The following is a 115,343-nucleotide window of genomic DNA, read 5'->3' as shown; positions in this document are numbered from 1 at the left end:
CCATTGATTATCAACATGAATAGTGGAGAATATCAGTAGTAGATTTTTATGATAATGTCTTCAATCATCAAGGGATCATAAGATGGTCAGAAGAAAAGACCATAGATAAAAACAAAAAGCCACCCACGCAGATTTTACGCAGATGGCTATACTTACAAAGTATAATAATGGTTATTTTGTTTGAGATAAATCCAATTTAATGGTTTCTGTAGCTTTCTCTTTCTTTTCATCAACAACCTTTGCATACACCTGTGTTGTTCGCACATTTGTATGTCCCAACATTTTGCTGACCGTATAAATATCAGTTCCTCCAGCCAGTTGCAGGGTTGCGTAGCTGTGCCTAAAACAATGGAAACAGAAAAGCGATATGAGCAATGGAAGCGAGAAGAAAACGTGACGTAATCTGTTGCTAATTAAGCATTTCTCTATATTCTTCCACATGAGTAAAAAGCAAGAAAGTGGGGATTATTGAAGATGTTCAGTTACCAAACCGTTAGCCGGACAGTTACCGAAAGGAATCAAGGTAACGCGAAGCAGGCCAGATAATTTGAAACGACGATATATTACACTGGTTGTCACAGTTTTGCATACCAAAGGACGCTTGTAAAACAGGTAAATTTGCCACTAAAATTATAAGCGTATGAAAGTTGAAAAATTCAAGGTTCTGCTCTACCTCAAAAAGAGCGGACTGGACAAGTCGGGCAAAGCCCCGATAATGGGACGTATCACCGTGAACCGCACGATGGCGCAGTTCAGCTGCAAGCTCTCCTGCACTCCCGGATTGTGGAATCCCCGCGAAAGCCGGTTGAACGGCAAAAGCAGGGAGGCCGTTGAAACCAATGCAAAAATCGACAAGCTGCTGCTTGATGTCAATGCCGCCTTCGATTCCCTTCTGGAGCGCAAGGCCGATTTTGACGCAATGACACTCAAGGATACCTTTCAGGGCAGCATGAACACCCAAATGACCCTGATGAAGATGTTGGAAGCCGTCAGGGATGAAGTAAAGAGTCGTATCGGGATAGACCGGGCCAAAGGGACGTATCCGGCATACGACTATACCTGCCGTACCATGCGGGAGTTCATTGAAGCCAGGTTCAAGACAAAGGATCTGGCCTTCGGACAACTTACCGAACAGTTTATTCACGATTATGAGAATTTCATCCTTGATGAGAAAGGACACGCCGTGGATACCGCACGGCATTACCTGGCAATTGTCAAGAAGTCTTGCAGGAAAGCCTATAAGGAAGGGCATTCCGAGCGGTTCATGTTCCAGCATTATGTCCTTCCGAAACAGACCGTCAAGACACCCAAGGCATTGAGCCGGGAAAGTTTCGAGAAGATACGGGATGTCGAGATAGCCCCGCATCGCACGACCCACCGCCTCGCAAGGGACCTGTTCCTCTTCGCCTGCTATACCGGGGTAGCGTATAGTGATGCTGTAACAATCACTAAAGAAAATCTGCATACGGACGAGGACGGGAGATTGTGGCTGAAATACCGTCGGAAAAAGAACGAACTCCGAGCAAGCGTGAAACTGTTACCGGAAGCCGTTAACCTGATAGAGAAATACCATGATGAGGAAAGAGATACCTTGTTCCCGATGATTCACTATCCAAGCCTGAGAAACCACATGAAGGCACTGGCCGTATTGGCAGGGATAAAGGAGAACCTGTGCTACCATGTCGGCCGTCATTCGTTTGCCTCGCTCGTCACCCTTGAAGCGGGTGTACCGATTGAGACCATCAGCAAAATGCTGGGACATAACAATATACAGACAACGCAGGTGTATGCCCGTGTGACACCTAAAAAACTCTTCGAGGACATGGACAGACTTATCGAGGCTACCAAAGATTTCAAACTTGTTCTATAACCCATAAATAACAGACATCATGAGAAGTACATTTTCCATATTATTCTACATCAACCGCAGCAAGGTAAAGGCCGACGGGACAACGGCTGTCATGTGCCGTATTACCATTGACGGCAGGAACACCGCCATCACCACCGGGATATACTGCAAGCCGGAAGACTGGAACGCCAAAACCGGAACAATACGCACGGTAAGGGAAAGCGCCAGACTGCAAGAGTACCGGAAGTATATCGAACGGACATACGAGGATATTTTACGGACACAAGGCGTTGTAAGCGCAGAGATAATCAAGGCACAAGTGACAAGGCAGTTCGTGGTTCCAACCCATTTATTACAAATGGGCGAGATAGAGCGTGAACGTCTCAGAATACGGAGCAAAGAGATAAATTCCATTTCCACTTACCGCCATTCCCAATACTTCCAAAAATATTTGACTGACTACCTTATCTCCATGGGCAAGAAGGACATTGCCTTTGAGGATATAACGGAAGACTTCGGCAAAGGTTACAAGGCATTTCTTGTACGGAACAAGAATTTCAGCTCCACGCAGACCAACCGTTGCCTCTGTTGGTTGAACAGGCTGCTTTATCTTGCCGTGGATAACGAGATACTGCGTACCAATCCGGTGGAGGATGTCGAATATGAAAAGAAGCCCGCCCCCAAGCACAAGTACGTCACCCGTGAGGAAATGAAAAGGATCATGGCCATGCCCTTGAATGACGGGCGTGCGGAACTGGGCAGACGGTCGTTCATCTTTTCGTGCCTGACGGGACTTGCCTATGCCGACATCAAGCAGCTTCATCCGCGCCATATCGAGACGACAGCGGATGGCAGGCGGTTCATCCGCATCAACCGCAAGAAAACCGGTGTGGAGGCGGTTATCCCCTTACACCCGATAGCCGAACAGATATTGGCATTGTACAACACCACCGACATGCACAATCTCGTGTTCCCACTGCCAAGCCGGGATTCCATCTGGCACGAGATACGGGAAATCGGTGTGATTCTGGGCAGGAACGATGACTTGTCCTACCATCAGGCCCGGCACGGGTTCGGGGTTCTCCTTATTTCGGAGAGCATATCAATCGAGAGCATAGCCAAGATGATGGGGCACTCGAATATCACCACCACCCAGGGATATGCCAGAATAACGGAGGAGAAAATCTCAAAGGAAATGGACAAACTGATGGAAAAGAGAAGTCAAAACCGCACACATTCCGGTAATGGCAACCAATGACAGTTTCGTAGCCGCCTGTTTCCTCGCTCGTCCATAGAAGTTAGTACAGACTTTCCTGAAAGTGAAAAGGTCAGGCGGCGATGCCGTTTCGGACAGAATCTTCCTTTGCGGGCAAAGGGTATTCAGCCCGAAAACCTTTCCCCTTTCACGTCTGTACAATGAACGCTGACGGCAGCGGAAACAAGCGACTGACGGAAAGGTCGATGTAACAAAATAAAGAAACAGCATACTGACAGTAGGATACTACCGGTCTGTATGCTGTTCTGATATTCCATACTGATATTTTATAGGGGGGTATTTTTTGAAACACAAAGAAAAAGGCAGGCGGCAAACTGCGCTCCCTCCAGAAAAATCAATCCTTTTTTTCGACCACTTGCCAATATCCGCCTTTGTCCGGCCCGATTCGTCGGAGCGCTCCGTCCGCTTTCAGCCTGAAAATATGTTTTTCCACGGCTTTGGGGGTTATTCCTATCCGCTGGGCAAGTGCCGTTGTGCTCAGTGTGTTATCCAGTGAAAGCAAAGCAATGATTTTCTCCCTACTTTTACTTTCTTCTCCCCACTTTTTGCACTTTTCTTCCCACTTCTCATTTTGACATCATGTTATGATAAAAGTTGCTTTTATCCGCATATTCCATGCTTAAAGGATAGCTTTGCAGATTAAAAGTAACTTTACAAGTTCGATGTTTATGTATTTTTCAACCTATACGCTTCCTTGTACCCGTCCATCAAGACACCCTCTATGTCAGAAGCCCTATACAGGATTTTTCTGCCTACCTGAGTATATGGCAGTATGCCGTTGTTGCGGTAGTCCTGGAGGCTCCTGCGGCTGACTTTCAGTTTAACCGCCAGTTCCTTGTCTGTATAATAGCGTTCTGCGTCCAATGACGGTTTATTATTGTCGCGTATTTTCTCCACCCTGCTTGAAAGGTCTTCCAGCAACGAGAAAAAGGCCCTCACGCGCATGTCGTTTTCCAGTGTCAGCAACCGGATATTGCCATTGTCATTCATAAGCCCGGTATTTATAGTTTGTTGATATTGTATTCTCTTCCTTTATTGGCGCCAATACGCCGTTTCATTCCCGCCACGGGAAAGACAGCCTTCACATCCTCCGGCCTATAATACACCTTGTGGCTTATCTTAGTGTAAGCCAGCGTACCGTTTTCCCTCATCGTCTGTAAGGTTCTCGGACTGATACCGAGCAGCCTGCACACGTCATCGCTGTCAAGCCATTCCCTCTCTCCCAAGTCCTCATGTTCCCGGCAGAGACGTTCCACCTTTTTCGCGAAATTCTCAAATCCCGAGAGCATCCTCTCGAAAGTCGCCTTGTCTATAACCACTACTTCCATATTCCTGTAATTTTAAGTTTGACATTGATTTTTATTGTAAAACGGAATGGCGGACAGATGATATCGGAAAGGGATTCATGTGCCCGTAAACCGTTTCGGAAGCGAAGAAAATAAAAAAACGGGAACCGTCTGCAAACCGGAGGGCACGTGTCACCGGCAGACATTCTTTTTCACCGTCAGATGACAAATCCGGAGGTAGAAAACCTCAAAAGACACCCTCATTTCTTTGAAGCAAAGGTAGCCGTTCCCCACCGGGGCGCAAGGCCGAGGCCCTGCGGGTCGGCGGGGAAAAAATCATCCTCACGCTCCGCGCTCCGGTATTTTTTCCTGCCGAGCCTTGACACCTTTCCGGTGGGAGAACGGCTGTAAGGCATACAAAGAAACAAGAGTGCCTGCACCGCAGGCCGGATGTCTAACAGATAAAATCAAAGGATATGGCAACAAAAGACGTGAAAGAATTCAACGGATGGTTCAACCGTTCATACGCGAGACTGAAAGAAAGTGTGTCCCTTTACGGGAAGATTGACGAGGACGCATTCCATGACGCGTATCTGGCAGTCAGGAAGCAGGTGATGTTTTCAAAGGACGGGATAAAGGACATGGATTCTTATTTTTTCGGGTGTTACCGGAGAATCCTACAGTCGGGGGCAAGGGACGAAAGCCGTTACGACAGCCCCGGAGACGAATATTTCTCAAGACTGGGTGAGACGGACAGCCCGGAAGAGACGGAGGAGCGGGAAGAGATGCTTACCGGGTGCGACAGGCTGGTAAGGGACATACAGAAATTCCTCAGGCATCACTTTTCCTACGAGGATTACAGGATATTCATGCTCCGGTTTTACGAGACCGGCAGCTCGTTCCGTACCATCGCCAGGCACATGGGCGAGAAGACCTCGGTGGTGACACGCAGGGCACAGACGATGATGGAATCCGTCCGGGCGAACCGGAAATTCATTGCCAGAAGAAGAATGATTATGGCCGGCGAGGCAGCATGACAAGTATAATGACAGACAATGTATAACTATAAAATGCAAATGATTATGAAACTGACAGTTTATGACAAGAGCAATTCACATCCGGCACTGACCTACAAGGGCAAACGGATCATCACGGTATGCCGTGACGGCAGCATGTACCTGAGCAAGATATTAAGCAGGGAGTTGAACCTGCACACCGGCAACCGGCTGGGAATCGCCAGGGATGACGACAGACCGAAAGACTGGTACATGTTCGTATCGGATGACGAGAACGGCTTCACGATATGGAATGACCCGCGTTGCGCCCGTTTCTCCAACAGCTTCATAGCCGGCATGATACTCGATGCCGCGAAGGTGGAGAAATGTGCCGGGTTTATGGTGGCGAGGGAACCGGTGAATGTGGACGGCAAACTCTGTTACAAGATAATACTCGACAACCCGATACCGAAAGGAAAGAGAGCCACTGGCACGAGATAGGGCACAAGGTCGTGAAAGGAAAAACAGGGGGCATCCGGCAGCAGGAAGAGATTCTGACTGTCGGATGTCCCTTTTCACATGTGAACGGAACATCATAACGGCTTCAGGTTGATACGGCTGCTGTAGATGGCATTCAGCTCGTCACGGTACTGTTCCAGGTGGGCCGAGAGGATATTGTCTATATAGCACGAAATACTGACGGTCGGCGCTACCACGGAAAGCAGGGTGCGCACCCGTTCGTAGTTATCACTACTGACATAGGTCTGTCGGCGTTCCCTCACAACGTTGTTATCAAACAGATGTTCGGGATACTCCTGCAAGCCGTTCCTTGTCCGGCGTGTTTTCTCCCGGAGGGCCGGGGACGGTACTTCTTCACCAGTAGATGTACCGGAATCTTCCACCTTGTCGGGTACGGCAGGAATCCCGGATTGTTTTTCCGTATCTAATCCCTCGTCTCCTTCTCTTTTGAAGCCGGCAGCGTTGTCACCATAATTTTTTTTCATGAAGCCGGCAGGAATGTCCCCCGTCATCATCCTGCGTATCTGCTCCTCATCGATTTTAACCTCTTTTCTCTTTACCATAATTCCATATTTTAGATAGTTGGACAATTCTTTTCCGGCAGTATTGCGTTTCTCTCACGTCGTGAATGCGAAAATACGGCCATTCCTGTATGCGTATATCGCCGAACGGATATGTACATCCACTAAGTAAGTCGGTCACGTATCCAATCCCCCACGTGTTCCGTCCGGCATTAAGCCGGTCACGCATTCACACATGGCCGGACGGTTACATTATTATGTTCTTATATGTTTCCGTTCACCCGTTACCCGATGGTCGGATGCAATAATACACCCCGTATCTGACGAACACATGGATAATTGTGCGACCGGACGCGTTCGGACATGCGGCAAAATAACGATAAAATTTCCGGATTGCCACTATCATGGCGGCCTGCTGACGGTCTGTGGCACTGTATGTCATCCTGTTACACCGCCCAAGTGTCCCGGTGGCTCCGGTTTTTGGCATTCAAGGAGTGATAAAGATGTCGGCGGAAGGAGTTTATCAGCGGGGAGTAGATAAGATGCCATATTTTGATTTTTCGACAGAAAAATTCATGTTCAAGCGAACATGGCAAGTTGTGTTTTGGGGCGCCCGAAATTATTTCCGGCACCCCAAAACAACTTGCCGCTCGCCTGGAGGCTCGGGACGGGCTTCACTCCGAAGTCGTTGCGCCTGAAGACGAAAAAGCAAGGACAAAAAACAAAAATAAGCTGCCTTTATATACAGACCGGTTTGCTAAAAAGGGCAACTGCTGAAAAGAGAAAATGGGCTTTATGCGTGTTTTTGTTCTACCGTAACCCGTATTTCTTCATTTTCCGATATAATGTCGCGGGATTGACATTCAATAGTTCCGCGGCTTTTTTCCGATGTCCCCCGCATTTCTTCAAGGCGTCAATGATGGATTGTCTCTCCACGTCATCGCTGTTTCTTAGCGGTCGGATGACGGAAGGAACAGCCGGGGTTCCGGATTGTATCTCTATATTCAGGTCCTTGATGCCAATCAACGGTTGCTCTGCCAGCAGCACTGCCCGGCGTATCCTGTTCTGTAACTCACGGACATTACCGGGCCATGAATATGTCAGTAGCAGTTTGCGTGCGTCAGGCGTGAAGCCTGTTGTAGCCTGCCTGAGTTCTCCGGAATATTTCTCACGGAAAAATTCGGCCAGGGGAATGATGTCTTCCGGACATTCGGATAGTAATGGCTGCCGGATTTCAAACCCTGCCAGACGATGGAACAGGTCCTCACGAAAAGTCCCGTTACGAACGGCCCGCTCCATATCCTCATTGGTTGCAGCCACAATCCTCACATCCGCTTGTAGTTCCCTGTTGCTTCCTACCGGAACATAAATGTTCTCCTGCAGGACACGAAGCAGCATCGTCTGGATTTCGGCAGGCACGGTGCCTATCTCGTCCAGAAACAGCGTGCCACCTTTAGCCATCGTAAAATACCCCTCCCGGTCAGAGTCAGCCCCGGTAAAGGCCCCTTTCCTGTGTCCGAAAAACAAGGATGATGCCAGCTCTTTCGGCACTGCACCGCAATTCACCGCGACAAAAGGCTTGTCACGCCGGTAACTGCCCTCATGGATAATCCGGGCGATTGATTCCTTCCCGGTTCCGTTGGCTCCACATATCATGACAGGTATATCGAATGGGGCCACCTTTCCGGCCAGTCTTTCCGCCTCCACCGCTTTGGGGCTGATACGCTCATGCAGCATTTTCTTTTCCAACCGCACGGAGGATGAAGGTTGCAGAATTTCCTGCAGCAAGTCGAGAAGTTCTTCCATTTGAACGGGCTTCGCCAGATAGTCCTTGGCGCCGAGCTTGATGGCCTTCACCGCCCCGGGTACGGAAGCATATCCGGTCATGACTATGAACGGGACATCCATTTTCTCTTTCTGTATCCATTCCAATAGGGATATGCCGTCTCCTTCGGGCAGGCGCACGTCGGAAAGTATCAGGTCTATGTCTCCTTTCCTTACCTGCTTACGGGCGGAAGGTTCCCCGCTTACTATTTCTGTATCATATCCTTCCCTTGACAGCCACTTCTGTATCATGTACGCCAGTGCCGTATTGTCTTCAACGATTAATATCTTCTTCATTTTCTATTGCTTTTTTCTCTGATTCGGCCATTTCTATCAACTTTTCCATATGCTGTATGATTCGTATGGTATGGTCGGTGATGCATCCGTCCGTTACCTCTTCCTTATGCAGGAGCCCCCGGTATGCCAGCAATGCCCTTTCCGCCTGTATCATTTCCCACATCGGCATCATACGGTGCACCGTCTCGCGGAGCGCCTCACGGTCTTTACGGGCGGAAGCCGATTGCAGGGCGGCTATATTTTTACGGGATTCTGAAATGAACATGTCCAGCATACGTGATTTATCCCCGACGTCGGAAATCAACGCAGAGAAGTCCGCTATGCGGTCTGCTTCTCCTGCGACAGCCAAAGTATTCAGCAGTTCGTTTTTGGAAAATGGTTTATATAGACAAGCTGTAAAACCGGCTTTATGGAAAAAGTCTCTTGGTTTTTCACCCCGCGCGGTCATGGCCACGACGGGGATAGTCCGGGAATTGCCTATATCAGACTGGCGGAGCAGTCCAAGCAGTTTAATGCCGTCTGTACCTGCCATCTGTATATCGGTCAGGAGCAGACCGTAATCGGTTTTTCGCATTTCATTCACAATCTCCTGCACGTTACGGCAAGCCTTGCAGAAGATACCGCTGCGCTCCAGCATTTCCCGGACCACTTCAAGCTGCATCGGATCATCGTCGATCACCAATACGCGTTGCGGAAGCCCCATTAGTGCATCGGATCTATGTTCCTCCTCTTCAATACTTTCTGTCGTGAAAGGCAACGGCAAGCTAATAAGAAAGGTTGTCCCTTTTCCTATTTCGCTTTTTACCGTTATATTGCCGTCCAACAGCGTAATCAGTCCTTTGGTTATGGCGAGCCCCAAACCGAATCCGGACGGGTTTGTCCTGGATGTGGATCTTTCAAAAGGCTGGAAGATACGTTTTAGCATATCCTCACTCATTCCGATGCCTGTATCACTGATTTTCAAGAACAATGTTTCATCCTTGTAATCAGCTGCGAATACGATGGTTCCGGCTTCCGTGAATTTAATGGCATTGGTCAATAGATTATCAATGATTTGCTCTATGCGGTCAGAATCGCCTTTAACGGTTATATCGGTTCCCGTGAAACCATGAGAGAACACAATCCCTTTATTGTTTACCGTTAGCGTAAATCCGGTGGCAATACGTTCCAGCAATGTATCCAATTTGAACGGGACGTCATTACGCTTTTCTTTCGATTCGTTCAAACGGTACATGTCCAACAGGTTGTTAAGAAGATGCAGGATGTGTTTGCAGAGGATACGGATATTCGTGAGGTAACGGTCCCTTTCCCGTTTGTTGCGGGTATCCATTGTCAGTTCCGCGCTTCCGTTAATGGTATTCAGCGGACCGCGGATGTCATGGGTAATGGTAAGTATGATTTTCTTACGCATTTCCAGCAGTGCCGTATTTTGCTCTATCGTATCCTTTAATTGCCGTTGAGTACTTGCCTTCTCTCTGATATCCCGTTGGATAATCAGATAAGAAACGACAAGGAGTACAATGGCACTTAGAATCAGTCCGGTAATAATCAGAGTCGAACGCTCATAGGATTGTTGGAGATATAATTCCTTGCCTTGAAATGTAGCTTGTGTTTGCTCGTCCATATCTTGAATCAACACATACAGCTTGCGGTTCAACTCCCGGTTTTGAATACGCAGGCTGTCCGTGTAAGCGTCGATTGTCTGCTGCCGTTCTTCCTCCATCGAAATCAATCGCTCGTTCAGGGAGTGAAGCGTGTTTGGAGTGGTCGGAACTTGTACTGTCTCCTTGCCTCCGAAAAGCCCGGCAAGACCTCTCTTTTTTCGGGTTACGGTGCGGAAATTTCTTGTTTGCCGGGCAAGGACGGGCAGGTGTTCCGATAAGAGACTGTCGTGTTGCTGAAACACCAGCATGGCTTGGTGCAGGTGCTTTTCCTTATTGGCCAGCAGAAGACGGAGCGTATCTATTTGTCTGGTCGGGACGAACTCTTCATAGTCTCGTTGCAGAATCTGCAAAAGGCTGTCTATTCGCAACCGCCGTACCTGATACTTCCGATAATCCTTCTTGTCCCATGTAATCGCAGATTCTCCCAACGTGGCAAGGACGGTAATATGCTGATGGGCGGCGTTTATGGTACGGTTAGCCTCCTGAATCTCTGTAATTTCCGATTCGATATTTTGCACCCGGTTCCGTTCATGGAACATGATAGCAGCCATACTACCGATGACTGCTATCAATATGATGTAACCTAAAAGTATTCGGTGTTGTAATAATAATTTCATTATTCTTCTCAAAAGAAATCTTATTTCCCAAAACGATATGCCACTCCCAAACTGATTCGGCTTGGCAACATGCTTACTTTATCTTTTGAGGCATCAAGCTGATCCAAAATCCCTATCTTATAGGAAGCATTAATTTGTAGTCCGCAGCCCAATTCATATCCTAACATAACGCCTGCTCCTACACTGAACGGCTGGAATACTTTATCCCCATTACCATTCTTTTCATAAAGGTCTGTTTCATGATCATCCATTTTGTATTTTGCATTTAAACCATACCCTACAAACGGTCCCGCACCTACGATCAAACGATTATTACCATATACATTCCAATGCCCTACTGCATAGAAGGCAAGTTCCGCGCCTAAATAACTAAGGTCGCCTTTCTTTCCATCTTGTTCCAACTGGGAAACCTGATAATGCATCAGAATGTCTTCCTGTATAGAAAAATTCTCTGTAACACGAAAACCGAAGAAACCACCGGCCGAGCCTCCTACATTCATTTTGCTTTTTACCCCCGGTATGTCCGAAAGGAAAAAGCCGGATAGATTTGCTTCTACTTTGGGGCCTCCATACATACGTCCCATAAGATTCTTTACTAAGCCTTGAGCTTCAGCTTGTACAGTTCCCAATACTATGGCCAAAACTGCCATCATTACTAATTTTTTCATTTCTACTAATTTTTTTGTTATTAATATTTGTGCTAATCCTACCTTATTTCTCATGTCATTGAATAGGTATTATAGCACGTTAAGTTCATTTCTTCGCATTCAATTTTTATTCGGTCAGTCGTCATGTCATAAATTATTTTATGATCATGTATGAGCCAGCCTATGATTAAGTAAATCTCTTTATCAGATAATCCGCATTCTACTTTCAAGTCCTGTATCGACATGCCGGTTTCCCTCTTCAATGCCGTATATAACTTGTCAATCCATTGTTGTATGATATTCTCGTCCATTTTTTGGAGTATAAAAAGTTTTAAAATAAATAGGCCAATGAGACCTGCCAGGAATTATTCTTTACTTTTACGTTGTAGTTTTCACCCATCTCAACAGGTATTTGCAGCGTTGCTGTACGGGTGAGCGCAAAGTTGTAATTTACGCCGAACTGGACATGGTCCAACAAGACAATTCCTCCACCCGTATTAAAACTGGCGTGTCTTTTCCTGATGAGATAATGGGAGTCATTCCTTTCTCCTATGTTGAATCCGAACTGCGGTCCTAACGCTGCATAGATGCCAAACAAACGTAATATGCTTGCCGACCATTTTACATTGACCGGGACTTCAATGGATTTGACTGTTGTCTCAGTAAACTTGTTGTCCAAATAGCTATGTGCATATAATGCCGATACATCCATTCCCAATCCGAAGAAAGGAATTTTTGCATCAACCATCGGACCGACAAAGAATCCGCTCCGATTCTTGGAGGCAAGATTGGATTTATCCCCCGAGAGGCTGACCCTTGATAAAGTGGCACCACCCTTTATTCCCAATCGAAGTTGTGCGCTGGCAGAGGAGGTCGATAACCCCAAACAAAGGCTTACGACAAATAAACTTAACACGACTCTCATAATCTTCATCTGAATATACTGTAAGAAAAACCCACATTAAAAAAAGGCGCAACAGAATGTGATATTTCAACAAAAGGTTTGTTGCCTGTTCCTTTACGGTCGGTATCATATAGTCCTCCTGTTATTGTACCGGCTCCACCGCCACGTGCTATGAAGTAAAAGCGCTTGTTCAATATACATTCATAAACCAATTCAGCCTTGAACATACTTCTATTATAATAGTATGTCGATGTACCTTCCTGTCGTGAGGCATTCATATACTTTGTGGGTGCCTGCATATAGAACTGTTCTGTTTCCATCTGTGTACCGGCAGATAAACGGTGTTTCCCTCTTTGGTATCGTACATACATACGGCTTGGCAGAGTGAAATCAAGTATCCAGTTCGGATTTAACCGGTGCGTCCAAATAACGATTGGCACAACCGGTGTTATCTGATAAGGGTACATGGCATATAATCCTATCGAGACACTGTTTTTGTGTGTCTGTTTCAACAGCAGATTGGCCATGAAGCCACCTTGAAACTGCTCTACTCCTTTCTCCCAACCGTCAATACCGGCTGATACACTCAATAGTAAAGGCTTCCCGAACAGTGTGGCATAGTAATTGAGTGCCAGCCCTCCCTTCATATACAAGCGGTCATTCTCTTTTTCCGTAAACAGCTCCGATGGTTTATCATCATTTGGGTTGACCTCGAAATGATAGTAGTCAATATTCCCATTGGCATAAAGCGAAAATTTGCCGGAGCGGAAAACCGGAATAGTCGTCTGGAATTTTACATTACGCGATGTTTCCATTTTGCCTTTTTCAAAATCCCTGTCACTATGTTTCAGAGTATAGTTGTAGGAAGGCATAACTTCCCAATGGAGGTTAACGGTTCGTAATTCGGAAAAATTACGGTCAGTGTACCGGCTGATACCGCGTTTCAGACTGTCAGTCCGGATTTGAGCACAGACTGAAGAAATTTGTAAAGTGCATAGCGTTGCCATAAAGATGACAGCAAGCGATTGTTTGTTCTCTTTTTTCATATTACATGATGAATAATTGTGTTAAAGAATACCACCTCCCAAAGCATGATACAGACTGATCATTCCTTGAATCTGTTCGAAGCAACTCTGCACTTGAGACAATTCAGCAGTAAGCAATGAACGGTGGGCTGTCAGCACTTCCAGATAATTCACGGAAGAGTGTTTCATCAGCAGTTCCGTTTTATGTGCAACCTTACGCAAGGCATCTATTTGATTTGTATAATAAACGGTGCGCTTGTCTGCCATTTGATATTGCGTCAATGCGTCGTTAACTTCTTGTCCGGCGTTAAGCAGCGCCTGTTGGAAGTTCTTTCGCGCTATCTCTTGGTCCGCTTTTGCCACTCTCAAATTGGCTATGTTCTCTCCTTTATTGAATAAAGGCTGTGTAAGTGAACCTACCGCCGAAAGCAGTACCTGGGCCGGATTTATAATGGCCCCTCCCGCATTATTGGTCCATCCGGCTGTACCGTTTAGGGTAAGGCCGGGATAAAAAGCTGCACGTGCGCTGTTCGTGGCGTAGAAGGCCTTTGCAAGCTCGGCCTCCGCCTGACGTATGTCTGGGCGGTTTTCAAGCAATTGCAATGGCACCCCTGCGTGTAGGGTTGGCGGCAATTGTACATCTGCTATCGTACCACGGTGAATGTGCTGTGGAGCAATTCCCAACAATACGGACAGGCTGTTCTCCGTTTCATGTATGTTTTGTTCCGTCTGCGAGAGTGAGGCACGTAAAGCAAGGCAGTTTGCCTGTGCCTGAAGCACATCCGTATCGTTTTGCTGTCCCGCATGTTTCAGTACTTCCATAGCATGGACGGTCTTTTCCCAAGATTCCAGTGTGGCCCGGTTAATTTCCAGCTGCCGGTCAAGGGTCAGTAACATATAGTAGCTGTCGGCAATGGTAGCTATCAGTTGGGTCTGTACGGCAAGTTCATAAGCCCTTGTTTTCTCCAACTCGGCACGGGCTTCCCGTTTTGCGTTGGTGACTTTTCCAAAAATATCTATCTCCCAGCTTGCTTTCCCGGCAATGGTATAGCTCTTTCCGGGTTTTGCCCCGTCAATGCTGCTCAGACTGCCTTCTGCATCCGCGGACAATGAAGGCAGATAAGCCAGTTTGGATGACAGTAATACCGCTTCTGCCTGTTCTACCCGTAGCCGGGCGATACTTAACTCCGTATTGTGTTCCAGTCCCTTGTCTATCAGGTTCTGCAAGCAGGTATCTGTAAAAAGTGTCCGCCATGACAGAACAGCCAGATTATCCGAGGAGCGCTCCGATAGAGGTATGTCACGATAACTCAATGGAACGGGAATATCATTGGGGCGCTCATACTTATTGTAGATACCGCAGCCGCTCATCAGGAGCGGCAACAGCAGGAATATTAATCTTTCTTTCATTCTCTTTCTTTGTTTGATTGTTCCGATAATTTCAAAACCCGACGTTGGGGCATGACCCGTTCCTCGATATGCTGGAATATGATGAAGAAGAACGGGACAAAAAACAGTAAAGCCAGTGTTCCTATCAGCATGCCGCCGATTGTTCCCAATGCCAATGCCTTGCTGCCGTTGGCACCCACCCCGCTTGACATAGCCATGGGAATCATTCCGAATACCATGGTGAGAACGGTCATTAGAATAGGACGCAGGCGCACACGGGCCGCTTCAAGGGAAGCCCGTACGATACTGTACCCCTCGGTCCGTCTTTGGGAAGCGTATTCGGTGAGCAGGATGGCCGTCTTTGACAATAATCCTATCAGCATCAGCAGTCCCGTCTGCATATAAATATTGTTTTCGACACCGAACAGGTTGGCAAAGAGGAAGCTGCCGAAAAGTCCGAACGGGACGGCAAGCATGACCGCCATCGGAATGAAAAGGCTCTCGTATAAGGCGCACAACAGCAGATAAATGAAAAGGAAGCAAATAATGAAAATGACAATCGTTCCGGTTCCGGTATCGGCCTCCTCACGGCTGCGTCCCCCAAATTCATACCCGTATCCCGAAGGAAGCGAACGGACCGAAACATCGGCAATGGCTTTGATAGCCTGGCCTGTACTGTAACCGTCCGCAGGCATTACCGTCACGGATATGGATGAAAAAAGGTTGAAACGGGAAAGGGACTCCGGTCCGTAAACCTTTTCTATTCTGACATACTGCTCTATCGGACTCATATCCCCTTCAGTGGTGCGTACAAAGATGTTGTTCAAGGCTTCTTCATCCAGACGGAATTCGGGAGCGGCCTGTATCATCACGCGGTACATTTTGGTATACAGGTTCATGTTGGAGGCATAGGTTCCGCCTATATAGCCCGACAGAACATTTAATACGTCGGAGGGTGACACGTTGTTCTTTTTGCACAATGCCGCGTCCACTTCCACCTTGTATTGGGGATATCTGGTCGCAAACGTTGAATAAGCAATCGCAATTTCCGGACGTTCTTCCAATGCCCGGCAGAACGCCTGCGTCTGCGTCTGCAATTCTTCTATGGTTCCACCCTTGCGGTCTTGCACATACATTTCAATGCCGTTGCTGTTTCCATAACCGGAAAGCATGGGTTGTGCAAAAACCATCATATTGGCAGACTTGACACTTGCCGTGCGCTTGTTGATGTCCGCAATGACGGAGTTGATATGGTTTTCCTTACCTTCACGTTCATCCCAATGCTTGAGTCTTACAAAGAAAATTCCGTTGGTGGCTCCCTGCCCGCTAAGCATACCATAACCGGCGATTTTTGCAAAAATCTCGATTTGAGGGATGTCCCGAATACATTTGTCTATCTGGTCCATCACCTGTTTGGTCTCATTCAGCGTGCTGCCCGGAGCGGTGGCCACATTGATATAAATAGCTCCCGTATCTTCGGTCGGTATCAAACCGGTTTTGGTGCTTTTCATAAGCAGGAACAATCCTGCAAAAATCACTGTCATTAAAGGATAGAGCAGCCATTTACGATTAATGAACCATACGATGCCGGTCTTATACCTGTTCAGCATGGCATTGAAAGCCGATTCATAGGCCACATGAAGCCGGGAAGACAGGCTTGCTTTTTCCCCTTTTCCTACTTCCATGTGCGGGGTCATAATCAATGCACAAAGGGCCGGGCTTAAAGTCAGGGCATTGACTAACGATATGATGACCGCCACGGCCATTGTCAATCCGAATTGTGTATAGAAAGTACCGGTAGTACCTTCCATGAAACATACGGGGATAAACACCGCCATAAAGACCAGCGAGGTGGTTATCAATGCCGAACTGATACCGCCCATCGCATCAATCGTTGCCTGATAAGCGGATTTGTACCCTTCATCAAATTTAGCTTGAACAGCTTCCACGACAACTATCGCGTCGTCCACAACCGTTCCGATGACCAATACCAGCGCGAACAGGGTCAGCATGTTCAAGCTGAATCCGGCAATATACAGGAAGGCAAATGTCCCGACAAGCGATACGATAATGGAAACAGCCGGAATGAATGTGGACCGCATGCTTTGCAGGAAAACATATACAACAAGAATTACCAGCAGAATGGCTTCTACCAAGGTCTTGATGACATCCTTAATGGAGGCGTCCAACTGATCTTTCGTGCTGACCACATCGGCAAACTCCATTCCCTTAGGCAGGTTTTGGGAAAGTTCTTCCAGGGTTCTGTCTATCTCCTTGATGATTTCATTCGCATTCGAACCTGCCGTTTGAGAAATGGTACAGGTTGTTCCCGGATAACCGTTTACCTCTCCTTTGTAGCCATAGTTGAGTGCCCCCAATTCAATTTCCGCCACATCTTTGAGATACAATGCCTGTCCGTCCGGCAAGGAACGTACTACAAGGTTTTCAAATTCTTCAGCCGTTTCATACCGGCCCCGGTATTTCAGGATGTACTGGTAAGTGTTGTCCGACTCCTCACCCAGCGTACCGGTAGCCGCTTCCACATTCTGTTCGTTCAACACGGCACTGATGTCCGAAGGCATCAATCCATATTGGGCCATTCTTTGAGGGTTCAGCCAGATGCGCATGGAATACTCCGATCCCATCATGTGGATATCGCCCACGCCGGAGATACGCGACAGGCGCGGGATGACATTTATCTTCATGTAATTATTGAGGAAAAGGTCATCGTAACTGCCGTCTTTGTTGTATAGGGAAACCACTTTCAATGTCCCTGTCTGGCGTTTCAATGTGGTTACCCCGACTTTCGTCACCTCGGCAGGAAGCATTCCCGTAACTTGCGATACACGGTTCTGTACGTTCACCTGCGCCATATCCGCATCTGTTCCTTGCTTGAAATATACGGTAATGGTGGCATTTCCCGTATTCGTGGCGGAGGATGTCATGTAAATCATATTCTCCACCCCATTGATGGCTTCCTCCAAAGGGACTATCACACTTTTTTGTACGGTTTCGGCATTGGCTCCCGTGTAAGTGGCATTTACATGGATGGTAGGCGGTGCAATGCTGGGGAATTGTTCAATGGGTAACATGGTCAGCCCGACAATTCCTACCATCAGGATTAGCACGGAAATGACACATGCCAATATAGGTCTGTCTATAAAAGTTCTTATATTCATATTTACCTCCTTTTATTTATGATGTGCAGATGCAGTTCCTCCGGAAATTGGAGTTCCCTCACGCAATAATCCGGCACCTTCGGCAACAATGACATCACCTTCCGTCAGACCGGACATGACGGCATATTCAGAGCCGTTGTTCAACTTGAACGGTTTTATTTCGGCAGATGTGGCTATCCCGTCCACGACCTTATAGACAAATACTTTGTTCTGTATCTCGTAGGTGGCCGCTTTGGGAATGACGATGCAGCCGTTTATTTTATAGGGTACCACAACTGTTGCCGTGCTTCCGCTGCGGAGCAGTCCTTGGGGATTTGGAAAGGACGCACGTATCCCGACAGCTCCTGTCTGTGCATCCGTGATACCGCTGACCGCCGTGACCTTTCCCTTCTCCGCATAAAGTTTCCCATTCCCAAGTTTTAATTCCACCATCGGAAGGTTCTCAATAAAACCGGTATCCTCGTCAGGTTCTCCGACCAATTCCTGTAATTGGTTTTCTGAAACCGAAAAATAAGCAAACATTTCATTTACACTTGATACGGTTACCAGTGGCTCGCTGATGGAGGGATTTACCAAAGCTCCCACTTTATAGGGTATCATGCCTGCCACTCCATCTACCGGACTTTTAATTATAGTATATGACAGGTTGTTGCGGGCATTCATTTCATCCGCTTCCGCCTGTGCCAACAGAGCTTCCGCTTCCCCTAAGGAGTTTAAGGCCGTTTGAAGTTCAAAATCTGAAATCACATTTTCCTTGTACAGTTCTTGTTTGCCGGTAGCGGTCAACCGGGCGGTGGAGACTTTTACCTGCGCACTTTTTACAGCGGCTGACGCAGTTTTCAGGGCAGCCTCATACGGGACCTGGTCTATAATGAACAGAGGTGTCCCTTTGCTTATACGGGCTCCTTCGTCAATACAGATTCTTGTAATAAGCCCGCTTATTTGCGGACGTATTTCCACATACTGATTTCCTTCAATGGAAGCGGAGTAGCTACGGTATAACTCTGTTTCCGACATTGATACCGTCATGGTCTTGTAGCTGACCGGTTCTCGGTTCTGCTTCTGTTCCTTGCAGGATGAGAATATACAGCCGGCACACAGGACCAGCAATATACAAATCTTGTTTTTCTTCATACTTATTCTTTTTTTGATATTAATAAACTTAGAAGGCTTCGGCCAAATTGAGTACAAAACCTTTAGTGTCTTTCCCAAAACCATAATCCAGCCTGACATTGACATTGTGTTTGAACTCAAACCGGATTCCCAGCCCGTAATTGGGCAGCACGTTTCTCATTCTCATTTTTTTCAGGGAGGGAAACACAGTCCCGGCACCAATCCAGCCGACACAACCCAGACGTTTGTACAACCGCTGTCTCAACTCTACCTGGGCAGAGACCTGACTGTTATCCGTATATCTTCCACTGTAATATCCCCTCATACGGAAAGAGCCTCCCAATTCTTCCCGAAGTGCCCAGGGGCTACTATTGTCATTGATTCTTCCATAGAAATCTGCTGCAATAACAGCCCCTTTCCATAGTTTTTGGTAGGCGTCGGCAATAAATATGGTACTTAGCAATGTCTTGTGGTAATTCCCAAAGACTTGGGGATAAACCATTTCCTTAAGCATCAGGTATATTCCACGGGTGGGTGTCAGGATGAAGTCGCGGGTATCATATTGAATGGAAAGCCCTGTCCCCACAAAAAAATAACTCTGTTTTTGACCGTTCAGATAGGAGATATTCTCAAGTTTATGTGCTTTTGAATGGTTGACGGAAAGAGAAGCACCGATATGGATGTCATCGGTAAGCTTATACACATAATCTACATCGAGGCCGACTCTCTGTCTGGTATATTTCACAGCGGGATTCTGTAGGCAGTCATCATAACTGATTCCCCACAGATAGAGAGGCTGGTTGCAGAAACTCACCTGATAGGACAGGCGGGACTTATTCCCTTTGAAGTTGTTGTTTCCCCTGATATTGATGACATACATGCCTTCAACGGACATGTTTCCATTGATTGAAATGTCGGAAGGCTGCATGATGGAGTCCGTACGGTCCAGCCTGTACAATCCCGAAGCGGCTCCGCCAATCCCAAAACTCGCTTCACGGGTATAGGATGGAGCGGCAACAAAACTGAAATCCATTTTCTTCTCATACGTCCGGTCTATATGCCCGTACAATAAGCGGTTGAGCCACGTGTCCTTTTTTCTTTTATCCACCGTGACGGGTATTTCTTTTGAGGAAACAGAAGATAAGGTATCCTTTATTTCGTCATTCCTGTTTTGCGCCACCGTTCCCGAACAGAAGCCGCAGATAAGCAAAAGATAAATCAGTATTTTCTTCATTGATTCATATATAACTAACAATCATGTTTTTATCGTCGGCAAAGGTATAGGCATTCCAAAAGGCAGGAAAGTGCCAAAAGGTATGAGACTTGGACTGTTTTGCCTATAAAGTTGCATTTTACAATAAAACAATGCTATATTTGTGGTCTAAACGAAATATTTTAATGCCATGACAGGACAAAACATGTATCTTGAATTGGAAAATAAGGATAATGTGGAATGCATTAAGGGAGAAGTCTATTTGTCGGATGATATTTCCGATGCATTTCCAAACAAGTACCCTCATAAAAGTGAGGCTACCGTGACGTGTATCTGTATAAAAGGTGAAATCACGGCAGAAATAAACCAGTTTCCTGTCCGTGCCAAAGCCCCCGGATTATTGGTATTGCTTCCGGGGCAAATCAGGGAATTGACAAATGTCAGCGATGACTTTCAAGGTGAATTTATTATTATGACCAGGCAATTCACAGAAAGTATCAGCCTCCCGGAAGGTTTTTCCACATTCATGTCCGTCCGCAGCACACCTTTTCTACCTCTTGGGGAAAGAGCATTGGAGGCCATTCTTAATCATCATAAAATGTTAGTGGGGGTTTTAAGGAACAAGGACGAAGGGCTGAACCGGAAGGCTATCGTCAAGCATCTTACTATCGCGCTCTTTTATGGATTGGGATACTATCTGCATAAAGTCAATAATAAAAAGAAAACAAGAAATGAAATAATCATGGAGGACTTCCTGAAACTGGTATTGAAATATTGCAAGCAGGAACGCTCCCTCAGCTTCTATGCGGACAGATTATATATTACCACTAAGTATCTATCGGTAGCCGTAAAGAATGTAAGCGGCAAAACGGCAGGGCAATGGCTGGATGATTACATCATTTTAGAGGCCAAGTCTTTAATTAAAACAACCGATATGACTATTCAGCAGATAAGTGATGAACTTAATTTCCCCTCACAATCTTTCTTTGGCAAGTTTTTCAAAAGAGAAGTGGGGATGTCTCCCAAACAATATAGAGATACCGAATAATAAAGGGGAAAACTCAAATATGAAATAGTACTGATAAAAGCCACATCATTGTTTCCTCGCAAGAGAGTTTGATATGGCTTTTTACATCTATCAGCTACTATTTATTACTTTTGAAGATGGTTAATTCAGATTTCTATGAAGATATCAAAACTTTTCTCTTATTGAAATCACCTTTACTATGATTATTAGTAGTAAAGGTGATTTCTGTTTATGAGGATTTTGACACTTTCATTTAGGGATTTAAAGCCAAAAGTTGTTTTCAATATTGTATTGTGTTGGCATTCTTCAAAAATATTTTTTAGCGAAATATTTGAAAAGTAGAGGAAATGATTTAGCAACCGTGCGAATTTCAACGTTTTACGTTGCTATGCTGTCAAATAACTCTTCAAGCAACAGAGGTAATAATATTCTTGGAAAAAGATGAGAAAATTCCCCAATATATTCCACAAGAATTGATATTTTCAATATAGCTAATGTAAGTACAAAATATCAATATCCCAAAATATTATCACCGAATATTTTGTCTGTCATACAAAAATATATACTTTTGCAAATCATCTGATGATATGATGAATAAGAAAAGGATAGTAGATATATGATTATACAAAAGAAATCTTTGGCAGATATAGTAGCCGAACAGTTGAGACAACAGATTGCGGAAGGAGTTTATACGATTGGGGATAAACTTCCGACCGAACCGGAGTTGATGAAAACTTTCAAAGTCGGAAGGTCGAGTATCCGTGAAGCGGTAAAATTATTGGTAAATATGGGTGTTGTCCAAGTCCGGCAAGGGGCGGGAACATTTGTCGCCGAAGTATCCGATGCGAACGGAGGCAGTATAAATATGAGTATCGCCGACCGGACGGAACTCGATGAGGTGAGGAAAATATTGGATATTGCAATCGTGGAGAAAGCCGTGGCAAGAAGAACGGAAAAAGATATAGAACGAATGCAGTCCTTCCTTGAAGCAAGAAAGGCAAATGCGAAAGACGGTTTGTTGAAAGAATGTATCAAAGCCGACATGAATTTCCACATTGCAATTGCCGATGCGACCCACAATCGAATATTGGCAGACATTTACCGTTCCGCTTCCCTGCATTTGCTTTCGGAGTTCAACCGTATTTACGATGGTACGGATTGCTTCATAAATTCACAATCTTCTCACGAGAAGTTATTGAGATACATCATTGCAGGCGATTTGAAGAACGCCCGGAAGATGGCAACACGGATTGTAGAAGAGCCATAGGACGAGAAACAACTAGAAATATGACAATCAAATGATAAAGAATACAGAAAACAGCAACGGAAAAGTGGTCGTTCTTTTTGAAGTAACGCCAACGGCAGAGGGTAAAGTGCGCTATCTCGAACTTGCCGCCCAATTAAAACTATTGCTTTCGGATGCAAAAGGTTTTATTCGTTCCGAACGGTTCAGTAGTCTGAATGAAGAAGGTAAACTGTTGCCTCTGAATGTATGGGAGAACGAAGAAGCCGTTGAAAAGTGGCGTAATGAACTTCACCACCGTACGAGCCAATCGGAAGGACGTGAAAGGCTTTTTGAAAATTACCGAATCACCGTCGCTTCCGTCATAAGGGAATATGACGATTCCAATCGGAATAAGGCTCCAGCGGACTCCAACGAATATTTCCACAACAAGCAAGCTGATGACCGACCGTAATATTTTTATCTATGGCGAGACAGAGGTGTCCTATTTGAAAAAGCGAGATAAAAAACTTGCCGAGGTAATGGAAAAGGTAGGACCGATAGAGCGGGGAGTTATTCCCGACCTATTTGCGGCTTTGGTCAATTCGATTATAGGGCAACAGATTTCGACAAAGGCTCACAAGACAATTTGGCAAAAGATGGTAACCACTCTCGGCGAGATAACACCGCAGGTTATCGACGATTTAAGCGACGAAGAGTTACAGCAATTCGGCATTACATTCAAAAAAGCGGCTTACATCAAATCGGCTGCACAAAAAGTCTTATCGGGTGAACTCGACATCGAATCCCTTAGGACAATGTCGGACGAAGAGGTCTGCGCCAAACTCGTAGAACTCGACGGTATAGGAATCTGGACAGCTGAAATGCTTATGCTGTTTTCCATGCAACGCCGTAATATATTGAGTTTCGGCGACCTCGCTCTTGTGCGAGGTATGCGTATGGTCTATCACCATAAAGTAATAAACAGGCAACTGTTCGACCTATATAAGAAACGGTTCGCTCCTTATGCTTCCGTCGCAAGTCTTTACTTTTGGGCTGTGGCAGGAGGTGCAATAGAAGGAATGAAAGATTATGCACCGACCAACAACAAGTATGATGAAAACAGAAGAAAAGATAAAAGCGGTAAGAAATAGAGACGCAAGCTATCGTGGTAAATTTTTCGTTGCCGTCAGAACAACGAAAATTGTTTGTACACCGGACTGTCCGGCGAAGCCTCTGGAAAAGAACATCGTGTTTTATGATACGCTTGAGGAAGCATTACAAGCCGGATACAGACCATGTAAAATATGTATGAAAGAATTTCCCAACAATAAAAGGAACAATATGGAAACTATAAAGATTACACGGTATCAATCGCCCGTGGGCGATATGCTTGTCGGTTCTTACGGCGACAAGCTGTGTATTTGCGATTGGGCGGTGGAGAAACGCCGCAGTACGATAGACCGCCGCATACAGCGACATCTGAACGCGAAGTATGAAGAAGGAACTTCCGACGTCATCGAACGGGCCATTGGGGAACTCGAAGAATATTTTGCCGGACACCGTAAGATATTCGATATCCCCGTTGTCTTTACCGGCTCGGAATTTCAATGTACCGTATGGGAAGAACTGATGAAAATACCCTATGGAACGACCATATCTTATGGCGAACTTGCCCGCTGCATCCATAACCCGAAGGCTGTGCGTGCAGTTGCATCGGCCAATGCCACCAATCCTATCTCTATCTTCGTACCCTGCCACCGGGTAATCGGCAGCAATCATAAACTCACGGGGTATGGAGGTGGTCTCGATGCAAAAAAAGGATTATTGGAATTGGAATGTCCTAAGATAAAAGGAATAGGGTTATGGTAGATTTTAAATACAAAGTACGAAAAGTGTTGTATTATTCTTAGTGGTTGCAAAATCACAGTATTGTCGATTGCCTGACTTTAACCCAACTACAGAGTATTTTACCGAAATTACAGATTGTTATCACGCATGAGTTTAAAGTGTTACGATAACAATCGGTGTCTTACACGGATAACGGATTTTCTTACCGAAATTACGGCTTCAGACTTTCTTATGACATCGGGAAACGAGGCAATTCTTATATTTGTTGTCAGAGAAATAACAAAGTATAATCATGAATAAGGAACTCTTGAATATTACAATCGTTACAGAATATTAATCATATACTGAGCGTGGAGACCCTGCATCCGTTGGTGAGTGTAATCGACTTGTCGAAAGCGAAGCTGATGAAGCATATGAGACATACCTTCAGCTTTTATGTCGTATTCCTGAAAGACGAGAAGAATTGCGAATTGGTTTATGGGCGGAATCATTACGATTACCAGAAAGGTTCTGTCGTGTGTCTTGCTCCCGGACAGGTAATCGGGGTGGAAGACACGGGAGAGACTTTCCAGCCGCAAGGATGGGTGCTCTGTTTTGAACCGGAACTGATACGGGGAACATCGCTCGGTCGTAACATCCGGGAGGCGATGTGCTGTATCCGGCAACGTCTGAAAGATAAAGAGCATCTGTTTCGGGAGGAGTTGATGGGAAGCCTGCTTACAGCACACATCCTTGACCTTTACGATATTCACGCACGCAGTCAGAATAACGTGCAGGTGTCGGAACGTATAACAGTCTTACTGCGAAAGTTTATAGAGCTGTTATATAACGGTGAATATATCCAAAACCGAGATCTTAATTTTTATGCTTCCCAGCTTTGTATTACCCCTCATTACCTATCGGAGATATGCAAAAAGGTAAGTGGAAAACCTGCTACTTATTGGATCGACCGCTTTACCCTTCAGGAGATTACCCGCTTGCTGCGACAAAAAGAACTGTCTTTAACTACGATTGCTGAGCGAATGAATTTTTCTTCAGTTTCTTATTTCAGTCGGTATGTACAGAAGAGAATGAAAATAACACCGTCGGAGTACAAGAAAGATGTATCTGTCCGATTAATAAAAAAGTTTTAGCTGTCATGCAAAAATACAAGGAATAAAACACTATAAATAAATAAAAATTGTACCTTTGTACACAGAAGCGTTCTTTTGATTTAAGGCAAGAGGTGACAAAAATGGGAATTTTGCTCGTTTCTAAATCGTTACCTGTCAAAAAGAAAACCTTTGCAAATTACTCATTTCCAAAGGAAAAGAAAATTTATTATGCCTTGCCTGATGGAAGGTAATGTGTTTGGTGATTCCGGCAGCTTCAATCCACTTTTTGACAGGACGGTTTATCCAAGAAGGGTCAGGAAGTCCGGCAAAAACCAAAAGTTCACCCTCTTTTGGCTCTCCACAGAGATTATATGCTTGCTCTGATATAGGCATATATTCAACTCCTTTTGTCTTTTGCTGAGTAAAATTCAACCGATAGCCTCCATTGAACATTTCCACTTCCGACCACTTCAACTTCTGAATGTCGCAATGACGGATTCCTGTTAAAGCAGAGAACAAGGCAGCACGTTTCAGTAATGGGTCACAAGGTGTTTGAGCCAGTCGGTTCAATTCCTCTACCGTGAGATATTCTCTCCGGCTTTCCCTTTCTTGAATGCCTTTGACTTTTGCAGAAATATCAATAGTCAGATATCCGTCTATAAAAGCCTGTTTCAATCCGGCTTTGAAGATAGAGAAATAGGTTGCTGCTGTATTTTGAGAAATCGTACCTCGTTTAGTGCCTCCTTGTGGGGCATTCATTATGAATTGCCGGAACGATTCAACCATCTTTAAGTCTATTTGCGAAAAGAGAATGGTGTCACCTTTTGCGAAAATCTTCAATAATTCATGCACTCTCCTCCAGTTGACAATGATAGAATCAGAGCTATGGGCATGCCTTGTTCGCTGCACATGGTCGAAGTACTCAATGAAATTACTTCGGGAGCGTTCCAACTGCTCCGCCTGTTCTGCATCGGTATCGGCATATAAAGCTGCATTGTCGTACTCCTTTTGTCGTAGGCTTCTGACCTTGTCGGCATAGATACATGATTCCTGGTCTAATTGCGACTTACATTGAATGACACCGTTCAAATCTCGCTTCGGCTTATAAGTGGTTTTGCCTTCGGCATTAGTCCTTGCATTGCGTGACTTATCCCAAATAGGTGTTGTAATGGTACGATTGAGATATTCACGCACTCTTTGTGGCGTATCTTTTCCGGATTGAAATACAGGATAAGATTCCACATAAAGATACCATTCATCACGATATTCAGATTTGCGGAGCTTTACCGACACTCGTGTATTGACTAATGCTTTCTTCATCGCTTCACACCTTTATATAAGTTATCAATTTCTTTCTTGGGTACATACACAAAGTTCCCAATCTGCCGAGTAGGGATAGAGTATTTGCGTATATGGAGATAAACTGTACTTTCATTCACAAGAAACTTCTCTGTGATTTCTCCAATGGTATAACAATCTTTCGGCTCCAGACTATATAGTTTGGCAACAGGTTTCGGCTTTGTGAGAGCTTTCTTGCGTGGAGGATAGAGTTTCATCAGTTCTGCTTTTGATAGTAATGTCTGTCTTTCTCCTGCATTTACACTGGGGATTGTACCCTTACGAATCAAACGATAAAGAGTTTCCTTGCTTATGCCAAACAATGCGTATGCTTCAGGAACCGTGATGTACTCTTTGGACTTGGGTATCTTCTTAACCACTTCGTCCAACCTTTGCAATCTTTGTTCTTCATCCTTGCGTCGCTTCCATGCAATTTTGGAACATTTGGGAGAGCAATACCAAGATTCTATTGTTTTGGCTAAAAACTCTTCTCCACAAATCTGGCACTTCCGTTTTATTTCAAATTTTGCTGCTGGCATAATCTTTTTACTTATATTCCTCATTCTCAATACCGGCATTCTTGTAAGTGCCACATTATCTACTTTTAAGTGTCGGTACAATTATGGTACAAATATACGATAAAAATCCGAGAAATAAGCAAAGCCAAAGAAAAGTCTACAAAAAGATATAGGGCGTAACTTGTTGAGTTACACCCTATATTCCTATTTATTGTTATCGTTATTTATCGATACTTACTTCACTTCCTCAAAATCCACATCAGTAACGTTGCCGTCTTTGTTGCTGTTATTATTGTTTCCAGCGTTACCACCAGTTTGTTGTCCGAAGTCTGGACCTGGTTGTTGAGCTCCTCCACCTTGAGCATTATACATTTCTTGGCTAGCTGCTTGGAATACAGTGTTCAACTCTGCCATTGCAGCATCTATACCTGCAATATCCTGAGCTTTGTGAGCTTCTTTTAATTTATTTAAAGCTGCTTCGATCGGAGCTTTCTTGTCAGCAGGTAATTTGTCACCCAGATCATTTAATTGTTTTTCGGTCTGGAAGATCATACTGTCGGCCTGATTTAGCTTATCAATACGTTCTTTTTCTTTTTTATCTGCTTCGGCATTAGCTGCAGCTTCGTCTTTCATGCGTTTTACTTCATCATCGCTCAAACCACTGGAAGCTTCGATACGGATACTTTGAGTCTTTCCTGTACCTTTGTCTTTAGCTGATACATTTAATATACCGTTTGCATCAATATCGAATGTTACTTCAATCTGGGGTACGCCACGTTGTGCAGCAGGTATTCCGTCCAAATGGAAACGTCCGATTGATTTGTTATCTTTTGCCAAAGAACGTTCACCTTGCAATATATGGATTTCTACAGAAGGTTGGTTGTCAACGGCTGTTGTAAACGTCTCAGACTTTTTAGTCGGAATTGTTGTGTTAGATTCGATCAGCTTAGTCATTACACCACCCATTGTCTCGATACCGAGAGATAGTGGAGTAACATCCAACAACAATACGTCTTTTACTTCTCCAGTCAATACACCACCCTGAATTGCAGCACCTACGGCTACAACTTCATCGGGATTAACGCCTTTAGAAGGAGCTTTTCCGAAGAACTTTTCAACAATAGCCTGTACAGCAGGAATACGAGTAGAACCACCTACCAAAATAACCTCATCTATATCAGAAGTGCTCAAACCTGCGTCTGACAAAGCTTGACGACAAGGAGCAATACAAGCCTGGATTAAACCGTCTGCCAACTGTTCAAACTTAGCACGGGTTAAAGTCTTAACTAAGTGCTTTGGAATACCGTTTACTGGCATGATATACGGTAAATTTATTTCTGTACTTGTTGTGCTTGATAATTCAATTTTAGCTTTTTCTGCTGCTTCTTTCAGACGTTGCAAAGCCATAGGGTCTTTACGCAGATCAACACCTTCTTCACGTTCGAATTCTTCTGCCAACCAGTCGATAATTACGTGGTCAAAGTCATCACCACCCAGATGTGTGTCACCGTTTGTTGATTTTACTTCGAATACGCCATCACCCAGTTCAAGGATAGAGATATCAAATGTACCGCCACCTAAGTCGAATACGGCGATCTTCATATCTTTGCTTGTCTTGTCAAGGCCATAAGCTAGAGATGCAGCTGTTGGTTCGTTTACAATACGACGTACATTCAAACCTGCAATTTCACCTGCCTCTTTTGTAGCCTGACGTTGTGCGTCACTAAAGTATGCTGGAACGGTAATTACGGCATCTGTTACTTCCTGCCCCAGATAATCTTCTGCAGTCTTTTTCATTTTTTGAAGGATCATCGCAGATATTTCCTGCGGAGTATAGAGACGGCCTTCAATATCAACACGCGGGGTGTTATTGTCGCCACGTACCACTTTGTAAGGTACGCGATTAATTTCTTTTTGTACCTGGTCATACGTTTCACCCATGAAACGCTTGATTGAAAATATAGTCTTTTCCGGATTTGTGATAGCCTGACGTTTAGCCGGGTCACCTACCTTGCGTTCGCCTCCTTCTACAAATGCAACAATTGAAGGTGTTGTTCTTTTACCTTCGCTGTTTGCAATAACAACCGGTTCGTTACCTTCCAATACGGCAACACAAGAGTTGGTTGTTCCTAAGTCAATACCAATAATTTTTCCCATGACGTAAATATTTTAATTGTTATTATTCTAAATTTTCCATCGCCTTCCGAAGCGATTCATAGATTATTCTACAAACGCCGTGCCAAAGTTGTTTGATGAAAGCATGGCTTTTTTCTTTGTCTGTCGTATGACAGATTGACAGAATGATGTAAAAGTGTTTTCAAAATGTTTTTGTAGGCTACTCGGATGGATTTTCAGTTTCTCTCGGATGAAATTTGTATTTCTACCGGAAGAAATTTTGGATGTATATAGAAGGAATAAAAAAGTTCCGGGAGATGAATTTCTCCCGGAACTTTTGTCAGTAAGATTTTCTTATTTAATCTCTTTTTCTTCTTTCATGTCTAGCTCATTCTTGTCTTCATCATAAAATTTGTATTCAAGAAAAGCTAAACTCTGGTTGGGGATAACCTTCAAGCCTCTGGTATATCTCCATTTCCACTTAGAACTTAAAGGAATTAATCCTTTATTCACATACGCTGCAACGTAAGGATGTACGTGCAGGGTGAATTTCTTCACATGATGCTTATTTACTAAACAGTCAATTTTGCCTTCCAAACTATCTGTGAATAGGATAGAAGGTTTTACAGTTCCTGTCCCGAAACAGGCAGGACAGGCTTCCGACGTATCTACGTCCATTGCGGGACGTACTCTTTGGCGTGTAATTTGCATCAGACCAAACTTGCTTAAAGGCAGGATGTTGTGTTTAGCCCGGTCGGTTGCCATTGCTTTAGACATGTGTTCAAATAGCTTTTGCCGATTGGCAGCTTCTGCCATATCGATAAAGTCTACTACAATAATACCGCCCATATCACGCAAACGAAGTTGACGGGCAATTTCGTCGGCTGCGGCAATATTTACGTCGATAGCTGTTTTTTCTTGGGCATCACTGCCTTTTGAGCGGTTACCGCTATTTACATCTATCACGTGCATTGCCTCGGTATGTTCGATAATCAGGTAGGCTCCACTTTTATAGGTCACTGTACGTCCGAACAATGATTTGATCTGTTTTGTTACAGCAAAATTGTCGAAGATAGGAAGTTCTCCGGTATACAGTTGTACAATGTCTTCTCTTCCCGGTGCTATCAGGCTAACATAATCACGTATGTTATGATATACTTCCGAGTTGTTTACATGAATGTTTTGGAAGGAAGGATTGAATATATCTCTTAATAATGCTACCGCGCGTGCCGTCTCTTCATAGATGATAGAGGGAACTTTTGCTTTAGGCACTTTAATGATATTATCTTCCCACCGTTTTACTAATGTCTTTAGCTCATGATCGAGTTCTGCTACACGTTTACCTTCCGAAGAAGTTCTGACAATAACACTAAAGTTTTTTGGTTTAATACTTTGGATTAATTGTCGTAGACGCGCTCTTTCTTCGCTTGATTTGATTTTAGTGGAGACTGAAACCTTATCTGCAAATGGAATCAGGACTATATATCTTCCGGCAAAGGATAGCTCGGAAGTTAGTCTGGGTCCTTTTGTTGAAATCGGTTCTTTAGCAATTTGAACCAACACCTCTTGTCCCACTTTCAGTACGTCACTTATACTCCCTTCCTTTTCTATTTCAGGTAGTATCTGCATTTTAGAAATAGGAGGAGTTTTTTTAGGATCGCTTAACGCCTGTTTGAGGAATTTCTGTTGAGTGTTGAAATTTGGACCTAAGTCCAGATAGTGAAGAAATGCATCCTTTTTATAACCTACATCAATGAACGCAGCGTTGAGCCCGGGCATTAGTTTTTTTACTTTACCAAGATAAATATCGCCTACAGCGAAAGACACGTTGCGGGCTTCTTTCTGAAGTTCCACAAGATTCTTGTCTTCCAGTACGGCAATAGATACCTCTTTGGGCTGTACATCAACTACTAATTCACTAATCACTATAAAGAGGGATTTTAATATCAGACCTTAAAATACGCAAAGAACAAACTTAAAAGGTCTCTTATTAAGTTTGTTCTTTAGAGTTTGCTAGATAGACTTATTTTTTCTTATGTCTATTCTTTTTCAGTCTCTTTTTGCGCTTGTGCGTAGACATTTTATGTCTTTTTCTTTTTTTTCCGCTAGGCATTGTTCTTTAATTTTAAATTTAACGTATAATTACTTGATTACTTTACTTCATTTAAGAAAGTCTTAGCCGGCTTAAATGACGGGATGTTGTGTTCCGGAATGATGATCGTTGTATTTTTAGAAATATTACGAGCTGTTTTCTGAGCTCTTTTCTTAATAACGAAACTTCCGAAACCTCTCAGGTAAACGTTCTCACCTTGAGCTAAAGAATCCTTTACAATGTCCATGAAAGATTCAACGCTTGCCAATACCGTAGATTTGTCAATGCCGGTACTTTTTGAAATTTCGCTAACAATATCTGCTTTAGTCATGTCTATAAATTAATTAATTGATTTGGACCTATTAATTTTTTGGAATGCAAATATATAGCTTTTTATTTAAGTGTAAAAAGAATTAATGCCCAATTTTTAATAAAAAACATTCCTTACAATCCGTTATATCTATGTATGTTTGCATTAATCAAATAGTTAGGTTTGAACGTTGATGTGAAAACAAGTCGTTATGAGACAGGTAGAAAACGATTTAAAAGTAAGTCGTGCTTTGATAGCATGGTATAACGAGTATAAAAGAGATTTGCCTTGGAGGAATACAAATGATCCGTATATTATCTGGATATCGGAGATTATATTGCAACAAACGCGTGTTGTTCAGGGATTGGAATATTTCAGACGGTTTGTTAATCGTTTTCCTGATGTTGAATCTCTGGCAGTTGCAGATGAAGACGAAGTGCTGAAATATTGGCAGGGTTTAGGATATTATAGCAGGGCTCGTAATCTGAGAATGGCAGCTTGTGACATAATGGATCGCTTCAATGGTATATTCCCCGATAAATATGAAGATGTTATATCGTTGAAAGGTATAGGCGAATATACTGCGGCTGCAATTGTTTCATTCGCATGGAATCAGCCTTATCCGGTAGTCGATGGAAATGTCTTTCGTGTTTTGTCGCGTTTATACGCTTTGGAAATTCCGATCGATACAACAAAAGGAAAGAAAACCTTTACAGATTTAGCCGGATTATTGATGGACAATTCTAAAGCAGGTCTTCACAATCAGGCTATAATGGAACTTGGAGCGTTACAATGTATTCCTCAAAATCCAGATTGTAATAAATGTCCTCTTGTAGATAAATGTATGGCATTTGCCGAAAATAAAGTAGATTCATATCCGGTTAAACAAAGTAAAACAAAAATCCGGGACCGTTTCTTTCATTATTTCTACATTATATATAAAGGCAAAACCTGGCTTCATCGTCGGGAAGGAAAAGATATATGGACCGGATTATACGAATTTCCTCTGATCGAAACAGCCCATATAATGGATTTTGGAGAGTTGCAGCAAACAGATGCTTTCCGGTATCTGTTTAAAGATGCAGGCAAATTGGATATTTCCGTGAAGTTGGAAAATGTAAAACATGTATTATCCCATCAAATAATTTATGCTACTTTCTATAAAGTGGAGATAGAGTTTGAAACCGAGGCTTTGCAACGCTATCTCTATATTTCTTGTGAGGATATAGATAAATATGCCGTGCCACGTCTTGTACATATTTATTTGGAGAAATTCGGCCGAAACTTGTTTGAATGATTGAATTTATGTTTCTTTGTATAATAATTTAGAAATTAGAACTATGTCGTTGAATAAAGTTATACTTATCGGCAACGTGGGAAAAGATCCCGACGTGCGTTATTTTGATAGTGGAGCCGCTGTTGCAAATTTTTCTTTGGCAACATCTGAAAGAGGTTATACATTGGCTAACGGAACAGTGGTACCGGAGCGCACCGAGTGGCATAATATTGTTGTTCGTCGTGATTTGGTCCCTTTTGTGGAAAAATGGGTAAAGAAAGGTTCCGGTGTTTATGTAGAAGGCAAAATCCGTACTAGAAGCTATGATGATCAGACAGGTGTGAAACGTTATGTAACAGAAATACATGCTGACCGTGTAGAGTTTTATAATACAGGAACACGTCCGGCGGACGGAACACAACAGAATACGAATGCAGGAGTTCAGCCAATAGCAGGTCAGTCTGCTCAGCCGGCTAATACACCTGTGAATTACCAGCAGCCAACCTCTTCACAGTCGGGTGCTTTTTCTGAAACCAGCGACGCGGATGATCTCCCGTTCTGATATTGTTTAACTAACACTGTTCCCCTTGGACTCAGATTATTATTCGGACTTATTTAGTCATATAACGATACAGGCGCTTACAGCGGGGCCTGTGATAGCTCTCAGCCTGGCTATTTTGTTGCTGTTTATCTCCGGTTTTGTGTCGGCTTCCGAAGTGGCATTCTTTTCTCTTTCGCCGGGTGACATAAGTGACATCCGCGAAGAGAAAACAACTTCCGATCTTGTTATCCAACGCCTTCTTGAGCGATCGGAACATCTTCTGGCGGCTATACTGATAGCAAATAATTTTGTAAATGTAGCTGTTGTCATGCTTTGTACCTATGGTATTAATGCATGGATAAATTTTTCTGCATCTCCTGCTTTGGGGTTTGTATTGGAAACTGTAATACTGACCTTCTTACTTTTACTTTTTGGTGAGATTATGCCAAAGATTTATGCACAAAAGAACGCTTTGAAATTTGTTCGTTTTGCTGCTCCCGTATTAAGCGGTCTTGAACGTTTCTGTAAACCATTATCCTCTCTATTAGTAACATCTACTACTGTTATTAACAAAGCGTTAGTGAAGAAAAAATATGATTTATCGGTAGACGAACTAACGAAAGCACTCGAGTTAACTTCTACGGAAATACCGGAAGAAAAGGAAATGCTTGCCGAAATTATTAAGTTTTATAATAAAACGGCAGACGAGATAATGACACCTCGCCTGGATATGGAAGATATTGATATTAAGAGTAGTTTTCATGATGTTACAGAGTTTATTGTAAAATCCGGTTATTCCCGTATTCCTGTTTATGCAGGGACGGAAGATAATATCAAAGGTATTTTATATATCAAAGACCTGTTGCCTTATTTGGAGAAACCGGATACATTCCGTTGGCAAAGTTTGATTCGCCCGGCTTATTTTGTACCGGAGACGAAAAAGATCGATGATTTGCTGGAAGAGTTTCGTACTAATAAAATACATATGGCGATTGTTGTAGACGAGTTTGGTGGAACGTCCGGTATTGTAACGATGGAAGATATTCTGGAGGAAATTGTGGGCGAAATTTCAGACGAATACGATGAAGATGAACAGCAAGTTATCCGTTTGGCTGATGGTAGCATTATATTTGAGGCCAAGATATTACTGACAGATTTCTTTCGTGCTATTGATGTCGATCCGGGTGAGTTTGGCAAGCTGACAGAAGAGGTTGAAACTCTGGCCGGGCTTCTTCTCGAGATAAAAGGAGATTTTCCGCATCGTCGGGAAATTATAGAATACAACAAATATCGTTTTCAGATACTGGAAGTAGATAATCGCCGTATATTGAAGGTGAAGTTCAATTGCATCCAGAATCACGAAACAGAGGATGGAGATTAGTTCTTATGAAGTGGTTGGCTATTTGGTGTGTGTGCTCGCTAGCATGTTATTCTTGTACAGAATATACACCGAAGCCGCGTGGCTATTTTCGTATAGAGCCAGGCGTTGCTCATTATCAGAAGTTACCGCTGGACAATCTTCCTTATACGTTTGATGTATCGCAATTATCTATCGTGGAGTTACCGCCAGTCGAAAATGCGTCCGGCCAATGGATCAATATTTCATACCCGTCATTGGGTGCTAAGATATATTGCAGTTATTTACCTATAACTCCAGCCACATTGCATCGGGCGGAGAGTGAATCCCGGGAATTAGTATCTCGCCAGGTGAAAGATATAGCTTCCGTTGTTGAGAAGACATATAGTAACCCGGATGAACATGTTTATGGCTCTCTTTTCCTGCTGGAAGGCGAATTGGCTTCACCTATACAGTTTATGCTGACCGATAGTGCAGCAAACTTTTTCCGCGGAGCCTTGTACTATGATTGCAAACCTAATGCAGATTCTCTGGCTCCTGTAACCGAATATCTCCGAAAGGATATTATAGAACTTATCCAATCTTTTAGCTGGAAGAAATAATGCCTTTATTACAGAAACAAAATAATCCTTTGCTTGGAGTTTGGCAGATAAGCGAAAGCTCAGACAAGTTATTGTCTATGCTGCCTAATTCGTCCGGTTCTCTTTCTTTCTTGCAGTCTATACGTGCCGAACATCGTAAACAGGAACGGCTAGCTAGCCGTGTACTGTTGAAGGAGTTGTTGGAGAAAGAGGCTGTAATTGATTATTTTCCGAACGGAGCACCGTTTTTGCCGGATATACCTTTACATATCAGTATATCACATACGAAGGGATATGCTGCGGTCTTATTGCAGGAATCTCCTGCTGCAGGTGTCGATATTGAGTATCGCTCGGACCGGGTATGTAAAATACGGAATCGATTTATGAATCAGGAAGAAGAAGAAGCTATTGATTTGAATCATGAGATTGAACATCTTTTGATTTATTGGTGTGCAAAAGAGACATTGTTTAAGATGATAGGGCAGGAAGACGTGGATTTTTGCCGTCATTTACATGTAAAACCTTTCCTGTATGCAGAATCCGGTACTTTTGTTGTTCAGGAAACACGCACACAGGAAAATGCTTTTTTTAAATTAGGTTATTCCGTTACTCCCGGATTTGTTCTGACCTGGAGTTTAGATTGATTCTTTTTGATGCTTGTCTTGCCGGATTTTGATGCTTCCCTTTTTCCATACAAGTTATTTCTGCCAGATTTCCCAAGCGGCAAAAGCTTGTAGCAGGAGCATTTCAAGTCCGTTTTTAACTACTGCCCCTTTTTCTTTCCCTTTCTTCATGAAAAGAGTTTCGTCCGGATTATAAAGTAAATCGTATAATAAATGATCCGGTGTAAGCATGTCATAAGGAATGTCCGGGCATGTATTGATATTTGGAAACATTCCGAGTGGAGTTGTGTTTACGATTACGGTGTATTGCTCCATTGTTTTTGGAGTAATTTCATCGTAGGTGATACAAAACTTTTTCGGAGTGCGTGAGACTAAAGTTGCACCTACACCTAGCTGTTTTAATCCTTGGAATACGGCTTTGGAGGCTCCTCCGGTACCAAGTATTAGTGCTTTATGGTGTGTCTCTTTTAATAATGGTTCGATAGATTGTTTGAACCCGATAATATCGGAATTGTAACCCTTTAATTTAGTCTTTCCAAAAAGACCTTTTGAGAATTTAATAACGTTTACCGCACCGATCAAGCGTGCGTCTTCATCCAAATCATCCAGATAAGGGATAATTTGTTCTTTGTACGGAATAGTGACATTCAGTCCGTTCAATTCCGGATTTTCCTTTAAGACGTTTTTTATATCTTTGATGTTCGGGATTTCGAAGTTGATATATGTTGCATCTATCTTTTCTGCTTCAAACTTTTGATTGAAGTATGTCTTCGAAAATGAATGTCCCAGAGGATAGCCTAATAATCCATATTTCTGCATAGTCTTTTCAAATATTCGTTACTATTTAGTGCCTGTGTATAATGAACAAATTCCGAAGGTGAAGGTTTGTACATGTGCATCGGTAAAACCTTGACGGCTTAGTAAACCGGTCATCACCTTTCCCTGCGGAACAACTTTTATAGATTCCGGCAGGTAACTGTATGCTGATTTTTCTTTAGAAAAAAATCTACCTACGTTAGGGATAACTAATTTTGAATATAAGCAATAAAGCTGTTTTATCGGGAAATGTTCCGGTGTGGACAATTCCAGAATCATAAGATGACCACCGGGCTTTAGCACACGATACATTTCTGCAATCCCTTGTTCGATATTCTCGAAGTTGCGGACTCCAAAAGCGGCGGTTACAGCATCGAACGAGTTATCCGGATAAGTCAATTTTGTGCAGTCTTGCTGCTCAAATGATATATATTCCGAATAACCGGCTTTTGCTACTTTTTTGCGGCCTACTTCCATCATTCCTTCGGATATGTCTGCTCCTGTAATATGCTGAGCTTTCAATGTCTGATACATGGAGATAGCCAGATCGCCGGTTCCTGTGGCAATATCTAATATGGTTTGCGGAGAAAAAGGGCGCAGAAAAGCAATGCCTTTTTTGCGCCATCCTTTATCTATGCCGAGTGATAATGTATGATTCAGTAGGTCGTATTTTCCGGCGATGTTATCAAACATACGCTTTACCTGCGCTCCTTTGTTTTCTTCGTTATTATATGGAAGAATTTGTTCTGAACCGTACTTCGCCATACCTTATTTATTTTTCAAATATTCGGTTACGTTCTTTTCGATACGACTGGTTAGATTGTCAGTGTCGACTTTTACGAACTTTTCACCCGTGATGTGTTCGAATAATTCTATATAGCGGTCGCTGATACCTTCTACAATGGCCGGTGTCATCTCGGGAACCTTTTGTCCTGCTTTGCCCTGGAATCCGTTTTCCATTAACCATTCGCGCACGAATTCTTTGGAAAGCTGTTTTTGCGGTTCACCTTTTTCAAAACGTTCTTTGTAGCCTTCCGAATAGAAGTAACGGGAAGAATCCGGTGTATGAATTTCATCCATCAGATAGATAGTGCCGTTGCTGGTTCCGAATTCGTATTTGGTATCTACGAGGATAAGTCCGCGTTCTGCTGCAATTTCGGTTCCTCGTTTGAATAAAGCCATCGTGTACTTCTCTAGCAAAGCATATTCTTCAGGCGTAGCCAATCCCTGAGCCAAGATTTCTTCTTTAGAGATGTCGGCATCGTGTTCTCCTATTTCAGCTTTTGTTGTCGGTGTGATGATCGGTTCAGGGAAACGTTCGTTTTCACGCATACCTTCCGGCAATTTTACACCACATATTTCGCGTACGCCGCTTTTATAAGTGCGCCAAGCACTACCACAAAGGTAGCCGCGTACGATCATTTCAACAGGAAATCCTTTGCATTGTACACCAACGGTTACCATTGGGTCCGGAGTTGCAAGTTTCCAGTTCGGGCAAATATCGGTTGTAGCGTCAAGAAACTTGGCTGCAATCTGATTCAACATTTGTCCTTTATAAGGAATACCTTCCGGCAGAACAACATCAAATGCCGAGATGCGGTCGGTTGCAACCATTACCAGAACTTCATTATTAATGTTATATACATCGCGTACTTTACCGTGATATACGCTTTTTTGTCCGGGGAAATTAAAGTCGGTTCTAACTAACGCCTTCTTCATAACCTTTTTAATTTAATTAGTTATTATTGTAGATTCCTTTTTCTTCTCTTTTGATTCTTTACTTTCTTTCTTGCGCTTGTCGTCAAATTTATCATAAGCTTCAACAATACGTTGTACCAACTTGTGGCGGACAATATCCTTTTTGTTGAATTCTATTTTTCCTATTCCGTTTACACCTTTAAGTATGTTCATGGCCTGGATAAGCCCGGAAGTTGCTGTAGGAGGTAAATCTATTTGAGTAATATCTCCGGTTACAATCATTTTAGCATTCATACCTAAACGGGTCAGAAACATTTTTATCTGATGCGTAGTTGTATTTTGTGCTTCATCCAGAATAATAACGGCATCATTCAGTGTGCGTCCGCGCATAAAAGCAAGAGGCGCAATTTGTATGATGTTGTTTTCCATATATTCTTTCAGTTTGGCTCCGGGTATCATATCTTGCAAAGCATCGTACAAGGGTTGTAAATAAGGATCTAGTTTGTCTTTCATTTCGCCTGGTAGAAATCCGAGCTTTTCTCCGGCTTCAACAGCTGGGCGACTTAATATGATTTTGCGGACTTCCTTGTTTTTTAACGCTTTTACAGCTAGCGCTATAGCTACGAATGTTTTGCCCGAACCGGCCGGCCCTGTGGCAAATACAAGATCGTTTTCTTCGAATGCTTTTACCAGCTTTTGTTGGTTATCTGTCCGGGCAACGATAGCTTTACCGTTCATTCCGTGTATAATGAGGTTTTCCTGCTTGGTTATGACAGGAGCTTTCCCCTTCACAATATCAAGAATTACATCTTCCGTAAGAGAATTGAATTCTTCGCAATACTTTTCGACTTCGCGGATTTTCTTGAGGAAAAGTTCAGACTCATCTTCGTCGCCTATTACTTTCATTACATTTCCACGGGCAACAATGCGCAATTTCGGGAACAGAGTTTTAATTAACTGCATATTTGCATTGTTAACTCCATAGAAAATAACCGGGTCTACGCTTTCCAGGATATAAATTCGTTCAATCATTCAGAAACCATCTTTTATGGAACACAAAAGTAGTAATATTATGAATCCGATGGTACTGTGTTACGTTTTTTCTTTATTTTTGTCATTCAAAAATGAAACATGATGAAATATACGATAAATGCTCTACTGTTGCTAATAGCTTTTTCTGTAGTAACAGCCTTTCCTTCCTGTAAAGAAAAACGTGGCGAACTGAAAAAAATATGGTATAACGGAAGCTACAACCGCGATTTTAAAGACTTGAACGATGTTCATTTGGCAGAGGCCCAACGTTTAGGTATTGAACCGGTTTCCTCCAGAGAAGAGGCAGAAAAGGCATCAAAGAAGATGGAAGAAATAGAAACTAATGATTACTATGAAATAGAAGAGTTAAAACACTCTATTCCTTACCTCATTCCTCAGGCTGCTGATCTGTTGGAGGATATCGGTAAAAACTTTCAGGATTCGTTGTATAATTTGAATGCTCCTAAGTATAAAATATTAGTTACAAGCGTAACCCGTACGGTAGATGATGTGAAGAAATTAAAAAGAAGAAATTTTAATTCTTCGGTTAACTCAGCCCATCAATACGGAACTACTTTCGATGTTTCATGGGCCAGATATACTAAAATTGACGAGAAAGATACTTTGAATATAGATAAAGACCGGTTGAAGATGGTTCTGGCTTCAGTTCTTCGTGATTTACACAGGCAAAACCGTTGTTTTATAAAGCATGAACGTAAACAGGGATGTTTCCATATTACTGTGCGTGATGCAAATTAAATTTTCGTAAAGAGAACATTTCTTTCCGGTAAGAAGTTTTAATAATAAAAAAGGAATTAAAATGGATTATCGGATAGAGAAAGATACGATGGGAGAAGTGAAAGTTCCTGCTCAAGCTTATTATGGAGCACAGACCCAACGTAGTGTGGAGAACTTTAAGATTGCCCGTGGAACAGACCGCATGCCTGTAGAAATAATCGAAGCATTTGCTTTTCTGAAAAAAGCTGCTGCTTTAACGAATAAGGAAGCCGGTGTTTTATCTACTGAGAAATGCGACCTGATTGTTCAGGTTTGTAATGAAATTCTGGAAGGTAAACTGGATGGTAGTTTTCCTTTGGTCGTTTGGCAGACAGGCAGTGGGACGCAAACGAACATGAATGTAAATGAAGTCATAGCCAATCGTGCACAGGTATTGACCGGTGGAAAACTTACGGATAAAGAAAAAATACTGCTTCCGAATGACGACGTCAATAAGTCTCAATCTTCAAATGATACTTTTCCTACTGCAATGCATATTGCTGCATATAAAATGTTGGCCGAAACGACTTTGCCCGGATTAGAAAAACTTTATCATACGCTGTTACTTAAAAGCCGGGAGTTCATGCCGGTTGTAAAGATCGGGCGTACACATTTTATGGATGCTACCCCATTGACATTGGGGCAGGAGTTTAGCGGTTATGCAGCCCAGCTTGAATATGGAATCTCAGCTGTGCGAAATTCATTATCACATATATCGGAATTAGCTTTGGGCGGAACTGCTGTCGGTACGGGCATTAATACTCCGAAAGACTATGCCGAAAACGTAGCCAAGAAGATTTCTGAATTAACCGGATTGCCATTTGTTACCGCTCCGAATAAATTTGAAGCATTAGCTACGCACGACGCACTAGTCGAGGCTCATGGAGCATTAAAAAGCGTTGCTGTCAGCCTGATGAAAATAGCTAATGATATCCGTATGTTGGGTTCAGGCCCGCGTGCCGGAATAGGAGAAATACATCTTCCTGAAAATGAGCCGGGGTCATCTATTATGCCGGGAAAAGTCAATCCGACCCAGTGCGAATCTTTGACGATGATTGCCGCCCAGGTGATGGGGAATGATGTGGCAATTTCCATTGGCGGATCTAACGGACATTTTGAACTGAATGTGTATAAGCCGATGATTGCATATAATTTTTTGCATAGTGCCCGGTTGATAGGAGAAGGCTGTACCAGTTTTAATGATTACTGTGCAGTAGGAATAATACCGGTAACGGCAACGATCCGGAAACATTTGGACGATTCTCTGATGCTTGTTACGGCTTTGAATCCGAAGATCGGCTATTATAAAGCAGCGGAAATTGCACAGAAAGCATATAAAGAAGATAAAACCTTAAAACAGGCTGCCATAGAATCAGGTTATCTTACAGCAGAAGAATTTGATAAATGGGTTGACCCTGCAAAGATGGTAGGCCGCGAATAATTTTATATGGCGACAATTTTATAACCGGCAATAGCCAGCGCTTGTCTGATTTCGTTAATCTGGCGCTGGTCGCGTGTTTCCATTTCCAAACGAAGATAACAACCATTGATGTCGGTTGTGTGACTTACCCGTTCGTGATATACGGAGACTACATTTGCTCCCAGCTCCGCTATGATCTGGGAAACTTGTTGCAATTGTCCCGGTTTGTCCACCAATTCGATTGTCATGCTACATGAGCGCCCCGATTTTTGCAAACCACGCCCTATTACCCTGGATAGGATATTCACGTCTATATTACCTCCTGATACCAGACATACAACGTTTTTCCCTTTGATAGAGACTTTGTTGAACATAGCAGCAGCTACTGCAACGGCGCCGGCACCTTCCGCAATTAGTTTCTGCTGTTCGATAAGGGCGAGTATTGCTGTAGATATTTCGTCATCGGTAACGGATACAATTTCGTCGACGTACTTCTGGCATAAATCAAAAGTATGCAATCCCGGTTCTTTCACAGCTATTCCGTCTGCTATAGTACGGACTGTTTCTAATCGTTGTATCCTACCTCGTCCGATAGATTCGGCCATGCTTGGTGCACCGTTTGCCTGTACGCCATACACTTTTACATGTGGCGCCAGTTTTTTGATAGCATATGCAACACCTGAAATAAGTCCGCCTCCGCCGATAGGCACAATTACAGCATCTAGTTCCGGTAATTGTTCCAATAACTCAAGTCCTATTGTTCCTTGGCCGGCTATTACATCTTCGTCATCAAAAGGATGAATAAACGTATAGCCTTCTTCGTCTCTTAATTCCAAAGCCTTTTTATAAGCATCATCATATACGCCTTCAACCAAACAAACCTCGGCACCGTATCGTTTGGTTGCCTCTATTTTAGAAATGGGCGCATTATCAGGCAAACAGATTATTGAACGGATATCTTGCGAACTGGCAGCCAAAGCAACACCTTGGGCATGATTTCCGGCAGAGCAGGCCACAACACCCTTTGCTTTCTCTTCTTCTGTTAGTTGGGATATTTTGAAGCAAGCTCCGCGAACTTTAAAAGAACCGGTTGTTTGCAGGTTTTCCGGTTTCAGGTATATGTTGCATTCCGGATTGATATTTGGTGCTTTTATAAGGTCTGTGCGCCTTATTACTGTTCTTAATGCAAATGAAGCCTGATATATTTTGTCGAGTGTGAGCATGTTGCTGTTGTTAAAACGATGTGCAAAAGTATAAAACTTATGTGTATTATATCAGTCTTACCATAACATATTTCTTATTACCTTTGTTATATATACAATAAAAGAAAAGAATCATGGAAGTAACAAACTTGACAAAAGATGATTTCATAGCCAGAGTCGGGAACTTTGAAGCGGACCCGAAAGATTGGGAATATATTGGTGATAAACCGTGTTTGGTAGATTTTCATGCCCCATGGTGCGGCTATTGTAAACGTCTGAATCCATTGTTGGACGAGATGGCACAGGAGTTTGACGGTAAGATTTATATTTATAAAGTAGATGTAGATCAGGAAGCAGAGTTGGAAGCTGCTTTTAATATCAGAACCATACCTACTCTTTTGCTCTGTCCTGTAGGTAAACCTAAGGAGCAGCTTTTGGGTGTTATGGGTAAACAGGAATTAAAGAAACTGATAGAGGATAAATTATTATAACATCGGGATCATTTTTACAAATCATCCTGATGTTTTAAGAAAATGATCCCGATGAAGTAAAGTGGAGATTATTGTGATTTAATTGTTTTAATGATCGGAGGCGGTTTTCTTGTATAAGAAAGCCGCCATCTTTTGTTTAAGCATTTCTTTAAAATAGTTGTATCAGCAATAACCCTAATGCTACCGATACGCCGGTGGCGATTAACCCCGGCATCATGAATGAATGGTTCAGGATATACTTGCCTATATGCGTTGTGCCGGTACGGTCAAAGTTGATGGCGGCAACAACAGTCGGGTAGTTCGGGATAAAGAAGTAACCATTGACTGCCGGAAAAAGAGCTATCAGCATATAAGGAGAAATGCCGAGGGCAATACCTAACGGCAGCAAAGCCCGAACGGTGGCAGCCTGGCTGAATAATAAGATTGACATCAGGAATAGTGCCAGTCCGAATAACCATGGCATAGCTGTTACCGTACTTTCGATGGATGCTTTCAACTCGGTCATATTTCCTGCAATGAAAGTATCACCCATCCAGGCAATACCGAAGATTGCTACTACTGCCTGCATACCGGCGGAGAAGACAGAACCTTGTACTGCTTTTATTCCGTCCGTTCGGGTAATTAATAAAATCAAAGCTGCAGCCGATAGCATTAGTATCTCTATAATATAAGCCATGGAAAGCGGCCTGGCGATTCCATCGGTTGTGAATACTGGGCGGAGGCTTTCTATAGAACCAAACAGAATGATTCCTATTGTTGCCAGGATGAATAAAACAACGGATATAATAGCGGAACGCTGATTTTTTACGTCTGTCAATTCGTAATGTTTAGTATTGAATTCGCCATCGGCTAAACGTTTCTGATACTCCGGATCGTTTACTAACTCTTTGCCTACTCGAAGCGAATAAAAAGCTCCGGCAAAAACACCGGCCAGCGTACAAGGAACCGAAATCATCAGTATATTAAATAAGGAAATATTAAAACCTTGTGCTGTGAGCATGCTAAGTAATGCTACGGTAGCCGCCGAGATAGGACTGGCAGTAATGGCTTGCTGGGAAGCAATTACCGCTATGCCTAACGGGCGCTCCGGCCGGATTTTTGTTTCTGTTGCAACCTCTGCAATCACGGGTAGTACCGAATAAGCCACGTGCCCCGTTCCTGCAATGAAAGTAAATACATACGTAACGATAGGGCTGAGGATTGTGATCTGTTGCGGATTTTTACGAAGTAGCTTCTCCGCCCACTTAACCATCAGATCAAGTCCTCCGGCTGCTTGCATACAACTGGCGGCAGCAATAACGGCAACAATCATCAGCATTACATCAATTGGCGGTGAAGTTGGTTCCAGTCCGAAACCAAAGGTCAGAATAGCAAGGCCTACGCCTCCTAATACACCTAATCCTATACCACCGAGACGGGCACCTATTATAATTGCAATTAAGACGAAGGCAAGTTGTATCAGCATGTTCTTTAAAATGAAGATTTAGTTTGTATTGCGTGCAAATTTAATTATTTTTGTTGCGCTATGAACTACATAAACACAAAAATGAGAATGAAAAAGATCTGTTTAGTCTTATTGGGGCTATGCGGTATGTTGACAACTCTGCCGGCACAAGTGCGCAATGAATTTCTTTTGGAAAAGAACTGGAAATTTACGCGAGAAGACAATCCCGAATTTGTTAATCCATCCTTCAACGATTCTAAGTGGCAGTCTGTCACTGTCCCTCACGATTGGGCTATTTACGGCCCTTTTAGTGCGCAGAACGATAAGCAGGATGTTGCTATTGCCCAAGACGGACAAAAGGAGGCTATGGAACATGCCGGACGTACTGGTGGTTTGCCCTTTGTTGGCGTAGGGTGGTATCGTACGCAGTTTGACGTACCACAGTTTGCTCCCGGAAAGCGGGCTTTTATCCTTTTCGACGGAGCGATGAGCCAGGCTAATGTATATATTAATGGTGAAAAGGTCGGTTACTGGCCATATGGTTATAATTCTTTCCATTTTGATATAACCAAGTATCTGAAACCGGGTGAAAAGAATACCTTGGCTGTCCGTTTGGAAAATTTACCGGAATCTTCCCGTTGGTATCCGGGTGCCGGATTGTACAGAAATGTGCATGTGATTGTAACAGAAGATGCTCATATCCCGGTGTGGGGTACGTATGTAACTACTCCTGAGGTGAATAAACAGTTTGCCAAGATCAATGTGCAAACAAAGGTAGAATTACCGGAAGGCGCTGATCTTTCAAAGTACAGCTTGGTAACAAGTATATGGAATCCAAATAAACAGAAGTTGACCGAGACAACCACTTCACTGTCGCAACTGCCATATAATAATGGTTCCGTTAATCAGGAATTCATAGTCAGGACGCCTACTCTTTGGTCTCCCGATATGCCTGCTTTATATGTGGCCGAAGCCCGTCTGTATGAAAGTACTGCATTAAAAGATATTTATTCAACGCCTTTCGGAATCCGTTCCATTGAGATTATTCCTGAAAAAGGTTTCTTCCTGAATGGAGAGAAAACAGTATTCAAAGGTGTTTGTAATCATCATGACCTCGGGCCTTTGGGTGCAGCTGTGAACGATGCGGCTATCCGCCGTCAGATACGTATCCTGAAAGATATGGGTTGCAATGCCATCCGTACTTCACATAATATGCCTGCACCGGAATTGGTAAAGGCTTGTGATGAAATGGGCATGATGTTGATGGCCGAGAGCTTTGACGAATGGAATGTAGCCAAATGTAAGAACGGTTATAACCTTCTTTTTGACGAATGGGTGGAGAAAGATTTGGTGAATCTGATCCATAACTTCCGTAATAATCCGAGTGTCGTTATGTGGTGTATCGGTAATGAAGTGCCTAATCAGTGGAATGAAGGAGATTGCAAGATAGCCAAACGTTTGCAGGATATTTGTCATCGTGAAGATCCGACTCGTCCTGTAACTCAGGGAATGGATGCTCCGGATGCGGTAGTAAACAATAATTTTGCCGCTGTTATGGATGTGGCTGGATTTAACTATCGTCCACAGCTTTATAAAGTGAATTATAAGAAACTTCCGCAAGGCATTATACTTGGCAGTGAAACGGCTTCCACAGTAAGTTCACGTGGCGTTTATAAGTTTCCGGTAGAGCGTAAGGCGATGGCTGTGTATGATGACAACCAAAGTTCTTCGTATGATGTAGAGCATTGCAGTTGGTCTAATTTGCCGGAAGACGACTTTATCCAGCATGAAGATTTACCTTATTGCATAGGCGAGTTTGTATGGACTGGTTTCGATTACCTGGGAGAACCGACCCCTTATTATACCAACTGGCCAAGCCATAGTTCGTTGTTTGGTATCATTGATCTGGCCGGTATTCCGAAGGATCGTTATTATCTGTATCGCAGCCATTGGAATAAAGCAGAGCGTACATTGCATATTTTGCCTCATTGGACCTGGTCGGGACGCGAAGGAGAAACTACTCCGGTGTTTGTTTATACCAACTATCCGTCTGCAGAACTCTTTATCAACGGAAAAAGCCAGGGCAAGCGTACGAAAGATTTGTCAATAGGTATCGACAGCAGTTATACTGATGCTGCAAAGGCGGCTTTTGAACGTCAGAAGCGTTACCGCCTGATGTGGATGGATACCAAATATGAACCGGGAACGCTAAAGGTGGTTGCTTACGATAAAGATGGTAATGCTGTTGCCGAAGAGGAAGTGCATACTGCAGGTAAACCTCACCATATTGAACTTACGGCCGACCGCAAACAACTTACGGCCGATGGTAAAGACCTTTCATTCATAAATGTGAGGGTAGTGGATAAAGACGGCAATTTGTGCCCGAATGATACACGCCAGATTAAATTTGAAGTGCGCGGCGCCGGTTCTTACCATGCGGCAGCTAATGGTAATAGTGCCAGCCTGGAATCGTTTCAGGCTCCCCATATGAAATTGTTTAGCGGGCAATTAACTGCTATTGTCCAGACCTCGGAACAACCGGGTATTATCTTCTTTGAAGCTTCGGCACCCGGCGTAAAAGGGGCCAAGATCGAATTGATTAGTAAATAGTTTGCAATTACATAAAGCAGGATGCCTACCGGAAGTAATTCCGGTAGGCATCTGTTGTAATTTACATAAGCATGTAATTAAGTTTATATAGGCACCTGAATTAAAAAAGTTGCGCAGCTTTAAACAGGAAGCCTTGTAGGTTTGGGTCGGCAACTGCGCAGCTTTTTTCAGGCGGTTGTATTACCAGATAGTTTAAGACTTGACAATATTGCCAAATACATCAAAAGTAACGAAGGTATTCTGCCCTCCATGTACGACTTCGAAGAGTTGGAATGAACCGTCAACATTGATTAATGTAAAGATTGCTTTCACTTCATCGTTAGCATACACCGATTTCTCAAATGCTTCTGCAATAATGGACGGAACTTCGGATGGAGCAATTTGCCACATTGTATTCTGCCATCTGTAATCTTTATTCACCTGGGCAATTTTGTAGACTTTGTTATCCAGCATATTCAGCTCATAGCCCTCAGAATTCGGTTGGATATCCAGAAGTTCGGCTCCGGCGAATGTAAGATTCATCAACTCTGTTACGGCATCCGGTATTACGATAGGAGCATCGCTGTTATTTGAAGCATCGTCAACGGTTTTAATCAGGTTACCGTATTGGGAATAATACAAGTCGGTTTCTATGCTTCCTTTTTCCACTTCAATTTTGTAAACAGTTCCCATACCGGTTCGATTGATAAGATCGGTCTCGTCTACTTTCCAATCAGAGTATGCACCAGCCTTTAGAGCTGCAGTTACAGGGGCCGGAAGCTGATTGTACAAAATATCAATTTTCTCCATCATCCATTTACCTTGATCGGTAAACCAGGCAGAGGTAGAAACCGTACCGTTCATAAAATCGGCTACATAATAATTTCCTTCTATTTCAAATGTAATATCTTTAGCATTCGGGTATTTTAGACTGAATGCTTTGGCTACGTCTTCTACCGGAATAATACCTTCATGATTGTCGTCGTTATCTTTACTGCAACTGGCGAAGAATAGGGTTAACCCTGCAAAGACGGATAAAAGAGCAAATTTTGTGTTCATATATCTGATAGTTTTAGCGATTAATGAAAAGCGGAGTGTAAACGTTCCGTTTAGTTTCTTTCCTAAACAAGTGTACGATGCGAAAAGTTTTGCACAAAAGCGAACACACTGTTCGATATTGAACACTTAGCAGTTCTACTGGTATCACACTATCAGTTGGTTACGCTTTTGGCACAAAGTTTGCCTTTGTGACGGCAGAGAATAAAAACAATACTAAATATGGACAGGGAGATTTCAAAAGAAGTACAAAAGAAGGAACAACGTAAGCAGTTTATCAAGGTTGGCGGGATTGTGCTGATTGTTTGCGTGGCTGTTGGGAGTGTCATTGCTTATATGCAGACTAGCCTGAACCGGAAAGATATAAATTTATCCAAAGTGGATAAAGGTATGATTGAAGTCTCGGTAAGTGCTTCCGGCAAGGTGGTTCCCGCTTTTGAGGAAATAATAAACTCGCCGATTAATTCCCGTATTGTAGAGATATATAAAAAGGGGGGAGATTCTGTAGATGTAGGTACGCCTATCCTTAAGTTGGATTTACAGAGTGCAGAGACCGACTATAATAAATTACTGGATGAAGAGCAGATGAAACGTCTTCAACTGGAACAACTCAAAGTTACCAATCGCAATAAACTCTCCGAAATGGATATGAAGCTTAAAGTGTCGCGTATGACGTTAAACCGCAAAGAAGTGGAGCTTCGTAACGAGCGTTATCTTGACAGCCTGGGAGCCGGTACGACCGATAAAGTTCGCCAGGCAGAACTCGACTATAACGTCAGCCAGCTTCAGTTGAAAGAAGACGAACAGAAATACGAGAACGAGAAAGCACTTGCCGAAGCCGACCTGAAAGTAAAAGAACTGGAACTTAATATATTCCGTAAAGGCCTGGCCGAAACGAAACGGACTTTGGAAGATGCCCGAATCCGTTCGCCCCGCAAAGCGATCCTGACTTATGTAAACAACGAAGTTGGCGCACAAGTGGGGCAAGGTACAAAAGTGGCGATTGTTTCCGATCTGTCTCATTTCAAGATAGAGGGCGAGATAGCCGATACCTATGGCGACCGCATTGCGGCCGGAAGCAAAGCCGTTGTCAAGATTGGGAATGAAAAGCTGGAAGGCACCGTAAGCGATGTTACTCCTTTGTCGAAGAATGGCGTTATCTCCTTCACCGTGCAGTTGCTGCAAGATAATCATAAACGCCTGCGTTCAGGTTTAAAGACCGACGTATATGTGATGAATGCCGTAAAGGAAGATGTGATGCGCATTGCCAATGCTTCGTATTATGTTGGTAAGGGCGAATATGAGCTTTTCGTTGTACATGGAGACCGGTTGTTGAAGCGTAAAGTACAACTAGGCGACAGCAACTTTGAATATGTGGAAGTGGTAAGTGGTTTGCAGGAAGGAGATGAGGTGGTTGTCTCCGATATGGCATCTTATAAAGACAAAAACAAACTGAAACTAAAGTAATATGATTAAACAATACTTGAAACAGGCTTTTCAGATGTTACAGGAGAACCGGCTCGTTACCGTGATCTCCATAGCCGGGACAGCTATTTCGATAGCGATGATTATGATTGTTGTGTTGGTGTTTCAGATACAGTTCGCTAGCTTTTACCCGGAGAACGACCGCGACCGTATGCTTTACGTACATGAAGGAACAGAGGTGCGGAGCAGCAATGGATGGAGTCGTGGAGGTATGTCGGTAGAGGCTGTCAGGGAATGTTTTTATTCGCTGCAACTTCCCGAAGCCGTCTCGGCTTATGCTCTGGGGGCAAAGCCTTTGTCTGTTCCCGGCAAGAGAATGTATAAAGCGTATGCCATTACCTACACTGATCCGGGCTTCTGGAAGATATTTTCATTCCGTTTCCTGGCCGGTAAACCCTTTACGCAGGCCGATATGGATTCGGCTATACCGGCGTTGGTACTCTCTGCTTCGACGGCCCGGAAAATATATGGTACGACCGATGTGGTGGGCAAGCAGGTGATGGTAGATATGGAAGAATATACCATCTGCGGCGTAGTGGATGATGTGAGCCGTGCCGCTAATACAGCCTATGGCGATGTCTGGATACCTTATACAACAGATATCAACCTGATGAATAATAGTTCTATGGAGAATATGTCCGGATGGTTCTCTGTATGTATGCTGGCTAAAAAACGCGCCGACTTCAACCCCATCAAAGCAGAACTGAAGAAGCATATCGCTCTTTACAATGCAACCAAGCAGGAGGCAGAGATCAACTTTTTGAACAACCCGATCAGCCAGTTCGATGTAGCCATCGGCTCGATCGGACAACGGACAGTGGAGCTGAAAGACTATTTGGCCGAAACAGGTGGTTTGTTGCTGTTCCTGCTTCTCGTCCCGGCGTTGAACCTGCTTGGCGTTACGCATTCGGCCGTACAGAAGCGCCGTATGGAGATGGGAGTACGTAAAGCGTTTGGTGCAACAAAAGGGAATCTGCTACGGCAGGTGTTGTACGAGAACTGCCTCATTACACTTCTCGGTGGATTTACCGGACTGGCATGCTCATTCATATTCTTACCACTGTGTAAAGAGTTTCTGCTGAAGGATAGCGATACTGCATTGCACGGCGATATGCTTTTTCAACCGGCCGTGTTTGTAGTGGCTTTATTGTTCAGCCTGTTGCTCAACTTGCTTTCGGCAGGCATACCGGCAGCGCGCATTGCCCGCCAGCCAATCGTTTCATCCTTAAAAGACAATGACGTATTATGATTATACATACCCTTAAGATAATATGGAACCAGCGCCGTAGTAACGGCTGGATATTTGCCGAGCTGCTTGTTGTGGCGGCCATACTTTGGAGTGTAATGGATTCCTTGCTGGTGGACGTCTGTACTTATTACTCTCCCTTGGGGCGCGATATAAGCAATGTATACCGGGTGAACCTGGGGAAGATGAATCCCTCGACATCGGGGTATGTGCCTGATTCGTTGAAGGAGACTTCCGATGGAGAAGACCTGGTACGGCTGGTCGATAATCTCCGTCAGGCTCCACAGGTGGATGAGGCTTGTATCTCGTATGCAGCCTGCCCGTATACCTGGTCTACCGCTTGGATGTCAGTCACACAAGCCGGAACTACCGATACGACGGAAGTGACAGACCAGTTCCAGTGCTTTAGGGTGACGCCTTCCTACTTCGATGTCTTCCGGATTAAATCAGAAGACGGGAAAACGTTACGTGCAGTCGTCGAGCAGAATGGGGGAGAACTTGTTATCTCGAAAGATATGGAGACGAAACTCTATAACGGGCAATCGGGCATGGGACGTAAACTGAAATGGAGTGCAACGTCCACCGGAACGATGACCATCGCTGCCGTGTGCAACCCGATAAGGCGGACAGAGTATGAAAGAAGCGAACCCTGTTTCTACCTGCTGATGCGGACAGACCAGGACGTTGTGGAAGAAGCCAATAACATACCGGTACAGAATATGGAATGTCTGATCCGGATGAAAGACGGATTCCGCGCGGAAGATATGGAGAACTTCCTGCAAGGCATGGATGATCGCCTGACAGTAAACAACCTTTATGCGTCGAGTGTCACCCCATTGGGCAACTTCCGGGATACGATGTTGAAAGACAGACGGGATGCGATGATGAAGAAGATCATCCTGATTTGCTTCATGCTGCTGAATGTATTCTTCGGTATCATCGGCACCTTCTGGCTCCGCACGCAGTATCGCCGGGGCGAGATGGGATTGCGTGTAGCTGTCGGTTCCAGCCGTAGCCGCCTGGAAGGTTTCCTGTATGCAGAAGGTATTTCACTATTGGCTTTTACTGCACCATTGGTGTTGATCTTTATTATAAATATGCTCTATTTCGATATGCCTGATACGGTGCGCCTGCCTTATACCTGGTGGCGGTTTACCGTTACTTTCGGAGGAACTTTCCTGTTGCTCGGACTGATGATCGTTGTCGGTATCTGGTTTCCTGCCCGCAGGATTGCAAAGATAGAACCGGCGGAAGCGTTACATTATGAATAAACAAAGAAGTAAACTATTAATACATAATAACAATGATTAAGCTAACAAACCTCGAGAAGATCTACCGTACAAAAGAGATAGAAACGGTAGCGTTGGAAAATGTGAACCTTGAAGTACGCAACGGCGAATTTCTATCTATCATGGGCCCTTCGGGGTGCGGTAAATCCACGTTACTGAACATTATGGGGTTATTGGATGCGCCTACTTCGGGAACAGTAGAGATCAACGGAGTGAACACGGTTAACATGAACGACAAGGAACTGGCCGCTTTCCGCAACAAGCAACTGGGCTTTGTCTTCCAGTCGTTCCACCTTATCAACTCGCTCAATGTGCTCGATAATGTGGAGCTTCCCCTTCTCTACCGCAAAGTGTCCGCTTCGGAACGCAGGAAAGCGGCTGAGGCAGTACTCGAAAAGGTAGGCCTTTCGCACCGCATACGCCATTTTCCCACACAGCTCTCCGGCGGTCAGTGCCAGCGTGTGGCCATTGCCCGTGCAATTGTAGGTAATCCCGACATCATCCTTGCCGATGAACCGACCGGCAACCTGGACTCGAAGATGGGTATCGAAGTGATGGAATTGCTTCACCAACTCAATAAGGAAGACGGCCGCACCATTGTGATGGTAACCCACAACGAACAACAAGCGCAACAGACGTCCAGAACCATACGTTTCTTTGACGGACGCCAGGTACAGTAAATAATATTAAACACCGGCATAGCCGATAATACGAAAAATACCATGTACAAACTATACTTCAGGCAAGCCTGGCAATTGATGGAACGGAACCGTTTCTTCAGCACTGTTTACATTATAGGAACAGGACTGGCTATATCCATGGTTATGGTCATGGCTGTTGTTTACCATATCCGTACAGCCAACATTGCGCCAGAGGTACACCGTGACAGGATGTGTTATTTGAATGGCCTGTCATACGTGCAAAGTAATATGAGCCGGAGCTCCTATAGCTACGGCTTACGAACAATAAAGGAATGCATATATCCGATGACAACGCCGGAAGCTGTTGCGATAAAGGTTGATCCGCTGCCTTTGCGGTATATCATAGGTGATAGCTATGCCCGGTTGCAGGGAGGGGATATTTCGCCTAAAGTAAACCTGATGGCAACCGACGATGGTTTCTGGCAGATATTCCGCTATCGTTTCCTGGCAGGCAAACCGTTTGATAAAGCGGCTGTTTCTTCTTCCCTCTCACGTGTTGTTGTGAACGAGAAGACTGCGCGTATGCTATTTGGGAAGACTGATGTAGTAAACGAAACGATTCTACTCAATGATGTTGAATATTCGGTATGCGGGGTGGTGGCAGATGTCTCAGCCGTTACGCCGGATGCTTATGCCGATGTTTGGGTTCCATACAGTAGCCTGCCTGCCTTATCGGAACTCTCCTCTATAGAGCAAAGAGCATCAATAGGGCCGTTTAGCGTATGTATATTGTTGCGCAACCCGGGTGATATGAAAGCATTTCGCGATGAATGGCAACGGCAGATAAAGCAATACAACACAATGTTGGTCGACGGACAATTGGAAGGAACGGAGCCTCTTCTCTATTTTCAGAACATGCTTTATTCGTTGTTTATGCAGGACTGGAAAAAGACCTTCTTCATGCTACTCATCATCCTTCTGCTGTTCCTGTTGGTCCCTGCGTTGAATCTGTCCGGGCTGAACACGTTCCATATACACGACCGCATTCCCGAATTAGGCGTCCGCAGGGCATTTGGCGCCCGCAAAGGTACACTCTTGATGCAGCTTCTCACCGAGAACCTCTTGTTGATGTTGCCGGGCGGCTTTGCCGGACTGTTATTCTCTTATTTGTTAGTTTGGTTATTACGCGGATTATTGCTGGGGTCGTTCGTTACGATGATGCTGTCCGGGGGAACAATGGATATGAGCCTTTCCCTGCCGATGCTTATTAATATGCAGGTGTTTGGCTATGCTTTTATGATTTGTCTGGTGTTGAACCTGCTGTCGTCGATAGTCCCTGCTTTCCGTGCCTTGCAGGTAAGCATAACGGACGCACTGACTAATACAGCTAATTAATAACGGGGGAGGAACTGTTTATGATACTACATATACTGAAACTGATTAAGGCAAACCTGTACAATAATTGCTGGGTGTTGGCCGAATTGCTGGTCGTGTTTATTGTGTTATGGTTTACTACCGACTATTTCCTTATGCGTGGCATACTGGCTAGCCGTCCGGTGGGATTCAATGTGGAAAATGTATACCGGGCAACAATATCCGTGCGTCCGCAGAACGCCCGGTCTTTTATCAAATATGAAGCGGGAAGCGATGAACCCCGGCAGAATGTCTATCGCATCATAGAGAGGATAAAGGCTCATCCCGACGTAGAGGCCGTTTGTATGTCTTACGTAGCATTACCCTATACTTATGGTTGTTGGACCAGCCAGATTCATCACGATTCCACAAATGTTAATGTACGGTATTTGAATGTAAGCCCCGACTATTTTAAGGTGTTCGGCATCCACCTTCTTTCGGGAGGAAGCATGGAAGAACTGGCCCGGCGTCTACCGGAAGGAAAGGTAATATCTGCCACTACTGCAAAAGAGTTGTTCGGGCGGACGGATGTAGTAGGCAAGCGTTATTATGTGACAGATTCGATAAGCTACCCCATCGTAGCCGTGTCCGAACCCTTGCGTAACGACGAGTATGCAACAAGTGGCAACGTTCAGGTTTTTGAAATGCTGGACGACCGGTTCATGGAAACGTTGAACCTGAAGGAACACGATATGAATTCATTGGAGATCTGCTTTCGTACCCGTGCCGGAATAAGCCCGTCCGGTTTTGCCGAGCGCTTTATGAAAGAAACGAAACGTTCGCTGACGGCAGGCAACTATTGGGTGTCCGACGTGGAGCCATATACCGAAATACGTTCCTCTTTCCTGGAATACTCGTTAGGATCGAGCGGGCAGAAGGTTTTATCTGTCATCTCCGGCTTCTTCCTTGTTAACGTATTTCTTGCAGTAATCGGAACCTTCTGGTTCCGTGTGAACCGGCGGCGTGCAGAGTTGGGGTTGCGTATGGCTGTAGGCTCTACCCACCGCGGTATTTGCCATTTAATGATAAACGAAGGATTGCTGCTTTTGTTTCTGGCATCCTTGCCGGCTCTTCTTATCTGCGGTAATATAGCTTATATGGAAGTCCTGTCGGTAGATGTGCTGCCTGTCTCGGTCTGGCGTTTCGCTGTGGTAAGTATACTTACTTTGCTTGTCTTGGCGCTCATCATCATCGGCGCCTGCTGGTATCCCTCGCGCTGTGCTTCGCGGATGGAGCCGGCGGATGCGCTTCACTATGAGTAACGGCCTCCACGGTGCATGACATTACTACCCCACGGTACGTGACATTACCACCCCGAATACCTTGGGCTTAGGCCAGCAGACAATGCTCCCTAGCTAGGGGGAAGTTATCTCCCTACTTAGGGAGAACATTTCTCCTTACCTAGGGAGAATTTATCTCCCTACCTAGGGAGCATCGTTTGATACGGTAAAGGTAATCGATCCCATACGAGGCTTCTTGTACAACCGATAGCGGTAGTTGTATTGCGTGCATACGTTCAGTGTCCACTCTCCGGCCGTTAGCGGTAGGGGTGAGGCAAAGCATAACTCGCTGTCTGTGTTGATATAGAGTTTGTTGGAAGGGATGAGGCAAGTTTCGCCCGTTCCTTCACAGGTTAGATAAACGCCTACTTCGGGCAGGTCGCCCATTATCTTGAGGCGTTGGCCGTACACCCATAGCGGATCGTTGTAGCCGGCGGGGATGGGGGCGGGGGCGTGTTGGCCGGCTTGCTCCATCTGTATGATACTCAGGGTGGATACGTGGACTGGCCAGGGAGAATTGACGGCTCCCAGTTCGGACACCTCTCCGCGGATGTCTCCGGCCAACTGGCGGAGGCGGGGCGAGGGGCGGAAGACAGGGATGCAATGATGGCGCTTCGGGTCGAAGCGGTCGAAGTGGCCATTGAAACTGCCGTTTGCCGATATTTCCACCCTGCCCAGGTCGAAGTCTACATTGTAGCCTCTTTCCAGGGCGTTGTATATCTCGTTCGTCATCAGGCGGTAGTTGCTGATAAGGGTTTCGGGCCGGCACCCGCAGCCATTCTTGTGCAGCCGCTCGGCCAGTTCTTCAACATTGATAGACGGGCGTTGGGTTACGTGCCCTTTGAACGTCTCTTCCTGTCCGGGCAGATTGCTTTGGCTCAGGCGGATATATACCTTTTGAGGTTTTGGACGGTGTTCCGAAGGTGGTAATGCTTTATCCATGCTGTTTAGTGTTTTTGGTGATGGGGTAAAGGTAAGAAAAATGTAGCAATGGACAAAGCAGTTGACAGTTGGCAGTTGTGTGAGCGGTATTTTACCTGTCCATTGTCCTCTTACTAGAAAGTCATCGATGCATACACTCCGTAATGCCCGTCTCCGGCGACGGGGCTTATGGAGAGGTTGTGCTTCCTGGCAAAAGGTCGGGTAAAGATGTAAGCACTGCCCGCACCAATGGCGGCTCCGGCGGCTACGTCCCACCAGTCGTGCTTTTTGCCATATACGCGGCTCCATCCGACGTAGGTAGATACCAGGTAGGCCGGCACGCCCCATTTCCAGCCGTAGCGGCGTTGTATAAAGGCTGCTCCTGCAAACGATACGGAGGTGTGCATCGAGGGGAAGGAGTGCATGTCGCTGTGGTCCGGCCGTTCTTTCTTAACGATGTATTTCAGCGCGTAGGTAAGCCCTATGGTGGTTACTCCTGACAATGCTCCTTGTTTCAAGCCCTGCCAGTCCTGTATGGCCAATGTAGCGGCCAGACTGGCCACAGGGGTAAGAAACACCAGTACGTCGCCTGATGTACGTACGGCTTTCCGGCTACCGCCGACTTCTATCTTTTGAGCGTTCACTCCACTGATAAGAAAGAGGAGGGTAAATAGGGTTATGATTGTTTGTTTCATAAGTTGTAGATGATATAGACTTCGTTATGTAACGGGGAATAGGGGATAATATTGCTTTACTATTACTTCCTCCTGCAAAAGGGTTAAGGCATCCCGATCATCTTGGGAACAAAGATGATTGCCCCTGCCACTGCTGCAGCTATTGCCGTAATCAATACAGCTCCTGCTGCCAGGTCTTTCGTGCGTTTGACCGCTTCATTGTACCCGGGAGAAACCAGATCGGCCAGGGCCTCGATGGACGAATTGACCGCTTCGGCAGCTAATACTGCCCCGATAACGATGCAGACCGCAATCCATTCCATGCGCGAAAGGTCGAAAAGGAATCCTGCGATGATTACGCATATTGCAGCAAAGCAATGAATCCAGGCATTGTGTTCTTTGGTTATCAGCAGGCGTATGCCGTTGAATGCGTACTTGAAACTCTGCAGCCTCTTATTGAATGTAAAACCGTCGTTCTTCATTTATTTGTTCTTTTAGGGTTATTCTTTGCTCCAGATGCGTGTGTTTAAATCCAGTGCCTCGATGATGGAAACAAGGGATACTATTGTGTTGTACTCCTCTTGCAGCGTTTTCGTCTGGTTGACCGGACGCAGGATACTGGATTCGAAATGATCGCGGCTGCACTTCACCATGATAACCACTTTGGACTGGTAGAAACTGAACAGGAGGTCGTTATCGAACTGTTCATCCAGCTTGATCATCCGCTCCATCATGGCTGGCGACAGGATATAGCGGGCTTCTACCTGATCGGTCGAAAAGACGTCGAAATGCTTTTCAAATACCGGGTCTTCCAGTTTAACCCTGTTGCCCATCATAAAGTTCAGGAAAGAGTTACGGTGTACAAGGGTGCGTGCGGCGAAGTCTTTGTTAAAATCGGCAATAAACATGAAGCCTTTGAACAGGGTAACCCATGTGGTAGTGGTCTGTCCTTTCGAGTTTGTGGTAGTATGCTTTTCTTCGGCATGCACTTCGGCAAAGCAGAAGGGGGTCTTTCCTATCTTTCCGCTAATCAGGTCTTCGCTTTTGTAACGGTCGGGGGTGTTGAAAAGGCCGGTGCTGTTGAATTCGCTTTCAGACAGACCGGAATCGGGTTCGTATCTTCCGTTTTCAACTATTCCTTCTATCAGTTTCCCTATCAATTCTTTCTTATACTTCGGAGACAGGCGTTTGGAATGGCTGTTGAAGATGATCATTGTAGCCAGGATGGTAAGTAAAAGCCCGAAAAACACCCCGGGGCCGGGCGCAGATGTTGCAATCAGTGAGATAATTACTGCTATCAGGATAATACAGCATCCCCAGACTGCACTTTTCTTCTTGGCATCGGTAAGCTGGGCGATACGGGTTTCTTCCAGTTCGCGGATAACCGGAGCCAACCTGTTCATGATTTCTTCAAAAGATAGGATATTATTCATGATTGTATGTATAAACGTTTTTGCGCGAGAACTTAAACAGGCCTGCTATCAGGTTGGAAGGAAAGCTTTCTACTTTATTGTTGTAGTCGGTTACGGCAGCATTGTAGGCACGGCGTGCGGCAGAGAGCTGTTCTTCCGTTTCGTTGATGGCACGTTGCAACTGCATAAAGTTATCGGAAGCTTTCAGTTCGGGGTAGCTTTCGGCTATGATCATGAGCTTTTCGCTGGCCTGACCGAACGATTTGTCCAGTTCCATTTTATCACTGTCCGACATATCCGCATAATTTTTGCTTCTTGTTTCGGCAATCTGTGCAAATAGTTCTTTCTCGTGGGCGGCGTATTGCTTGACTACGGTGACGAGGCTGGGTATCAGGTCGTAGCGTTTTTTTAGCATTACATCGATAGTAGCGAATGCGTTTTCAGCTTGATTTCTTTTGCCGATCAAGGAGTTATATATGAAGGTACAAATGAGTACGACTACAATAGTACATAATATGGAGAGTGTTGTTGCCGACATGGTGAATTGTTTTATTTGAATGCCGGGCAAAGATATATAATTCCTGATGATTTCAAAAACGAACACAGTGTCCGTTTCCGAACAGTGCATTGATTAGTACAATTCAGATTATCAATAGGGTACGTTTTTGGCATAGCTTTTGCCTTGTATGTGGCAAAAACGGATACGAGCATGAAAAAGGTTTATATTGCTATTGCCTGCTTACTGGTTGACATAGCTTGTTTGCGGGCAGAAGATAATACACATATAGTGAGGCTTACGTTGAAAGATGCTATTACTATTGCCCAGATTCAGTCTGTTGATGCTGCTGTTGCATTAAATGAGTTGCGTACGGCTTACTGGGAATATCGTACGCACCGTGCAGACCAGCTTCCTGAAGTAATGTTTACCGGTACGCTGCCTTCTTATAATAAGAAATATAGTAAATATCAGCAATCGGACGGTGCTTATACATACGTACAGGATAATTCGTTGGGATTGACCGGAGAACTTGCCATCGAACAGAATATAGCCTTGACAGGCGGTAAGATATCATTGAATACATCACTGGACTTTACACGCCAGCTAGGCACCGGAGCTTATAACGAATATATGAGTGTGCCGGTTGGTTTGACCTTGACCCAGCCTATTTTCGGAGTGAATGATCAAAAATGGAAACGTCGTATCGAGCCTGTGCGCTATCAGGAGGCAAAAGCATCTTATATTGAGAGCGTAGAGAAAGTTACGCTTACCACGATTAACAACTTCTTTAGTCTTTTGCTTGCCCAGGAGAATATGCATATAGCACAGCAAAATCTTGAAAATGCCAATAAGTTGTATGATATTGCTGTGGCGAAACGTAAGATAGGACATATCTCGGAAAGCGAATTAATGCGTTTGAAGCAATCGGCTTTGCAGGCAAAAGGACTGCTTACCGAAGCACAATCCGGTTTTAATGCAAATATGTTCCAGCTTCGTTCTTTTCTGGCTTTGAGCGAACAAGATATAGTGGTTCCGGTAGTACCCGAAACTGTGCCGGGCGTGCGGATGGATTATCATGAAGTATTGGAAAAGGCTCAGGAAAATAACTCTCTGGCAAAGAATATTCTTCGTCGCCAGCTAGAGGCTGACTATGATGTAGCTACAGCTAAAGGAAATCGCCGTAGCATTAACCTGTTTGCTTCCATCGGATATACAGGAAAAGACCATACGATGGGGGCTGCCTATAACCATTTAAAAGATAACCAGATTGTGGAAGTTGGAGTAACTATTCCTCTTCTCGACTGGGGAAAACGGAAGGGAAAGGTAAAAGTAGCCGAGTCTAACCGCGAGGTCGTTTTATCTAAGACGCGACAGGAGCAGATGAATTTTAATCAGAATGTCTTCTTATTGGTTGAGAACTTTAATAACCAGGCTGCCCAGCTTGAAATAGCAGCAGAGGTAGATACACTGGCCGGCAAACGGTATAAAACTTCGATAGAGACTTTTATGATCGGCAAGATAGACATTCTCGATTTGAATGATGCGCAGAGTTCAAAAGATAATGCGCGCCAGAAGCATATCCAGGAGCTGTATAACTACTGGTATTACTTTTACAACATCCGTAGTATGACGTTGTACGACTTTATTAACAGGCATAATCTGGATGCAGACTTTGAGGAAATCGTAAAGAGGAGTTAAGCAGTCGGGAATATTAGAAGTTAAAGTAGTCAAGTAGTTAAGAATAGAGAAAGAAGTATTCTACTTAATTACTAAGCTAAGCGATATTAAATAATTAAAATTACCTTTGTAATCAAATACAGAAGAGTTTATGATATTGATTATAGATGATGACGCCGTGGTACGTTCCTCGCTGACTTTTTTGTTGAAACGTGCAGGTTACGAGACGGAAGCTGTGCCGGGTCCAAAAGAGGCTTTGGCGATTGTGCGTGCAACAGCTCCCCGGCTTATACTGATGGATATGAATTTTACCATGACTACGACAGGCGAGGAGGGCATACAACTCTTGAAGCAAGTAAAAATTTTCCGCCCCGATGTACCTGTAATATTGATGACGGCTTGGGGATCAATTTCACTGGCCGTACAGGGAATGCAGGCTGGGGCATTCGATTTTATTACGAAGCCGTGGAACAACCTGGTGCTTCTGAAATCTATTAATACGGCTTTGGAACTTTGCGAACAGAAAACGGAGAAGAAGGAGCCTCTTAACCGTACGGATGCTGATAATAAATTTCATTTTGATAAGATTATAGGACAAAGCACTGCCTTGATGGATGTGCTGGGAACAGTTTCACGTATAGCTCCTACCAATGCATCGGTATTGATTACCGGGGAAAGCGGTACAGGTAAAGAGCTGATAGCGGAAGCGATTCATGCCAATAGTCCGCGTGCTAAGGAAGCATTTGTGAAAGTGAACTTGGGAGGTCTTTCGCAAAGCCTTTTTGAAAGTGAAATGTTCGGGCATAAGAAAGGGGCTTTTACAGATGCCTATATTGACCGCACCGGACGTTTTGAGATGGCTAACAAAGGTACGATATTTCTTGATGAAATAGGTGATCTGGAGTTGTCTTGCCAGGTAAAGTTGCTTCGTGTGTTGCAAGACCAGACATTTGAAGTATTGGGCGATAGCCGTCCCCGGAAAGTCGATATCCGCGTAGTAAGCGCCACTAATTGCAGTCTTCCCGAAATGGTGGCGGCACGTACATTCAGAGAAGATCTGTTTTACCGTATAAATTTGATTACTGTTCATCTGCCTGCCTTACGTGAGCGCAGAGAAGATATACCTTTGCTAGCCCGTTATTTCGCAGACAGACAATCGGAGATGAATGGTCTGGCTAATGTGCGGTTTTCTTCGGAAGCTTTGACTTATTTACAACGTTTGCCCTATCCGGGTAATATCCGGGAACTGAAAAATCTGGTTGAACGTACTATGCTGGTGTCGGGTAAATCTGTTATAGATGTGTCCGATTTTGAAGGACAATGTCATAATGTTATGGAAACAAAGCGCTCTATCCCTACTTCTTTTGAAGGTCTTACCCTGGATGAATTGGAAAAGCAAACTATACTTCAGGCACTGGAAACGCATAATGGCAATCTTTCTCATGTGGCAACTGCTTTGGGTATTAGCAGGGCGGCTTTGTATCGCCGGTTGGAAAAATATGATATTCCTGTCGATAAATAGTTGAGATTATAGGATGAGAGTAAAAGGACTATTTTGGGTATTTACTGTTTTATTGCTGATTATATTGGCAATACTGACCTATTTTGTCTTTTTCTCATATTCCAAACCGATGTTTTTCTTCGTAGAAGGCTTGGTTGTCCTTACTGTTGTATACATGCTCGTTTTCTATCGTCGTATTATCAGGCCGTTGCACACGATAGGAAACGGTATGGAATTATTGAAGGAGCAGGACTTTAGTTCACGGTTGAGCCGTGTAGGGCAGACAGAAGCCGATCGTGTAGTAGATGTTTTCAACAAGATGATGGAACAATTAAAGAATGAACGGCTGCATCTTCGCGAACAAAACCATTTTCTGGATTTATTGATCAATGCCTCGCCTATGGGCGTTGTCATATTAAACTTGGATCGCGAAGTTTTGTCCGTTAATCCGGCTGCATGTAAGATATTTGGAGCATACACATCATTGGAGCTGGTTGGAAAAAAGTTGTCGGAAATAGATACCCCATTGGCTTCGGAGCTATTGCAAATTCCGTTGTATGATTCCCAAACTGTTCGGCTGAATGATGCTAATATTTATAAATGTACTCATTCTTCGTTTGTAGACAGAGGCTTTCATCATCCGTTCTATCTGGTGGAAACACTTACACAGGAAGTGTTTAAGGCCGAAAAGAAAGCGTATGAGAAGGTGATTCGTATGATAGCTCATGAAGTGAATAATACCACTGCAGGTATTACCTCTACATTGGATACGTTGCAGTCTGCCATTGACGGAATGGATAATATGTCTGAAGTCGGCGATGTGTTGCAGGTTTCCATGGATCGTTGTTATAGTATGAGCCGGTTTATAACCAATTTTGCGGACGTTGTGCGTATACCGGAGCCGCAGTTACAGCCGGTACAGTTAAATGAAGTAGTTAGTTATTGCAAGCGTTTTATGGAAATGATCTGCCAGAATCGTAATATACGGATCAGGATGGAGTTATCGGAAGTATCTCCGGTTGCCGATTTAGACCCTTCCCTTTTTGAACAGGTATTAGTAAATATCATAAAAAATGCTGCCGAATCTATAGAACAAGATGGTGAAATCTATATCACTACATCCGGCTCTCCGGTTTGCCTGGAAATAGCCGACACCGGTAAAGGTATCGACAAAGAGACGGAAACGAAACTGTTCAGTCCATTCTTTTCTACTAAACCTAACGGGCAGGGTATCGGCCTTATTTTTATTCGTGAGGTACTTTTAAAGCATAATTGTACATTCTCTTTGCGGACATATTCCGATGGACTCACAAGGTTTAAGATTTTGTTCGGATAACACAGGTTATCGATTTATAGCTCTTCTTCTTCGGGTAATATACCAATTTCGGGCAAAATAGCACGGGCTTCCCGATCGTTTAGTGTGTCAACATCTTTTAATTTACGCTGGATAGCACGGGTACGCTTACCCAATACTTCTTCTATTTGTCCACTGGCTGTCTGGAGGTTCTTTTGTGCTTTTTCAAGCATGCCGCCTACTTTTTCAAATTCTTTTTTTACCGCCCCTAAAATAGTCCAAACTTCTCCGGAATGCTTTTGTATGGCTAATGTACGGAATCCTATTTGGAGGCTGTTTAATATGGCGGCAAGTGTGGTGGGACCAGTAACTACGACTTTGTAGTCCCTTTGCAATTCTTCTAATAACGCCGAACGGCGAACCACTTCTGCATATATGCCTTCAAATGGAAGGAACATTATGCCGAAATCTGTAGTAGCCGGAGGGGCAAGGTATTTATCTGAAATATCTTTAGCCATTTTCTTTATGGTTGTTTCCAATAATTTGCCTGCCGTATCGATTGCCTGCGTATCGGAACTGTCGTATGCATTGAGAAGTTGCTCGTAAATATCTTTTGGAAATTTGGCATCTATCGGTAGGTAAACAAATTCGCGCACATCATCTCTGCCCGGTAATTTAACTGCGAATTCAACAACAGCGTCAGACCCCTTGCGCGTTCGTACATTCGCTTCGTATTGCTCAGGTGCCAGAATTTGTTCCAGTAACATACTTAATTGTATTTCTCCTATATTCCCCCGGGTCTTTACGTTACTTAATACGCGTTTTAGTCCGCCTACATCTTGTGCCAGTGTCTGCATTTCTCCCAATCCTTTCTGAACATTTTCCAACTGTTCGGTTACAAGACGAAATGATTGGCCGATGCGGTCGTTTAGTGTTTTTTGTAGTTTTTCATCTACGGTGATACGGATTTCTTCCAATCTTTTTTCCGTATTATCTACTAGTTGACGCTGCCGTTCGTCGAGAGCTGAGAATTTTTCTCGTTGAAGGTTGTTGAACGAGGCAATACCTCGTTCAAAGGTTTCCCTGAATTCGTTCACGGAACGGGCAAGTTCTTCCCGGTTGTCTCGCGAAACCAGCCGGCTTTCTTCCCTGTTTAGCCTGAAGTCTTCCCTGAAGTTCTTTTCTATACGTTCAAATGAGCGTTGCATTTCGTTAAGCAGCTTTTCCAATTCTTCGTTTTTTTCTTTTAACTGCTTCGGTCGCAGAAGTATTTGAATGACTATAATTACTAATATTCCACAGATGATTAACCAATCCATTTTTATTTAATTTAGAGCTCAAAGATAAAAAAAACTATAATAAGAAAGGTTGATTAAAATAAGTTAAACGGTGAAACAAAAGCTAATTTCTATTGTTTCGTATAAACAAAGCTGCTTATCTTTGTAAGCAGTTTTAGGAGTGATCATAAAACTACATAAAAATGGCAAAAGTAACGTTAAAAGGTAATGAGGTCCATACAAATGGAACATTACCGGTTGTCGGAGCAGAGGCTCCGGACTTTAAAGGTGTGAAGAGTGATTTAACGGAATTATCGTTAAGCGACCTTAAAGGAAAGAAGATTGTAATAAACATATTTCCGAGTTTAGATACTGCGGTATGTGCTACTTCTGTAAGGAAGTTCAATAAAGAAGCCGCATCTCTTCCCAACACTATGGTTTTGGCAGTTTCGAAAGATTTACCATTTGCGCAAGGACGTTTCTGTACTACGGAAGGCATTGATAAGGTTATACCGTTATCTATGTTCCGTTGTTCTTGTTTTGAAGATAAGTACGGGATGCTTCTTATTGATGGCCCGCTAAAAGGTTTATTAGCCCGTGGCGTGGTTGTTGTAGACGAAGCTGGTAAGGTTGTATATACGGAATTGGTTTCTGAAATTACAACTGAGCCGAATTATGAAGCGGCAATAGCTGCTTTGAAATAAAAATTGATTATTGTTTTTCATTGGTTAAAGTTAAGGGTTAGTGTAGGAGACCGTCGGATGTGAATCCTGCGGTCTTCGTTTTTTTATGTAAGAATAGCCTCAATCAAATTTTCTTTAATACGGATGCTGAGGGAAAAAAGGATGGCGACTAAATTAATTGGGGTAGGTATGTAAATGTAAAAAGGTAGGCATGTTGTAAAAGAAAAGTCTTTGCCAGTAGTCAATTATGACTCCGGCAAAGACTTTTTATAAGATGATATCTGGTGGCTATTACTGTTTGTAATATCCCAGATCTTCGCGGTCGAATTTGCTGATGTAAGAAACGATTTTGTCTACTTCTGCTTGTCCGTAGTTGATATAGACTTCGGCAGAGCGACGGAAGCTTTCGTTCTGGTTTGCATCCTGAAGCAACAGGTATCCGAATATACAATGGGCTGCAGCTTCTACCATCCGGCGAGCCTGGAAGTCGATATACTCGTTGTCTTTGGTATTGATAACCATTGCAACGATCTTTTCGTACTTTTCGGTCATGGCCTGCAGTTTATTCTTCAGGTCTCCTAATTCCGGCTTGTAGTTGATTGCTTCGTATTCGCGGATCTGGGCCAGATAAGTTCCGGTTGTCACGTGGCGGATAGCGGCAACTACCTGCAACTGGGTTGTTCCTTCGTAAATATTCGTAATACGTGCATCACGATATAAACGTTCGCAGGCATAATCTTTCATGAAGCCCGAACCACCGTGTATCTGGATTGCATCATATGCGTTCTGATTGGCATATTCGGTAGTCATACCTTTTCCCATCGGTGTGAAAGCATCTGCCAGCTTTGAATACTTTTTCTGTTCCTGACGTTCTTCGGGGGTAAGCTTGCGTTCTTTCGAGATGTCATCCAATGCTTTGTAAACATCTACAAAACGGGCTGTTTCGTAAAGCATGGCACGTGAAGCATCTGCCTTGGCACGCATCAATGCAACCATTTCGTATACGGCTGGAAATTCGATAATAGCTTTGCCGAACTGTTTGCGTTCTGTTGCGTATGCATAGCCTTCGCGGTAAGCCGCTTCACTTAGTCCTACAGCCTGAGCCATAATACCTAAACGGGCACCGTTCATAAGGGCCATTACATATTTGATAAGGCCTAACTTGCGATCTCCACAAAGTTCTGCTTTAGCGTTCTTGAATACCAACTCACAGGTAGGCGAACCTTTAATACCCATTTTGTTCTCGATACGGCGAACGTTTACACCGCCATTGCGCTTGTCATAAATAAACATTGACAAACCGCGGCCGTCTTTTGTCCCTTCTTCCGAGCGGGCAAGAACCAGGTGAATATCTGCATCACCGTTTGTGATGAAACGTTTTACACCGTTCAGATACCAGTAACCATCCTTTTCATTGTAAGTAGCCTTCAACATTACGGATTGAAGGTCTGAACCTGCATCCGGTTCGGTTAAGTCCATAGACATTGTCTCGCCGGCACATACGCGTGGGATGAAACGCTGGCGCTGGTCTTCGTTACCGAACTCATATAATGTTTCGGCACAGTCCTGCAATCCCCACAGGTTTTCAAAGCCTGCATCGGCACGTGAGACCAGATCGGCTGCCATAATGTAAGGAACGATCGGGAAGTTCAACCCGTTATAACGACGTGGCATTGCAATACCCATCAGTCCTGCTTTGCGGACAGCGTTCAGGTTTTCTTGCGTGCCTTTTGCATATGTAACCCGTCCGTCTGCAACACTGGGGCCTTCATGGTCTACTGCTTCAGCATTGGGTGCAATGATCTCACCGCATATTTCGCCTACGATTTCCAGTACTTTTTCGTAGCTGTCCATTGCATCTTCAAAATCCTGTGGAGCATAATCGAATTGATCTTTGTCGGCATAACCGCGTTCCTTCAGTTCAACGATGCGCTTCATCAACGGATGATGAAGATGATGCTTCATGCTTGGATTATCTAAATAAAAATTAGCCATAATTTACTTCGTGTTTTGCTTGTAATACTTAATCATCTTCGGAAGCACTTCTTCTACAGTACCGTTGATAACGTAATCTGCGATTGTGTTGATAGGAGCGTTTTCGTCGTTGTTGATAGAGATGATGATACCTGCATCCTGCATACCTGCAATGTGCTGGATCTGTCCGGAAATACCGCATGCTATATATAGCTTGGGACGAACCGTAAGACCGGTTTGCCCGATCTGGCGGTCATGGTCGCAAAAGCCTGCATCTACAGCAGCACGGCTTGCGCCTACTTCTGCATGAAGTTCTTTTGCCAGGTCAAACAGCAGGTCGAAGTTTTCTTTTGAACCAACGCCATAACCTCCGGCTACAACAATGGGAGCGCCTTTCAGGTTATGCTTGGCTTTTTCTACATGACGGTCTATTACTTTTACTACGTAGTCAGTTTCCTGTACATATTTGGCAACGTCATGCTTTTCTACTTTACCTTTATAATGTGTATCTAGAATTTCTTTCTTCATTACACCTTCGCGGACAGTAGCCATTTGTGGGCGATGTTCCGGGTTGATAATCGTAGCAACTATATTGCCACCGAAAGCCGGACGTATCTGGTATAACAGGTTCTCGTATGTAATACCTGCCTTTTTATCTTCGTGGTTACCTATTTCCAGTGAAGTACAGTCGGCTGTCAGACCGCTTGTTAAGGCTGAAGAAACGCGGGGTCCCAGGTCGCGGCCGATAACGGTTGCCCCCATCAGGCAAATCTGCGGTTTTTCTTCTTTGAAGAGGTTTATCAGTATGGAAGAGTGGGGAAGTGATGTGTAGGGGAACAATCCCGGTGCATCAAATATGTGCAGTTTATCTACACCGTAAGGCAATACTTGTTTTTCCACACCGTCCAGTCCTTTTCCAGCAACGATAGCTTCGAGCTGGCAGTTTAATTGGTTTGCTAACTTCCTGCCTTTGGTCAGAAGTTCGAGGCTTACGTCGGCAACTGTAGTGCCTTCAAGCTCGCAATATACAAATACATTGTTCATAATCTTATCCAATCGTGTGGTTAGCCAACAGTTCAACAATCATATCTTCAATATCTCTGTCCGAGCTGCTCAGCGTTTTGCTTTCCTTTGCCTGGAATACGATGTTTTCAATCGTTTTCACTTTCGTAGGGGAGCCTGACAGGCCGCATTGTGCAACATCGCCTTCCACATCGGCAACACTCCATTCTGTGATGTTCAGATATGGATATTTTTCGTAGAGGTCGGCATACGGGATGTATTCTGTTGCCAGGTTGATGGCTGCTTTTTCCTGTGCGCCTAATGCACGTTTATATTTTTGTACCAGTTTTGCATTGCGCGGACGGCAAGGTGCTGCCGATCCGTTAACTGTGATTACGATAGGCAGTGGACCTTCTGCAGTTTCCACGCCTCCGTCTATATGACGTTTTACAGTGATACGGCGTGCTTTTTGGTCTACATTCAGAATTTCTTCAGCATATGTAATTTGTGTCACTCCTAACTTTTCGGCCACTTGCGGACCTACTTGTGCCGTATCGCCGTCGATAGCCTGGCGGCCGCCGATGATGATATCATAATCTTTGATTTTCTTTATAGCCGTAGCCAATGCATACGAAGTAGCCAATGTGTCTGCCCCGGCAAAGGCACGGTCGGTTAACAAATAGCCGCCGTCTGCTCCGCGGTACAAACCTTCGCGGATTACTTCTGCAGCTCGTCCCGGGCCCATGGTTAACAGCGTCACTGTAGTCCCGGGGTGAGCATCTTTCAGGCGCAATGCCTGTTCCAATGCATTCAGGTCTTCCGGGTTAAAGATAGCCGGAAGGGCAGCGCGGTTTACTGTTCCGTCAGCCTTCATAGCATCCTTCCCCACGTTGCGTGTGTCCGGAACCTGTTTCGCCAATACAATAATTTTTAAACTCATATTTGTTGAAATATTAGATTTTCCAAGAGGAAATATATTATTCTTTCTTTTATAAGTCGCTGAATAGCGGCTTGCAAAATTAATCAAACATTCTTTAACTCAAAGTATTTTCCCCTGAAAAGTGCACACTTAAGGGCGTTTTGAGCATGATGTTTGCCTGTTTTGGAATGTTCGTATTATTTTATTGAAATGATTTAAATTGTTTGATTCGGTGTTTAGCACAAATCTTTATACGAATAACTAAAAAAATCATCCCGATGTTTTTTTGAAATTATCGGGATGATTTTTTCAAATGTTCCCGATGACTTTAGGAACAGATATCTTTTAAAAATTCTTCCAGTACCGCTATCGGTTTTGAGGCCTGGATGTTTGAGGGAAATAATATTAAGATTTTCTTTTTGTTGTTTCTGTCTATACAGGTTTTGTTTAAGGGCTTTAACCGAATTAAAATGGGATTTGAACAAAACTGTTATAAAGAAAATCCTAAATTTTTATATAGTTGCTTTTTTCGCATCTAACCGCTTCACCACTTGTCCGTACACGATCAATGCAATGGCCGATACCAGAGCAATGGCTCCGAAGTAGTACCAGATGTAATGCGCATGTGCACTGGCGGCTTGCCATTCGGCATGTGTGCTGAAAAGGGCTGGTTCAGGGCAATATTTGCTCAACAGGAAGCCTGACAGGCCGAATCCGAAAATAGACGACAGGAACGAATGCAGGTGGCTGAATCCGAGATAAAGCCCTTCTTCCCCTTTAGGAGCCTGCAGGGAGAAATATTCCAGAAAGCGGGGTGAGATAAACGTTTCGGCCAATCCCTGAAATACAATTCCTATTACCATCATAAAGGCTACCGGGTGCATGCCCAGGATGGTGGTGTTTCCTTCCAGCATATTTCCGTATGCCATGCACAAGGCAGATACAGGCATGATGAACATGCCGACGGTCATGGAAGTGAGTGCCGTTTTCTTTCGCATCATTTGCGTCACGAGGTTTACGGTGAGGACTACCACTAGTGGATTCACATTGGCGTACCAGGATGGCGATGCTCCTTCGCCTGCCAGACGGAGGACGTACTTCGGCATTGTGGCATATAGCTGGTGTTGTACCATCCAGAAACCTGTAATGATGAGGATCAGTATCAGGAGCCGGCCGTTGCTGCATACTTTTATCAGGGCATTCCATATTTGACGGAACGTTTTTCCTTCGCCGGAGTGCTGGCTGCTTTTGTAGAAGAACCAGATGGCGAGCAAGGCAAGAAATGTCATGCTTGCCGAAAAGTAGTTTAGTGTGATAAGCCCTTCGTTACCTAGTGCTTCACGTAAGGGCTTTACGATGGTTTTGCCTGAAAAGGCGCCAATATTCACCATTGCATAGAAGATGGAGAAACCTTTGGCGCGGGTTTCGGTGGTGGTCTCCTTCGCTACAGTTCCGGAGATAACGCTTTTGATGAAAGCGCCTCCGCATACGATCAGTGCCATGATGGGGATGATTCCGTAGCTGAAGTTGCTTTCCGGCAATCCAGTAAAGGTAGTGGTGGTTCCGTATTCTACCAGACCGGCGGATTGAAGCCAGGTAGGATAGAGAGCTAGTCCCAGATAGCCGCAAGTGAGGAGGGTGAAGGCCAGCAGCATGGAGTTGCGGAAGCCTATTTTGTCGGCAAGTGCCCCGGCAAAGGTGGGGAGCAGGTAAAGGCAGGCTGAGAATATGCCGGCGATACTGGCTGCCTGAATGTCGTTGAACCCGAGGATACGGCTCAGGTAAAGGGTTATTACAATAAAAACGCCGTAGTAGGCGGCGCGTTCAAACAGTTCTACGGTATTGGCTACCCAGAATGCTTTGCTGAATTTGATTTTCTCTTTCTTTGTTGTTGTATTCATGTGATAATTGTTATTTTTTCCATCTATTTCTTTGTGTAGTTCTGATGGATGGCCTTGTCGAGCGCTTTCCAGTGTTCGTCCGTCATGCTGTTGGGCGTAAAGAGGGTGATTCCTGCAGCACCGTTTTCCATCGAGCCGCGTACGGCTTCTTCTATTTCGGAGGGCAGCAGGCCGTGTCCTTCGGGGTCTTTGATGTTGGCTTTGTTTTGCCAGTCATGGCAGATAAACAGGCCACTGTATACCGGGAATTTACCGCCAACCGTTTCTACCTCTTCCTTTACGATGGGAGCGAGCCAGGAAGCGGGTTCCAGATAAAAATCATTATAGTTCATCGGGAATACGGCATCCAGATTCCATTTGTCCCATTCCTGGCGAACCATCCATTTGGCATGTGAGTCCGGGCCGGGGAATACGGCCGCACTCAGTTTCTTGCCTTTGGCATGAACGGCGTCGGATATTTTGTTTACCAGGTTGGTGATTACATCGCAACGGAACTGTGCCCATTCCGGACATTTCGACGGATCTTCTACAGTCAGGATATCGATGCCGGTGGCTGCTTTGAAATCGGCTACGCATTTAGGGCAGTAGCAGTAGTCGGCCGTAGGATACTCTTCGTTCATTACCAGTCCGTATTTATCCCACAAGCCTTTGGCTAGGATCACGTCTACATAGCGGATATAGTCGAGGTGTATATAATCTACTTCCGGAATGTCGGCCACGTTGCTGTATTCCTGAACAATGTAATTAATCACACTGTCATTGTTCGGACACATGAATTTGTAATAAGGAACATAGGCCTGTACGTTGTAAGCCGATTCCCCTTTGCGGTTTATGGCATACCATGACGAATCGGCGTTGCCATTCAGCATAGTGGGGATCCATGCGTGATACTCCATGCCGTTAGCTTTTGCTATTTTGGCGGCGCGTTGTATCTTCTCAAGGTTATAGCCTACGTTGTAGCACATGCCGTCTACTCCGTGCGCATGCCACTTGCTAAAGTCTTCCTGAATGGTTTGTTCGGTTGCGTCTTGTCCTTCGCCTTGCCAGGCGTAGACTTTTACCGTTTTCTCCGGTGCTTTGCTGCAGCAGGCTGTCATAGCCAGGGCTGCCAGAGCGAAAAGAAGTGTTTTCATTTTAGATATGATTTGTTGTTTATAAAAAAGGCTATCTAAAATATAAATATCCAGATAGCCTTTGGTACTACATGTTACTTTTTAATTCTCTTTCATCCATTTTTTACCTTCTGGAGTAATAGCGAAAATATATGCGCCTATTGCTATTGCGCATAAAAAAGACATCATGATAATTGCTCCTATTTTATCCTCCTTTCTTATCTGTCTTTAATATAATATAGGCCGACTGAGAAACATAAAGCTACAGTGACTAGACCAACTACGTACATGATCCATTTGTCATCAAACTCTCCTAAAAAAGAAGAGATCAATACGGCGGTAGCTACATACTTCGTTACGTCCATCAGCCATTTGCCTATTTCCTTTCTCATTTGTTGCAAATATAATGTTATAAATTAGATTTCGCAAGAGCAGATCGTCGGAATCAGGTTGCGGTCGCCGTAAGCATTATCCACGCGGGCAACGTTGATCCAGAATTTGCCATCATGCAGCCATTCCAGAGGGAATGCAGCTTTGCTACGTGGGTATTCGTGCTTCCATTCGTCGGCAGCTACTTCATATTCGGGATGCGGTGCATTCTTTAGTACGTTGTCTTCTTTTGAGGCTTTCCCTTCTTCTACTTCCTTGATCTCTTCCCAAATACATTCCATAACTTCGGCAAAACGATCCAGTTCGGCTTTGCTTTCGCTTTCGGTCGGTTCTATCATCAATGTGCCGTGTACGGGGAATGAGAGAGTGGGTGCGTGGTAGCCAAAGTCCATCAAACGTTTGGCTATGTCGCCTTCGTCGATACCTGAACGCTCTTTCACTGTGCGGCATTCCAGAATCAGCTCGTGGCCTACGCGTCCGGTTGCTCCTGTGTAAACAATGCCGTAGGTGTCTTTGAATTTTGAAGCCAGATAATTGGCATTCAGGATGGCCGTTTTCGTAATTGTTGTCAAACCTTCTGTTCCCAACATGCGGATGTAACCGTATGTGATCGGCAGGATTCCTGCACTACCATATGGAGCGGCAGAAACAGTGTTCAGATCGCTTCCCCAAAGGACAGGGTGCTGAGGTAAGAACGGTATCAGATGTTCTGCAACGCATATCGGACCGACGCCCGGACCACCCCCGCCATGAGGAGATGAGAATGTTTTATGAAGGTTCAGGTGGCAAACGTCTGCGCCGATAGTTCCCGGATTTGTCAAACCTACCTGCGCGTTCATATTTGCACCATCCATATATAGCTGTCCGCCACAAGCATGTACAATGTCGCACATCTCTTTGATATCTGTTTCAAAAATACCGTGGGTAGACGGATAAGTGATCATACTGGCAGCCAGATTATCTTTATTTTCTTCTGCTTTGGCACGAAAATCTTCCAGATCGATGTTTCCGTTCTCATCGCATTTTACTGTTACGGTTGAGAATCCGCATTGAACAGCGCTGGCCGGATTGGTTCCGTGTGCCGATGCCGGCAAAAGTACGATGTTACGATGTCCTTGCCCTATACTTTCCTGATAAGCACGGATTACGCGCAAACCGGTATATTCTCCGGCTGCTCCTGAGTTGGGTTGCAAAGTAACTCCTTTAAGTCCTGTTATTTCTGCCAGATAAGAGCTCAGGTTTTCTATCAGTTCTTTGTAACCTTCAACCTGTTCTTCCGGAGCATAAGGGTGAATATTCATAAATTCGGCACGGCTTAGCGGCAGCATGGTTGATGCCGGATTCAGCTTCATCGTACACGAACCTAGTGAAATCATTGAATGTGCCAATGATACATCCTTACGTCCCAGACGGGTGATATAACGCATTAGTTCCGTTTCTGTATGGTACTTCTTGAATACATCCTGTTGCAGGAATTCGGAAGTACGTGCGAACTTATCGTCAAAGTAGCGTTTTGCAGGAACAGATTCATTCAACATATAGTCTTTGCCTGCTGCGCCAGAGAAGATATACAACAGAACGCCTATATCGGTAGGCTGGGTTGTTTCGTCAACACTGATACCAACTTGTCCGCCTTCGAAGTAACGCAGGTTTACTTTGCATTCCAATGCAATTTCGCGAAGAACATTGATTGAAACGTTGGCAGGAAGTTCGATCATCAATGTATCGAAATAATTTTTGTTTAATTGCTTATATCCTAATTTTTCTAACTCTCCGGCAAGGAATCCTGCGGAAGAGTGGATGCGGTTGGCTATGTTTTTCAGGCCTTCGGCTCCATGGTAAACGGCATAGAATCCGGCCATTGTTGCAAGTAAAGCCTGAGCGGTGCAAATATTGGAGGTTGCTTTTTCGCGTTTGATATGTTGTTCGCGGGTCTGCAAAGCCAAGCGGTAGGCAGGGTGTCCGTATGCATCTTTAGAGATACCGATGATACGTCCGGGGATAGTACGTTTGTACTCCTCTTTCGTAGCAAAATAAGCTGCCGACGGACCTCCGTAAAACATAGGGATACCGAAGCGCTGGGTGGTACCGAATACTGCATCAGCACCCCATTCTCCCGGAGGAGTGAGTAATACAAGACTCATCAGGTCGGCAGCAACGCCCACTTTGGTATCGTTAGCATTGGCACGGGCAACAAATTCTTTGTAGTCTTCTATAGAGCCATTTGCATTCGGGTATTGTACGATGGCACCGAACACGTCGGGAGTTAGTTCGAATTTCTTATAATCACCTACGACAACTTTGATGCCTTGTGGTATCATGCGTGTATGGATCACTGCCAGAGTGGACGCAAATACACACTCGTCAACAAACACTGTGTTGGCTTCCGCTTTTACTTGTGCGCGGCTGCGGGCGCCATGGAACATGGTTACGGCTTCGGCTGCTGCCGTAGCTTCGTCAAGCAATGAACAGTTGGTCAGAGGTAAACCTGTTAATTCGCTGACAACTGTCTGGAAATTTATTAGAGCTTCCAGTCGTCCCTGAGAGACTTCTGCTTGATAAGGAGTATAAGATGTATACCAAACCGGATTCTCGAATACATTACGTTGGATAGGAGCGGGACAAATAGTATCGTACCATCCCATTCCGATATAAGATGTGAATACTTCGTTCTTGGATGCCAATTCGGCAATATGCTCGGCATATTCCCGTTCGGTCATTGGTTCGGGAAGGTTCAGGGGGGCTTTAAGACGGATGTTGGCCGGAATTGTCTGGTCGATCAATTCGTCAAGCGAGTTTACACCAATAGCCTGCAGCATAGATGGAACGTCTTCCGTAGAAATGCCTACATGGCGGTTTACAAATTTGTTCGTGTCCATAATATTTGATCTTATAAATAAGGATTATTTAATTTCTCGTTGATAATGGTTGTCTCCGTACCGTGACCCGGATAAACAACTGTTTCATCCGGCAATGTTAACAGCTTGTTTTTTATGGCTGCAATCAGTACATCCTGATTGCCACCCCAGAGATCTGTCCGTCCTATACTTCCCGAAAACAAGGCATCGCCTACAATAACAAAACCGTTTTTGGAGTTATAGAAACATACACTTCCCGGAGAGTGCCCGGGTACTGTAATTACCTGTAATTCGGATTTGCCGAATTTAATAATTTCTCCTCCTACCAGGTATTTTTCTACAGGAACATCTTGTATGCCGGCAGGTAATCCGAACTGTTTTGCTTGTTCTTCGGAAGAGGGCAGGCCTTCTACGTCTGCTTTATGGGCTTCTGGCTTGAGGCCGTATGTTTTATATACAAATATATTGCCGAATATATGGTCTAAGTGTAAATGTGTGCACAGGTAACGTTTAATTGTCAGTCCGTTTTGAGCAACAAAATCACTTATTTCTTTTTCTTCGTTTCGGCGTATGCATCCGCAATCAATGAGGACTGCTTCTTTTGTCTCATCATACAAAAGGTATGTGTTTTCTGAGAAGTAATTTACTTCAAATGCTTTTATTGAAATCATAGAGGGATATATACTACTTTTTTAGTTTCAAAAAATTCTTCTTTAAAATGAGCTTTCAAATCAATTGTAACTGCCTGATTGCGGAAAGGTAAAACCTCATGTTGCAGTTCGCCGCCTTTAAGGCAAATAAGTCCGTTAGGCAATGCGTTCATTTGTTCTTTCCGTATGTTTTTACGTACAATCTTAGCAAGGTCAGCCAGCGGCATTACGGCACGGCTTACTACGAAATCGAAAAGCTGCTTTTCTTCCTCTCCCCGGCAATGACGAAAGGTTACGTTTGTAAGCCCGATGCTTTCGGCAACAGCTTGTCCTACTTTTATTTTTTTACCGATACTGTCCACCAGGTGGAATTGTACTTCCGGGAAAAAAATCGCTAACGGAATCCCGGGAAAACCTCCGCCGGTGCCTAGGTCCATCACCGACGAACCATTCTTGAAATGGAGCATCTTGGTAATTCCCAGCGAATGCAGTACGTGGTGGAGATATAAATTGTCAATATCTTTCCTTGATATGACATTTATTTTAGAATTCCAGTCTGCGTATAAATCAAAAAGAGCTACAATTTGTTCTTTTTGATTTATGGTTAGTGACGGGAAATAAGTACTGATAGCTGATAATTGATAACTGATAATTGATAATTTGTCATCCGGTTGATTTTGCTCCATCTCCATTTTGTTTGTAAGTTTTCGACTATTAATTTTCAATTAATCCGGCAATAGGACTTTCCTTCTTGAGTAGATGTTTTATTTCGTCAAAAGGAAGGTGTACATTGATTGTTCCTACAACATAAGCGGCGATTTCATATTCATTGAATGTGTAAGTGATGCCGGTCGAGTCGATCAGGAAATTACCGTTGGGGAAGATTTCTTCGATACTGAAAAATCCTGCATTTTCTAATTCCTTGGGGTTTTCGGCATTGTTCTGTTTGGTAATTTTGTCTACAATAATTTGGCTTAAATTGTCCTGGAAATTTTCAACAAATATATCTTCTTCTGTGACGGGCTCGCCTGTCTTCAGGTTTAACACATGATTCATGTGCGAATGTGATCCATGAGCGCCGCCCGTATAGCTTTCCATGTTAACGGTGTAGCTTATTATGTCGTTTTCGTTATAAACAATATCATTGGATGCCATTTCGTAATAAGAGAACCAGGAAGCGACAGGTTGGTTTTTGTCTTTTTCCAATTCCTGTTTAAAATCAGTTTCCAGATCTTTGTATGCACTTAAGTAATCTTGCGTATAACGTTCGATTGCTTCTTGCGGGGTTGCATTTTCATACGTGTCACCGAAACACGAAAGAACAAATTGCTTTTGTATTTTTTGAAGTATTTCTTTGTTTGAATATTTTACGGGGAAAGTAAAACTGATTTGCAGGTTGCAATTCGGGTTATCAGGATTTTCCAGTAAATGATAGGTTCTGTCTACACTGATGGAATCGAACTGGATATTGTTTTCTGCAGTTTTTCTAGTTCCGGGCTTACAGCCGGTTATCATAAAACTCAGGAAAAGAAGTACACACAGGCTATTAATATATGATTGCGCTTTCATAGGATAACAGATTTAATATTGCGATGCAAATGTACGTCATTTATTTTATAGTTTGCCGAAACAAATGTATTTTTACCCCGTTTTTAATAATCAATTTAATTCTCAAAGAGACCATGAAGAAGACATTAGTGTTTATGTCCGTTGCTTTGTCTGCCTGCTCCATTCCTGACAGTACTACTGTGGAAGTTATGGACAGATTGGCGACAACTACTCAGAACGAGTTCTATGTGAGTAATAAGGCTCCTTTACAACCTCAACAGTTTATTAAATTACCGGTAGGTAGTATTGAACCGGAAGGATGGCTCCTGAAACAGCTCGAATTACAAAAAGATGGCTTGAACGGACATTTGGGGGAAATCAGTGCCTGGCTGCAAAAAGGCGATAATGCCTGGTTGACAAACGGAGGGCAGTGGGGATGGGAGGAAGTTCCCTACTGGTTGCGTGGTTACAGCAATCTTTCTTATATTATGAAGGATGAAGCAATGCTGAAAGAAACAAAGTTCTGGATTGAAGGTATACTGAAAAGCCAGCGGGCAGACGGTAATTTTGGTCCGGTTCATCAGAATGATGGCAAACAGGATTTTTGGCCGAATATGATCGTTCTGTGGATTGTGCAATCATATTATGAATATTCCGGTGATCAACGGATTATTGATTTTATGTCCAACTATTGTAATTATTTGCTGACTGTTCCGGACGAAGATTTTCTGTATAGTTACTGGGAGAACAGCCGTGGCGGGGATAATCTGTGGAGTGTAGTATGGCTTTATAACCGTACCGGAGACAAAAAACTGTTGGCTCTGGCAGAAAAGTTACATAAAAATACAGCCGACTGGACTAAATCCACCGAGTTGCCCAACTGGCATAATGTGAATATTGCCCAGTGTTTCCGCGAACCTGCAACTTACTTCTTGTTTAATAAAGATTCGGCTATGTTGGAGGCTAGTTATAATGTGCAGAGTTTGATACGCCGGGCTTTCGGCCAGGTGCCGGGGGGTATGTTCGGAGCAGACGAGAATGCGCGGACAGGTTTCTTTGACCCTAGACAAGGAACGGAGACTTGCGGTTTTGTAGAACAGATGGCTTCAGATGAAATTATGCTTCTGATTACCGGCGATCCGTATTGGGCTGAAAACTGTGAAGATGTTGCATTCAACAGTTATCCTGCTTCTATGATGCCCGATTATAAATCATTGCGTTATATAACCTGCCCTAATCATGTGATAAGCGATTCCAAAAACCATCATCCGGGTATTGATAACCGTGGCCCGTTCCTGGCTATGAATCCGTTCAGTAGCCGTTGTTGCCAACATAATCACGGTTTTGGCTGGCCTTATTATACAGAGCATTTGGTTCTGGCTACTCCTGATAATGGTATTGCTGCCGTACTTTATAATGCATGCCATGCCAAAATAAAAGTGGGTGACGGAACGGAAATTACCCTGCATGAACAAACTAATTATCCGTTTGAGGAAACCGTCCGTTTCTCAATAGAAACACCGGAGGCGGTAACATTTCCTCTTTATTTGCGTATTCCGTCCTGGTGTAAAAATGCTTCCGTTTTGGTGAATGGTAAACCTGTAAATGCCGGCTTGAGTGCAGGAAAGTATATCCGGATCAATCGTGAATGGAATGCAAACGATGAAGTAATACTGAATATCCCGATGGATTATTCCGTTCGTAACTGGCAGGTTAATAAAAATAGTGTCAGTGTGAATTACGGCCCGCTTACATTGTCATTGAAGATAGACGAAGATTATAAAAAACTGGATAGCCGTGCTACGGCAATAGGCGACTCCAGATGGCAGGAAGGGGCAGATGCAGAGGCTTGGCCTACTTATGAGATTTATCCGGGAAGTAACTGGAATTATGCGCTCTTAACGAACTCGCCGATCACGTTGCTACGTAAAGATTGGCCGGAAGACGGTAATCCGTTTACTTTTGATAAAGTACCTATGGAATTTAAAGCTAAAGGACGTCTTGTACCCGGATGGAAGGTAGACGAATATGGCCTTTGTGGTGTTTTGCCTTATGAAAATGCGAAAAAGTCTGATACGGTTGACGATATAACCCTTATCCCTATGGGAGCGGCACGCCTTAGAATAACTTCATTTCCTACGTCGGAAAAGTAATCTTGGTATCTGCTACGATAACTTTGAATTTAACGAGTTAATATTAGGTTGAAAATTGAGAAATCCGGTCTGTAAAGCCTCTGTAGGCCTACGGAGGTATCACCGGAGCTCCGGCAATGGTTTTGTAGGGGTACGAAATGGCTGCCGGCGCGTCTGTAATGGTTTTGTAGGCCTACAAAATGGCCGCAGCTACTCCGGTAATGGTTTTGTAGGGGTACGGAGCTTTCGCCGGAGCTCCGGTGATACTTTTGTAGGTGTACGCATCCTTTCCTGTCTGAATTCCTACTATAAACTTATAAGTACCCGTGTTTGAATATGCGTCAATATAAGCCGGGAAATTGGCCAATGTGGAAATACTACTAGCCAAATCGCCCGGTTTCAGATTTTATTACCTGGATTTTATAAATTCCGACGGCGATTTGCCGTATTGTTTCTGGAAACAGGTTGAGAAGTAAGCAGGTGAGGAAAAGCCTACCTGAAAGGCTATTTCGTTCATCCGGGTTTCTCCGTTTTGCATCAGTAGGACTGCTTTTTTCAGACGTGAAATCTTTATAAAGTCTACCGGCGACATTCCGGAAAGCCCTTTTACCTTTCGGTATAAACTGGAGGTACTCATACCCATTTCGGCAGCCAGCATTTCCACATTCAAGGCTTCATCAGTGATGTGTTCATCCAGGTAAGCGTTGAATTTGCTTAAGAAAATATCGTCTACGGGTGATACGGCCAATGATGAGGCCGGCGCCAGAGGCTTTTCCAGGTACGTTTTATTTAGTATTTCCCGGCTTTTTAATAGGTTTTGTATCTGTGCAATCAGTAATTCGATGGAGAATGGTTTCTCCATATAAGCGTCTGCACCTTTGTTTAAACCTTCCAGACGGGATTGGAGGTTATGTTGTGCTGTTAAAAGTATAAACGGGATATGGCTGTAGTCTACGTCGTTCTTTACCGTATTACATAGTTCAAAGCCATCCATTACCGGCATCATGACATCGCTTATGATCAGGTTTACATTATTTTCTTTCAGTTGGCCGAGTGCGGATTTCCCATTATCAGCTTCCAGTACCTGATAGTTGGTAGAAAGTTCTTGTGCAATAAACTTACGCATATCGGCTTGGTCTTCCACGATCAGGACAACAGGTGTACCGGCTTGCGGAATGGAAATCGTTTCAGTTGGATAGGTTTCAGGGGTTTCGTCGGCCACCATTGTGTAGCCGTCTGCTTGTTCCGTGGGCAGTGTGAGGCAGAACAAGTTCAGGCCATCAGTTGTGTGCCTGTAGGTCAAATTGCCGCTGTGAAATTCGGCCAGCGAGCGTGCCAAAGACAAACCTATACCGCTTCCTTGTTTGTTTTCTGTTTCTTTCAGACGATAGAAAGGTGTAAAGATATTTTCTTTTTCTTCTTCAGGAATAAGGAAGCCATCGTTGGTGACAGAGACGGTAAAAGTTTTCTTTTCGTTATCAGTTGTCAGGGCCAGGCAAACCGTTTTATCGGAGTATTTGATGGCATTCGCAATCAGGTTACTGATGATTTTAGAGAAAGCTTCGCGGTCGATATAAGCAGCGATATATTCCTCGGGAATATGGAGGGTGAACTTTTTTTCCTCCTTCTCAAGTATGGGCATGAAAGGTTGCAAAATATTTTCAATCCAAAGTTTTACATCCGTTTTCACGTAATTGAGACGGAAACCTTTACTTTCGGTTTTCCGGAAATCAAGCAATTGGTTGCTGAGGTTAAGTAGGCGCTGGGTATTCTTTTCGATGATTTCGAGGTTTGCTTTGGTAGAGGCGTTTCCGTCGTTGGATTTTAATATCTTTTCCAGCGGTGCCTTTATAAGAGTCAGCGGGGTACGTATTTCATGTGTGATAAAGGTGAAAAATTGTATTTTGGCATTGTAAAGTTCTTTTTCTTTTTTGCTTTCGAATATTTCTTGGTTGATGCGGTGTTTTTCTATCAACTTCGCTTTTTTATAATAATAAAAGATAGCTATACAGGCAATTATTAAAATAAAATATAACAGCATAGCCCAGCCGGTTGCCCAGAAAGGAGGGGTTATGATTATTTGCAGTGTCTGTTCATTTTCTTGCCACACACTGCCGCTGTTGGTCGATTTTACTTTGAACAGATAGCTGCCGGGAGAAAGATTTGCAAAAGTAACCTCTTTGTTTTGATTCATATATATCCAGTCTTTGTCTACACCTTCCAGTTTATAGGCATATTCGATTGCTTCCGGAGAAGTAAAGCTTAAAGCTATATATGAAACCGTAAATGTAGATATGTTGTATGGCAGTTTTAATTGGTAAGTGCTTTCAATCGGAGACATTTTAGCCTTGTATTTCCGCTTTTGATCACCTGGAATGTTGATATTCGTAATGTAAATGGGAGGGGTATAAGTATCTGCCCTGAAATGCTTCGGGTTGAAGGCCAGCATACCGTCAATTGTTCCCATATAGATTGTTCCGTCCGGAGCTTTGAAAGAGGAGCTGAAATTAAACTGCATTTCCTGTAAACCGTCCGTATAGGTATAAGTACGCATTACAAATGTTTCGGGGTCAAATTTTACTAACCCGTTGGCCGTTGAAATCCAGAAGAAATGTTCATCGTCTTCAACTATGCGATAGATAATGTTGCTGGGCAGACCGTTTTCGGAAGTGATCCGGTTGAACGAATCGGTTTGGTCGTCATAGCGTGAGAAACCGTTGCTTGTGGTTATCCATATCCTGCCTCTGCTGTCTTCATAAACAGAGTTTCCGTTATTGCTGCCTAATCCCTGGGATTTGGATAAATCGGATGTATAACGAACAACCTTGTCTTCTTTGGGAAGATATCGGTATACGCCATCGTTTGTAATGATCCAGATCGTCCTTTTTTTATCTTCATATATCTGGCGGACTAATGATCTGATATTTTTCCACGGCTGGAAACTGTCTGTCGATTTATTGTAGAAAACCGTACCGGAAGAAGTTCCTATGAGCATGTTCCCGTTGTCCAGTTTATGGAAACAAAGGACAAAATCGCTTATTAACCCTTTTTGTGTATTTGAACGGGTGTAACGTTTTATTATTTTGCCCGACGGAATGTCCAGTACGTCTATTCCGTTATTGAATGTACCAACCCATAGCTTATTCTCATCTGCCAGCAGGCCGTGAATGTTTGTTGCCGATAAAGGGTGATTGGGGTTGTTTAAGGAAAAATTAACCATCTCGTTGGTTTGCAGATCATAGCGATTGATACCGTTATCTTCTGTGCCTACCCATAAATGCCCGTATTTGTCAGGGCATATTTCGCGAACAGCATTTCCCAGCATACCAGGATGTGTTTTCCCTCCGATAAAATACCGGAATCCAGTGTATTCTTTAGGAAGGTAATTTATTCCTCCGAAGAATGTGCCTACCCACATGCCTCCTTCTTTGTCTTTTGTTAATGCATAAACAGCGTTATCGGCAATTGTGTATTCGTTAGTAAGCGATTTCTGCAGATGTTGTATTTTTTTATCTATTATGTTATAAATGTATATCCCCGATTCGGATGCAATCCAGAAGGTGTTTTTATTGAATGCGGTAATGGCTCTGACTTGTATTTGGGGAATAATTGTTTCGATCTTTTGCGTTTGGTAATGAAATAGCATTAGTCCGGCTTTGTCTGTTCCTATTAAAATGCCGGTTTCAGGAATCTGGCAGATGACAGAAAGATGAATCTGCTGGTTCTTTTCTTCTTCTTCCAGAATCGGGGTCATATCAAAACTGTTGGTTTCGTTCCTGTATGAATATATGTTGCTGTCGTCACAAAAGATAGGATAGCCGTCTTCCGACAGAATCATATTGTTAGGGTGAAAATATTTTTCAGCGGGATAAACTTGTATGGATTTTTCGGTTGGAGAATATTTTACAATATAATTGTATTCCATGCACCACAAATTGTTTCGCTTGTCTTCCAGCACGGATTGAAAGTATTCGGTGTGGTTGTTCCTACCGGGGAAGGTCAGGGGATGAAATGAGTTTGTATGATAATCGTAATAACAGGTACCCTGGTTTGTGCAGACCCATATTTTCCCGTCTGTTCCTTCGGATAAAGAAATAATATGATCGCCCGGAATGCTGGATTCTTCCCACGAATTATATCTGTAAATTTTAAATGTATATCCGTCAAAGCGGTTTAAGCCGTCGTCTGTTCCGAACCACATGAATCCTTTTTGGTCTTGCAAAGAGCAAAAAACAGAGTTATGAGACAATCCGTGTTTGTTGTTATAATGCTTGAAATAGAGTTCGCGGGCCGTACTGCCTTGGCAATACAGAATACAAATCATATTTATAACAACAAGGATGAAAGATTTCATAAGTATTGGAAAATAAGTGCTTTTCAGGGGCAAATCTACTACAAATGAATGATGTTTGAAAGCTTTTGAATGATTTCTGAAAGCATTCATCCTGTTAAAACCGTTCTTTTGCTATCGGAAAAACAGAGATGAATTTAAGTTGTGTACTATATATATCATGAAAAAGCATTTTTATTTGTTTTTATTTCTGGTTGGACTGTTGTTTAGCAGTTGTTCGGATCCGGGAGTTTCTTTTCAACCTGAAAAGAAAAACGATCTGCGGGCTCCGGCATATCCATTGATTACAATAGACCCTTATACCAGTGCCTGGTCTTTTTCGGATCATTTGTATGATGATTGCATACGTCACTGGACAGGGAAGAAGCATCCTTTAATAGGGGCAGTTCGTGTGGATGGCAAGGCTTATCGTTTTATGGGCAAAGAGGATATGGCTTTAAAGGCTATATTGCCTACAGCAGCCAGAGAAAAATGGGATGCTGCTTATACTGAAAGAGAACCTGCTTCCGGCTGGTTGTCGATGGATTTTAATGATGCATCATGGACAAAAGGAAAAGCAGCCTTCGGAACATCTGAAATGCCTAACCTCTCTACTTCCTGGATAAGCCCTGATATTTGGATTAGAAGAACCTTTGATTTACCGGAAGATGATTATAACGGACAGACAATCTTCCTGGAATATTCTCATGATGATATTTTTGAACTTTATGTGAATGGGATAGAAGTTGTGAATACCGGAAATACATGGAAAAACAACGTGATAATAGAACTTCCGGCCGAAGTGAAAGCAATGCTGAAACCGGGAAAAAATATAATAACAGCACATTGCCATAATACAGTTGGCGGTGCTTATGTGGATTTCGGTTTATATAGGAAAGAAGATAGAGGCAGTAGTTTTGACTTAGTTGCCAGGCAAACGTCTGCCAACGTATTGCCTACTCAAACGTATTATACATTTGAATGTGGTCCTGTCCAACTGGATATGATCTTTACTTCTCCGTTATTATTGAACGATTTGGATCTGATGACTACTCCGGTTAATTATATCTCTTATCAGGTACAATCTTTAGACGGAAAGGAACATGACGTACAGTTATATGTTGAAGCAACGCCTCATTGGGCAGTAGACAATGAAGGACAGCCCGTTTCGTATGAAAGGGAGGAACGGGACGGTATCACTTATTTGAAAACCGGTACGATAGAACAACCCGTATTGGCAAAGAAAGGGGATGATGTACGTATAGACTGGGGATATTTCTATATGGCTGCAAATGATGCTGAAAATACATCCCTTGCCATAGGCGATTATCATAAAATGAAGAGTGATTTTATTAAAGTTGGTGAATTATCGGCCAACACGTTCAATCCTGATATGGCTCCGGAATCTGAAAATATGAATGTTTTAGCTTTTAACCGGAATCTGGGACATGTTGTTTCTCCGGTTGGCGGATATATTATGCTAGGATATGATGACGGGTATGCTATCCAGTATTTTAAGGATAATCGCATGGCATATTGGAAACATGACGGCCAGGTGAATATTTATAATGCTTTTGAAAAAGCAGGCAAAGACTATGCTTCTGTCATGAAACGTTGTGCCGGGTTTGATACCCGTATGATGAATGATGCAGAAAATGCCGGAGGGAAAAAATATGCCGATTTGTGTGCATTGGCTTACCGTCAGGCTATAGCAGCCCATAAACTGATACAGGATAAGGAAGGCAACCTGTTGTTTTTCTCTAAAGAAAACTTCAGCAATGGTTCTATAGGCACTGTGGATATTACTTATCCTTCTGCTCCTTTGTTTTTACTTTATAATCCTGAATTATTGAAAGGTATGATGAATCCGATTTTCTATTACAGCGAAAGCGGAAAATGGAACAAGCCTTTTGCAGCCCATGATGTTGGAACTTATCCGTTGGCTAACGGGCAAACTTACGGAGGGGATATGCCTGTTGAGGAAAGTGGCAATATGTTGATATTAACTACAGCTATTGCTGTACGTGAAGGAAATGCCGGCTATGCGAAAAAACATTGGGATGTGCTGACGGTTTGGGCTAACTATTTGATGAAAGAAGGCTTGGATCCCGAAAACCAATTATGCACTGACGACTTTGCAGGACACTTTGCCCATAATACTAACCTGTCTATCAAAGCTATCATAGGTATAGCCGGTTATGGTAAACTGGCTGAAATGCTGGGCGAAAAAGAGGTGGCCGATAAGTACACCAATGCAGCCAGGGAGATGGCGGAAAAATGGGTAAACATGGCGGACGATGGAGACCATTACCGTCTCACGTTTGATCAGCCCGGAACCTGGAGCCAAAAGTATAATTTGGTGTGGGATAAATTGCTGGGCTTGCATGTCTTTCCTGAAGAAATTGCAACAGAGGAAATGGCTTATTATCTGACAAAACAGAATAAATATGGCCTGCCTCTGGATATCCGTAAGACATATACCAAGTCCGACTGGATTCTTTGGACAGCTTGTCTTACCAATAACATGGATGATTTTAACAGCCTGGTTGATCCGGTATATAAATATGCGAATGAGACAACAACCCGTATGCCTTTGAGTGACTGGCATGAGACAACGGACGGTAATTCGGTTGGTTTCCGTGCCCGTTCGGTAGTGGGTGGTTATTTTATGAAGATGTTGGAGCAAGCAATGGCTAAAGATATTTCTTCAATGTAAAAATACCCAAGTGGAAAACGCCAAAATTGGGTACATACGATTAATTTGATTTACATTATTGATGGATTCTTCCGTTCCCCGCCTGAGAAGGTCGGGAACTGGAAGTTTATTTAAAATGAAATTTTTAATTACTAACTTATAAATCTGAATTAGCATGAGAAAGAATGTATTAATTGGCTGTGCCTTGGTTTTGGCAATGTGCGTACAAGCACAATGGAAACCGGTAGGTGATAAAATCAAGACACAATGGGCGGAGCAAATCAATCCGAAAAATGTGCTGCCCGAGTATCCGCGTCCTCAAATGGAACGGGCCGATTGGGTGAACCTGAATGGCGAATGGGATTATGCTATAAAGCCAAAAGGTGAAGTGGAGCCTGCTTCATTTGATGGAAAAATATTAGTACCGTTTGCAGTGGAGTCTTCCTTGTCCGGTGTGCAGAAAGAGGTCGGTGAAAATAATGAATTATGGTATAAACGTTCGTTTACAGTTCCTTCTTCCTGGAAGAATAAAGACGTGATGATAAACTTCGGGGCAGTGGATTGGAAAGCCGATGTTTATGTAAATGATATTTTGATAGGTTCACATAAAGGAGGATTTACTCCGTTTTCTTTCAATATTACTCCTTACCTGAATGGCACAAGCAATCAGAAACTGGTGGTTCGCGTTTGGGATCCGAGCGATAAAGGTTACCAGCCTCGCGGCAAACAAGTGTCAAACCCCGAAAGTATCTGGTATACTCCGGTAACCGGTATCTGGCAAACCGTATGGTTGGAACCGGTTGCAACAAATCATATCCAGTCGATCAAGGCTATTCCGAATATCGATACGAAGACTATGTCTGTAACGGTTGCTACTTCTGTAGAGTGTCCGGCCGGTATTGTGGAAGTTAAATTGATGGATAAAGGAAATGTAGTTGCTACAGCTAAAGGTGTGCAAGGAAAAGAATTGCGTTTAACAGTGCAGAATCCTACTTTGTGGAGTCCTGCGAATCCATATTTGTATGATATGAAAGTTTCTTTGTCTAAGAACGGTAAAGTGATAGACGAAGTAAAATCTTATACCGCCTTCCGTAAAATCTCTGCAAAGAGAGATGCAAACGGCATCATGCGTATGCAGCTGAATAATGAAGATTTGTTCCAGTTTGGTCCGTTGGATCAGGGCTGGTGGCCTGATGGTTTATATACGGCTCCTACGGATGAAGCTCTTCTTTATGATATTATCAAAACAAAAGACTGGGGCTTTAATATGATCCGGAAGCACGTAAAGGTAGAACCTGCACGTTGGTATTACCATTGTGATAAGGAAGGTATCTTGGTTTGGCAGGATATGCCTAGCGGTGATCATGGCTCTTATATGTGGGAACATCATGTGTATAATGGTGGGAAAGACCATGAACGTACCACCGAATCGAAAGACAATTATTATCAGGAGTGGAAAGAAATCATGGATCTCTGTATGTCTAATCCATCTGTAGTTGTATGGGTGCCTTTCAATGAGGCATGGGGACAGTTCGATACTGAAAAAGTGGTTGACTGGACTAAATCTTACGATCCTTCCCGTTTGGTGAATCCGGCAAGTGGCGGCAACCATCGTCCTTGTGGTGATATCCTGGATTTGCATAACTATCCTGCACCCGATATGTTCCTGTTCGATCCGCAGCGTGTGACTGTGTTAGGCGAATATGGTGGAATCGGTCTTCCGATAGAAAATCATTTATGGTGGAATAAACGTAACTGGGGTTATGTACAGTTTAAGAACAGTGACGAAGTAACTGCCGAATATGTAAAATATGCAGATCAATTGAAAAATTTGGTTCCGAGAGGATTCTCTGCTGCTGTATATACACAAACAACAGATGTGGAAGGCGAAGTGAACGGTTTGATGACTTATGACCGTAAGGTTATTAAGATTAATGAAGCTGCCGTGAAGAAAGCCAATGAAGCTGTTATTAATTCTCTGTCCAAGTAAATAATGCAATGACTCATATATCATCACCTGTGATACCTGTCAAACGGATCACTTCAATTGATGCACTGCGTGGTTTTGCCCTTATGGGAATTATGCTGCTTCATTGTATGGAGCGTTTTGATCTGACGTTGGTTCCGGTTGTAGAAAATCCATTCTGGCAGCAGGCGGATACGTTTGTGTTTGATGCTCTTAATTTCCTTTTTTCGGGAAAGTCGTATGCCATGTTTTCCCTTTTGTTCGGACTGAGTTTCTTTATGCAGATGGACTCTCAGGCATCGAAAGGTGTTGATTTCAGAGGACGCTTTTTGTGGCGCCTGGCATTATTGCTTGTTTTCGGATATATTAACGGCCTTATTTATCTCGGGGAATTTTTTGCAGTTTATGCCATATTGGGCGTTTTGCTTATTCCGCTTTATAAGGTTCCGACACGTTGGCTGATTGTATTGGCGGTATTGTTGTTTTTGCAGATTCCGGCTATTGTTAGTTTTGTTTCCCTACTTGAAAACAATGTGCCGAATGAACCAACTCATGCTGTTGCGTATATGAATCATTTGTATGAGGTTTGTGCCGGTATTTTCATTGACGGGTCATTATGTGATGTGATAGACTTCAATCTTTGGAAAGGTCAATATGCCAAAATCCTGTGGGTCTTTAATAACTTCCGTTATTTACAGTTGCTCGGACTATTTATTGTAGGTATGCTCATTGGCCGTGCAGGAATCCATAAGAGTGAAGAAAAGATGATTAAATATAGTCGTTTATTGCTTCCTTATGCTGTTGTATGGTTTGCCATGTTTTACACGATTGCTTATTCTTTACAGAAAATGGGAGTAGACGGCTTTGCTTTGCAGGTTGGAAAAACGATGTTTAAAACATATGGAAACCTGGGGCAGATGATGATTTATTTTTGCGGGCTTACTTTAATGTATTACCAATATGGAGGTCGTAAAGTGTTGGATTATATAGCTCCTGTTGGCCGTATGAGTGTGACAAACTATATGGCGCAAAGTATGGTTGGAGTCGTTATATTTTATGGTTTCGGCTTGAATGGTGCTGTGGAATTGAACTATTTGCAAAGTGCTCTTGTTGGGATTGTTTTTTGTATGGTACAGGTACTTTATAGTAACTGGTGGATTAAGCATTTTTATTATGGTCCGATAGAATGGATTTGGAGAGTGCTTACCTGGCTCCGCCCTGTACCGTTGCGTCGGAAATAGCATAAACTGTTTTTACCGGATCATCCCGGGCATTTATAAAAAAGATCCCGATGGTTTTGAAAAACCATCGGGATCTTTTTTTATTCTCATTTTACGATTTTAATTAATGAATGGATTACCTTCCAGATTCCAACAATCTGTTTTTATTTCTTCGGACAGGTTTACATCTACCGTTTTCGATTCTCCCGGATTTAACCAGAAGAAGTTTTCCGAGACAATCAAACGGTATTCATTTTCCGGACATTGGATATTTACGCCTACAGCCGGAAGTTTACCAGTGTTGGTTATTTTTATCCGGTTACCTGAACGTTCGGTAGCAAGAGTTGTGCGGGGAAGATTGAAAAGGCTGCCTTTCTGTACTTCAAAATTCATAAAGTAAAAGGTACGAAACAGCAGTTTATCTTCTGACCTGACTTCGGAAACGAATAACAGAGCAGGTGAACGGGTTTGATCCGTATCCAGGTTGAGTGATCCTAATTGATTGACTTCTTTTTGATTATCCTGTCCCTGGAATGACTTTTGTTTAACCAATGCCAGTGTATGATTATAACAGGAAATGTTTATTTCCCAGCTTTTTCCTTTTAAATCGAGATTGTCGTCTAACAGAAATACAGGGAGGGATACAGCCTGGCTGGACATATTTGTTTGATTAAACAGAATAACAGAAGCCAAAGGTGCAAAAGAATTCTGCACAAAATAATGAACCGGTTTAATCGCTCCGAACCAGTCTACAGCAGCCCATGAGGCGGCTGGGTAATTATCGTTTAGTTTATAATATAAAGCGCCTGACGATTCAGGCCAACGTGTACGGGCTCGTTCTAATGTATGACGGACAGCAACTACTTGGGCGAGCTGCGAGCCGGTAATGAAATGATCTATTGTGTTATCGGGCATCAGATAGCCGGAATACTGGGCTAGTCTCTGTAAATCGCTTGCTATACCGAAAATAGGGGTATGGTGGACAAAATCGCTCTTTTGTCCGAGAGGCCATACGTTCTTTTCAGAATCGGAAAGATATTTCATTACACTTTCTTTTTGAGGTAGAGAGGCAATACCAAATTCACCCCAGAAGGGCGATGTCATGTTCAAGGCATGGTTCAGGTGTGCCCTTTCCCACCAACAATAATAATTGTGTGTACTTCCTCCCCAGGGTTCTCCCCGGTGGAAAGGCCGTGTGCCGTCAAGTTCTATACTTGTTCTTCCAATCATGTCTATTGCTTCTCCGAATGGTGCCGGTGATTCGTTCCCTCCGCCGTACATAACAAGACAAGGATTGTTGCGAATGCGTAAAGTGTTTAGTTCGACAGTTTCTTTCAGTACATTGTATGGTTGGGTGAGGTGACTGTCCCAAGCTGTTGGCCATTCCTGGATTATCATGATTCCGTATCTGTTGCACAGGTCATAAAAATCGTCTGTTTCGGGAATACCGCCGCCCCAGGCTCGAAGCATCTGTATATTTTGCTGTTTGGCAATAGAAAGCAGGTGATCGTATTTTTCTCTGGGGAAGTCCATAAGTTGGTCCATGGTACACCATCCGGTACCTTTTACAAACATAGGTTTATCGTTGATGACGAAAGTCCAGTTGTATCTGTCCGGTGATACGCCCTCGGGGGATGGAGCCATTTTGATTGTCCGGATACCGAAAGAAGTCTCAGCATAATCTGCAGTCCCCTGATTGTCGGGTACGAAAGATATTTTTAATTTATAAAGATTAGGATCTCCTTTTCCGTTGGGCCACCATAGGCGGGGATTCTTGATCTTAAAATCAAAACAAACTGTTTCTTCTTTTCGGGACGAAGCTATTTTGTAATCAAAGGATGTTTCTTCTCCTTCAAAATTGTCAGGAAGAACGGAAACTTTTAAAGTACCTTTGGGCTTATCTGATGCACTTCTGAGAGTTAGCTGAAGTGACATGTCTCCATCCAGGCTACGGGTGGCAATAAAGGGATGCTCTATTTCTACACTGGCATGGTTCTTTATATAGACAGGGCGCCATATCCCTAAAGACGGAATTCGCGAGTAATGCCATCCGTATACACAGTTAAATACGACGGTGTTTCTCCAGCTTGTGTTAGATAGCGTACTGTCGTTCTCTTCAAATATGCGGGGGATAGGCTCCAGTTTGACGATAAGCGTGTTTTTTTCTTTTAATAACTTATTGACATCAAAGAATGGACCACCAAACATACCTTCGTGATTGCCTAATTTTACTCCATTCAGCCAGACCGTACATTTATTTGCAATGCCGTCGAATATCAGACGGGGAGCATTTAGTTTATCCGTGATGGAAAATTCTTTTTTATACCACCAGGCCGCTTCATAGCTTTGTCGTGTGGCAATAGAATCATTTTGCCTGAGGTAAGGATCCGGTATTATCCCCGCTTTCCATAGGCTTCCATGCACACTGCCCGGTACTGAGGCTGTGATGGCATCGGGCCAGTTTCCTCCCAGCCTTTCTTTTTCATTACCGCCTTTTGCTAATTGCCAGTTGCCGTTAAGCATCAGGTCTTTTGTGGGTTGGCTGTGTACAATTGCCTGAGGCTTGAGGGTGACAGATATACCTGCTTTTTGAAAAGGTTTATACTGTGCATTGAAGCTTTCCCTGTCTATCTCATCCATTGACTTCTGGGCTTGTACAGATAGTACTGTTGCACAGAGCAACATGAGTATTACACTCGGTTTTTTCATTATGTGCGTGGTCTATAATGTTCGGTAAATGAAACGAACGGCGAAGGTATATTTTCTAATTTAAAAAACAAATAGTTAAAGAGTTATTAAGAAGTTTTTTATTAGCGCTCTTCCTTATAAGTCAATTATAATGTGTAAATTTGCGAACTAAACAATATTGAAGGAATGAAATACAATACAGAAGAAAAGAGATTGGCGTTGCCGGAATATGGACGTAATATCCAAAATATGGTGGACTACTGTGTCTCTATTCAGGATAGGGAAGAACGTAAACGTTGCGCTAATACGATTATAAATATTATGGGAAATATGTTCCCGCACTTACGTGATGTAAATGACTTTAAGCATATTCTTTGGGATCATTTGGCAATTATGGCCGATTTTAAGCTGGATATTGATTATCCGTATGAAATCGTGAAGAAGGAAAATCTTTATTCACGTCCTCCACGTATTCCGTATGGCAATTCACGTATTCGCTACCGTCATTACGGAAAGACATTGGAACTGATGATTCGCAAAGCGACTGAATTTGAGAATGGAGTAGAGCGTGACCAGCTTATAAAATTGCTGGCAAACCAAATGAAGAAATCTTTCCTTACCTGGAATAAAGAATCAGTTGATGATCGTAAGATTTTTAAAGATCTCGATGAGTTGTCCAGTGGTGAGATTGTTTTGGATGAAGAGGTGCATAAACTAACAGAGAGTCGTGATATTCTGGCTCGTAATTCTAATAATAATAGTAAGAAAAACTATACGCGCAAAAGTCGATGAGCTCATTTGTTATAGAAGGAGGTTATAAACTATCCGGAGAAATTACTCCCCAAGGTGCTAAAAATGAGGCTTTGGAGGTGATTTGTGCAATCTTGCTTACCTCGGAAAAGGTGACTATTCATAACATTCCTGATATATTGGATGTAAATAACCTGATACAACTTTTACGGGATATGAATGTGAAAGTGGAGCATCCAAGTGCAGATACTTACACTTTCCAGGCAGATGATATTGATCTGGATTATTTGAAGACGGATGACTTTTTGCGTAAAAGCGCCTCTCTTCGTGGTTCGGTTATGATTGTTGGTCCGCTGGTTGCCCGTTTTGGCAAGGCTATGATTCCGAAGCCGGGCGGCGATAAAATAGGCCGTCGTCGTTTGGATACGCATTTTGTAGGTATTCAGAAATTGGGGGCTTGCTTTAGTTATGATGCCGAACATCAATTGTACGAAATAGAGGCACGCCGTTTGAAGGGTGCTTATATGCTTCTGGACGAAGCTTCTGTAACCGGAACTGCAAATATCCTTATGGCAGCAGTGCTGGCAGAAGGAGTGACCACTATTTATAACGCAGCCTGCGAGCCTTATCTTCAGCAGCTTTCGGCTATGCTTAACCGCATGGGAGCCCGTATATCGGGGGTTGGATCCAATCTGTTGACTATTGAAGGCGTAGAGTCTTTAGGTGGAACTGAACACCGCATATTGCCCGATATGATTGAAGTAGGCAGTTTTATTGGTATGGCTGCCATGACAGGGTCTGACATTACAATAAAAAATACAGGATATGATAAATTAGGAATTATCCCCGAATCTTTTCGCCGTTTAGGTATTCAGGTTGAACAGCAGGGTGATGATATTTATGTTCCTACACATGATTCGTATGAAATTGATACATTTATAGATGGTTCTATCATGACAATTGCAGATGCTCCCTGGCCTGGCCTTACGCCGGACTTGCTGAGTGTTTTTCTTGTTGTGGCAACGCAGGCGGTAGGCAGTGTGCTTATCCACCAGAAGATGTTTGAGAGCCGTTTGTTTTTTGTAGATAAACTGATCGATATGGGTGCACAAATTATATTATGCGATCCTCACCGGGCGACGGTAATCGGGCTGGGAAACCGTTTTAAGTTGCGTGCTGCAACAATGGTATCTCCAGATATTCGCGCGGGTATTGCATTGCTGATTGCTGCCATGAGTGCGGAAGGAACCAGTCGTATTCATAATATCGACCAGATAGACCGTGGATATCAGAATATAGATAAACGATTGAATAACATAGGTGCCCGGATTACCCGGCTTTAAAGATAACATGCCATGATAAAGGAAGAAGAGGTTTTTAAGATAGGACAGTTTGCTAAACCGCATGGTATTAAGGGAGAACTGGCCTTGGTTACAAACAGTGATGTCTTTGATGATGCAGACGATCCTTATATTGTTTGTGATATTGACGGCATTCTGGTTCCTTTCTTTATCGAGGAATTTCGCTATAAAAGTGATAATGTGGTTTTGTTGAAGTTGGAATGCGTCGACAATGAAGATGCTGCCCGGGAGTTTGTCAACAGGGATGTTTATTATCCGTTGGATGCGATAGGCGATGACGATCTGACCGGAAATATGACGTGGGATAGTTTTATCGGTTATACCGTGGCAGATGAACATCTGGGAGAACTGGGGGAGATATCAGATGTTGATGAAAGTACGGTTAATGTACTTTTCAAAGTGGACTATAAAGGGAGAGAACTTCTTTTCCCGGCTGTGGAAGAATTGATAACAAGCATAAATCATGCGGATAAACACATCGTTGTTTCTCTTCCTGAGGGCTTGTTGGATTTGTAAAGTGAAGAAAAGGACATGGCATCAAAAAAACAAAAGAAGAAAAATACTAAATCATTCTGGCACCGGATTCGTTTCAAATACAAACTTTCTTTTTTCAATGAAGGTACGTTGGAGGAGGTTTGGTCTTTCCGGCTGTCTCAGCTTTCTGCATTTATGACATTGGGGGTGTTTGCATTTTTTCTTGTAAGTGTGACAGCACTGATTATCATTAAAACGCCTATCCGAAATTATCTTCCGGGCTATCTGGATGTAGAGGTTCGTAAAGAAATTATGCAGAATGCTTTGCGTGCGGATTCTTTGGAACGGATGATGGCTATACAATCCCTGTATTTAAGAAATGTAGTAGGTATTCTAACAGGAACTGCTCCTATTGATTCTATCCGTGAGATTGATTCGCTGGCACATGCCAATGCCGATTATAATATTCCCCGTAGTAAAGAAGAGGAAAAGTTTGTCAAGAATTTTGAGGAAGAAGAAAAATATAACCTGGCAGTGCTTAATCCGAATCCCGTTCCTACGGACGGAATCTTTTTTTATAAACCGGCAAACGGAATTGTCTCTTCTCATTATGAGACGGATATCCGGCATTTTGGGGTGGATATTGCATCATCCCCAAAAGAAAGTGTATTATCCACATTGGACGGAACGGTTGTTTTTACCGGGTATGATCCCAATTACGGAAATGTAATACAAGTACAACATAAGAATGGATTTCTTTCCATTTATAAGCATAATGAACTTCTTTTAAAGGAAACCGGAGATCATGTCGTAGCAGGCGAAGCCATTGCTTTGGTGGGGAATACTGGTAAATTATCAACAGGACCCCATTTGCATTTTGAGCTATGGTATAAAGGGAATCCGGTCAATCCTGAAGAATATATAGCATTTTAATTATCCATGAAAAGACAATTAGCAATATTGGGTTCCACGGGATCTATCGGAACCCAGGCTTTGGAAGTAGTGAGCGAGCATGCCGATCTGTTTGAGGTATATGCCCTGACTGCTAATAATCAGGTGGACTTATTGATTAATCAGGCACGTAAGTTTATGCCTGAAGTGGTAGTAATAGCTAATGAACAAAAATATCCGGAACTGAAAGAGGCGCTTGAAGACTTGCCTATCAAAGTATGGGCAGGATCGGAAGCAATAGCACAAGTTGTACAGGCAGAACCTATAGATATGGTTCTTACAGCTATGGTGGGATATTCGGGTTTGAAGCCTACAATTGCCGCTATTAAAGCCGGTAAAGCCATTGCTTTGGCTAATAAAGAAACTCTGGTTGTTGCCGGCGAATTGATTAACAGTCTGGCTACCGAGCATAAAGTACCTATCTTGCCGGTTGATTCCGAACATTCAGCCATTTTTCAGTGTTTAGCTTGTGGGTATGATAATCCGCTGGAGAAGATACTTCTGACAGCATCGGGCGGACCATTCAGAACAAAGACATTGGATGAATTGGCCCATGTTACTAAAGTACAGGCCTTAAAACATCCTAACTGGACAATGGGGGCAAAGATAACCATCGATTCTGCTTCAATGATGAATAAAGGCTTCGAGATGATTGAAGCGAAATGGTTGTTTGGTGTGTCGCCGGATCAGATACAGGTTGTTGTTCATCCGCAGTCTGTTATTCATTCAATGATACAGTTTGAGGATGGGGCGGTTATTGCACAGTTGGGCACTCCGGATATGAAGTTGCCTATTGCTTATGCATTTTCTTTTCCGAAGCGCATGAAAAGTATGGCTCCGCGTCTGGATTTCAGCCAATATTCGACACTTACATTTGAAGAACCGGATATGAAGCGTTTTCGTAATCTGGCGTTTGCTTTTGAGGCTGTCGGAAAAGGTGGAAATATGCCTTGTATATTGAATGCGGCAAACGAAGTGGTTGTTGCTTCTTTTTTGCGGGATGAAATAGGTTTTCTTCAGATGAGTGATATAATTGAAAAGACAATGGAACGGGCTACTTTCGTTGCAGCACCTTCTTATGAAGATTATGTGGCAACAGATGAAGAAGCCCGGCGTCTTACGGCTTCTATGATAAAATAACAAGAACAATTTAATAACAGAACAGATAATAGATGGAAACATTTTTGATTAAGGCGTTGCAACTGATTCTGAGCTTGTCGATTTTAGTGTTGGTACACGAGTTCGGGCATTTTATTTTTGCCCGGATATTCAAGGTACGTGTGGAAAAGTTCTACTTGTTCTTTGATCCGTGGTTCTCACTCTTCAAATTTAAGCCAAAGAACAGTGATACGGAATATGGTATCGGCTGGTTGCCGTTGGGAGGGTATTGTAAAATATCCGGTATGATTGATGAAAGTATGGATAAAGAGGCGATGGCTCAGCCGGCAAAACCGTATGAGTTCCGTTCCAAATCAGCCGGACAGAGATTGATGATTATGGTAGCCGGGGTGCTATTCAACTTTTTGTTAGCGTTGTTCATCTACTCGATGGTTCTTTTCACATGGGGAGATACCTACTTGCCATTAAAGAACATGAAAATGGGTATGAACTACAGCGAAACTTTCCAGGAGATAGGTTTTCGTGATGGCGATATTTTATTAAAAGCCGATGATGTTGATCTGGAACGATATAACGAAGCGGCTTTCCGTGCGGTGGTAAATGCAAAAAATGTAACTGTTTTGCGTGATGGCGTGGAAACTGTTATTGCTATGCCGGAAGATATGATGCAGCGTGTTATGCATGATAAAAAGGGGTTTGCAGATCCATTCCGTATACCTATGATTGTACGTGAAGTGGAATCTGGAAATACTCCTGCCGCAATTGCAGGCCTGCAGCCAAAAGATAGCATCGTTTCTATTAATGGAACGTCTGTCCCTACTTTTGATGATGCATCTAAAATATTGGCTCAGAATAAAAATAAGGAGATAGAACTGGGCTTTTTCCGTAACGGTCAACTCCAAAACCTTACGCTAACAACGGATTCGGCAGGCAAATTAGGCGTATTCATTATGCTTCCGCAAGATCTTTATCAGACGGTAACACGTAAATATGGTTTCTTCGAGTCATTCCCTGCCGGTATTATGTTGGGGGTTAATACGCTGAAAGGGTATATAAGCGATATGAAGTATGTCTTTACAAAAGAAGGTGCTTCTAACCTGGGCGGATTCGGTACAATAGGTGGACTGTTTCCTTCCGAATGGAACTGGCGTTTGTTCTGGGAACGTACTGCATTTCTTTCAATTATTCTGGCATTTATGAATATCCTGCCTATTCCGGCTTTGGATGGAGGACATGTGATGTTCCTTCTTTATGAGGTAATCGCACGTCGTAAGCCAAGTGATAAATTCTTGGAATATGCACAGATGACAGGTATGGCTATTTTGTTTGCTTTGCTGCTCTATGCAAACGGAAATGATATATTCCGGTTCTTTATAAAGTAGAATTATATATTTAATTTAAAACAAACAAGCCTGCTGGTTTATCATCACCAGCAGGCTTGTTTGTTTTAAAAAAGAGATATAGTCTGTTTATTTATTTAGTTGCATTGATAGCATCTAGTATTTTCTTAGAGTTTGCATCGCCGGGAGTAATGGCCAGAGCTTGCTGGATAAAATCTTTGGCTTTTGCCATATCTGCATCGGCTGCTGCTTTGGCTGTCTTATATTTATCCGGCTCCGAGGTTGCTAGGGGAGTTACTTCCTGCAGGACTTTTGCTGCTTTGTTGTAATACATAACTCCTGCACTGTAAAGAGCATTTGTCTTGTATTTTTTGTTTGACACGGTCAATACATCTTTGAATAGTTCTTCTGCCTGGTCATATTTACCGGCTTTTTGTGCTGCTTGACCCGATTTAATGCAATATACATACAATAATTTTTCCAGATTGCCACGCTTGGGATTGTTTTCAGGTATGGCTTTCATGCCCTCTTCTACGGTAGCTGTGAATTCGGCAGCTTTGTTTTGGTTGCGTAAAGCCATCGCTTTTCCCAGATAAGCATCATCAATATTGTATTTGTATTTAATGGCCATGTCAAAGAATTTGGCTGCTTCTGCCGGTTTCTTTGCCTGGGTAGCAGCAAAGCCGCAGTTGTAAATACGTACTGTATCCTGGTAATTGGTTGCTTCCAGATACTTGCTGTAGTTTGTCACTACATTTGCATAATCTTTAGCTTTTAAGGCAGCATCACCTGCTTCTCTGAATTTGTCGGCATCTTGTGCAAACATATGTCCGGCACTAAGGCATAGAGCCAATAATAAAACAATTTTCTTCATGATAATAAAATATAGTTTGAAATGTTAACGTAGGCTAAGGTACTTAGTGCAGATAGAGGAACAAAATATTTTGCTATTTTTTAAAATTCTATAAAGATAATTGAGATTATCGAATACGCGTTTGTTGGATTGGTTATGGTAATATGCATAAGGTTGAATGAGAATAAATATGCTTTTTATTTGCTATAGCTTAGTTAGACAGGATGATAAGGCAGACCGAATTATAAGCTGAAGAATATAATGTCTTGATATTTGCCGGCATCGTTTCACTCAGATAGCGGAGATGGGGCAATGAAATATCTGCAATCGTAACGTCGGCTCCCAGACCTGCGGCCATCAAGGCGGCATTCTGGCCTACAACTCCTCCTCCTAACACTAATATCTTGGCGGATTTTACACCGGGCACGCCTCCCAGTAAGACTCCTTTGCCTCCTTGAGGCTTTTCAAGGAAGCGGGCGCCTTCCTGGATAGACATCTTCGATGGCAGGAAGTATTTTCGCTCCCGCCTGCTCGTAGGCCGCGTCCGGAAAACCGCTGTTTTCTTCCGCCGTATGCTGTACATAGACAGTATGGCCTCTTTTAACTAATTCTTTTGCTCCGGCAGGTGTAAGAGCCACGCGATTCTCGTTGTTCTTAATCTCTTTGGGTACTCCGATGATCATAGTGGTAGTTTTAGAGGTTTATTTGCCGGCAATATACAGAATAAGAATATTTGACATTGTGTTATTTCCTGATTCCACTATTTTATATATGTTTAAAAACAGAAAAAGAGGAAATCCTTTGTTGGAAATTTCCTCTTTTTATCGGAACAAAAGCAATAGCCTTTGTTTAAATTACATTGTCTTTATAAACCCTGTCCGTGACAGTTTTTGTATTTTTTGCCGCTTCCGCAGGGACAAGGATCGTTGCGTCCTACACGCTTTTCGGCGCGAACCGGTTCCTTGCGGGGTTGTTGCGGAGCACGTTCTTCAGGGTTGTTGTTGCCACTGATATCCGTTTTTTCCGTACGGTATCGGCTCATATCCTGACGCTGTTCGGGTGTAGCCTGCTGAACGGCGATGCGTTGGCGGGCAGCTTCTGCAGCAGCCTGGCGAGCCATCATAGCCTGCTTTTCTTCTTCGGTCGGTTCTTCGCGAACAGGTATCTGACCGCGCATCAAAACAGCAGCCGTTTTACGGTTCATTGCGTCTACCATACCTTTGAACAGGTTGTATGATTCCAGTTTGTAGATCAACAACGGATCTTTGTTTTCGTAGCTGGCATTCTGTACGGAGTGGCGCAGTTCGTCCATTTCACGGAGATGTTCTTTCCATGATTCGTCGATGGTATGCAGCACGATTGATTTCTGGAATGCCTTGGCGATGACCTTACTTTCTGTTTCGTAAGCTTCTTTCAGATTACATGAAACGTTGTACATGCGTTTGCCGTCTGTAATAGGAATCATGATGTTTTCGTACATTGCACCCTGGTTTTCATATACTTGCTTGATAACCGGATTGGCAACCTGTGCCATACGTTCCATGCGGCGTTTGAACAGGGCTAATGCGGCTTCAAACAGTTTCTCTGTCAACTGGGCAGGCTTTGTACTCTTGAATTCTTCTTCGGTGAATGGGCTCTCCATAGCAAATGTCTTGAATAATTCCAGCTTGAAGCCTTCATAATCCTGGAATTCTGCATGCTGTTCTACGATAGCAGTAGCCGTATCATAGATTGTATTCAATACGTCCAGACCGATACGTTCTCCCATTAATGCGTGACGACGACGGGTATAAACTACGTTACGTTGTGAGTTCATTACGTCATCATATTCCAGCAAACGTTTACGGATACCAAAGTTGTTTTCTTCCACTTTCTTCTGTGCACGTTCTACCGACTTGCTCAGCATATTGTGTTCAAGCACTTCACCTTCTTTGAATCCTAACTTATCCATCAGCCCGGCAATCTTTTCGGAAGCGAACAGACGCATTAGGTCGTCTTCCAACGATACGAAGAATACGGATGAACCCGGGTCACCCTGACGTCCGGCACGACCACGCAACTGGCGGTCTACACGACGGCTTTCGTGGCGTTCCGTTCCGATGATAGCCAAACCTCCCGCAGCTTTTACTTCGGGTGAGAGTTTGATGTCGGTACCACGACCAGCCATGTTGGTGGCAATGGTAACGGCAGCTGTCTGTCCGGCGGTAGCAACGATCTCGGCTTCCTTCTGGTGCAACTTCGCGTTCAGTACGCTGTGTTTGATCTTACGCATGGTAAGCATACGGCTCAGCAGCTCGGAAATTTCTACAGATGTAGTACCAACCAATACAGGGCGTCCTATTTCCGTCAAATGTACGATTTCTTCGATCACGGCGTTGTATTTTTCGCGCTTGGTCTTGTAGATACGGTCGTTCATGTCATTACGGGCGATAGGGCGGTTGGTAGGTATTACGACAACATCCAGTTTGTAGATGTCCCATAATTCGCCGGCTTCCGTTTCGGCCGTACCGGTCATACCGGATAGCTTATGATACATACGGAAGTAGTTCTGCAACGTAATAGTTGCGAATGTCTGCGTGGCAGCTTCCACCTTTACGCCTTCCTTTGCTTCGATAGCCTGATGCAAACCGTCCGAATAGCGGCGTCCATCCATAATACGTCCTGTTTGTTCGTCTACGATCAATACTTTGTTGTCCATAACAACGTATTCGTCATCCTTCTCAAACAAGGTATAGGCTTTCAGCAATTGGTTGATCGTATGTACGCGTTCGCTTTTTACAGAATAGTTGGCCAGTATCTCGTCTTTCTTTGCCTGTTTCTCTTCGTCTGATCCTTTGAAGTTCTCAAGTTGGGATAGCTCGGAAGTGATGTCGGGCAATACGAAGAAGTGAGGGTCGTCGGTTTTACCTGTCAGCAGGTCGATACCTTTATCGGTAAGTTCGATACTATTATTCTTTTCGTCTATCACGAAGTACAATTCGTCTGTAGCCTCGTGCATATGGCGCATGTTCTCAGACATGAAATATTCTTCGGTTTTAAGCATCTGCGCTTTGATACCTTGTTCGCTCAGGTATTTGATCAAAGCTTTGTTACGGGGATAGCCTTTGAAGGAACGATACAATTGGATGCTTCCTTCTTCCACTTCCTTCTGATCGTTGCTTGCCATCTTTTTCTTTGCCTCGATAAGCAACTTCGAACAAAGCTCCTTCTGTGTATTCACAACTACTTCCACATTCGGGCGAAACTGTTCAAACAGTTGTTCTTCGCCTTTTGGAATAGGACCTGATATAATCAGCGGCGTACGGGCATCGTCAATCAATACGGAGTCTACCTCATCTACAATAGCATAGTTATGCTTGCGTTGTACGAGGTCGCTCGGACTGATAGCCATGTTGTCGCGCAGGTAGTCAAAACCGAATTCGTTGTTGGTACCGAATGTGATATCGGCATTATAAGCGGCACGGCGCGCGTCGGAGTTTGGTTGATGCTTGTCTATACAATCTACGGAAAGCCCGTGGAACATGTAAAGCGGTCCCATCCATTCCGAGTCACGTTTTGACAGATAGTCGTTCACGGTTACTACATGCACTCCGTTGCGGGTTAAGGCGTTCAGGAATACAGGAAGTGTTGCTACCAATGTTTTACCTTCACCGGTTGCCATTTCGGCAATTTTACCTTTATGCAGAACCACGCCACCAAACAACTGTACATCGTAGTGTACCATGTCCCAAACGATTTCGTTACCTCCTGCTTTCCAGTGGTTTTGATAGATCGCTTTGTCTCCTTCGATACGAACGAAATCGTGTTTGGTAGCCAGATCACGGTCGAACTGAGTTGCAGTAACTTCAATTTCTTCGTTTTCGGTAAAGCGGCGTGCCGTATCTTTCATAATAGAGAATACTTCGGGAAGAGATTCTTCCAGGACGATCTCCATTTTATCGGTGATACTTTTTTCAATCTTATCTACTTCCGCCCATATAGCTTCACGTTCTTCCAGTTCTTTATCGTCAATGCCTTTGCGAAGTTCTTCTACTTTGGCACGTTCTTCGGTTACATAATCCTGGATGCGTTGTTTTATCTCTTCCGTTTTAGCACGCAATTCGTCGTTTGAAAGTGCTTTGATAGACGGATATACGGCCTTAACCTTCTCTACGTAAGGTGTGATTTCTTTAAGGTCTCGCTGCGACTTGTTGCCGAACAGCTTCGTCATGAATTCATTAAATCCCATGTGTGTATTGTTGTTTTGTTATTTACTAAAATAGTTATCTGCAGAGTTGACTGCTGCGTTATTTGTCGACTGTCAGCTCTTTTAACGGTAAGCTGAGTGTTGCATTTGGCGGCCTGATCCTCAGCATATGGGTTACCGTAGGGGCTACCTCCGTGGCTTTTATTTCGCGGTAGATATGTTGCGGCTTGAGGCCGTTGCCCATAAATACCAATGGAGTAATAACAGCGTTATTTCGTATTACTTTTACTTTTTCTTTCGGATTGTCGTAGTTTACTTTCCATCCGGGTTGCAATTCGATAATCAGATCGCCGCGTCCAAGATGATGGGTTCCCTGGCGGAATTTTGCCGTTCCTTCGTTCCAGTTGCCCGAACGTAAAGCATAATCGGTAGTAACATGCTGCACACCGCTGAATTCGAGAAGGAAGTCGGCCGATTTCTCCTGTATCTCCTTCAAGTTCAGTTTTGCATCTTCAATTGCTTTACGGTTTAGATATATCTGATTGTTATAATAGCCTTTTACCCAGTTGTGCTGTTGTCCGTAAACAGCCATCAGGTACATATTGAGTAGGGCTACGCAACGCTTCGGATGAAAATCTCCTCCGTTCACCATTAAACCGTCGGGGTATTCTTCTTCGCTTCTGTAATACCCTGAGCCTGTAAATACGATTAATGTATTGTTAAGGCCGACTTTCTTGTCGATTGCGTCCAGCAGTTTGGAAATATCATCGTCTAGCTGATAATACGTATCTTGTATTTCACGTGTGTATTCTTTGTTTAATATTCCGCGGTAATTGCCGGCATAATAAGTAATAGCCAGCATATCCGGGCAACTGCGTGTACCGAATGCTCCGTATTCGAGGAATTGAAGGGCAAGGCGGTTTATCTCTTTATTGATAAACGGAGAAGTTTTAAAATTAGGATAACAGTTTGCCGTATTCTCCTTAAATGTGTAACGAAACGGCAGGTCGTCTAGTACGTATGGAAAGGCATTGTACTTTTCCAGTGGCAGGGATGGGGTCCATACCATTGTTTCCAAACGGGCAGAAAGGGCTTCCGGGCCGTTGTTGTAACGGTCTACATACCATGGAATGCCTTTATAATAAGTGGTTGTTGCCCATTTGCCGTTCAGATTGTCCATCCAGAAGGCACCGTTTGCCGCATGTCCGGCTGATATAATGGCTCCTTCGGCATCGGGGGCAATGGCATATACGTCACTTCTGCCTTTGGATGCGATCTTTAATTCGTCACCTATAGTAGAACTGAACAGTTTTTTTGGTGAATAGTTGTCTTTTGTATAGTTACCCAGATATTCCGGATCGTTCAGGATTGAGATTTCTTGTTCTTTCTCAAAATCAAATGTCTTGTTACCCGTTATTCCGCTGAAACACGGATTGCTTCCCGTAAACAGCGTTGCGAAAGCACTGGCCTGGTCTATATCCGAAAATTCAAAACGAATATTGTTGTAAACAACTCCTTCGTTTAGCAGACGTTTGAAACCCCGTTCGCCGAAAGTGTTGTAAAAATATTCTATATAATCGCCTCTTAACTGGTCTACTGTGATACAGACTACCAATTTGGGAGCATGCTGTTGTGCCTCCATGTTAGTAACCACTAGTATCGCAATAAGCGACGATAAAAATTTCCTCATTCTATTTTCCATATTCAAATTGGGCTTCAACCTATCGTTTTATAGGTTTGTCCTTTAGTCTGTAAATACCAAATCCTGAGCGTAGCCATAAGGTTGCTACCAAAGGAATGAACGCCATATTCATATGTTGCGGGATGAAATGCCATCCCAGCAGCATTAGTGTAAGCGCCGCAAAGTTAATAAAATGATAGTAATATGCAGCTTTCTTGAGTTTTTTTACAGAAAACAATATGACAGCAATCAAATCCAAAGGCTGTAGCCATATCATCGACCAGTTAGGCCATGTGCACGGATGAACAGATATGAAACTGAGGAAAAACAGAATCACTCCTCCTAATCCGGCAGCCAGAAACAAAAGACAGTCAACAATAAGAAAATATTTCTTTTTACGCCATTCTATATATGTCGATAATGCAACCAGCAAAAAAAGTGCCAAACTGCAAACGATGGGTGTAAAGAAGCCGTCATTGTTTATTTCGGCGTTTTCATCAGCTGTTGTAATCTGGATTGTGTCGGATATTAGTTTGCGTGTTGTACCGTCTGGGTTCTGTATTGTAGCTTTGGCAAATTCGTCTTTTAAATACTCTGGTAAGAACATCATTTCGTGGGCTGTTGCTTTCCGGTCGGTTGGACTGCCAAGGGCTAAATCGCAACCAAATGTCAGCCAGGCATGGTTGCGCGTACAATAATTTATCATGTCTCGGAATGTTTTCGGTGCCGGCGGATCATTATATATTATTTTGCCATCTATGTATTTTTCTATGATGGCAACGGGACGTGTTGCACAGTTATCGAAAAAGAAATTATAACGGTAAACTCTGTTTTCCGGTTTATAGTTTTCAAGTAAAGCTTGCAGGATGCGGTCTTTTTCCTTGGGGGTGAGATTTAAAATTTGTTCGGTTACTTCGCTGCCCCGCATCTGATATTCTATTACATAACTTTGGAAATCTATTGCACCTAGTTTATAATCCGTCTCTCCTTTGGCAAAACGATAAATAAAGTTTGGTTTGGAAAAGTCGAATATTCCATAGTTAAAGATTATATCCTGCTTTTGATCCGGGTCAAATACCCGTATGGCAGCGTGCCCGTATACGGTAAATACCTCATCATCATACGGCGAACTTGTTAATATGCTTATCCGGGCATTGTCGCTTAATTTGAATTGAGCATATCCCGAGGTGTATATAAGCAGGGAGAGTAGCAGATATATTATTTTTCTCATTCCTTTGTTTATTATGTTACAAAGGTAGATTTATTTTTTTAATTAGGTGATATTACTGTTTCAGGATAGGGACTTTTGTTTTTTAGTGTGGCAGTTTTTAAGAAAAACATCCCGTATAAATAATCTTTTGGGCGGCTGAAAATTAATTTTGAGCTAGGTGGAAATTAATTTTGACCTGGGGCAAAATTAAATTCTACCTGCCCAAAAGAATAATTTGTTCCGATCTTTTTTATAAATATACGGATATGAAAAGATAAAACGTGCCGGCTTTATTGGGAAGATGTACCACTCTCCAATATACTAACGATAGAGAACAGTGTAAAACAAATTCCTCCTAAACTGGCCAGTACTCTGGCCGGGACAAAATAATTGCTGCTCAGTTCGGCTAAATCAAATAAGTATGATGATAGAAAAAAACAAGCTAGTGCTGTGAATATGGGTATTAAAGGAATACGGTTGGCTAATTTGAATTCCCGTTTCCATATTTTGGCTAAAAGGATAACTTTACTGGATATGCTGTAACAAACCAATCCGAGTCCAACCATGATATATCCGGTAGTTGCTTCAGCCGGGTCATATGTCCCCATGATAATTAATCCCCAGAAAATACTTAATGTGCCGAAAAACAGTACGAATCCGGGCCACCAGTTCCGCTCAAAGTCGGAATAAGTGTTTCTTATCTGTCTGACAATGGTACTTACCAGAGCTACCAGGCTTGTACATATACAGGCCAATCCAACCATTACATGACCTGCTACAGAATATTGCGAATGTTGTCCGCTTCCGGATAATAGTTGAAATGCCCATATCCAGGCAACTAAAGCTATAATAACAGCAACCAGGATAAGTGATACTGCTTGTTTCTTTGAAAAAGAGGGCTTAGGAATATGCGGGTCATCTGTCTTTGCATTTACCTGAATTAAGGTAAAACGGGTAGATGAGGTTGCAGTTGTAGCTACACAGGCAGTAATCAGTCCAACTCCGCATATTACATGTCCGGCAACAAACAAAGATGGATCCGGAGATGATGATAAAAGAAATATACCTCCCAGAATCGTAACTACGGCTGCCAGATAACCGGTTATGGGAAGCGCGTTTTATATTAATAATTTTCGGCTTAAACAGTTTTTGTTACGGTTTAGTTTTGGATTTGAATGTAATGTTTTTATTTGTTCTTGTTGTTATCTCGTCATTTTTATGTTTCTTTGCGGAAAATATCAGCGAAGTGAATCTTATCATAGAACAAGGGAACACGTCATCGAAGGTTGCTATATATAATAAAGGAAAGATGGAAGCATCTTTTGTATATAAAGAGTTCGGTGTTTCGGTTATAGCTCCGCTTATGGAGGCATACGACTTGACGCAAGGTATCTTATCTACAGTAGTCGATACGGATGAAGAATTGCTTGCTTTTTTGAGAAGTAAGTTGCGTTATTTTGTGTTTTTGAATGAAGATGTAGCCCTGCCTGTCTCTGTGCAATATGAAACTCCGGCTACTTTGGGCAAAGACCGTTTAGCTGCAGTTGTAGGAGCAAATTATCTGCAGCCGGGAAAAGATATACTGGTAATAGATGCAGGGACAGCTATTACCTACGAATTAATTGAAGCTTCCGGTATTTATCTGGGGGGGAACATATCTCCGGGGATGACGACTCGTTTTAAAGCCTTGAACTTTTTTACGAAGAAGTTGCCTTTAGTTACCGAGCAAGACAATGTTCCTATGCTGGGAACCTCTACTGAAACGGCAATACAGGCCGGAGTTGTGAATGGAATTGTTTACGAGATGGACGGATACATTGAAGAGCTACGAGTGAAATATCCTGAACTTTTGGTTTTTTTAACAGGCGGTCATTCGTTTTATTTTGAAAGAAGACTAAAAAACTCCATCTTTGCAGACATTAATTTAGTGTTGACAGGATTAAATAGAATCTTAGAGTATAATGTTGAAAATTAATAAGGTCGTAATAACAAGCATTCTTATATTTACTCAGTTGTCTTTAATGGCACAGAACAATACTAATTCACCTTATACTCGTTTTGGGTATGGTGAACTGGCTGACCGCTCGTTTGGCGCCGGACGTGCAATGGGTGGTATTGGTTATGGATTACGTTCATCAAAACAGATAAATCCTATGAATCCTGCTTCTTACAGTAGTATGGATTCACTTACTTTTTTGTTTGACTTTGGTGCATCCGCGCAATTATCCTGGTATGATGACGGAACAAACAGGCAAAAGAATGTAAATGGTAACGTGGAGTACATTGCAATGCAATTCCCTATTTCCAGGCGTATTGCTATGAGTGTAGGTATGCTGCCTTATTCTTATGTAGGATATAAATACGGAAGTAAAATCAATAATAAAGATAATGGTTTGGATGCCGTAGCTTCTTATGTGGGAAAAGGAGGTTTGACAGAAGCATATGGAGGTATTTCTGTCGATCTGTGGAAGAAAAGACTGGCTGTCGGTTTAAATGCCGGATATTTATTTGGAAACATTACGCATGAACAAAATGTTACTTTTCCAAGTCCGGGATATAATATAGTCCGTACGCAAGAGGTGCAGGTGCGGGATTATAAATTGGATTTTGGTATTCAATATACTCATCCGATAAGTGCAACCGAAAATATTACAGTGGGTTTTGCTTATTCGCCGAATAACCATTTGAATGCAAAATCTTATAATACTTTGCAAAAGGTAACATCCAGTGGAGGCGTGGTTGATAATGTTGCTGATACGATAACGAATCAGGCATTTGATTTACCTAATTCGTACGGAGCGGGTATTTCGTATGTAAAACAAAATAAATTAACTTTGGCGGCTGATTTCTTATACGAAGAATGGGGGAAAGCCCGTTTTTTTGATAGTAAAGATGATTTTAAAAATCGTATCCGTGTAGCTGTAGGTGGCGAATTTATACCGGATGTGCAAAATCATAATTTCCTGGCAAAGGTGAGATATCGCGCAGGTTTCCATTATAGTAATTCTTATCTGAAGATTAACCAGACGGAAGATAATGGATATGCCAGCGGTAGCTATGGCGAATATGGTGCAAGTGTCGGTTTTGGACTGCCATTAGTGGATTCCCGTTCATTTGTGAATGTATCTTTTGAATATGTAAAGATTCGTCCCGAAGTGAAGACTATGATTAATGAACAGTATTTCCGGTTTACAGTGAACTATACATTTAATGAATTATGGTTCTTTAAACGAAAAGTCGATTAATTAAATAGTTAACTTTAATATAAAAATAGATATGAAGATCAAAGTATTATTGCTTGCAATCGGATGCTCGATAGGAGCATTAGGTGCATATGCACAGAAAGGTGTGGATAATGGTACACAGTTCGGATCAGGTGAGGATAGTGTTCGATGCATAACCAATATCAGTTTATTTGTTCCTTATGCTAAAGGAGGAAACTATAAGGATGCATTGGAGTCATGGAAAATTGCGTATAATGAATGTCCTGCTGCAACAAAGGATATTTATTTATATGGTGTGAGAATTGTAGGATGGCAGATTGAAAACGAAAAAGATCCTGCAAAAAGACAGGCTCTTATCAATGATTTGATGGCTGTCTATGATAAGCGTGTTAAATATTTCGGGAACGACAAACGTTATGGCAAGGACTGGATTATTTCGCGTAAGGCCCAGGATTATTTGCAGTATATGGGCGAAAATGCCGATTTTAATACTGTCTATAACTGGTTGAATGAAATTATTAATGAAAAAGGCGACGATACGGAGATTCTGGGTGTTTCATTGTTTGCTTTTTCTGCGTTAAAGAAATTGATGGCAGATCCGAATTTCAAGGAACAATATATTCAGGATTATTTGAAAGTTTCAAAAATATTGGAAACACAATTGAATGCTGCCCAGGCTGCAAATAACGCAAAAGAAATTGCGGCGATTACTACGATAAAGAGTGGCGTGGATAACGGTTTTGCAAGTAGCGGTGCTGCCGATTGTGAAACACTGCAGAATCTGTATGCAGCTAAGATTGATGAAAACAAAGATAATCTTCCTTTCCTGAAAGAGACTATTGCTTTATTAAGACGTGTTCGTTGCCAGGAGATTGATGCTTACTTTGCTGCTTCTGCTTATGCATATAAACTGGAACCGAGTGCTGAAGCTGCTATAGGTATTGCCAAGCAGGCTGTTAAGGCAAAAGATTACGATAAAGCTATTAAGTATTTTGAAGAAGCTGCTAATATGGAAACTGATAATTCAGCAAAGGCAGACGATTATTATATGATTGCTTTGTTGTGCTTTGAACAGAATAGCTATTCAAAGTCCAGACAATATTGTCAGAAGGCTTTGGAATTGAATCCTAATTCAGGAGCTCCTTTAATGTTGATAGGTAAAATGTATGCGGCAACAGCTAAGTCTGTTTATCCGGATGACCCTGTAATGGTAAGAGCCGTGTATTATGCTGCAATTGACAAGTTTGAAAGAGCAAAACAGGTTGATCCCAGTGTGGCTGATGAAGCTAATACATTGATTAATACTTACCGTGCTCACTTGCCGTCTACCGAAGAAATTTTCATGCATCCTGATTTGGAAAAAGGAAAGAGTATTACAATCGGCGGCTGGATCGGAGAGCGTACAACTGTTAGATAATTATGGTTGGATCACGTTTTCTTAGTAAAACGAATAAAGATAAAGGCATAACAACTATCCCGGTGATAGTTGTTATGCTTCTTTTATTTTCGGCATCTTGTTCAAAAGAAAATAAAGAGGTTGTAGATGTGGAGTTTGATCCGAATCAAACATATACAATGAAGACGACGGAAGTGGCAAGCCTTATATCGGATTCCGGAATAACCCGGTATAGCGTGAAAGCTAAAGAGTGGTTGATGTTTGACAAGGCGGTCGAACCTTATTGGTATTTCCCTGAAGGTCTGTATATAGAAAAATTTGATACGACTTTCCATACGGAAGCAAGTGTACAGGCTGATACGGCTTATTATTATAATAAAAAAGGATTGTGGAAATTAATTGGCAATGTTGCAATAGAGAATTTAGAAGGTGAGCACTTTCAAACGTCATTGCTATATTGGGATGAAAAGCAAGGAAAGGTATATTCTGATAAATATATCCGGATAGAACAGGTAGATAAGGTAATTACAGGTGTCGGTTTTGAGTCTAATCAGGATATGACTAAATATAAAATATTTAATTCGACAGGCATTTTCCCTGTGAAAGAAGCACCGGCTGATAGTATTCGGACAAATCAACCTTTACAGGAAACACCTTTGGAAGAAAAATTAGAAGAAAAAACACAGGAAGAGGATATGCCAATGTCTACAATGATTCCTTTAAAAAGTAAGTAAATGAATGCTTTACCGTATATACTAATATCATTAGCATTTTCTGCTTTTTTTTCAGGTATGGAAATCGCTTTTATTTCTTCCAACAAGTTACGGTATGAACTTGATAAACGGAATAAAAGTTTTATAAGTAAGATATTAGATGTTTTTTATAATAATCCGAACCAGTTTATTTCAACGATGCTGGTTGGCAATAATATTGCTTTGGTTGTATATGGTCTGCAAATGGCCATGTTGCTTGAACCTTATATCGCAAAAGTTGTTGATAACGAAGCTTTGATTGTACTTATACAATCTGTTATTTCTACGGTGTTGATTTTGTTTACAGGAGAGTTTATTCCGAAAACCATATTTAAGCTGAATCCGAATTTGTCATTAAAGATATTCTCGGTGCCGCTTTTTGTTATATATGTAATTCTATATCCGGTTTCTAAATTTTCTTCTTTGCTATCTTTTGCCTTTTTGAAATTGGGAGGAGTGAAAAATCTGAAAGATTCATCCGACCGTACGTTAGGTAAAGTTGACTTGGATTATTTTATTCAGCAAAGCATAGAAGATGCTCCGCAAAATTCTGATATGGATACGGAGGTGAAGATATTTCAGAATGCGTTGGATTTTTCGAATGTCCGTTTAAGGGATTGTATCGTGCCTCGTACGGAAATTGTAGCATGTGATACGTCTGCTACTATAGATGAACTGCGCTCAAAATTTATAGAAACCGGACTTTCTAAAATATTAATTTATAACGAAAATATTGACGATATTATAGGCTATATCCATTCATCCGAATTGTTTAAACATCCGGAAGACTGGACAGAAAGTATTCGTAGTGTGTCAATTGTTCCAGAAACAATGGCCGCCAATAAGTTGATGAAGGTTTTGATGCAAGATAAGAAAAGCCTGGCTGTCGTTGTGGATGAGTTTGGGGGAACCTCGGGTATTGTGACCTTGGAAGACTTGGTAGAAGAAATTTTTGGTGAAATAGAGGATGAACATGATATGAAATCTCATGTCGCTAAAAAAGTAGGAGAGGACGAATATCTTTTATCCGGTAGAATTGAAATTGATACTTTGAACGAAATGTTTGGACTGGAGCTGCCGGAATCGGACGATTATGTCACTATTGCGGGTTTTATTCTTCATTTTTATCAGAGATTTCCGAAATTGAACGAATCGGTGGTCATTGATAAATACACATTCAAAATCATAAAGGTTACGGCAACTAAAATAGAACTTGTGCGTATGAAAGTGGCTGAATGATGAAAAAAAAAGGATTAAATGATGTGACAAATTCTTTTTTTCGTATCTTCGTGCCCTTAAATGAGAAATAATAAACTTTAAAAAATAAATAAAGATAAATGGCTACGCTGGAGAAAATTAGAAGCAAAGCAGGTTTGTTGGTCCTTGTTGTGGGATTGGCATTGTTTGCTTTTATTATTGGAGACTTTTTGAACTCTGGTTCTACTTATTTCAGACAAACTCAGGAAAGAGTTGCGGAAGTTGACGGAGAAGTTGTTAAGATTCAGGATTATCAGGCACGTGTAGACGAAATGGCCGAGATGTATAAAATGCAGACTGGTTCGAATAGTTTGCCTGAAGAATATATGTCACAGATTCGTCAGTCTGTATTTGATGCTATTGTTCAGGAGATCGTTCTGGATGAGGCTACAGCTAAATTAGGCATGGTCGTGACTCCTGAAGAATTATTTGATATGGTTCAGGGTGAAAATATTTCTCCGCTGATTCAACAAATGCAGATGTTTACAAATCCCCAAACAGGAGCATTTGATAAAACAGCATTGTTGAATTTCCTGAAAACTATCAGTGATGATAATTTGGCTAACTATCCGGCCGATCAGCAAGCTCAAATAGTTAAGGCTAAAAATTTCTGGTTGTTTTGGGAAAAGAATATTAAACGTCAACGTTTGGAAGATAAATATACTACTTTATTGAGTAAGGCGATTTCTGCTAATATGCTGGATGCAAAAGAAGCATTTAATGAAAATGCAGAAAGTTCGGATATTGTATATGCAATGCAATCTTATGCAACAATTCCTGATTCTGCAGTACAGGTAAGTAAGAGTGAAATTGAAAAGCTGTATAACCAGCGTAAGGAAATGTTTAAACAGAAAGAAGGCAAAGTAGTTAAATACATTGCTGTAGACATTCGTCCTAGTAAAGAAGATTATGACAAAGCTCAGGCTGATATTGAAAGCTTGAAGGAGGAATTAATTTCTTCTGCAAAAGTTGCCGATTTGGTAAACGAAAACTCAGAGGTGCCTTATATGGATGCATTCTTTACGGCTTCTGCTTTTGATCCTGAGTTGAAACAATTTGCAACAACAGCCGAAGTAGGTGCTGTATATGGACCAGTATTTGAAAATGACAAGTACAGAATGTTTAAGCTGGTTGACAAAACAAATGCACCTGATTCTGTAAAAGTAAGCCATATTATGTTAGCAGGTAAAGCAGAGAAGGAAACAGCTGCTTTGGCTGATAGTTTGATGAATGTATTGAAGAATGGTGGAAACTTTGAAGAATTGGCAAAACAATTCTCTGCAGATCAGGCTGCCGAAAAGGGTGGCGAACTTGGCTGGTTTAC

The 115,343-nt window shown here is 43.1% G+C and carries 93 protein-coding genes and 5 pseudogenes (1 of these 98 only partly in view); 46 read left to right on the top strand and 52 right to left on the bottom strand.

Translation table 11 applies throughout. The features are described 5' to 3' along the window. Nucleotides 1-171: 171 nt before the first annotated feature. Nucleotides 172-354: pseudogene (locus C4S38_RS06495) on the bottom strand (tyrosine-type recombinase/integrase); the annotation flags it as partial. Between the two features lie 286 nt (nucleotides 355-640). Here C4S38_RS06495 and C4S38_RS06490 point away from each other — a divergent pair. Further along, the gene (locus C4S38_RS06490; protein ID WP_103983041.1) at nucleotides 641-1,870 is read left to right on the top strand and encodes a site-specific integrase; all 1,230 of its coding nucleotides are present in this window, start codon (nucleotides 641-643) and stop codon (nucleotides 1,868-1,870) included. 19 nt (nucleotides 1,871-1,889) lie between these two features. Next, nucleotides 1,890-3,107, top strand: coding sequence for a site-specific integrase (locus C4S38_RS06485; protein ID WP_103983040.1), 1,218 nt, complete (start codon nucleotides 1,890-1,892; stop codon nucleotides 3,105-3,107). 352 nt (nucleotides 3,108-3,459) lie between these two features. On the opposite strand, the gene C4S38_RS06475 is transcribed toward C4S38_RS06485, so the two are convergent. From C4S38_RS06475 to C4S38_RS06465, 3 genes are all read right to left on the bottom strand, one after another. Beyond that, complete coding sequence (locus tag C4S38_RS06475; RefSeq protein ID WP_234999306.1) at nucleotides 3,460-3,627, bottom strand: winged helix-turn-helix transcriptional regulator; 168 nt, start codon at nucleotides 3,625-3,627, stop codon at nucleotides 3,460-3,462. Between the two features lie 164 nt (nucleotides 3,628-3,791). Then, nucleotides 3,792-4,115 carry a helix-turn-helix domain-containing protein gene (locus C4S38_RS06470; protein WP_103983037.1) on the bottom strand — a complete coding sequence of 108 codons (324 nt, stop codon included), beginning with the start codon at nucleotides 4,113-4,115 and terminating at the stop codon, nucleotides 3,792-3,794. A gap of 11 nt (nucleotides 4,116-4,126) precedes the next feature. After that, a complete protein-coding gene (locus C4S38_RS06465) occupies nucleotides 4,127-4,453 on the bottom strand; it encodes a helix-turn-helix domain-containing protein (protein ID WP_103983036.1) in 327 nt (108 codons plus the stop codon). A 434-nt stretch (nucleotides 4,454-4,887) separates the two neighbouring features. On the opposite strand from C4S38_RS06465, the gene C4S38_RS06460 reads away from it, so the two are divergent. Beyond that, a complete protein-coding gene (locus C4S38_RS06460) occupies nucleotides 4,888-5,448 on the top strand; it encodes a sigma-70 family RNA polymerase sigma factor (protein ID WP_103983035.1) in 561 nt (186 codons plus the stop codon). 45 nt (nucleotides 5,449-5,493) lie between these two features. Further along, nucleotides 5,494-5,907, top strand: coding sequence for a hypothetical protein (locus C4S38_RS06455; RefSeq protein ID WP_103983064.1), 414 nt, complete (start codon nucleotides 5,494-5,496; stop codon nucleotides 5,905-5,907). A gap of 92 nt (nucleotides 5,908-5,999) precedes the next feature. On the opposite strand, the gene C4S38_RS06450 is transcribed toward C4S38_RS06455, so the two are convergent. The 11 genes from C4S38_RS06450 to C4S38_RS06400 form a co-directional block, all read right to left on the bottom strand. Next, nucleotides 6,000-6,488: a DUF3408 domain-containing protein gene (locus tag C4S38_RS06450; protein ID WP_103983034.1), complete on the bottom strand. Its 489-nt coding sequence runs from the start codon at nucleotides 6,486-6,488 to the stop codon at nucleotides 6,000-6,002. A gap of 768 nt (nucleotides 6,489-7,256) precedes the next feature. Next, nucleotides 7,257-8,567, bottom strand: coding sequence for a sigma-54-dependent transcriptional regulator (locus C4S38_RS06445; protein WP_103983033.1), 1,311 nt, complete (start codon nucleotides 8,565-8,567; stop codon nucleotides 7,257-7,259). Next, nucleotides 8,545-10,848, bottom strand: coding sequence for an ATP-binding protein (locus C4S38_RS06440; protein WP_103983032.1), 2,304 nt, complete (start codon nucleotides 10,846-10,848; stop codon nucleotides 8,545-8,547). The genes C4S38_RS06445 and C4S38_RS06440 overlap by 23 nt, the downstream gene beginning before the upstream one ends. Before the next feature lie 20 nt (nucleotides 10,849-10,868). Next, nucleotides 10,869-11,516: an outer membrane beta-barrel protein gene (locus C4S38_RS06435; protein ID WP_160034652.1), complete on the bottom strand. Its 648-nt coding sequence runs from the start codon at nucleotides 11,514-11,516 to the stop codon at nucleotides 10,869-10,871. Nucleotides 11,517-11,566: 50 nt separating this feature from the next. Next, on the bottom strand, nucleotides 11,567-11,806 hold the full coding sequence (locus C4S38_RS06430) for a winged helix-turn-helix domain-containing protein (protein ID WP_103983030.1): 240 nt from the start codon (nucleotides 11,804-11,806) through the stop codon (nucleotides 11,567-11,569). A gap of 20 nt (nucleotides 11,807-11,826) precedes the next feature. Then, nucleotides 11,827-12,429, bottom strand: coding sequence for a porin family protein (locus tag C4S38_RS06425; protein ID WP_103983029.1), 603 nt, complete (start codon nucleotides 12,427-12,429; stop codon nucleotides 11,827-11,829). Then, nucleotides 12,426-13,445, bottom strand: a complete 1,020-nt coding sequence (locus tag C4S38_RS06420) for a hypothetical protein (protein WP_146059453.1) — start codon at nucleotides 13,443-13,445, stop codon at nucleotides 12,426-12,428. Before C4S38_RS06420 ends, C4S38_RS06425 begins: the two co-directional genes overlap by 4 nt. A 21-nt stretch (nucleotides 13,446-13,466) precedes the next feature. Beyond that, on the bottom strand, nucleotides 13,467-14,834 hold the full coding sequence (locus C4S38_RS06415) for a TolC family protein (RefSeq protein WP_103983027.1): 1,368 nt from the start codon (nucleotides 14,832-14,834) through the stop codon (nucleotides 13,467-13,469). Beyond that, the gene (locus C4S38_RS06410) at nucleotides 14,831-17,992 is read right to left on the bottom strand and encodes an efflux RND transporter permease subunit (protein WP_103983026.1); all 3,162 of its coding nucleotides are present in this window, start codon (nucleotides 17,990-17,992) and stop codon (nucleotides 14,831-14,833) included. Before C4S38_RS06410 ends, C4S38_RS06415 begins: the two co-directional genes overlap by 4 nt. Before the next feature lie 12 nt (nucleotides 17,993-18,004). Beyond that, entirely contained in the window at nucleotides 18,005-19,126 is a 1,122-nt protein-coding gene (locus C4S38_RS06405) for an efflux RND transporter periplasmic adaptor subunit (RefSeq protein WP_103983025.1), read from the bottom strand. Nucleotides 19,127-19,154: 28 nt separating this feature from the next. Further along, entirely contained in the window at nucleotides 19,155-20,339 is a 1,185-nt protein-coding gene (locus C4S38_RS06400; protein ID WP_103983024.1) for a BamA/TamA family outer membrane protein, read from the bottom strand. 169 nt (nucleotides 20,340-20,508) lie between these two features. On the opposite strand from C4S38_RS06400, the gene C4S38_RS06395 reads away from it, so the two are divergent. The 7 genes and pseudogenes from C4S38_RS06395 to C4S38_RS16015 all read left to right on the top strand — a co-directional run bounded on the left by C4S38_RS06395 (nucleotide 20,509) and on the right by C4S38_RS16015 (nucleotide 25,551). Further along, the gene (locus C4S38_RS06395; protein WP_103983023.1) at nucleotides 20,509-21,366 is read left to right on the top strand and encodes an AraC family transcriptional regulator; all 858 of its coding nucleotides are present in this window, start codon (nucleotides 20,509-20,511) and stop codon (nucleotides 21,364-21,366) included. Between the two features lie 595 nt (nucleotides 21,367-21,961). Continuing rightward, nucleotides 21,962-22,612, top strand: a complete 651-nt coding sequence (locus tag C4S38_RS06390) for a FadR/GntR family transcriptional regulator (protein WP_103983022.1) — start codon at nucleotides 21,962-21,964, stop codon at nucleotides 22,610-22,612. 31 nt (nucleotides 22,613-22,643) lie between these two features. Further along, nucleotides 22,644-23,042, top strand: coding sequence for an antibiotic biosynthesis monooxygenase family protein (locus tag C4S38_RS06385; protein ID WP_103983021.1), 399 nt, complete (start codon nucleotides 22,644-22,646; stop codon nucleotides 23,040-23,042). 67 nt (nucleotides 23,043-23,109) lie between these two features. Continuing rightward, a complete protein-coding gene (locus tag C4S38_RS06380) occupies nucleotides 23,110-23,721 on the top strand; it encodes a DNA-3-methyladenine glycosylase family protein (RefSeq protein ID WP_234999304.1) in 612 nt (203 codons plus the stop codon). Beyond that, nucleotides 23,660-23,821, top strand: a pseudogene (locus tag C4S38_RS16020) (Ada metal-binding domain-containing protein); the annotation flags it as partial. The gene C4S38_RS06380 and the pseudogene C4S38_RS16020, both read left to right, overlap by 62 nt. A gap of 90 nt (nucleotides 23,822-23,911) precedes the next feature. Next, the gene (locus C4S38_RS06375; RefSeq protein WP_234999308.1) at nucleotides 23,912-24,439 is read left to right on the top strand and encodes a methylated-DNA--[protein]-cysteine S-methyltransferase; all 528 of its coding nucleotides are present in this window, start codon (nucleotides 23,912-23,914) and stop codon (nucleotides 24,437-24,439) included. A gap of 329 nt (nucleotides 24,440-24,768) precedes the next feature. Beyond that, nucleotides 24,769-25,551: a helix-turn-helix domain-containing protein gene (locus C4S38_RS16015; RefSeq protein WP_234999303.1), complete on the top strand. Its 783-nt coding sequence runs from the start codon at nucleotides 24,769-24,771 to the stop codon at nucleotides 25,549-25,551. A 186-nt stretch (nucleotides 25,552-25,737) separates the two neighbouring features. On the opposite strand, the pseudogene C4S38_RS06365 reads toward C4S38_RS16015, so the two are convergent. From C4S38_RS06365 to C4S38_RS06345, 5 genes and pseudogenes are all read right to left on the bottom strand, one after another. Then, nucleotides 25,738-26,832, bottom strand: a pseudogene (locus tag C4S38_RS06365) (site-specific integrase); the annotation flags it as partial. Continuing rightward, nucleotides 26,829-27,389 (bottom strand): helix-turn-helix transcriptional regulator, encoded by a 561-nt coding sequence (locus C4S38_RS06360; RefSeq protein WP_009038133.1) that lies wholly within the window; start codon nucleotides 27,387-27,389, stop codon nucleotides 26,829-26,831. The gene C4S38_RS06360 and the pseudogene C4S38_RS06365, both read right to left, overlap by 4 nt. 213 nt (nucleotides 27,390-27,602) lie before the next feature. Next, complete coding sequence (gene dnaK, locus C4S38_RS06355; RefSeq protein ID WP_103983018.1) at nucleotides 27,603-29,525, bottom strand: molecular chaperone DnaK; 1,923 nt, start codon at nucleotides 29,523-29,525, stop codon at nucleotides 27,603-27,605. Nucleotides 29,526-29,837: 312 nt separating this feature from the next. Beyond that, the gene (locus C4S38_RS06350) at nucleotides 29,838-31,409 is read right to left on the bottom strand and encodes an Rne/Rng family ribonuclease (protein WP_099463312.1); all 1,572 of its coding nucleotides are present in this window, start codon (nucleotides 31,407-31,409) and stop codon (nucleotides 29,838-29,840) included. A gap of 224 nt (nucleotides 31,410-31,633) precedes the next feature. Beyond that, nucleotides 31,634-31,906 (bottom strand): HU family DNA-binding protein, encoded by a 273-nt coding sequence (locus tag C4S38_RS06345; protein WP_099463311.1) that lies wholly within the window; start codon nucleotides 31,904-31,906, stop codon nucleotides 31,634-31,636. A 190-nt stretch (nucleotides 31,907-32,096) separates the two neighbouring features. On the opposite strand from C4S38_RS06345, the gene mutY reads away from it, so the two are divergent. Genes mutY through C4S38_RS06320 form a run of 5 tightly spaced genes read left to right on the top strand, consistent with a single transcriptional unit; the run spans nucleotide 32,097 to nucleotide 36,284 of the window. Next, nucleotides 32,097-33,182 carry an A/G-specific adenine glycosylase gene (gene mutY, locus C4S38_RS06340; RefSeq protein ID WP_103983017.1) on the top strand — a complete coding sequence of 362 codons (1,086 nt, stop codon included), beginning with the start codon at nucleotides 32,097-32,099 and terminating at the stop codon, nucleotides 33,180-33,182. 43 nt (nucleotides 33,183-33,225) lie between these two features. Next, nucleotides 33,226-33,723 (top strand): single-stranded DNA-binding protein, encoded by a 498-nt coding sequence (gene ssb / locus C4S38_RS06335; RefSeq protein ID WP_103983016.1) that lies wholly within the window; start codon nucleotides 33,226-33,228, stop codon nucleotides 33,721-33,723. Between the two features lie 25 nt (nucleotides 33,724-33,748). Continuing rightward, the gene (gldE, locus tag C4S38_RS06330; protein WP_103983015.1) at nucleotides 33,749-35,083 is read left to right on the top strand and encodes a gliding motility-associated protein GldE; all 1,335 of its coding nucleotides are present in this window, start codon (nucleotides 33,749-33,751) and stop codon (nucleotides 35,081-35,083) included. Between the two features lie 5 nt (nucleotides 35,084-35,088). Beyond that, nucleotides 35,089-35,661, top strand: coding sequence for a gliding motility lipoprotein GldD (gene gldD / locus C4S38_RS06325; protein ID WP_103983014.1), 573 nt, complete (start codon nucleotides 35,089-35,091; stop codon nucleotides 35,659-35,661). Beyond that, nucleotides 35,661-36,284 carry a 4'-phosphopantetheinyl transferase family protein gene (locus C4S38_RS06320; protein ID WP_103983013.1) on the top strand — a complete coding sequence of 208 codons (624 nt, stop codon included), beginning with the start codon at nucleotides 35,661-35,663 and terminating at the stop codon, nucleotides 36,282-36,284. The genes gldD and C4S38_RS06320 overlap by 1 nt, the downstream gene beginning before the upstream one ends. Before the next feature lie 54 nt (nucleotides 36,285-36,338). Here the strand turns inward: C4S38_RS06320 and C4S38_RS06315 are convergent, their stop codons facing one another. From C4S38_RS06315 to C4S38_RS06300, 4 genes are read right to left on the bottom strand one after another with little or no spacing between them, the layout of a single operon-like run. Then, nucleotides 36,339-37,082 carry a shikimate dehydrogenase family protein gene (locus C4S38_RS06315; RefSeq protein WP_103983012.1) on the bottom strand — a complete coding sequence of 248 codons (744 nt, stop codon included), beginning with the start codon at nucleotides 37,080-37,082 and terminating at the stop codon, nucleotides 36,339-36,341. A 21-nt stretch (nucleotides 37,083-37,103) separates the two neighbouring features. After that, nucleotides 37,104-37,844, bottom strand: coding sequence for a bifunctional demethylmenaquinone methyltransferase/2-methoxy-6-polyprenyl-1,4-benzoquinol methylase UbiE (ubiE, locus tag C4S38_RS06310; protein WP_103983011.1), 741 nt, complete (start codon nucleotides 37,842-37,844; stop codon nucleotides 37,104-37,106). Between the two features lie 3 nt (nucleotides 37,845-37,847). Then, entirely contained in the window at nucleotides 37,848-38,798 is a 951-nt protein-coding gene (locus C4S38_RS06305) for a phosphoribosylaminoimidazolesuccinocarboxamide synthase (RefSeq protein WP_099463303.1), read from the bottom strand. Between the two features lie 12 nt (nucleotides 38,799-38,810). Then, nucleotides 38,811-39,809 (bottom strand): PhoH family protein, encoded by a 999-nt coding sequence (locus C4S38_RS06300; RefSeq protein WP_099463302.1) that lies wholly within the window; start codon nucleotides 39,807-39,809, stop codon nucleotides 38,811-38,813. A gap of 99 nt (nucleotides 39,810-39,908) precedes the next feature. On the opposite strand from C4S38_RS06300, the gene C4S38_RS06295 reads away from it, so the two are divergent. Beyond that, nucleotides 39,909-40,568: a DUF5715 family protein gene (locus C4S38_RS06295; RefSeq protein ID WP_103983010.1), complete on the top strand. Its 660-nt coding sequence runs from the start codon at nucleotides 39,909-39,911 to the stop codon at nucleotides 40,566-40,568. Between the two features lie 61 nt (nucleotides 40,569-40,629). Beyond that, nucleotides 40,630-42,027 (top strand): class II fumarate hydratase, encoded by a 1,398-nt coding sequence (fumC, locus tag C4S38_RS06290; RefSeq protein ID WP_099463300.1) that lies wholly within the window; start codon nucleotides 40,630-40,632, stop codon nucleotides 42,025-42,027. Nucleotides 42,028-42,029: 2 nt separating this feature from the next. Here fumC and ilvA read toward each other — a convergent pair whose 3' ends face one another. Continuing rightward, on the bottom strand, nucleotides 42,030-43,229 hold the full coding sequence (ilvA, locus tag C4S38_RS06285; RefSeq protein ID WP_103983009.1) for a threonine ammonia-lyase: 1,200 nt from the start codon (nucleotides 43,227-43,229) through the stop codon (nucleotides 42,030-42,032). A gap of 113 nt (nucleotides 43,230-43,342) precedes the next feature. Here ilvA and C4S38_RS06280 point away from each other — a divergent pair, with 113 nt between their 5' ends. Then, nucleotides 43,343-43,699, top strand: coding sequence for a thioredoxin family protein (locus C4S38_RS06280; protein ID WP_103983008.1), 357 nt, complete (start codon nucleotides 43,343-43,345; stop codon nucleotides 43,697-43,699). 148 nt (nucleotides 43,700-43,847) lie between these two features. Here C4S38_RS06280 and C4S38_RS06275 read toward each other — a convergent pair whose 3' ends face one another. After that, on the bottom strand, nucleotides 43,848-45,164 hold the full coding sequence (locus tag C4S38_RS06275; RefSeq protein WP_103983007.1) for an anaerobic C4-dicarboxylate transporter family protein: 1,317 nt from the start codon (nucleotides 45,162-45,164) through the stop codon (nucleotides 43,848-43,850). Between the two features lie 81 nt (nucleotides 45,165-45,245). Here C4S38_RS06275 and galB point away from each other — a divergent pair, with 81 nt between their 5' ends. Continuing rightward, complete coding sequence (gene galB, locus C4S38_RS06270; RefSeq protein ID WP_394340842.1) at nucleotides 45,246-47,753, top strand: beta-galactosidase GalB; 2,508 nt, start codon at nucleotides 45,246-45,248, stop codon at nucleotides 47,751-47,753. A 192-nt stretch (nucleotides 47,754-47,945) separates the two neighbouring features. Here galB and C4S38_RS06265 read toward each other — a convergent pair whose 3' ends face one another. Next, a complete protein-coding gene (locus C4S38_RS06265) occupies nucleotides 47,946-48,791 on the bottom strand; it encodes a PepSY-like domain-containing protein (RefSeq protein ID WP_103983005.1) in 846 nt (281 codons plus the stop codon). A 219-nt stretch (nucleotides 48,792-49,010) separates the two neighbouring features. Here C4S38_RS06265 and C4S38_RS06260 point away from each other — a divergent pair, with 219 nt between their 5' ends. From C4S38_RS06260 to C4S38_RS06235, 6 genes are read left to right on the top strand one after another with little or no spacing between them, the layout of a single operon-like run. Then, complete coding sequence (locus C4S38_RS06260) at nucleotides 49,011-50,255, top strand: efflux RND transporter periplasmic adaptor subunit (protein WP_103983004.1); 1,245 nt, start codon at nucleotides 49,011-49,013, stop codon at nucleotides 50,253-50,255. Nucleotide 50,256: 1 nt separating this feature from the next. After that, nucleotides 50,257-51,522 carry an ABC transporter permease gene (locus C4S38_RS06255; protein WP_103983003.1) on the top strand — a complete coding sequence of 422 codons (1,266 nt, stop codon included), beginning with the start codon at nucleotides 50,257-50,259 and terminating at the stop codon, nucleotides 51,520-51,522. Next, nucleotides 51,519-52,790, top strand: coding sequence for an ABC transporter permease (locus tag C4S38_RS06250; RefSeq protein WP_103983002.1), 1,272 nt, complete (start codon nucleotides 51,519-51,521; stop codon nucleotides 52,788-52,790). Before C4S38_RS06255 ends, C4S38_RS06250 begins: the two co-directional genes overlap by 4 nt. 32 nt (nucleotides 52,791-52,822) lie before the next feature. Next, nucleotides 52,823-53,488 carry an ABC transporter ATP-binding protein gene (locus C4S38_RS06245; RefSeq protein WP_103983001.1) on the top strand — a complete coding sequence of 222 codons (666 nt, stop codon included), beginning with the start codon at nucleotides 52,823-52,825 and terminating at the stop codon, nucleotides 53,486-53,488. A 42-nt stretch (nucleotides 53,489-53,530) separates the two neighbouring features. Then, entirely contained in the window at nucleotides 53,531-54,844 is a 1,314-nt protein-coding gene (locus tag C4S38_RS06240; RefSeq protein WP_103983000.1) for an ABC transporter permease, read from the top strand. 20 nt (nucleotides 54,845-54,864) lie between these two features. After that, entirely contained in the window at nucleotides 54,865-56,124 is a 1,260-nt protein-coding gene (locus C4S38_RS06235; RefSeq protein ID WP_103982999.1) for an ABC transporter permease, read from the top strand. A 162-nt stretch (nucleotides 56,125-56,286) separates the two neighbouring features. Here the strand turns inward: C4S38_RS06235 and C4S38_RS06230 are convergent, their stop codons facing one another. From C4S38_RS06230 to C4S38_RS06210, 5 genes are all read right to left on the bottom strand, one after another. Then, nucleotides 56,287-57,084, bottom strand: a complete 798-nt coding sequence (locus C4S38_RS06230) for a DNA-binding domain-containing protein (RefSeq protein ID WP_103982998.1) — start codon at nucleotides 57,082-57,084, stop codon at nucleotides 56,287-56,289. Nucleotides 57,085-57,197: 113 nt separating this feature from the next. Next, nucleotides 57,198-57,758 carry a phosphatase PAP2 family protein gene (locus C4S38_RS06225; RefSeq protein WP_103982997.1) on the bottom strand — a complete coding sequence of 187 codons (561 nt, stop codon included), beginning with the start codon at nucleotides 57,756-57,758 and terminating at the stop codon, nucleotides 57,198-57,200. Nucleotides 57,759-57,841: 83 nt separating this feature from the next. Next, nucleotides 57,842-58,219, bottom strand: a complete 378-nt coding sequence (locus C4S38_RS06220) for a diacylglycerol kinase family protein (protein WP_099463286.1) — start codon at nucleotides 58,217-58,219, stop codon at nucleotides 57,842-57,844. An 18-nt stretch (nucleotides 58,220-58,237) separates the two neighbouring features. Then, entirely contained in the window at nucleotides 58,238-59,170 is a 933-nt protein-coding gene (locus C4S38_RS06215) for a DUF3137 domain-containing protein (RefSeq protein WP_103982996.1), read from the bottom strand. Continuing rightward, a complete protein-coding gene (locus C4S38_RS06210) occupies nucleotides 59,163-59,687 on the bottom strand; it encodes a LemA family protein (protein ID WP_200817944.1) in 525 nt (174 codons plus the stop codon). Before C4S38_RS06210 ends, C4S38_RS06215 begins: the two co-directional genes overlap by 8 nt. A gap of 171 nt (nucleotides 59,688-59,858) precedes the next feature. Between C4S38_RS06210 and C4S38_RS06205 the strand changes: the two genes are divergently transcribed. From C4S38_RS06205 to C4S38_RS06195, 3 genes are all read left to right on the top strand, one after another. After that, the gene (locus C4S38_RS06205) at nucleotides 59,859-61,346 is read left to right on the top strand and encodes a TolC family protein (protein ID WP_099463284.1); all 1,488 of its coding nucleotides are present in this window, start codon (nucleotides 59,859-59,861) and stop codon (nucleotides 61,344-61,346) included. A 130-nt stretch (nucleotides 61,347-61,476) separates the two neighbouring features. After that, nucleotides 61,477-62,847, top strand: a complete 1,371-nt coding sequence (locus tag C4S38_RS06200; protein WP_099463283.1) for a sigma-54-dependent transcriptional regulator — start codon at nucleotides 61,477-61,479, stop codon at nucleotides 62,845-62,847. Between the two features lie 13 nt (nucleotides 62,848-62,860). After that, nucleotides 62,861-64,162 carry a sensor histidine kinase gene (locus C4S38_RS06195; protein WP_103982995.1) on the top strand — a complete coding sequence of 434 codons (1,302 nt, stop codon included), beginning with the start codon at nucleotides 62,861-62,863 and terminating at the stop codon, nucleotides 64,160-64,162. Between the two features lie 14 nt (nucleotides 64,163-64,176). On the opposite strand, the gene rmuC is transcribed toward C4S38_RS06195, so the two are convergent. Beyond that, nucleotides 64,177-65,439, bottom strand: coding sequence for a DNA recombination protein RmuC (rmuC, locus tag C4S38_RS06190; RefSeq protein ID WP_103982994.1), 1,263 nt, complete (start codon nucleotides 65,437-65,439; stop codon nucleotides 64,177-64,179). Nucleotides 65,440-65,600: 161 nt separating this feature from the next. On the opposite strand from rmuC, the gene tpx reads away from it, so the two are divergent. Next, nucleotides 65,601-66,101, top strand: a complete 501-nt coding sequence (tpx, locus tag C4S38_RS06185) for a thiol peroxidase (RefSeq protein WP_103982993.1) — start codon at nucleotides 65,601-65,603, stop codon at nucleotides 66,099-66,101. A 270-nt stretch (nucleotides 66,102-66,371) separates the two neighbouring features. On the opposite strand, the gene C4S38_RS06180 is transcribed toward tpx, so the two are convergent. The 10 genes from C4S38_RS06180 to C4S38_RS06140 form a co-directional block, all read right to left on the bottom strand. Then, nucleotides 66,372-68,075, bottom strand: a complete 1,704-nt coding sequence (locus C4S38_RS06180) for an acyl-CoA dehydrogenase family protein (RefSeq protein ID WP_103982992.1) — start codon at nucleotides 68,073-68,075, stop codon at nucleotides 66,372-66,374. A 3-nt stretch (nucleotides 68,076-68,078) separates the two neighbouring features. After that, nucleotides 68,079-69,098 (bottom strand): electron transfer flavoprotein subunit alpha/FixB family protein, encoded by a 1,020-nt coding sequence (locus C4S38_RS06175; RefSeq protein WP_103982991.1) that lies wholly within the window; start codon nucleotides 69,096-69,098, stop codon nucleotides 68,079-68,081. A 4-nt stretch (nucleotides 69,099-69,102) separates the two neighbouring features. Beyond that, entirely contained in the window at nucleotides 69,103-69,996 is an 894-nt protein-coding gene (locus C4S38_RS06170) for an electron transfer flavoprotein subunit beta/FixA family protein (RefSeq protein ID WP_103983062.1), read from the bottom strand. 491 nt (nucleotides 69,997-70,487) lie between these two features. Then, complete coding sequence (locus C4S38_RS06165) at nucleotides 70,488-71,876, bottom strand: MFS transporter (RefSeq protein ID WP_103982990.1); 1,389 nt, start codon at nucleotides 71,874-71,876, stop codon at nucleotides 70,488-70,490. 23 nt (nucleotides 71,877-71,899) lie between these two features. After that, nucleotides 71,900-73,009 carry a glycoside hydrolase family 10 protein gene (locus C4S38_RS06160; protein WP_103982989.1) on the bottom strand — a complete coding sequence of 370 codons (1,110 nt, stop codon included), beginning with the start codon at nucleotides 73,007-73,009 and terminating at the stop codon, nucleotides 71,900-71,902. A 197-nt stretch (nucleotides 73,010-73,206) separates the two neighbouring features. Beyond that, entirely contained in the window at nucleotides 73,207-73,380 is a 174-nt protein-coding gene (locus C4S38_RS15800; RefSeq protein WP_160034650.1) for a DUF6722 family protein, read from the bottom strand. Nucleotides 73,381-73,404: 24 nt separating this feature from the next. Continuing rightward, nucleotides 73,405-76,257, bottom strand: coding sequence for an aminomethyl-transferring glycine dehydrogenase (gcvP, locus tag C4S38_RS06155; protein WP_103982988.1), 2,853 nt, complete (start codon nucleotides 76,255-76,257; stop codon nucleotides 73,405-73,407). Between the two features lie 11 nt (nucleotides 76,258-76,268). After that, nucleotides 76,269-76,907, bottom strand: coding sequence for an MBL fold metallo-hydrolase (locus tag C4S38_RS06150; RefSeq protein ID WP_103982987.1), 639 nt, complete (start codon nucleotides 76,905-76,907; stop codon nucleotides 76,269-76,271). Beyond that, nucleotides 76,904-77,572, bottom strand: a complete 669-nt coding sequence (gene rsmG, locus C4S38_RS06145) for a 16S rRNA (guanine(527)-N(7))-methyltransferase RsmG (protein WP_103983061.1) — start codon at nucleotides 77,570-77,572, stop codon at nucleotides 76,904-76,906. Before rsmG ends, C4S38_RS06150 begins: the two co-directional genes overlap by 4 nt. Nucleotides 77,573-77,600: 28 nt before the next feature. Next, the gene (locus C4S38_RS06140) at nucleotides 77,601-78,455 is read right to left on the bottom strand and encodes a DUF3298 and DUF4163 domain-containing protein (RefSeq protein ID WP_103982986.1); all 855 of its coding nucleotides are present in this window, start codon (nucleotides 78,453-78,455) and stop codon (nucleotides 77,601-77,603) included. A gap of 113 nt (nucleotides 78,456-78,568) precedes the next feature. Here C4S38_RS06140 and C4S38_RS06135 point away from each other — a divergent pair, with 113 nt between their 5' ends. After that, nucleotides 78,569-80,587 carry a beta-L-arabinofuranosidase domain-containing protein gene (locus C4S38_RS06135; RefSeq protein ID WP_103982985.1) on the top strand — a complete coding sequence of 673 codons (2,019 nt, stop codon included), beginning with the start codon at nucleotides 78,569-78,571 and terminating at the stop codon, nucleotides 80,585-80,587. 172 nt (nucleotides 80,588-80,759) lie between these two features. Here C4S38_RS06135 and C4S38_RS06130 read toward each other — a convergent pair whose 3' ends face one another. Both C4S38_RS06130 and C4S38_RS06125 read right to left on the bottom strand, forming a co-directional pair. Next, nucleotides 80,760-80,954, bottom strand: a complete 195-nt coding sequence (locus C4S38_RS06130) for a hypothetical protein (RefSeq protein ID WP_103982984.1) — start codon at nucleotides 80,952-80,954, stop codon at nucleotides 80,760-80,762. Nucleotides 80,955-80,975: 21 nt separating this feature from the next. Next, nucleotides 80,976-85,010 carry a hybrid sensor histidine kinase/response regulator transcription factor gene (locus C4S38_RS06125; protein WP_234999302.1) on the bottom strand — a complete coding sequence of 1,345 codons (4,035 nt, stop codon included), beginning with the start codon at nucleotides 85,008-85,010 and terminating at the stop codon, nucleotides 80,976-80,978. A gap of 67 nt (nucleotides 85,011-85,077) precedes the next feature. On the opposite strand from C4S38_RS06125, the gene C4S38_RS06120 reads away from it, so the two are divergent. The 3 genes from C4S38_RS06120 (at nucleotide 85,078) to C4S38_RS06110 (ending at nucleotide 90,798) form a co-directional block, all read left to right on the top strand. Then, a complete protein-coding gene (locus tag C4S38_RS06120; RefSeq protein WP_103982983.1) occupies nucleotides 85,078-87,612 on the top strand; it encodes a glutaminase domain-containing protein in 2,535 nt (844 codons plus the stop codon). A 154-nt stretch (nucleotides 87,613-87,766) separates the two neighbouring features. Then, on the top strand, nucleotides 87,767-89,581 hold the full coding sequence (locus C4S38_RS06115) for a glycoside hydrolase family 2 protein (RefSeq protein WP_103982982.1): 1,815 nt from the start codon (nucleotides 87,767-87,769) through the stop codon (nucleotides 89,579-89,581). A gap of 8 nt (nucleotides 89,582-89,589) precedes the next feature. Beyond that, nucleotides 89,590-90,798, top strand: coding sequence for a DUF418 domain-containing protein (locus tag C4S38_RS06110; RefSeq protein ID WP_103982981.1), 1,209 nt, complete (start codon nucleotides 89,590-89,592; stop codon nucleotides 90,796-90,798). A gap of 99 nt (nucleotides 90,799-90,897) precedes the next feature. Here C4S38_RS06110 and C4S38_RS06105 read toward each other — a convergent pair whose 3' ends face one another. Beyond that, nucleotides 90,898-93,486, bottom strand: a complete 2,589-nt coding sequence (locus tag C4S38_RS06105) for a glycoside hydrolase family 2 protein (RefSeq protein ID WP_103982980.1) — start codon at nucleotides 93,484-93,486, stop codon at nucleotides 90,898-90,900. A 165-nt stretch (nucleotides 93,487-93,651) separates the two neighbouring features. Here C4S38_RS06105 and C4S38_RS06100 point away from each other — a divergent pair, with 165 nt between their 5' ends. Genes C4S38_RS06100 through rseP form a run of 6 tightly spaced genes read left to right on the top strand, consistent with a single transcriptional unit; the run spans nucleotide 93,652 to nucleotide 99,502 of the window. Further along, nucleotides 93,652-94,257, top strand: coding sequence for a DUF4290 domain-containing protein (locus C4S38_RS06100; RefSeq protein WP_103982979.1), 606 nt, complete (start codon nucleotides 93,652-93,654; stop codon nucleotides 94,255-94,257). Next, nucleotides 94,254-95,558, top strand: a complete 1,305-nt coding sequence (gene murA, locus C4S38_RS06095) for a UDP-N-acetylglucosamine 1-carboxyvinyltransferase (RefSeq protein WP_103982978.1) — start codon at nucleotides 94,254-94,256, stop codon at nucleotides 95,556-95,558. Before C4S38_RS06100 ends, murA begins: the two co-directional genes overlap by 4 nt. A gap of 12 nt (nucleotides 95,559-95,570) precedes the next feature. Further along, complete coding sequence (gene rimM / locus C4S38_RS06090) at nucleotides 95,571-96,092, top strand: ribosome maturation factor RimM (protein ID WP_103982977.1); 522 nt, start codon at nucleotides 95,571-95,573, stop codon at nucleotides 96,090-96,092. 15 nt (nucleotides 96,093-96,107) lie between these two features. Then, complete coding sequence (locus C4S38_RS06085; protein ID WP_103982976.1) at nucleotides 96,108-96,983, top strand: M23 family metallopeptidase; 876 nt, start codon at nucleotides 96,108-96,110, stop codon at nucleotides 96,981-96,983. Between the two features lie 6 nt (nucleotides 96,984-96,989). Continuing rightward, the gene (locus tag C4S38_RS06080; RefSeq protein WP_103982975.1) at nucleotides 96,990-98,141 is read left to right on the top strand and encodes a 1-deoxy-D-xylulose-5-phosphate reductoisomerase; all 1,152 of its coding nucleotides are present in this window, start codon (nucleotides 96,990-96,992) and stop codon (nucleotides 98,139-98,141) included. Nucleotides 98,142-98,173: 32 nt separating this feature from the next. Then, the gene (gene rseP, locus C4S38_RS06075; protein ID WP_103982974.1) at nucleotides 98,174-99,502 is read left to right on the top strand and encodes an RIP metalloprotease RseP; all 1,329 of its coding nucleotides are present in this window, start codon (nucleotides 98,174-98,176) and stop codon (nucleotides 99,500-99,502) included. A gap of 91 nt (nucleotides 99,503-99,593) precedes the next feature. On the opposite strand, the gene C4S38_RS06070 is transcribed toward rseP, so the two are convergent. The 6 genes and pseudogenes from C4S38_RS06070 to C4S38_RS06045 form a co-directional block, all read right to left on the bottom strand. Further along, nucleotides 99,594-100,334 carry a tetratricopeptide repeat protein gene (locus tag C4S38_RS06070; protein ID WP_103982973.1) on the bottom strand — a complete coding sequence of 247 codons (741 nt, stop codon included), beginning with the start codon at nucleotides 100,332-100,334 and terminating at the stop codon, nucleotides 99,594-99,596. A gap of 229 nt (nucleotides 100,335-100,563) precedes the next feature. Next, nucleotides 100,564-100,996, bottom strand: a pseudogene (locus C4S38_RS06065) (alanine dehydrogenase); the annotation flags it as partial. Nucleotides 100,997-101,178: 182 nt separating this feature from the next. Continuing rightward, the gene (gene secA / locus C4S38_RS06060) at nucleotides 101,179-104,541 is read right to left on the bottom strand and encodes a preprotein translocase subunit SecA (RefSeq protein ID WP_103982972.1); all 3,363 of its coding nucleotides are present in this window, start codon (nucleotides 104,539-104,541) and stop codon (nucleotides 101,179-101,181) included. A 58-nt stretch (nucleotides 104,542-104,599) separates the two neighbouring features. After that, nucleotides 104,600-106,189 carry an alkaline phosphatase family protein gene (locus tag C4S38_RS06055; protein ID WP_103982971.1) on the bottom strand — a complete coding sequence of 530 codons (1,590 nt, stop codon included), beginning with the start codon at nucleotides 106,187-106,189 and terminating at the stop codon, nucleotides 104,600-104,602. A 31-nt stretch (nucleotides 106,190-106,220) separates the two neighbouring features. Beyond that, nucleotides 106,221-107,411, bottom strand: a complete 1,191-nt coding sequence (locus C4S38_RS06050; protein WP_103982970.1) for a lipoprotein N-acyltransferase Lnb domain-containing protein — start codon at nucleotides 107,409-107,411, stop codon at nucleotides 106,221-106,223. 269 nt (nucleotides 107,412-107,680) lie between these two features. Continuing rightward, a pseudogene (locus C4S38_RS06045) lies at nucleotides 107,681-108,502 on the bottom strand (DUF2776 family protein); the annotation flags it as partial. 134 nt (nucleotides 108,503-108,636) lie between these two features. Between C4S38_RS06045 and C4S38_RS06040 the strand changes: the two are divergent. The 6 genes from C4S38_RS06040 to C4S38_RS06015 all read left to right on the top strand — a co-directional run. Then, a complete protein-coding gene (locus C4S38_RS06040) occupies nucleotides 108,637-109,365 on the top strand; it encodes a type III pantothenate kinase (RefSeq protein WP_234999301.1) in 729 nt (242 codons plus the stop codon). Continuing rightward, nucleotides 109,352-110,635 carry a hypothetical protein gene (locus C4S38_RS06035; RefSeq protein WP_103982967.1) on the top strand — a complete coding sequence of 428 codons (1,284 nt, stop codon included), beginning with the start codon at nucleotides 109,352-109,354 and terminating at the stop codon, nucleotides 110,633-110,635. The genes C4S38_RS06040 and C4S38_RS06035 overlap by 14 nt, the downstream gene beginning before the upstream one ends. 31 nt (nucleotides 110,636-110,666) lie before the next feature. Then, complete coding sequence (locus C4S38_RS06030) at nucleotides 110,667-112,031, top strand: tetratricopeptide repeat protein (protein ID WP_103982966.1); 1,365 nt, start codon at nucleotides 110,667-110,669, stop codon at nucleotides 112,029-112,031. Between the two features lie 2 nt (nucleotides 112,032-112,033). Beyond that, nucleotides 112,034-112,744, top strand: a complete 711-nt coding sequence (gene lptC / locus C4S38_RS06025; RefSeq protein WP_103982965.1) for an LPS export ABC transporter periplasmic protein LptC — start codon at nucleotides 112,034-112,036, stop codon at nucleotides 112,742-112,744. Next, entirely contained in the window at nucleotides 112,745-114,001 is a 1,257-nt protein-coding gene (locus C4S38_RS06020) for a hemolysin family protein (RefSeq protein WP_103982964.1), read from the top strand. It begins immediately after the preceding gene. 98 nt (nucleotides 114,002-114,099) lie between these two features. Further along, nucleotides 114,100-115,343 carry the 5' portion of a peptidylprolyl isomerase gene (locus tag C4S38_RS06015; RefSeq protein ID WP_103982963.1) on the top strand. The gene runs 892 nt beyond the window's last position, so only the first 1,244 of its 2,136 coding nucleotides appear in the window; its start codon is at nucleotides 114,100-114,102; its stop codon lies beyond the right edge, outside the window.

Origin of the sequence: Parabacteroides chinchillae, from assembly GCF_900108035.1 — a bacterium.
GTDB lineage: Bacteria > Bacteroidota > Bacteroidia > Bacteroidales > Tannerellaceae > Parabacteroides > Parabacteroides chinchillae.
The sequence above is the reverse complement of the archived record's forward strand: the minus strand, read 5'-3'. Positions and strand labels throughout refer to the sequence as shown.

Excerpts from the sequence above, each read along its gene's own strand:
- gcvP (WP_103982988.1), bottom strand. The coding sequence starts at position 76,257 with ATGGACACGAACAAATTTGTAAACCGCCATGTAGGCATTTCTACGGAA.
- C4S38_RS06345 (WP_099463311.1), bottom strand. The coding sequence starts at position 31,906 with ATGACTAAAGCAGATATTGTTAGCGAAATTTCAAAAAGTACCGGCATT.
- murA (WP_103982978.1), top strand. The coding sequence starts at position 94,254 with ATGAGCTCATTTGTTATAGAAGGAGGTTATAAACTATCCGGAGAAATT.
- C4S38_RS06030 (WP_103982966.1), top strand. The coding sequence starts at position 110,667 with ATGAAGATCAAAGTATTATTGCTTGCAATCGGATGCTCGATAGGAGCA.
- C4S38_RS06105 (WP_103982980.1), bottom strand. The coding sequence starts at position 93,486 with ATGAAAAAACCGAGTGTAATACTCATGTTGCTCTGTGCAACAGTACTA.
- C4S38_RS06410 (WP_103983026.1), bottom strand. The coding sequence starts at position 17,992 with ATGAATATAAGAACTTTTATAGACAGACCTATATTGGCATGTGTCATT.
- rsmG (WP_103983061.1), bottom strand. The coding sequence starts at position 77,572 with ATGGAGCAAAATCAACCGGATGACAAATTATCAATTATCAGTTATCAA.
- C4S38_RS06445 (WP_103983033.1), bottom strand. The coding sequence starts at position 8,567 with ATGAAGAAGATATTAATCGTTGAAGACAATACGGCACTGGCGTACATG.
- C4S38_RS06070 (WP_103982973.1), bottom strand. The coding sequence starts at position 100,334 with ATGAAGAAAATTGTTTTATTATTGGCTCTATGCCTTAGTGCCGGACAT.
- ssb (WP_103983016.1), top strand. The coding sequence starts at position 33,226 with ATGTCGTTGAATAAAGTTATACTTATCGGCAACGTGGGAAAAGATCCC.
- C4S38_RS06400 (WP_103983024.1), bottom strand. The coding sequence starts at position 20,339 with ATGAAGAAAATACTGATTTATCTTTTGCTTATCTGCGGCTTCTGTTCG.
- C4S38_RS06205 (WP_099463284.1), top strand. The coding sequence starts at position 59,859 with ATGAAAAAGGTTTATATTGCTATTGCCTGCTTACTGGTTGACATAGCT.
- tpx (WP_103982993.1), top strand. The coding sequence starts at position 65,601 with ATGGCAAAAGTAACGTTAAAAGGTAATGAGGTCCATACAAATGGAACA.
- C4S38_RS06465 (WP_103983036.1), bottom strand. The coding sequence starts at position 4,453 with ATGGAAGTAGTGGTTATAGACAAGGCGACTTTCGAGAGGATGCTCTCG.
- C4S38_RS06255 (WP_103983003.1), top strand. The coding sequence starts at position 50,257 with ATGATTAAACAATACTTGAAACAGGCTTTTCAGATGTTACAGGAGAAC.
- C4S38_RS06100 (WP_103982979.1), top strand. The coding sequence starts at position 93,652 with ATGAAATACAATACAGAAGAAAAGAGATTGGCGTTGCCGGAATATGGA.
- C4S38_RS15800 (WP_160034650.1), bottom strand. The coding sequence starts at position 73,380 with ATGAGAAAGGAAATAGGCAAATGGCTGATGGACGTAACGAAGTATGTA.
- C4S38_RS06220 (WP_099463286.1), bottom strand. The coding sequence starts at position 58,219 with ATGAAGAACGACGGTTTTACATTCAATAAGAGGCTGCAGAGTTTCAAG.
- C4S38_RS06240 (WP_103983000.1), top strand. The coding sequence starts at position 53,531 with ATGTACAAACTATACTTCAGGCAAGCCTGGCAATTGATGGAACGGAAC.
- C4S38_RS06050 (WP_103982970.1), bottom strand. The coding sequence starts at position 107,411 with ATGAGAAAAATAATATATCTGCTACTCTCCCTGCTTATATACACCTCG.
- ubiE (WP_103983011.1), bottom strand. The coding sequence starts at position 37,844 with ATGGCGAAGTACGGTTCAGAACAAATTCTTCCATATAATAACGAAGAA.
- C4S38_RS06225 (WP_103982997.1), bottom strand. The coding sequence starts at position 57,758 with ATGAAACAAACAATCATAACCCTATTTACCCTCCTCTTTCTTATCAGT.
- C4S38_RS06485 (WP_103983040.1), top strand. The coding sequence starts at position 1,890 with ATGAGAAGTACATTTTCCATATTATTCTACATCAACCGCAGCAAGGTA.
- C4S38_RS06250 (WP_103983002.1), top strand. The coding sequence starts at position 51,519 with ATGATTATACATACCCTTAAGATAATATGGAACCAGCGCCGTAGTAAC.
- C4S38_RS06160 (WP_103982989.1), bottom strand. The coding sequence starts at position 73,009 with ATGAAAACACTTCTTTTCGCTCTGGCAGCCCTGGCTATGACAGCCTGC.
- C4S38_RS06430 (WP_103983030.1), bottom strand. The coding sequence starts at position 11,806 with ATGGACGAGAATATCATACAACAATGGATTGACAAGTTATATACGGCA.
- C4S38_RS06280 (WP_103983008.1), top strand. The coding sequence starts at position 43,343 with ATGGAAGTAACAAACTTGACAAAAGATGATTTCATAGCCAGAGTCGGG.
- C4S38_RS06245 (WP_103983001.1), top strand. The coding sequence starts at position 52,823 with ATGATTAAGCTAACAAACCTCGAGAAGATCTACCGTACAAAAGAGATA.
- C4S38_RS06295 (WP_103983010.1), top strand. The coding sequence starts at position 39,909 with ATGATGAAATATACGATAAATGCTCTACTGTTGCTAATAGCTTTTTCT.
- secA (WP_103982972.1), bottom strand. The coding sequence starts at position 104,541 with ATGGGATTTAATGAATTCATGACGAAGCTGTTCGGCAACAAGTCGCAG.
- C4S38_RS06420 (WP_146059453.1), bottom strand. The coding sequence starts at position 13,445 with ATGAAAAAAGAGAACAAACAATCGCTTGCTGTCATCTTTATGGCAACG.
- gldD (WP_103983014.1), top strand. The coding sequence starts at position 35,089 with ATGAAGTGGTTGGCTATTTGGTGTGTGTGCTCGCTAGCATGTTATTCT.
- C4S38_RS06300 (WP_099463302.1), bottom strand. The coding sequence starts at position 39,809 with ATGATTGAACGAATTTATATCCTGGAAAGCGTAGACCCGGTTATTTTC.
- C4S38_RS06085 (WP_103982976.1), top strand. The coding sequence starts at position 96,108 with ATGGCATCAAAAAAACAAAAGAAGAAAAATACTAAATCATTCTGGCAC.
- dnaK (WP_103983018.1), bottom strand. The coding sequence starts at position 29,525 with ATGGGAAAAATTATTGGTATTGACTTAGGAACAACCAACTCTTGTGTT.
- C4S38_RS06440 (WP_103983032.1), bottom strand. The coding sequence starts at position 10,848 with ATGAAATTATTATTACAACACCGAATACTTTTAGGTTACATCATATTG.
- C4S38_RS06230 (WP_103982998.1), bottom strand. The coding sequence starts at position 57,084 with ATGGATAAAGCATTACCACCTTCGGAACACCGTCCAAAACCTCAAAAG.
- ilvA (WP_103983009.1), bottom strand. The coding sequence starts at position 43,229 with ATGCTCACACTCGACAAAATATATCAGGCTTCATTTGCATTAAGAACA.
- C4S38_RS06020 (WP_103982964.1), top strand. The coding sequence starts at position 112,745 with ATGAATGCTTTACCGTATATACTAATATCATTAGCATTTTCTGCTTTT.
- C4S38_RS06150 (WP_103982987.1), bottom strand. The coding sequence starts at position 76,907 with ATGATTTCAATAAAAGCATTTGAAGTAAATTACTTCTCAGAAAACACA.
- C4S38_RS06315 (WP_103983012.1), bottom strand. The coding sequence starts at position 37,082 with ATGCAGAAATATGGATTATTAGGCTATCCTCTGGGACATTCATTTTCG.
- C4S38_RS06385 (WP_103983021.1), top strand. The coding sequence starts at position 22,644 with ATGATAAAGAATACAGAAAACAGCAACGGAAAAGTGGTCGTTCTTTTT.
- rseP (WP_103982974.1), top strand. The coding sequence starts at position 98,174 with ATGGAAACATTTTTGATTAAGGCGTTGCAACTGATTCTGAGCTTGTCG.
- C4S38_RS06435 (WP_160034652.1), bottom strand. The coding sequence starts at position 11,516 with ATGAAAAAATTAGTAATGATGGCAGTTTTGGCCATAGTATTGGGAACT.
- C4S38_RS06305 (WP_099463303.1), bottom strand. The coding sequence starts at position 38,798 with ATGAAGAAGGCGTTAGTTAGAACCGACTTTAATTTCCCCGGACAAAAA.
- C4S38_RS06120 (WP_103982983.1), top strand. The coding sequence starts at position 85,078 with ATGAAAAAGCATTTTTATTTGTTTTTATTTCTGGTTGGACTGTTGTTT.
- mutY (WP_103983017.1), top strand. The coding sequence starts at position 32,097 with ATGAGACAGGTAGAAAACGATTTAAAAGTAAGTCGTGCTTTGATAGCA.
- rmuC (WP_103982994.1), bottom strand. The coding sequence starts at position 65,439 with ATGGATTGGTTAATCATCTGTGGAATATTAGTAATTATAGTCATTCAA.
- C4S38_RS06470 (WP_103983037.1), bottom strand. The coding sequence starts at position 4,115 with ATGAATGACAATGGCAATATCCGGTTGCTGACACTGGAAAACGACATG.
- C4S38_RS06450 (WP_103983034.1), bottom strand. The coding sequence starts at position 6,488 with ATGGTAAAGAGAAAAGAGGTTAAAATCGATGAGGAGCAGATACGCAGG.
- C4S38_RS06165 (WP_103982990.1), bottom strand. The coding sequence starts at position 71,876 with ATGAATACAACAACAAAGAAAGAGAAAATCAAATTCAGCAAAGCATTC.
- C4S38_RS06140 (WP_103982986.1), bottom strand. The coding sequence starts at position 78,455 with ATGAAAGCGCAATCATATATTAATAGCCTGTGTGTACTTCTTTTCCTG.
- C4S38_RS06260 (WP_103983004.1), top strand. The coding sequence starts at position 49,011 with ATGGACAGGGAGATTTCAAAAGAAGTACAAAAGAAGGAACAACGTAAG.
- C4S38_RS06125 (WP_234999302.1), bottom strand. The coding sequence starts at position 85,010 with ATGAATGCTTTCAGAAATCATTCAAAAGCTTTCAAACATCATTCATTT.
- galB (WP_394340842.1), top strand. The coding sequence starts at position 45,246 with ATGAGAATGAAAAAGATCTGTTTAGTCTTATTGGGGCTATGCGGTATG.
- C4S38_RS06375 (WP_234999308.1), top strand. The coding sequence starts at position 23,912 with ATGGAAACTATAAAGATTACACGGTATCAATCGCCCGTGGGCGATATG.
- C4S38_RS06455 (WP_103983064.1), top strand. The coding sequence starts at position 5,494 with ATGAAACTGACAGTTTATGACAAGAGCAATTCACATCCGGCACTGACC.
- C4S38_RS06490 (WP_103983041.1), top strand. The coding sequence starts at position 641 with ATGAAAGTTGAAAAATTCAAGGTTCTGCTCTACCTCAAAAAGAGCGGA.
- C4S38_RS06395 (WP_103983023.1), top strand. The coding sequence starts at position 20,509 with ATGACAGGACAAAACATGTATCTTGAATTGGAAAATAAGGATAATGTG.
- C4S38_RS06115 (WP_103982982.1), top strand. The coding sequence starts at position 87,767 with ATGAGAAAGAATGTATTAATTGGCTGTGCCTTGGTTTTGGCAATGTGC.
- lptC (WP_103982965.1), top strand. The coding sequence starts at position 112,034 with ATGGTTGGATCACGTTTTCTTAGTAAAACGAATAAAGATAAAGGCATA.
- C4S38_RS06390 (WP_103983022.1), top strand. The coding sequence starts at position 21,962 with ATGATTATACAAAAGAAATCTTTGGCAGATATAGTAGCCGAACAGTTG.
- C4S38_RS06215 (WP_103982996.1), bottom strand. The coding sequence starts at position 59,170 with ATGAATAATATCCTATCTTTTGAAGAAATCATGAACAGGTTGGCTCCG.
- C4S38_RS06035 (WP_103982967.1), top strand. The coding sequence starts at position 109,352 with ATGTTGAAAATTAATAAGGTCGTAATAACAAGCATTCTTATATTTACT.
- C4S38_RS06170 (WP_103983062.1), bottom strand. The coding sequence starts at position 69,996 with ATGAGTTTAAAAATTATTGTATTGGCGAAACAGGTTCCGGACACACGC.
- C4S38_RS06195 (WP_103982995.1), top strand. The coding sequence starts at position 62,861 with ATGAGAGTAAAAGGACTATTTTGGGTATTTACTGTTTTATTGCTGATT.
- C4S38_RS06235 (WP_103982999.1), top strand. The coding sequence starts at position 54,865 with ATGATACTACATATACTGAAACTGATTAAGGCAAACCTGTACAATAAT.
- C4S38_RS06275 (WP_103983007.1), bottom strand. The coding sequence starts at position 45,164 with ATGCTGATACAACTTGCCTTCGTCTTAATTGCAATTATAATAGGTGCC.
- C4S38_RS06175 (WP_103982991.1), bottom strand. The coding sequence starts at position 69,098 with ATGAACAATGTATTTGTATATTGCGAGCTTGAAGGCACTACAGTTGCC.
- C4S38_RS06425 (WP_103983029.1), bottom strand. The coding sequence starts at position 12,429 with ATGAAGATTATGAGAGTCGTGTTAAGTTTATTTGTCGTAAGCCTTTGT.
- C4S38_RS06320 (WP_103983013.1), top strand. The coding sequence starts at position 35,661 with ATGCCTTTATTACAGAAACAAAATAATCCTTTGCTTGGAGTTTGGCAG.
- C4S38_RS06135 (WP_103982985.1), top strand. The coding sequence starts at position 78,569 with ATGAAGAAGACATTAGTGTTTATGTCCGTTGCTTTGTCTGCCTGCTCC.
- C4S38_RS06110 (WP_103982981.1), top strand. The coding sequence starts at position 89,590 with ATGACTCATATATCATCACCTGTGATACCTGTCAAACGGATCACTTCA.
- C4S38_RS06200 (WP_099463283.1), top strand. The coding sequence starts at position 61,477 with ATGATATTGATTATAGATGATGACGCCGTGGTACGTTCCTCGCTGACT.
- C4S38_RS06405 (WP_103983025.1), bottom strand. The coding sequence starts at position 19,126 with ATGAAGAAAAACAAGATTTGTATATTGCTGGTCCTGTGTGCCGGCTGT.
- rimM (WP_103982977.1), top strand. The coding sequence starts at position 95,571 with ATGATAAAGGAAGAAGAGGTTTTTAAGATAGGACAGTTTGCTAAACCG.
- C4S38_RS06055 (WP_103982971.1), bottom strand. The coding sequence starts at position 106,189 with ATGAGGAAATTTTTATCGTCGCTTATTGCGATACTAGTGGTTACTAAC.
- C4S38_RS06460 (WP_103983035.1), top strand. The coding sequence starts at position 4,888 with ATGGCAACAAAAGACGTGAAAGAATTCAACGGATGGTTCAACCGTTCA.
- C4S38_RS06080 (WP_103982975.1), top strand. The coding sequence starts at position 96,990 with ATGAAAAGACAATTAGCAATATTGGGTTCCACGGGATCTATCGGAACC.
- C4S38_RS06415 (WP_103983027.1), bottom strand. The coding sequence starts at position 14,834 with ATGAAAGAAAGATTAATATTCCTGCTGTTGCCGCTCCTGATGAGCGGC.
- C4S38_RS06210 (WP_200817944.1), bottom strand. The coding sequence starts at position 59,687 with ATGTCGGCAACAACACTCTCCATATTATGTACTATTGTAGTCGTACTC.
- C4S38_RS06360 (WP_009038133.1), bottom strand. The coding sequence starts at position 27,389 with ATGCCAGCAGCAAAATTTGAAATAAAACGGAAGTGCCAGATTTGTGGA.
- fumC (WP_099463300.1), top strand. The coding sequence starts at position 40,630 with ATGGATTATCGGATAGAGAAAGATACGATGGGAGAAGTGAAAGTTCCT.
- C4S38_RS06380 (WP_234999304.1), top strand. The coding sequence starts at position 23,110 with ATGGAAAAGGTAGGACCGATAGAGCGGGGAGTTATTCCCGACCTATTT.
- C4S38_RS06265 (WP_103983005.1), bottom strand. The coding sequence starts at position 48,791 with ATGAACACAAAATTTGCTCTTTTATCCGTCTTTGCAGGGTTAACCCTA.
- C4S38_RS06180 (WP_103982992.1), bottom strand. The coding sequence starts at position 68,075 with ATGGCTAATTTTTATTTAGATAATCCAAGCATGAAGCATCATCTTCAT.